Annotated in this window: 98 protein-coding genes and 1 riboswitch (2 of these 99 running past the window's edge); of the genes, 44 read left to right on the top strand and 54 right to left on the bottom strand. The window is 54.6% G+C overall.

The genetic code is table 11. From position 1 onward, the window contains the following. Both dapD and ACFX4O_RS15250 read left to right on the top strand, forming a co-directional pair. Positions 1 to 575: the 3' portion of a 2,3,4,5-tetrahydropyridine-2,6-dicarboxylate N-succinyltransferase gene (dapD, locus tag ACFX4O_RS15255; RefSeq protein ID WP_017457992.1), read on the top strand. Its footprint begins 250 nt before the window's first position; only the last 575 of its 825 coding nucleotides appear in the window; the start codon falls outside the window, past its left edge; the stop codon is at positions 573 to 575. Positions 576 to 696: 121 nt separating this feature from the next. Then, positions 697 to 1,086, top strand: coding sequence for a DUF3461 family protein (locus ACFX4O_RS15250; RefSeq protein WP_017457991.1), 390 nt, complete (start codon positions 697 to 699; stop codon positions 1,084 to 1,086). A gap of 53 nt (positions 1,087 to 1,139) precedes the next feature. On the opposite strand, the gene cdaR is transcribed toward ACFX4O_RS15250, so the two are convergent. The 3 genes from cdaR to dgt all read right to left on the bottom strand — a co-directional run bounded on the left by cdaR (position 1,140) and on the right by dgt (position 5,543). Next, entirely contained in the window at positions 1,140 to 2,297 is a 1,158-nt protein-coding gene (cdaR, locus tag ACFX4O_RS15245) for a DNA-binding transcriptional regulator CdaR (RefSeq protein WP_020456602.1), read from the bottom strand. Positions 2,298 to 2,458: 161 nt separating this feature from the next. Beyond that, entirely contained in the window at positions 2,459 to 3,895 is a 1,437-nt protein-coding gene (gene degP, locus ACFX4O_RS15240; protein WP_380209187.1) for a serine endoprotease DegP, read from the bottom strand. A gap of 133 nt (positions 3,896 to 4,028) precedes the next feature. Continuing rightward, positions 4,029 to 5,543 (bottom strand): dGTPase, encoded by a 1,515-nt coding sequence (gene dgt / locus ACFX4O_RS15235; RefSeq protein WP_380209186.1) that lies wholly within the window; start codon positions 5,541 to 5,543, stop codon positions 4,029 to 4,031. A gap of 106 nt (positions 5,544 to 5,649) precedes the next feature. Here dgt and mtnN point away from each other — a divergent pair, with 106 nt between their 5' ends. Genes mtnN through ACFX4O_RS15220 form a run of 3 tightly spaced genes read left to right on the top strand, consistent with a single transcriptional unit; the run spans position 5,650 to position 7,779 of the window. Next, positions 5,650 to 6,348, top strand: a complete 699-nt coding sequence (gene mtnN / locus ACFX4O_RS15230; protein WP_131407975.1) for a 5'-methylthioadenosine/S-adenosylhomocysteine nucleosidase — start codon at positions 5,650 to 5,652, stop codon at positions 6,346 to 6,348. Beyond that, positions 6,341 to 7,141 carry a vitamin B12 ABC transporter substrate-binding protein BtuF gene (btuF, locus tag ACFX4O_RS15225; protein WP_380209184.1) on the top strand — a complete coding sequence of 267 codons (801 nt, stop codon included), beginning with the start codon at positions 6,341 to 6,343 and terminating at the stop codon, positions 7,139 to 7,141. Before mtnN ends, btuF begins: the two co-directional genes overlap by 8 nt. A 14-nt stretch (positions 7,142 to 7,155) precedes the next feature. Continuing rightward, entirely contained in the window at positions 7,156 to 7,779 is a 624-nt protein-coding gene (locus ACFX4O_RS15220; RefSeq protein ID WP_131407979.1) for a TRIC cation channel family protein, read from the top strand. A 45-nt stretch (positions 7,780 to 7,824) separates the two neighbouring features. Here the strand turns inward: ACFX4O_RS15220 and erpA are convergent, their stop codons facing one another. After that, positions 7,825 to 8,169, bottom strand: a complete 345-nt coding sequence (erpA, locus tag ACFX4O_RS15215; RefSeq protein WP_017457984.1) for an iron-sulfur cluster insertion protein ErpA — start codon at positions 8,167 to 8,169, stop codon at positions 7,825 to 7,827. A gap of 81 nt (positions 8,170 to 8,250) precedes the next feature. After that, positions 8,251 to 9,657 (bottom strand): H(+)/Cl(-) exchange transporter ClcA, encoded by a 1,407-nt coding sequence (gene clcA / locus ACFX4O_RS15210; RefSeq protein WP_380209182.1) that lies wholly within the window; start codon positions 9,655 to 9,657, stop codon positions 8,251 to 8,253. A 171-nt stretch (positions 9,658 to 9,828) separates the two neighbouring features. Here clcA and hemL point away from each other — a divergent pair, with 171 nt between their 5' ends. Beyond that, on the top strand, positions 9,829 to 11,109 hold the full coding sequence (hemL, locus tag ACFX4O_RS15205) for a glutamate-1-semialdehyde 2,1-aminomutase (RefSeq protein WP_380209180.1): 1,281 nt from the start codon (positions 9,829 to 9,831) through the stop codon (positions 11,107 to 11,109). A 35-nt stretch (positions 11,110 to 11,144) separates the two neighbouring features. Here the strand turns inward: hemL and fhuB are convergent, their stop codons facing one another. From fhuB to hrpB, 6 genes are all read right to left on the bottom strand, one after another. After that, positions 11,145 to 13,127 (bottom strand): Fe(3+)-hydroxamate ABC transporter permease FhuB, encoded by a 1,983-nt coding sequence (fhuB, locus tag ACFX4O_RS15200; RefSeq protein WP_380209178.1) that lies wholly within the window; start codon positions 13,125 to 13,127, stop codon positions 11,145 to 11,147. Continuing rightward, complete coding sequence (gene fhuD / locus ACFX4O_RS15195; protein WP_380209176.1) at positions 13,124 to 14,014, bottom strand: Fe(3+)-hydroxamate ABC transporter substrate-binding protein FhuD; 891 nt, start codon at positions 14,012 to 14,014, stop codon at positions 13,124 to 13,126. Before fhuD ends, fhuB begins: the two co-directional genes overlap by 4 nt. Further along, positions 14,014 to 14,811, bottom strand: a complete 798-nt coding sequence (gene fhuC / locus ACFX4O_RS15190) for a Fe3+-hydroxamate ABC transporter ATP-binding protein FhuC (RefSeq protein ID WP_131407987.1) — start codon at positions 14,809 to 14,811, stop codon at positions 14,014 to 14,016. Before fhuC ends, fhuD begins: the two co-directional genes overlap by 1 nt. A gap of 47 nt (positions 14,812 to 14,858) precedes the next feature. Beyond that, a complete protein-coding gene (gene fhuA, locus ACFX4O_RS15185; protein WP_380209174.1) occupies positions 14,859 to 17,111 on the bottom strand; it encodes a ferrichrome porin FhuA in 2,253 nt (750 codons plus the stop codon). A gap of 253 nt (positions 17,112 to 17,364) precedes the next feature. Next, positions 17,365 to 19,893, bottom strand: a complete 2,529-nt coding sequence (gene mrcB / locus ACFX4O_RS15180; RefSeq protein ID WP_380209172.1) for a bifunctional glycosyl transferase/transpeptidase — start codon at positions 19,891 to 19,893, stop codon at positions 17,365 to 17,367. Positions 19,894 to 20,010: 117 nt separating this feature from the next. Further along, the gene (gene hrpB / locus ACFX4O_RS15175) at positions 20,011 to 22,440 is read right to left on the bottom strand and encodes an ATP-dependent helicase HrpB (RefSeq protein WP_380209170.1); all 2,430 of its coding nucleotides are present in this window, start codon (positions 22,438 to 22,440) and stop codon (positions 20,011 to 20,013) included. 73 nt (positions 22,441 to 22,513) lie between these two features. Here hrpB and thpR point away from each other — a divergent pair, with 73 nt between their 5' ends. The 9 genes from thpR (at position 22,514) to panD (ending at position 29,584) form a co-directional block, all read left to right on the top strand. After that, positions 22,514 to 23,044: an RNA 2',3'-cyclic phosphodiesterase gene (thpR, locus tag ACFX4O_RS15170; RefSeq protein WP_131407995.1), complete on the top strand. Its 531-nt coding sequence runs from the start codon at positions 22,514 to 22,516 to the stop codon at positions 23,042 to 23,044. A gap of 9 nt (positions 23,045 to 23,053) precedes the next feature. Next, positions 23,054 to 23,758 (top strand): DNA/RNA nuclease SfsA, encoded by a 705-nt coding sequence (gene sfsA, locus ACFX4O_RS15165; protein ID WP_380209168.1) that lies wholly within the window; start codon positions 23,054 to 23,056, stop codon positions 23,756 to 23,758. Positions 23,759 to 23,931: 173 nt separating this feature from the next. Continuing rightward, complete coding sequence (gene dksA, locus ACFX4O_RS15160) at positions 23,932 to 24,387, top strand: RNA polymerase-binding protein DksA (protein WP_007373199.1); 456 nt, start codon at positions 23,932 to 23,934, stop codon at positions 24,385 to 24,387. Positions 24,388 to 24,474: 87 nt separating this feature from the next. After that, positions 24,475 to 25,371 (top strand): tRNA glutamyl-Q(34) synthetase GluQRS, encoded by an 897-nt coding sequence (gene gluQRS / locus ACFX4O_RS15155; protein ID WP_380209165.1) that lies wholly within the window; start codon positions 24,475 to 24,477, stop codon positions 25,369 to 25,371. A gap of 55 nt (positions 25,372 to 25,426) precedes the next feature. Then, positions 25,427 to 26,824, top strand: a complete 1,398-nt coding sequence (pcnB, locus tag ACFX4O_RS15150; protein WP_208430921.1) for a polynucleotide adenylyltransferase PcnB — start codon at positions 25,427 to 25,429, stop codon at positions 26,822 to 26,824. Next, positions 26,821 to 27,300, top strand: coding sequence for a 2-amino-4-hydroxy-6-hydroxymethyldihydropteridine diphosphokinase (gene folK / locus ACFX4O_RS15145; protein WP_380209163.1), 480 nt, complete (start codon positions 26,821 to 26,823; stop codon positions 27,298 to 27,300). Before pcnB ends, folK begins: the two co-directional genes overlap by 4 nt. 108 nt (positions 27,301 to 27,408) lie before the next feature. Continuing rightward, the gene (gene panB, locus ACFX4O_RS15140; RefSeq protein WP_380209161.1) at positions 27,409 to 28,200 is read left to right on the top strand and encodes a 3-methyl-2-oxobutanoate hydroxymethyltransferase; all 792 of its coding nucleotides are present in this window, start codon (positions 27,409 to 27,411) and stop codon (positions 28,198 to 28,200) included. An 11-nt stretch (positions 28,201 to 28,211) separates the two neighbouring features. Then, positions 28,212 to 29,066, top strand: a complete 855-nt coding sequence (gene panC / locus ACFX4O_RS15135; protein ID WP_380209159.1) for a pantoate--beta-alanine ligase — start codon at positions 28,212 to 28,214, stop codon at positions 29,064 to 29,066. Between the two features lie 137 nt (positions 29,067 to 29,203). Next, entirely contained in the window at positions 29,204 to 29,584 is a 381-nt protein-coding gene (gene panD / locus ACFX4O_RS15130; protein WP_020456583.1) for an aspartate 1-decarboxylase, read from the top strand. 4 nt (positions 29,585 to 29,588) lie between these two features. Here the strand turns inward: panD and ACFX4O_RS15125 are convergent, their stop codons facing one another. The 3 genes from ACFX4O_RS15125 to ACFX4O_RS15115 all read right to left on the bottom strand — a co-directional run bounded on the left by ACFX4O_RS15125 (position 29,589) and on the right by ACFX4O_RS15115 (position 32,662). Beyond that, positions 29,589 to 30,833: a polysaccharide deacetylase family protein gene (locus ACFX4O_RS15125; RefSeq protein ID WP_380209157.1), complete on the bottom strand. Its 1,245-nt coding sequence runs from the start codon at positions 30,831 to 30,833 to the stop codon at positions 29,589 to 29,591. A 135-nt stretch (positions 30,834 to 30,968) separates the two neighbouring features. Then, complete coding sequence (locus ACFX4O_RS15120; RefSeq protein WP_131408013.1) at positions 30,969 to 31,739, bottom strand: ABC transporter permease; 771 nt, start codon at positions 31,737 to 31,739, stop codon at positions 30,969 to 30,971. Beyond that, on the bottom strand, positions 31,736 to 32,662 hold the full coding sequence (locus tag ACFX4O_RS15115) for an ABC transporter ATP-binding protein (RefSeq protein ID WP_305737086.1): 927 nt from the start codon (positions 32,660 to 32,662) through the stop codon (positions 31,736 to 31,738). Before ACFX4O_RS15115 ends, ACFX4O_RS15120 begins: the two co-directional genes overlap by 4 nt. A gap of 107 nt (positions 32,663 to 32,769) precedes the next feature. On the opposite strand from ACFX4O_RS15115, the gene can reads away from it, so the two are divergent. Continuing rightward, complete coding sequence (gene can / locus ACFX4O_RS15110; protein WP_380209155.1) at positions 32,770 to 33,432, top strand: carbonate dehydratase; 663 nt, start codon at positions 32,770 to 32,772, stop codon at positions 33,430 to 33,432. Between the two features lie 29 nt (positions 33,433 to 33,461). Here the strand turns inward: can and hpt are convergent, their stop codons facing one another. After that, the gene (gene hpt / locus ACFX4O_RS15105) at positions 33,462 to 33,998 is read right to left on the bottom strand and encodes a hypoxanthine phosphoribosyltransferase (protein WP_017457963.1); all 537 of its coding nucleotides are present in this window, start codon (positions 33,996 to 33,998) and stop codon (positions 33,462 to 33,464) included. 202 nt (positions 33,999 to 34,200) lie between these two features. Between hpt and ACFX4O_RS15100 the strand changes: the two genes are divergently transcribed. Beyond that, complete coding sequence (locus ACFX4O_RS15100; protein WP_380209153.1) at positions 34,201 to 36,591, top strand: glucose/quinate/shikimate family membrane-bound PQQ-dependent dehydrogenase; 2,391 nt, start codon at positions 34,201 to 34,203, stop codon at positions 36,589 to 36,591. A gap of 125 nt (positions 36,592 to 36,716) precedes the next feature. Here the strand turns inward: ACFX4O_RS15100 and cueO are convergent, their stop codons facing one another. Further along, a complete protein-coding gene (cueO, locus tag ACFX4O_RS15095; RefSeq protein ID WP_380209151.1) occupies positions 36,717 to 38,297 on the bottom strand; it encodes a multicopper oxidase CueO in 1,581 nt (526 codons plus the stop codon). A gap of 144 nt (positions 38,298 to 38,441) precedes the next feature. On the opposite strand from cueO, the gene ACFX4O_RS15090 reads away from it, so the two are divergent. From ACFX4O_RS15090 to speD, 3 genes are all read left to right on the top strand, one after another. After that, positions 38,442 to 38,789 carry a YacC family pilotin-like protein gene (locus tag ACFX4O_RS15090; protein WP_020456577.1) on the top strand — a complete coding sequence of 116 codons (348 nt, stop codon included), beginning with the start codon at positions 38,442 to 38,444 and terminating at the stop codon, positions 38,787 to 38,789. Between the two features lie 86 nt (positions 38,790 to 38,875). Further along, positions 38,876 to 39,736 (top strand): polyamine aminopropyltransferase, encoded by an 861-nt coding sequence (gene speE / locus ACFX4O_RS15085; protein ID WP_380209149.1) that lies wholly within the window; start codon positions 38,876 to 38,878, stop codon positions 39,734 to 39,736. 20 nt (positions 39,737 to 39,756) lie between these two features. Further along, positions 39,757 to 40,551, top strand: coding sequence for an adenosylmethionine decarboxylase (gene speD / locus ACFX4O_RS15080; RefSeq protein ID WP_131408025.1), 795 nt, complete (start codon positions 39,757 to 39,759; stop codon positions 40,549 to 40,551). 29 nt (positions 40,552 to 40,580) lie between these two features. Here the strand turns inward: speD and yacL are convergent, their stop codons facing one another. The 8 genes from yacL to pdhR form a co-directional block, all read right to left on the bottom strand. After that, positions 40,581 to 40,943: a protein YacL gene (yacL, locus tag ACFX4O_RS15075; RefSeq protein ID WP_017457957.1), complete on the bottom strand. Its 363-nt coding sequence runs from the start codon at positions 40,941 to 40,943 to the stop codon at positions 40,581 to 40,583. A 198-nt stretch (positions 40,944 to 41,141) separates the two neighbouring features. Continuing rightward, a complete protein-coding gene (gene acnB, locus ACFX4O_RS15070; protein WP_380209146.1) occupies positions 41,142 to 43,739 on the bottom strand; it encodes a bifunctional aconitate hydratase 2/2-methylisocitrate dehydratase in 2,598 nt (865 codons plus the stop codon). Between the two features lie 272 nt (positions 43,740 to 44,011). Then, positions 44,012 to 45,445, bottom strand: coding sequence for a hypothetical protein (locus tag ACFX4O_RS15065; protein WP_380209144.1), 1,434 nt, complete (start codon positions 45,443 to 45,445; stop codon positions 44,012 to 44,014). Positions 45,446 to 45,632: 187 nt separating this feature from the next. Beyond that, entirely contained in the window at positions 45,633 to 46,364 is a 732-nt protein-coding gene (gene traT, locus ACFX4O_RS15060; protein WP_305737092.1) for a complement resistance protein TraT, read from the bottom strand. Between the two features lie 291 nt (positions 46,365 to 46,655). Continuing rightward, entirely contained in the window at positions 46,656 to 48,080 is a 1,425-nt protein-coding gene (lpdA, locus tag ACFX4O_RS15055; RefSeq protein ID WP_025263731.1) for a dihydrolipoyl dehydrogenase, read from the bottom strand. Between the two features lie 204 nt (positions 48,081 to 48,284). Next, positions 48,285 to 50,168, bottom strand: coding sequence for a pyruvate dehydrogenase complex dihydrolipoyllysine-residue acetyltransferase (gene aceF / locus ACFX4O_RS15050; RefSeq protein WP_380209142.1), 1,884 nt, complete (start codon positions 50,166 to 50,168; stop codon positions 48,285 to 48,287). A gap of 14 nt (positions 50,169 to 50,182) precedes the next feature. Further along, the gene (gene aceE, locus ACFX4O_RS15045; protein ID WP_380209140.1) at positions 50,183 to 52,846 is read right to left on the bottom strand and encodes a pyruvate dehydrogenase (acetyl-transferring), homodimeric type; all 2,664 of its coding nucleotides are present in this window, start codon (positions 52,844 to 52,846) and stop codon (positions 50,183 to 50,185) included. Positions 52,847 to 53,025: 179 nt separating this feature from the next. Beyond that, the gene (pdhR, locus tag ACFX4O_RS15040) at positions 53,026 to 53,790 is read right to left on the bottom strand and encodes a pyruvate dehydrogenase complex transcriptional repressor PdhR (RefSeq protein WP_380209138.1); all 765 of its coding nucleotides are present in this window, start codon (positions 53,788 to 53,790) and stop codon (positions 53,026 to 53,028) included. A gap of 533 nt (positions 53,791 to 54,323) precedes the next feature. On the opposite strand from pdhR, the gene aroP reads away from it, so the two are divergent. The 3 genes from aroP (at position 54,324) to ACFX4O_RS15025 (ending at position 58,223) form a co-directional block, all read left to right on the top strand. After that, positions 54,324 to 55,697, top strand: a complete 1,374-nt coding sequence (gene aroP / locus ACFX4O_RS15035; RefSeq protein ID WP_131408039.1) for an aromatic amino acid transporter AroP — start codon at positions 54,324 to 54,326, stop codon at positions 55,695 to 55,697. Positions 55,698 to 55,869: 172 nt separating this feature from the next. Further along, the gene (locus ACFX4O_RS15030; RefSeq protein ID WP_380209136.1) at positions 55,870 to 57,273 is read left to right on the top strand and encodes a glycoside-pentoside-hexuronide (GPH):cation symporter; all 1,404 of its coding nucleotides are present in this window, start codon (positions 55,870 to 55,872) and stop codon (positions 57,271 to 57,273) included. After that, positions 57,273 to 58,223 (top strand): family 43 glycosylhydrolase, encoded by a 951-nt coding sequence (locus ACFX4O_RS15025; protein WP_380209134.1) that lies wholly within the window; start codon positions 57,273 to 57,275, stop codon positions 58,221 to 58,223. Before ACFX4O_RS15030 ends, ACFX4O_RS15025 begins: the two co-directional genes overlap by 1 nt. 15 nt (positions 58,224 to 58,238) lie before the next feature. Here ACFX4O_RS15025 and ampE read toward each other — a convergent pair whose 3' ends face one another. Both ampE and ampD read right to left on the bottom strand, forming a co-directional pair. Beyond that, positions 58,239 to 59,093, bottom strand: coding sequence for a beta-lactamase regulator AmpE (gene ampE / locus ACFX4O_RS15020; protein ID WP_380209132.1), 855 nt, complete (start codon positions 59,091 to 59,093; stop codon positions 58,239 to 58,241). Beyond that, positions 59,090 to 59,653 carry a 1,6-anhydro-N-acetylmuramyl-L-alanine amidase AmpD gene (ampD, locus tag ACFX4O_RS15015; RefSeq protein ID WP_380209130.1) on the bottom strand — a complete coding sequence of 188 codons (564 nt, stop codon included), beginning with the start codon at positions 59,651 to 59,653 and terminating at the stop codon, positions 59,090 to 59,092. The genes ampE and ampD overlap by 4 nt, the downstream gene beginning before the upstream one ends. 129 nt (positions 59,654 to 59,782) lie before the next feature. On the opposite strand from ampD, the gene nadC reads away from it, so the two are divergent. The 4 genes from nadC (at position 59,783) to hofC (ending at position 63,882) form a co-directional block, all read left to right on the top strand. Beyond that, positions 59,783 to 60,676: a carboxylating nicotinate-nucleotide diphosphorylase gene (gene nadC, locus ACFX4O_RS15010; RefSeq protein WP_131408049.1), complete on the top strand. Its 894-nt coding sequence runs from the start codon at positions 59,783 to 59,785 to the stop codon at positions 60,674 to 60,676. 175 nt (positions 60,677 to 60,851) lie between these two features. Beyond that, the gene (gene ppdD, locus ACFX4O_RS15005) at positions 60,852 to 61,286 is read left to right on the top strand and encodes a prepilin peptidase-dependent pilin (protein ID WP_380209128.1); all 435 of its coding nucleotides are present in this window, start codon (positions 60,852 to 60,854) and stop codon (positions 61,284 to 61,286) included. A gap of 9 nt (positions 61,287 to 61,295) precedes the next feature. Continuing rightward, on the top strand, positions 61,296 to 62,690 hold the full coding sequence (gene gspE, locus ACFX4O_RS15000) for a type II secretion system protein GspE (protein WP_380209126.1): 1,395 nt from the start codon (positions 61,296 to 61,298) through the stop codon (positions 62,688 to 62,690). Next, entirely contained in the window at positions 62,680 to 63,882 is a 1,203-nt protein-coding gene (hofC, locus tag ACFX4O_RS14995) for a protein transport protein HofC (RefSeq protein WP_380209124.1), read from the top strand. Before gspE ends, hofC begins: the two co-directional genes overlap by 11 nt. Positions 63,883 to 63,914: 32 nt before the next feature. Here the strand turns inward: hofC and ACFX4O_RS14990 are convergent, their stop codons facing one another. Then, a complete protein-coding gene (locus tag ACFX4O_RS14990) occupies positions 63,915 to 64,958 on the bottom strand; it encodes a GMP reductase (protein WP_131408057.1) in 1,044 nt (347 codons plus the stop codon). A gap of 320 nt (positions 64,959 to 65,278) precedes the next feature. On the opposite strand from ACFX4O_RS14990, the gene coaE reads away from it, so the two are divergent. From coaE to yacG, 3 genes are read left to right on the top strand one after another with little or no spacing between them, the layout of a single operon-like run. Then, on the top strand, positions 65,279 to 65,899 hold the full coding sequence (gene coaE / locus ACFX4O_RS14985) for a dephospho-CoA kinase (RefSeq protein WP_380209122.1): 621 nt from the start codon (positions 65,279 to 65,281) through the stop codon (positions 65,897 to 65,899). Next, a complete protein-coding gene (zapD, locus tag ACFX4O_RS14980) occupies positions 65,899 to 66,642 on the top strand; it encodes a cell division protein ZapD (protein ID WP_131408061.1) in 744 nt (247 codons plus the stop codon). The genes coaE and zapD overlap by 1 nt, the downstream gene beginning before the upstream one ends. 11 nt (positions 66,643 to 66,653) lie before the next feature. After that, positions 66,654 to 66,848: a DNA gyrase inhibitor YacG gene (gene yacG, locus ACFX4O_RS14975; protein ID WP_131408063.1), complete on the top strand. Its 195-nt coding sequence runs from the start codon at positions 66,654 to 66,656 to the stop codon at positions 66,846 to 66,848. A gap of 27 nt (positions 66,849 to 66,875) precedes the next feature. Here yacG and mutT read toward each other — a convergent pair whose 3' ends face one another. The 23 genes from mutT to leuO form a co-directional block, all read right to left on the bottom strand. Continuing rightward, positions 66,876 to 67,265, bottom strand: coding sequence for an 8-oxo-dGTP diphosphatase MutT (mutT, locus tag ACFX4O_RS14970; protein WP_380209119.1), 390 nt, complete (start codon positions 67,263 to 67,265; stop codon positions 66,876 to 66,878). A gap of 59 nt (positions 67,266 to 67,324) precedes the next feature. Next, positions 67,325 to 70,030: a preprotein translocase subunit SecA gene (gene secA / locus ACFX4O_RS14965; protein ID WP_380209117.1), complete on the bottom strand. Its 2,706-nt coding sequence runs from the start codon at positions 70,028 to 70,030 to the stop codon at positions 67,325 to 67,327. 62 nt (positions 70,031 to 70,092) lie between these two features. Further along, positions 70,093 to 70,599: a secA translation cis-regulator SecM gene (gene secM / locus ACFX4O_RS14960; RefSeq protein ID WP_380209116.1), complete on the bottom strand. Its 507-nt coding sequence runs from the start codon at positions 70,597 to 70,599 to the stop codon at positions 70,093 to 70,095. Positions 70,600 to 70,877: 278 nt separating this feature from the next. Then, complete coding sequence (gene lpxC / locus ACFX4O_RS14955; RefSeq protein ID WP_313510053.1) at positions 70,878 to 71,795, bottom strand: UDP-3-O-acyl-N-acetylglucosamine deacetylase; 918 nt, start codon at positions 71,793 to 71,795, stop codon at positions 70,878 to 70,880. 100 nt (positions 71,796 to 71,895) lie between these two features. Then, positions 71,896 to 73,044 carry a cell division protein FtsZ gene (gene ftsZ, locus ACFX4O_RS14950; RefSeq protein WP_007373153.1) on the bottom strand — a complete coding sequence of 383 codons (1,149 nt, stop codon included), beginning with the start codon at positions 73,042 to 73,044 and terminating at the stop codon, positions 71,896 to 71,898. 61 nt (positions 73,045 to 73,105) lie between these two features. Continuing rightward, positions 73,106 to 74,362: a cell division protein FtsA gene (gene ftsA, locus ACFX4O_RS14945; RefSeq protein ID WP_017457932.1), complete on the bottom strand. Its 1,257-nt coding sequence runs from the start codon at positions 74,360 to 74,362 to the stop codon at positions 73,106 to 73,108. Continuing rightward, a complete protein-coding gene (ftsQ, locus tag ACFX4O_RS14940; RefSeq protein ID WP_045511930.1) occupies positions 74,359 to 75,207 on the bottom strand; it encodes a cell division protein FtsQ in 849 nt (282 codons plus the stop codon). Before ftsQ ends, ftsA begins: the two co-directional genes overlap by 4 nt. Before the next feature lies 1 nt (position 75,208). Continuing rightward, entirely contained in the window at positions 75,209 to 76,129 is a 921-nt protein-coding gene (locus ACFX4O_RS14935) for a D-alanine--D-alanine ligase (protein WP_380209113.1), read from the bottom strand. Continuing rightward, positions 76,122 to 77,597 (bottom strand): UDP-N-acetylmuramate--L-alanine ligase, encoded by a 1,476-nt coding sequence (gene murC, locus ACFX4O_RS14930; RefSeq protein ID WP_380209111.1) that lies wholly within the window; start codon positions 77,595 to 77,597, stop codon positions 76,122 to 76,124. Before murC ends, ACFX4O_RS14935 begins: the two co-directional genes overlap by 8 nt. Positions 77,598 to 77,653: 56 nt before the next feature. Continuing rightward, on the bottom strand, positions 77,654 to 78,721 hold the full coding sequence (gene murG, locus ACFX4O_RS14925; protein WP_017457928.1) for an undecaprenyldiphospho-muramoylpentapeptide beta-N-acetylglucosaminyltransferase: 1,068 nt from the start codon (positions 78,719 to 78,721) through the stop codon (positions 77,654 to 77,656). Continuing rightward, positions 78,721 to 79,962, bottom strand: a complete 1,242-nt coding sequence (ftsW, locus tag ACFX4O_RS14920; protein WP_131408079.1) for a cell division protein FtsW — start codon at positions 79,960 to 79,962, stop codon at positions 78,721 to 78,723. Before ftsW ends, murG begins: the two co-directional genes overlap by 1 nt. Beyond that, entirely contained in the window at positions 79,962 to 81,278 is a 1,317-nt protein-coding gene (gene murD / locus ACFX4O_RS14915; RefSeq protein ID WP_131408081.1) for a UDP-N-acetylmuramoyl-L-alanine--D-glutamate ligase, read from the bottom strand. Before murD ends, ftsW begins: the two co-directional genes overlap by 1 nt. A 2-nt stretch (positions 81,279 to 81,280) precedes the next feature. Next, the gene (gene mraY / locus ACFX4O_RS14910; RefSeq protein WP_017457925.1) at positions 81,281 to 82,363 is read right to left on the bottom strand and encodes a phospho-N-acetylmuramoyl-pentapeptide-transferase; all 1,083 of its coding nucleotides are present in this window, start codon (positions 82,361 to 82,363) and stop codon (positions 81,281 to 81,283) included. Further along, complete coding sequence (gene murF / locus ACFX4O_RS14905; protein ID WP_380209108.1) at positions 82,357 to 83,715, bottom strand: UDP-N-acetylmuramoyl-tripeptide--D-alanyl-D-alanine ligase; 1,359 nt, start codon at positions 83,713 to 83,715, stop codon at positions 82,357 to 82,359. The genes mraY and murF overlap by 7 nt, the downstream gene beginning before the upstream one ends. After that, a complete protein-coding gene (murE, locus tag ACFX4O_RS14900; RefSeq protein WP_380209106.1) occupies positions 83,712 to 85,199 on the bottom strand; it encodes a UDP-N-acetylmuramoyl-L-alanyl-D-glutamate--2,6-diaminopimelate ligase in 1,488 nt (495 codons plus the stop codon). Before murE ends, murF begins: the two co-directional genes overlap by 4 nt. Beyond that, positions 85,186 to 86,952, bottom strand: coding sequence for a peptidoglycan glycosyltransferase FtsI (locus tag ACFX4O_RS14895; RefSeq protein ID WP_131408087.1), 1,767 nt, complete (start codon positions 86,950 to 86,952; stop codon positions 85,186 to 85,188). Before ACFX4O_RS14895 ends, murE begins: the two co-directional genes overlap by 14 nt. A gap of 25 nt (positions 86,953 to 86,977) precedes the next feature. Next, a complete protein-coding gene (ftsL, locus tag ACFX4O_RS14890) occupies positions 86,978 to 87,343 on the bottom strand; it encodes a cell division protein FtsL (protein ID WP_131408089.1) in 366 nt (121 codons plus the stop codon). Next, entirely contained in the window at positions 87,340 to 88,281 is a 942-nt protein-coding gene (gene rsmH / locus ACFX4O_RS14885) for a 16S rRNA (cytosine(1402)-N(4))-methyltransferase RsmH (RefSeq protein ID WP_380209233.1), read from the bottom strand. The genes ftsL and rsmH overlap by 4 nt, the downstream gene beginning before the upstream one ends. Before the next feature lie 2 nt (positions 88,282 to 88,283). After that, on the bottom strand, positions 88,284 to 88,742 hold the full coding sequence (gene mraZ, locus ACFX4O_RS14880) for a division/cell wall cluster transcriptional repressor MraZ (RefSeq protein WP_017457919.1): 459 nt from the start codon (positions 88,740 to 88,742) through the stop codon (positions 88,284 to 88,286). Positions 88,743 to 89,360: 618 nt separating this feature from the next. After that, on the bottom strand, positions 89,361 to 90,365 hold the full coding sequence (gene cra, locus ACFX4O_RS14875) for a catabolite repressor/activator (protein ID WP_380209103.1): 1,005 nt from the start codon (positions 90,363 to 90,365) through the stop codon (positions 89,361 to 89,363). A gap of 177 nt (positions 90,366 to 90,542) precedes the next feature. Then, positions 90,543 to 91,034 carry an acetolactate synthase small subunit gene (gene ilvN, locus ACFX4O_RS14870; RefSeq protein ID WP_007373137.1) on the bottom strand — a complete coding sequence of 164 codons (492 nt, stop codon included), beginning with the start codon at positions 91,032 to 91,034 and terminating at the stop codon, positions 90,543 to 90,545. A 2-nt stretch (positions 91,035 to 91,036) separates the two neighbouring features. Next, positions 91,037 to 92,761, bottom strand: a complete 1,725-nt coding sequence (gene ilvI, locus ACFX4O_RS14865) for an acetolactate synthase 3 large subunit (RefSeq protein WP_380209101.1) — start codon at positions 92,759 to 92,761, stop codon at positions 91,037 to 91,039. A gap of 389 nt (positions 92,762 to 93,150) precedes the next feature. After that, positions 93,151 to 94,095, bottom strand: a complete 945-nt coding sequence (gene leuO, locus ACFX4O_RS14860; protein WP_380209230.1) for a transcriptional regulator LeuO — start codon at positions 94,093 to 94,095, stop codon at positions 93,151 to 93,153. 492 nt (positions 94,096 to 94,587) lie between these two features. On the opposite strand from leuO, the gene leuL reads away from it, so the two are divergent. The 5 genes from leuL to leuD all read left to right on the top strand — a co-directional run bounded on the left by leuL (position 94,588) and on the right by leuD (position 99,446). Continuing rightward, on the top strand, positions 94,588 to 94,674 hold the full coding sequence (gene leuL / locus ACFX4O_RS14855) for a leu operon leader peptide (RefSeq protein ID WP_110093646.1): 87 nt from the start codon (positions 94,588 to 94,590) through the stop codon (positions 94,672 to 94,674). A gap of 93 nt (positions 94,675 to 94,767) precedes the next feature. Continuing rightward, on the top strand, positions 94,768 to 96,339 hold the full coding sequence (gene leuA, locus ACFX4O_RS14850) for a 2-isopropylmalate synthase (RefSeq protein ID WP_131408093.1): 1,572 nt from the start codon (positions 94,768 to 94,770) through the stop codon (positions 96,337 to 96,339). Then, entirely contained in the window at positions 96,339 to 97,430 is a 1,092-nt protein-coding gene (gene leuB / locus ACFX4O_RS14845) for a 3-isopropylmalate dehydrogenase (protein WP_131408095.1), read from the top strand. Before leuA ends, leuB begins: the two co-directional genes overlap by 1 nt. Before the next feature lie 2 nt (positions 97,431 to 97,432). Next, entirely contained in the window at positions 97,433 to 98,830 is a 1,398-nt protein-coding gene (leuC, locus tag ACFX4O_RS14840) for a 3-isopropylmalate dehydratase large subunit (protein ID WP_131408098.1), read from the top strand. Positions 98,831 to 98,840: 10 nt separating this feature from the next. Further along, positions 98,841 to 99,446: a 3-isopropylmalate dehydratase small subunit gene (leuD, locus tag ACFX4O_RS14835; RefSeq protein WP_131408100.1), complete on the top strand. Its 606-nt coding sequence runs from the start codon at positions 98,841 to 98,843 to the stop codon at positions 99,444 to 99,446. Positions 99,447 to 99,622: 176 nt separating this feature from the next. On the opposite strand, the gene ACFX4O_RS14830 is transcribed toward leuD, so the two are convergent. Both ACFX4O_RS14830 and sgrT read right to left on the bottom strand, forming a co-directional pair. Continuing rightward, positions 99,623 to 100,801, bottom strand: coding sequence for a sugar efflux transporter (locus ACFX4O_RS14830; RefSeq protein WP_131408102.1), 1,179 nt, complete (start codon positions 100,799 to 100,801; stop codon positions 99,623 to 99,625). Positions 100,802 to 100,938: 137 nt separating this feature from the next. Continuing rightward, positions 100,939 to 101,091 (bottom strand): glucose uptake inhibitor SgrT, encoded by a 153-nt coding sequence (sgrT, locus tag ACFX4O_RS14825; protein ID WP_131408104.1) that lies wholly within the window; start codon positions 101,089 to 101,091, stop codon positions 100,939 to 100,941. An 87-nt stretch (positions 101,092 to 101,178) separates the two neighbouring features. Between sgrT and sgrR the strand changes: the two genes are divergently transcribed. The 4 genes from sgrR (at position 101,179) to thiQ (ending at position 106,256) form a co-directional block, all read left to right on the top strand. Then, positions 101,179 to 102,834: an HTH-type transcriptional regulator SgrR gene (gene sgrR / locus ACFX4O_RS14820; protein ID WP_131408106.1), complete on the top strand. Its 1,656-nt coding sequence runs from the start codon at positions 101,179 to 101,181 to the stop codon at positions 102,832 to 102,834. Between the two features lie 36 nt (positions 102,835 to 102,870). Continuing rightward, positions 102,871 to 102,971, top strand: a riboswitch (TPP riboswitch). 30 nt (positions 102,972 to 103,001) lie between these two features. Continuing rightward, positions 103,002 to 103,985, top strand: coding sequence for a thiamine ABC transporter substrate binding subunit (gene thiB / locus ACFX4O_RS14815; RefSeq protein WP_380209097.1), 984 nt, complete (start codon positions 103,002 to 103,004; stop codon positions 103,983 to 103,985). Continuing rightward, entirely contained in the window at positions 103,961 to 105,571 is a 1,611-nt protein-coding gene (thiP, locus tag ACFX4O_RS14810) for a thiamine/thiamine pyrophosphate ABC transporter permease ThiP (RefSeq protein ID WP_380209095.1), read from the top strand. Before thiB ends, thiP begins: the two co-directional genes overlap by 25 nt. Beyond that, positions 105,555 to 106,256 (top strand): thiamine ABC transporter ATP-binding protein ThiQ, encoded by a 702-nt coding sequence (gene thiQ / locus ACFX4O_RS14805; protein ID WP_131408113.1) that lies wholly within the window; start codon positions 105,555 to 105,557, stop codon positions 106,254 to 106,256. Before thiP ends, thiQ begins: the two co-directional genes overlap by 17 nt. Here the strand turns inward: thiQ and ACFX4O_RS14800 are convergent. Beyond that, on the bottom strand, positions 106,250 to 107,020 hold the full coding sequence (locus ACFX4O_RS14800; RefSeq protein ID WP_380209093.1) for a DedA family protein: 771 nt from the start codon (positions 107,018 to 107,020) through the stop codon (positions 106,250 to 106,252). The two genes, thiQ and ACFX4O_RS14800, sit on opposite strands and share 7 nt — an antisense overlap. Before the next feature lie 127 nt (positions 107,021 to 107,147). Further along, positions 107,148 to 107,993 (bottom strand): arabinose operon transcriptional regulator AraC, encoded by an 846-nt coding sequence (gene araC, locus ACFX4O_RS14795; protein WP_131408118.1) that lies wholly within the window; start codon positions 107,991 to 107,993, stop codon positions 107,148 to 107,150. 337 nt (positions 107,994 to 108,330) lie between these two features. Between araC and araB the strand changes: the two genes are divergently transcribed. The 5 genes from araB to rapA all read left to right on the top strand — a co-directional run. Beyond that, a complete protein-coding gene (gene araB, locus ACFX4O_RS14790; protein ID WP_380209091.1) occupies positions 108,331 to 110,022 on the top strand; it encodes a ribulokinase in 1,692 nt (563 codons plus the stop codon). Between the two features lie 10 nt (positions 110,023 to 110,032). Continuing rightward, entirely contained in the window at positions 110,033 to 111,535 is a 1,503-nt protein-coding gene (gene araA, locus ACFX4O_RS14785; protein ID WP_380209089.1) for an L-arabinose isomerase, read from the top strand. 48 nt (positions 111,536 to 111,583) lie between these two features. Further along, a complete protein-coding gene (gene araD / locus ACFX4O_RS14780) occupies positions 111,584 to 112,279 on the top strand; it encodes an L-ribulose-5-phosphate 4-epimerase (protein ID WP_131408124.1) in 696 nt (231 codons plus the stop codon). A gap of 73 nt (positions 112,280 to 112,352) precedes the next feature. Further along, positions 112,353 to 114,710, top strand: coding sequence for a DNA polymerase II (gene polB / locus ACFX4O_RS14775; protein ID WP_380209087.1), 2,358 nt, complete (start codon positions 112,353 to 112,355; stop codon positions 114,708 to 114,710). Between the two features lie 224 nt (positions 114,711 to 114,934). Beyond that, positions 114,935 to 115,343, top strand: the beginning of a protein-coding gene (gene rapA / locus ACFX4O_RS14770) for an RNA polymerase-associated protein RapA (protein WP_380209085.1). The gene runs 2,498 nt beyond the window's last position; 409 of the gene's 2,907 nt are visible here — the first part of the coding sequence; it begins with the start codon at positions 114,935 to 114,937; its stop codon lies off the right edge, out of view.

Raw genomic sequence — 115,343 nt, 5'->3', positions numbered from 1 at the left:
ATAAAGTCCCGATGAAATTCGCCGACTACGATGAAGCGCGTTTCCAGAAAGAAGGTTTCCGCGTCGTGCCGCCAGCAGCGGTGCGTCAGGGCGCGTTTATCGCCCGCAATACCGTGCTGATGCCGTCTTATGTCAATATCGGTGCCTACGTTGATGAAGGCACCATGGTAGATACCTGGGCGACCGTCGGCTCTTGTGCGCAAATCGGTAAAAACGTTCACCTCTCTGGTGGCGTGGGTATTGGCGGTGTTCTGGAACCGCTACAGGCAAACCCGACTATCATTGAAGATAACTGCTTTATCGGTGCACGCTCTGAAGTGGTAGAAGGTGTTATCGTTGAAGAAGGTTCTGTTATCTCGATGGGTGTGTACATCGGTCAGAGTACGCGTATTTACGATCGTGAAACCGGCGAAGTGCATTATGGCCGCGTACCGGCGGGCTCAGTGGTGGTTTCCGGCAACCTGCCGTCTAAAGATGGCAAATACAGCCTCTACTGCGCAGTCATCGTGAAAAAAGTGGATGCGAAAACGCGCGGCAAAGTAGGCATTAACGAACTGCTGCGCACCATCGACTAAGTCTGTCCCTCTTCCTGTCTGGAAGAGGGTGATATATCCCGCCTTTTTTGCATTCACAGGTGGCAAAAATAGATTTTTTCGTTAATTATTCATAGGTTATGTTGAGCTTAAGGGTACCGCTATGTACGATAATCTGAAAAGTTTAGGCATTACCAATCCCGATGAAATCGACCGCTATAGCCTCCGCCAGGAAGCGAATAACGATATTCTGAAAATCTATTTTCATAAGGATAAAGGCGAGTTTTTTGCCAAGAGCGTCAAATTCAAATACCCGCGTCAGCGTAAAACCGTTGTCGCCGACGGCGTTGGTCAAGGGTATAAAGAGGTGCAGGAAATCAGCCCGAACCTGCGCTATGTAATTGATGAATTGGATCAAATCTGCCAGCGCGATCGCACGGAAGTGGATCTGAAACGTAAGATCCTGGACGATCTGCGTCACCTGGAAAGCGTTGTTACCAACAAGATCAACGAAATCGAGTCCGATCTTGAAAAGCTGACGCGCGGGAAGTAAAGCGCGGGGTCAATCGCATTGTGCCGGGCTAATTACCCGGCACAACATCATTATTAATGCTGTTCGTCTAACTGCAGCGCCACATATAGCAGCAGCCTGTCATCGAAGTTCCCCAAATCCAGCCCGGTCAGTTCCGAGATTCGGTTCAAACGATACTCCAGCGTATTGCGATGAATAAACAACGCCTTAGACGTTGCCAGCGGCTGCACATTGTGGCGAAACCACGCCGCCAGCGTGCGACGCAGCAGGCCGTTATTATCCATCGCTTTTAACCGCGACAACGGGCGCGCCAATTCATTGGCTTGCCAACCACCGCGCAGGCTGTCGAGAAGCACCGGCAACATCAAATCTTGGTAAAAATAGCTACGGCTTTCCGGCATACGCTGTTTCCCCACCATCATGGTGGTGCGCGCCGTACGGTAAGAACGGGCAATGCTGCCAGGACCAGTGAAGTAATTGCCCAGCGCGACGCGAAAACGCAACTGGCCGTTCTCTTTCATACGCGTGATCAGCTGCTCCACCCGCTTACGGTGATCTTCCGCATCCCAGCGACCAAACTGGTTAAGCGCCGGTTTCAGCACCACCATTTCGGTCAACGAAACAATGGCAATCAGGTTGTTGCGCTCGGGTGTGGTAAGGGCGTTTTGCAGTTGCTGCAACTCGGCCATGGCGCTATCCACGCCCAACTGGCCGCTGTCCACTTCCACCACCGCCACCACGCGCGGCTGGTTTAAATCAATGCCTAAACGCTGCGCCCATTCGGTCAATGCCGGCGTGTGCTCTTCCGCCTGGATCAGGTTCATGACTAGCTCTTCACGTAGACGGCTGTCCTGCGCCAGCAAATGCATCAGGCGGGATTGTTCCAGCATCATCTCGGCGGTCATGCAGACTAATTCGCCGTATTTGCGCAACGTCTCCGGTTCACCCGTTAGGCCAATAACGCCAACGATTTCTCCCTCAAGACGTAACGGCAGGTTAATGCCCTGACGCACACCGTGCAGATGGCGAGCAACCGCATCGTCGATATCCACCACGCGGCCTTGCGAGAGCACCAGTAGCGCGCCTTCGTGCAATTCACCAATTCGTTCGCGATCGCCGCTACCAATGATGCGACCCCGTGCATCCATCACGTTAATGTTCGTATCAATGATGCGCATCGTGCGCGCCACGATATCCTGTGCCATTTTGGTATCAAGATGCCAGCCAGCCATGTAACCCTCCCGTGTGCAGAGCCCAAGCATAGGGAAGAAAATTAGCGCACGCACTGTGCAAATGCACAAAGCGGCATTCAGAAGTATGGAGTTGTGGAAGGCTTCACAAAACAGAGGAAAGACCCTCTTCCCTGAGATCAGGGAAGAGGATTTACAGCGGGTTACTGCATCAGCAGATAGATAGAGGTATCGCCGCGTTGAATGTTCAACGCCAGTACAGAAGGTTTACTGTCGAGGATTTTGCGCAACTCAGCGATATTTTTCACCGGTTGCTGATTCGCACCGACAATCACATCGCCTTTTTTCAGGCCAATCTGCGCCGCTGGGGTATTGGCTTTCACCGTATTGACCACCACGCCGCCATCTTTGCCTTTATTGCTCATCTCAGCACCTTCAATACCATTGAAGATGGTGCTGGAATCAACCTGGTTCTGGCTGCTCTGTTGCAACTCGATCGTAATATTCACCGGTTTGCCATCGCGCAGCAGGCCGAGCGCGACTTTGCTGCCGATCGGCATTGAGCCCACTTCCGCACGCAGCGCTGCAAAGCTGCTAATCGGTTTGCCGTTCAGAGAGGTAATCACATCCCCTGCTTTCACACCGGCTTTCGCGGCAGCAGAATTCGGCATAACCTGGCTGACAAACGCCCCGCGCTGTGCATCGACTTTCATCGCTTTCGCCAGCTCAGAGTTCAGTTCGGTCCCCATAATGCCCAATTCACCACGGCGAACCTGACCGAACTCGACCATCTGGCCGGTGAGGTTTTTCACCATGTTACTTGGAATCGCAAAACCGATACCGATGTTGCCGCCATCCGGTGCGAGGATCGCAGTATTAATACCGATCAGCTCGCCATTCAGGTTCACCAGCGCGCCGCCGGAGTTACCGCGGTTGATCGCAGCATCCGTCTGGATAAAGTTTTCGTAGTTTTCCGCATTCAGGCCGCTGCGACCCAGCGCGGAGACAATCCCGGAAGTCACCGTTTCACCGAGGCCAAACGGGTTACCAATCGCCACGGTGTAATCCCCCACGCGCAGTGCATCGGAATCCGCCAGTTTAATCGCGGTCAGGTTTTTCGGATCCTGAATCTGAATCAGCGCAATGTCGGAACGCGGGTCTTTACCCACGACTTTGGCATCAAATTTACGCCCGTCACTCAATTGCACTTTGATGGTGTTGGCGTTATCGACCACGTGGTTGTTGGTGACCACATAACCTTTCGCTGCATCAATGATCACGCCGGAGCCCAGCGCCATAAATTTCTGCTGCTGGCTATCGCCCTGCCCGCCCTGTGCGCCGCCGCCCTGACAGAACGGCGAGCTCTGGAACGGAGAACCATCCTGGCAGAACGGCGAATTATCACCAAAGAACTGCTGGAAATTGCGCGGCATACGCGGTGTGTTCACCGTGGTGCTGCCTTCAACATTAATACTCACGACCGACGGCATCACTTTTTCCAGCATCGGCGCGAGGCTTGGCATTTGTTGCGATGTGGTGGCTGTAGACGATGCTGTTTCCGCTGCCATAGCCGACAGAGGAGACAGCGCTAAACTTAAACTCAAAGCCAGTGCACTCATTGCTAACGTGGTTTTTTTCATGTCTCTCACTCTTTACCGATTAACGCAAACTGCTGTGTATGTGTCACTCAGAGTCGATTTATAGCGTGAAGTTCAGGCATTAAGTGTCTGGAAAAAGTAAAAAATTATTGTCGTTCTTTACAATTCATCGGTGTTATTCCACCGCCATCAAACGACGATATTCATCCCATGAATATAGATCCGTCATCCCGCTAATATAATCCTGAATTAATCGACAACGGTGATAATACTCCAGCACCGGGTACTCTGCCGCGTCGGGCGATAATTTGCTCACCGCCTCAACATAAGCTAGCCGGTGGCGCGTCGAAAGTTTTTGAAATAGGCGCGATTCAATTGGGAAACGACGCAAACGCTCTTTTTCCACCAGCTCGGCAAAATCCGCCGTAGATAAATGCAACAACGGACTGTAAATATCCAGCAATCCACTGATGACGCGATAACCTTGTAATTCCAGTTGCTCAACATCAGGATGGCTGAACACCTGTTTTATGGCGACATTTTTATATAATTCAAGTAGCTGACTAAAACCACTTTCATCTTCCAGCAACGCATGATTGAATTCGCCGCTGAAAATCTGCGGCAAATTCTCAATAAAACGCTGCGCCGCATACGGCACCAGTTTATTCAGCGTGTTGACGCGCAGGTACATGAAGAATTGATCTTCCGCGCTGCGGCTCATCGAATTAGCGCGTGATTTCTCCCATGCATTTTCGACAACCTGAGCAAACAACGATCCTTTTTCATGCTGCCCCCAAGCATCATAAAGATGCTGATACAGTTGTTCCGCGCTGAAAATACGTTTTTCTACCGCATCTTCTAAATCCGCCACGCAATAAGAAATATCATCCGCGGCTTCCATTATCCACGTTAGCGGAAAGCGACTGTATGTATCGAGGTTTAATTCTTTACGCAGCCGTTCTACATAGGCTTCTTCAGAGAAATAGTAACCTGGTTTTTTCATTAAATAGCTGTGTGTCGCCGGTGGCTCACCAATCCACCACGCTGGGCGCGTATATTTTAAAATACAGCCGACCTGCGCCCAGGTCAGGTTCATACGCATTAACGTATGTACCATGCGAATACCCTGTGCATTACCTTCGAAATGGCTTAAATCATGGCGCACTTTCCTGCGTAACGCATTCAGTGTGTCTTCGCCTTCACGCAGTTTAAGCGCCATCACTTCGCAGCGATCATCCGACAGCGGCTGGCTCACTGCGTCATCTGGCGCCAGGCGCTGGCGAAACCAGTCATTGATTGCTGCTTCGCCGAAATGGCCAAACGGCGGGTTGCCAATATCATGCATCAGGCAAGCCATCTCAACGATGCTTTCGAACGGACCGGTCAATTCATCCAGACCGTAGGTTTCCAGCAAACGCTGCTCTTTCAGGCGGCTCAAAATCTCTTTGGCGATATAACGCCCCACTTGCTGAACTTCCAGCGAATGCGTCAACCGCGTGCGCACAGCCGCGTTACGCTCCAGCGGGAAAACCTGCGTTTTTTGCTGCAAACGTCGGATGGCGGCAGAGTTAATAATGCGCCCACGATCGCTTTCAAAGATGCGCAAAATTTCACGTTCGGTTTTTACACCCTGCGGCGAACGGTAGCGGCGGCGCCAGTTTATCTTGTTGCGAAAGTCGATCTCTGCCATTTCCTCTCCGGTGCTGAGCGTCACGGGATATCATGCAATTGTGTATGCCATGATAGACTATGCCCTGAAAACGTAATCCTGTCTTATCACATTAGCGAGTATCTCCATGAAAATTGGCATTATTGGTGCAATGGAAGAAGAAGTTACGCTGCTGCGTGACAAAATCGAGAACCGTCAGACGCTGAACGTCGGCGGGAGCGAAATCTACACCGGTACGCTGAATGGTACAGACGTTGCGCTGCTGAAATCCGGCATTGGTAAAGTGGCTGCCGCCATGGGCGCGACGCTGCTGCTGGAGCGCTGCCAGCCGGATGTGATTATCAACACGGGATCTGCCGGTGGCCTTGCCGCCACGCTGAAAGTGGGCGATATCGTGGTTTCCGACGAAGCGCGTTATCACGATGCTGACGTGACCGCTTTTGGCTATGATATTGGCCAATTACCCGGTTGCCCGGCGGGTTTCAAAGCGGACGACAAACTGATTGCCGCAGCGGAAGCCTGTATTGGCGAGCTGAATCTGCACGCCGTACGCGGCCTTATTGTGAGCGGCGACGCGTTTATTAACGGTGCCGACGGTCTGGCAAAAATCCGCCATAACTTCCCGCAGGCGATCGCCGTCGAAATGGAAGCGACCGCCATCGCGCATGTTTGCCATAACTACGGCGTACCGTTTGTGGTTGTCCGCGCCATTTCCGACGTGGCGGACCAGGAATCCCACCTGAGCTTTGACGAATTTCTGGTGGTGGCTGCGAAGCAATCCAGCCTGATGGTTGAAACCCTGGTACAGAAACTGGCGCGTGGCTAACTCTCTTTTCAGGGCGCTTGCCGCCCTGCTTATTCTGCTTCCGGCGTGGCTTTTCGCCGTGCCGCGTGTTATCTCACTGTCGCCAGCCAATACCGAACTGCTTTTCGCGGCGGGCATTACACCTGTCGGCGTCAGCAGCTATTCCGATTACCCGCCACAAGCCGCGCAGATTGAACAGGTGGCAAGCTGGCAAGGGATGAATCTCGAACGTATTGTCGCGCTGAAACCGGATCTGGTGCTGGCATGGCGCGGTGGTAACACCGAACGCCAGGTGAACCAGCTCAAGCAATTTGGCATCACCGTGATGTGGGTAGATGCGATCACCATTGAACAAGTCATCGACACGTTGCGTAAGCTCAAAGCGTACAGCCCGCACCCTCAGCGGGCGGAACAGGCGGCGCAAAAGCTGCTTTCCCAGTACAACGCGTTGAAAACTCAATATGCCAGCCTGCCGAAAAAACGCGTGTTCCTGCAATTTGGTGCGCAACCGCTCTTCACCAGCGGAAAAGGCTCGATTCAAAACCAGGTTCTGGAGCTGTGCGGCGGGGAAAATATCTTTGCCGCCAGCCGCGTACCGTGGCCACAAGTGAGCCGTGAACAAGTGCTGGCGCGCCAGCCGCAGGCGATTGTAGTGGCAGGTGATGAAAAAGAGATCCCGCGAATCGAACAGTTCTGGCGAAACCAGCTCAATGTACCGATTATTTCTCTGCACGGTGACTGGTTTGAACGGGCAAGCCCGCGTATTATCCTCGCCGCTCAACAACTCTGCACTGCCCTTGCGCAGGTGAAATAACCGGGGAATTCACCATGCTGGTTTACTGGCTGGATATTATCGGCACCGCCGTATTTGCTATTTCAGGCGTTCTGCTGGCGGGAAAACTGCGAATGGATCCGTTTGGTGTGCTGGTGCTCGGCGTCGTTACTGCCGTTGGCGGCGGGACGATTCGTGATATGGCGCTGGCACACGGCCCGGTATTCTGGGTTAAAGATCCGACGGATTTAGTCGTGGCAATGGTGACCTGCATGTTGACCATTGTGCTGGTGCGCCAGCCGCGCCGCTTGCCGAAATGGATATTACCGGTACTGGATGCCGTCGGGTTGGCGGTGTTTGTCGGTATTGGTGTTAATAAAGCGTTTCTTGCCGAAACCGGCCCGCTGGTGGCGATTTGTATGGGCGTGGTCACCGGTGTCGGCGGTGGTATCATTCGTGATGTGCTGGCGCGTGAAGTGCCGATGATCCTGCGTACAGAGATTTACGCCACCGCCTGTATTGCGGGAGGGATCGTGCATGCGACAGCGTATTACTTATTTGCCGTGCCGCTGGAAACAGCAAGTATGCTGGGCATGGTGGTCACGCTAGTTATCAGGCTGGCGGCGATTCGCTGGCACCTGAAGCTTCCCACTTTTGCGCTGGATGAATCAGGCAGATAACAAAAAGCCGTGTCGCTGACACGGCTTTTTATGCATGAAGGGGCATTAAATACTGAATGAAGAGCCGCAACCACAGGTGCTGGTCGCATTCGGGTTAGTCACCACAAAGCGGGAACCTTCCAGACCTTCGGTGTAATCGACTGAACCACCGACCAGATATTGCAGGCTCATCGGGTCAACTACCAGGCCAACGCCTTGCTTCTCAATGGTCATATCACCATCGTTGATTTGATCGTCAAAGGTAAAACCATACTGGAAGCCGCTGCAACCACCACCGGTGATGTAGACACGCAGCTTCAGATTTGGGTTATCTTCGTCCGCAATCAGGTTTTTTACTTTGTTGGCTGCTGCATCGGTAAACTGCAGCGGCAACGCTACGTCATCACTCATGTCTTGCTCCCGTTGATACTGCGATCTGGTTAAATGGTAACCCGACCTTTTCAGCTATTATCCAATACGCTACTAAATCGTTCAAGTATTCTCCTGCGGCAACTCACTTTCGCGAGCCGCATCCTGCCTGGCAAGCGTACGTGCCAGAATCGCGGAATAGAGCGGTTTTCCACCCAAAAACTGTGCTAAGAGTGTCGCACCAAGACAGGTAATGATCATTGGCAAAATAAGCTGATAATTGTCAGTCATTTCCAGAACTAGCACGATCCCGGTCAACGGCGCACGCAGAGATGCGGCTAATAACGCGCCCATCCCGGCAATGGCAAATGTCCCGGCATCAAGCTGATAATGCGGAAAAATCGCTGCGCTCGCGCTGCCAAATGCCATGCCTAATACCGTGCCAAGCGCCAGCATCGGCGCAAAAATGCCGCCAGGCGCCCCCGAGCTAAAACAGAGCAACGTGGTTGCCACACGAATGAGGAAAATAAACAGCAGTGCGCCGACGGTATAATTTCCGGCGGTTGCAATGGGGATAAGTGCAAAACCCCCGCCGGAAAGCGCAGGCGCAACCAAGCCAAGAACGCCGCAGCAACCGCCGATGACACCGCCAATCAGCACCCATTTCCCGGTATGCCCGCCGTGGATACGCTGAAACAGATCCTGAGTGCGCAACACCAGCGTGTTAAACAGCGGCCCGATCGCGCCAAAAATCATGCCCAGCAGCAGATAAAGCCACAGCGTATTCACCGGCGCATTGCTGAGCTTACCCACGTCGATCACCGCCGCTTCGCCGTTAAACACGCGAAAGACAATGCTCGACATAATCACGCCGGTGAACACGGCTTTAATCGAGATCAGGTTGTAATGAAACTGCGAACGCATCTCTTCAATAATAAAAAGAATGCCAGCCAGCGGTGCGTTAAATGCGGCGGAAAGCCCGGCTGCCGCGCCGGTCGCCAGTAATGTATGACGCGCTTCACCGCTGCGCAGGCGAAACAGGTCGCCCATCATGCGCCCGATATTGCCGCCGATCTGCACGGTTGGCCCTTCCCGACCCAGCACCATTCCCGCGCCAAGCGTTCCCATCCCACCGAAAAACTTAACCGGTAAGACTCGCCACCAGCGCACCGGACGCAGTTCCTCCAGCGCACCTTCAATTTCCGGGATCCCGGAACCGCCCGCTTCAGGAGCGAATCGCCGCACCAGAAAATAACCAATCATCGCCAGCAATGCCGAGCCAATAAATGCCAGCGGCCACACCAGCGCACTGTCCGCCATTTGCGCCAGCGCGCCAATACGGGCGTTCAACACCGCGTTCACGGCTTTTTCAAAAAATACGCCCACCAACCCTGTGGCTGCGCCCGCTACGGCGGCAACCAGCAAAATCGCCAGTGGCGTTTTATCGCGTTGCAGCATCTGGCGCATGATGTTTAGACGTCGCCGTTGCTCAACCTGCTGTTGTTCAAATGAAGGAATTTGCGCTGACATTGATTTTCGATGAGTAATACAAAAGGGGGCATTTTACCCGGCAAGCGCCGCCGCGTCGCGGGCAAAATCCCTGCAAAATATGTCGTTTCACCGGGGCAAAACTTTCATAACATTCCCGTAATCACATAGAATGGCCAGCATTGATTTTTCCACGAACCAGGAATGAAAAGCATGAGTAAGTCTGAAAACCTCTATAACGCAGCGCGTGAGCTTATCCCGGGCGGTGTGAACTCACCGGTGCGCGCCTTTACCGGCGTGGGCGGTACGCCGCTGTTTATCGAGCGTGCTGACGGTGCTTATTTGTATGATGTCGACGGCAAAGCTTATATCGATTACGTCGGATCCTGGGGACCCATGGTGCTCGGTCACAACCACCCGGCGATTCGCAACGCGGTGATCGAAGCGGCCAGCCGCGGCCTGAGCTTTGGTGCGCCCACCGAGATGGAAGTGAAAATGGCGGAACTGGTCACCGAACTGGTACCAACCATGGATATGGTGCGCATGGTGAACTCCGGTACCGAAGCGACGATGAGCGCCATTCGTCTGGCGCGCGGGTTTACCGGACGCGATAAAATCATCAAATTCGAAGGTTGCTACCACGGCCACGCCGACTGCCTGCTGGTGAAAGCCGGTTCCGGTGCGCTGACGCTGGGCCAGCCGAACTCACCGGGCGTGCCGGCCGATTTCGCCAAACACACCCTCACCTGCACGTATAACGATCTGAGTTCGGTACGCGCGGCGTTTGAGCAATATCCGCAGGATATCGCCTGTATCATCGTCGAACCGGTCGCCGGAAATATGAACTGTGTGCCGCCGCTGCCGGAATTCCTGCCGGGCTTGCGCGCGCTGTGCGATGAATTCGGCGCACTGCTGATTATTGATGAAGTGATGACAGGTTTCCGCGTCGCGCTGGCGGGTGCCCAATCTTACTATGACGTAGAACCCGATCTGACTTGCCTTGGCAAAATCATCGGTGGCGGCATGCCCGTCGGCGCATTTGGTGGACGTCGCGATGTAATGGAAGCGCTGGCACCCACCGGCCCGGTCTATCAGGCGGGTACGCTCTCCGGCAACCCGATTGCCATGGCGGCAGGCTATGCCTGTTTAACCGAAGTTGCCCAGCCGGGCATTCACTCCACACTGACTGAGCTGACCACACGGCTGGCAAATGGCCTGCTGGACGCCGCACAGGAAGCGGGCATTCCGCTGGTGGTTAACCATGTTGGCGGGATGTTTGGTCTGTTCTTTACCGATGCCGATAGCGTGACCCGCTATCAAGACGTGGTGAAGTGCGACGTAGAACGTTTTAAACGTTTCTTCCATTTGATGCTCGAAGAAGGCGTGTATCTGGCGCCGTCGGCATTTGAAGCGGGCTTTATGTCTGTCGCGCACAGTGAAGAGGACATTGACAACACCATCGACGCTGCGCGTCGCGTGTTCGCCAAATTGTAACGACAAGGCCTCTCCCACCAGGGAGAGGCGCTCTTTTAGCGGCTCTGCTTTCTCAGCAAATAGATAAAGTATGGCGCGCCGATAAAGGTCGACAGCAACCCCGCTGGGATCTGAAACGGAAACAGCAACATCCGCCCGCACCAGTCGGCAAACACCAGCAGTAATCCCCCCACCAGCGCCGAAATCACAATATGCGGCATCGTGCGACGAAAACCCATCATCCGCGCGATATGTGGTGCCATCAGACCAACAAAACTGAGCGGGCCAATGGTCATTGTCGCCGTTGCCGTTAGTGCCGCAGCCAGTAACAACAGGCCGACGCGCGAAGGTGTCAACGCCATCCCGACCGAGCGCGCGGTATCCCCACCGAGCGGTAAGATCATTAACCAGCGGCGACACAGCGGTGTCAGCGCCAACAAAATCACCATCATCACGCCAGTCTGCAAAACCTGATCGCCGGACGCGTTGTAAGTGCTGCCAGAAATCCACGTCAGGATCTTCGCCATGCGCGGGTCACCGCTTGCCTGCAGCATCATCAGCAACATGGTAAACGCGGTGCTCAGCGCCATCCCTGCTAGCAGCATTCGGTGCGGAGAAAATCCGCCACGCCCGGCGGCAACCATAATAATCAGCAACGTCACCGCGGCTCCCACACTCCCGGCGGGCATCAGCCAGCCAAACGCGTTACCCGGTACGAAAAACAGCATCAATACCACGCCAAATGCCGCGCCTGAGCTTATCCCCAACACTTCCGGGCTGGCCATCGGATTGCCGGTCAGGCGCTGAATAATACAGCCCGCCACCGCCAGCATCACACCTGCGGTAAGCGCAGCGACAATGCGCGGCCAGCGCCACGGCATCAATTCCTCGAGCAACTGACCGCGGGCAAAATGCCAGCCTGTCGCATCACGCCCGAACGTCAGCGCCAGCCACATCGCCAGCAACAGAAGTACTAAACCGCCCAGCGCAAACCACTGTATCTGCTGGCGCTCAGCGACCACCTTATCCCCGCCGTCCATTGCCGGGGCGCTCATACTGCGCAGCCGTGGCAGCAGCCACAGCAACAGCGGCGCACCAATCAGCGCGGTGATCGAACCGGTAGAGACTTCCATCCACACTCGCGTCAGCCACCAGATAACTTGATCGGAGAGCCAGAGGATCAACGCACCAATCAACGGCGCTAGCAGCAAGCGTGACAACAAGCGACGCGCACCCAGCATTTTCGCCAGCAGCGGCGCAAACAGACCGATAAAGCCGATAATGCCAACCGCATTGACCAGCAACGCACTTAGCGCAATTGCCAGCGTCAACGCCGCCAGGCGAGCCAGCGACAGCGCCAGACCAAGATTGCGCGCAACGCCATCATCAAGCCCCATCAGCGTTAGCGGGCGCAACAGCAATAGCGTTAACACCGCACAGCCAAGCAACTGCGGCCACAATCGCTGCACGATGCTCCAGTCGGTTTGCGTTAGCGTCCCGGTGCTCCATAAAAACATGCTTTGCAGTTGATCGTGATGGAACAGCGCCAGCAGCTGATTAATCGCCCCGCAATAGAGGCTCACCACCAGACCGGCGAGGATCAGCGTGACCGGCGATAAACGCTTTCCCCAGGCCACGCCAAACACCAGCGCGCCGACCGCACATGCCCCGGCAAGCGCAGCAAACTGTGACGCCATCACACCGGGAATCGCCCACAGCGTAGTAATGGTGATGCCCAGTTGCGCCCCGGTTGCCACACCCAGCGTTGTCGGTTCGGCAAGCGGGTTACGCAGCACCTGCTGAAACAGCACGCCGACCAGACCAAGCCCGGCGCCGACCAGCAGAGAAATCACCAGACGCGGCAACAAACTGTAGTGGAACAACATCTGAACGATAAAGTTGATGTCCGGCGCGACGAAGGCCTGCGCCCACTGCGCGCGCGGCAAAGCGATAGTTAAATTGTTCCACGTAAGTACGGCGGCAATGATAAACAGCACCGTCAGCAGCAGCGCGGGGAAAGGCGAAACACGTCGGTTCATGCCCGGCCTCCCAGCGCATTATCCAGCACGCGAGTAAAATGCATCGCCGACAGCGTCGCGCCATAAAACCAGACCGCTGGCACCCGCTGGAAACGCCCGGCGCGCACAAAAGGCATTGCCTGCCACAGCGGCGTCGCCATCAGTTTTTGCATATCCTGTTCGTTACCGTGATCAAAACAGATCACATCAACATCTTTGTATTCCGCCAGCCGGTCGATACCCACCGCCACGCTGCCCCAGAAAGAGGTTTCGCCATGCCAGGCGTTGCGAATACCCACGCTATCGAGCACTTCCTGGAACAGGCAGTTTGGCCCGAACGCCAGCACATGGCGCGGATCGAGCAGCGTGATCATCAACAAAGGGCGATCGCCGCGACGGGCAAAATGCGGTTTTCGCGCTTCGATCAGGGCATCAAATTCGTCGAGATGTTTTTTCGCAGCCGCTTCCAGATTCAGGATCTGCGCCATCTCGTTTAACGAGTGCTTCGCCATCGCCAGCGGCTTTTTGCCGTCACTAAAGGTGAAGCCGCGACCCGGCGCGATTTTCGCCAGCTTCTCTTCGGAAGGACCGTATCCTGCCGACCACACCAGCCAGGAGGGTTTCATTTGCGTCAGCAATTCGAGGTTCGGCTCGGTACGCAGCCCGACATCAATCACCGAAGCAGGCAGCGCAGGCTCGTTGACCCACAAGTTGTAACTCTGCACATCTGCAACGCCATAAGGCGCGACGCCGAGCGCCAACAGCAGCTCAACCGGCAACCACTCCAGCGCGACAATACGCGTCGGATCGATCGCCGCGGCTTGCGCGTTGCGCATGTTCCACAACAGGGGGGAGAGCGCCATCGCCGTCAGTAAGCGACGACGGCTAATATGATGTAATCCAGCCATTAGTAGACAAAACTCACCGGTGCTGCACCCGCAGGATGCGGCAATATTCCCATCGGGATGCCGTAAATGTGTTCCAGCGTTTCGGCGCGCATTAAAACTTCCGGCGTGCCTTCAGCGATCATTTCACCACCGCGCAGCGCCACCAGATAATCGCAATACCGCGCCGCCATATTAATGTCGTGCAGCACGGCAATCACCGTCAGCCCGCGCTGCTGGCTCAACCGGTGCACCAGCGCCAGCACATCCACCTGATGCGCGATGTCCAGCGCCGAGGTGGGTTCATCCAGCAGCAGGCAGCGGCTATCTTGCGCCACCAGCATGGCGATCCACGCGCGCTGGCGTTCGCCGCCGGAGAGGCTATCCACCAGGCGGTGCGCCAGCGGTTTTAACCCCACCAGCGCAATCGCTTCTTCCACTTTTTCTCTGTCGGCAATGCCAAAGCGCCCCAACGCCCCGTGCCACGGGTAACGACCAATCGCCACCAGTTCACGTACCGTCATCCCTTCCGCCTGCGGCAACTGCTGCGGCAAATAGGCCACCTTGCGGGCAAAAGCCTTGCTGTTCCAGCTAGCGAGCGGTTGCCCATCAAGCAGAATGTCCCCGTCCGAGGGCGGTTGGTGGCGGCCAAGCATTTTCAGCAGCGTGGATTTACCGGAGCCGTTGTGACCAATCAAGCCGGTGACTTTGCCTACCGGAAAGGTCAGCGACAGCGGGTGCAGCAGCGTACGACCGGGCACACGAAAGGTGACATCGGTAAGTTGAAAGGTGGTATCGGGAAGCGCGTTGTTTTCCTGCATGGTTGCCAACTTATAAAAGGGCACGGCGAACCGTGCCCGAAGAGAGATTAGAAGCGGAAAGTTGCGGTCGCCACCACCTGGCGTTCTGCGCCCCAGAAGCAGCCGTAAGTGTTAAAGCAGCTTGCGACGTATTCACGGTCAAGCAGGTTGTTGACGTTCACTGCCACGTTGGAGCCAGCCATACCGAAGCGAGCGAGATCGTAACGAACCAGCGCATCGACAACCGTGTAGCTACCAACCTTGAAGGAGTTCGCCGGGTCGCCATAGCTGGAACCGGTCAAGCGAGCGCCGGTGCCTAACGTCAGGCCAGAGAGCGCGCCGTCGTAGAAGGTGTAGTCGCCCCACAACGATGCCATGTGTTTTGGCACCTGCGCCGGGGTGTTACCTTTGTAATTGGTATCGGTGGTGTATTCCGCCTGTGTATAGGTGTAAGAACCGACCATATTCAGGTTGGTTGACAGCGCCGCTTTGGCTTCGATCTCAACGCCGCGCGCGCGAATTTCACCGCCCTCAACCGACCAGAAAGAACCCGCCGGATCGGCCATCAGGTTGTTGCTTTTGGTGAGCTGATAGACCGCGCCGGTCAACACAATCGGACGATCTTTCGGGCTGTATTTCACACCGGCTTCGTATTGCTTGCCTTTCGACGGTGCAAAGATCGCACCGCTCGCGCCGCTGGTAGAAGCCGGTTCGAACGATTCGCTGTAGCTGAAATACGGCGTTACGCCGTTATCGAACAGGTAGTTAACGCCACCGCGCCAGGTGAACTGGTTATCGTCGCGTTTTGTTGTGGTATCCGAGGTGCGGTTGTACGCGCTCTGTTTAGCCCAATCGTAACGTCCGCCCAGCGTCACCAGCACCTTATCCCACTGCGCCTGATCCTGAGCATAAACCCCCGTTTGCTGCTGGCGGTTCAGGATCTGGTATGCGCCTGAAGGTGTGGAATGCGCGTCGAAGTCGAAATCGCTGCGATCCAGATTGTAAATATCCGACGGCACAACAGAACCGGCATAGCCAAACCACGAATTGATGTCATTGCGCATACGCATGTAGTCGACACCGGTCAGCAGGATATGATCGATATCACCGGTAGAGAAGGTGCTTTGCAGTTGCGTATCAACAGAGAAGTTCTGCAATTTCTCGCTATCAATCACGTACTGGCGCGTCAGGTAGTGTCCCCATTCAGACTGGGCGATACCTGCGCACGGGCTGGTTGATGGATTGCTGGAATAGAGCGGATCCGAGCACATGCCATAACCGTACACGCTGTTTTGCGAGGTTTTGTTTTGCGCGTAACGCAGATTCTGGCGCACGGTAAAAGTGTCGTCGAACGCGTGTTCGAAGCTGTATCCCACCATTTTCTCATTACGGGAATAGGTATTGTTCTTCACACCTTCGTTGAAATCGGTCGATAAACGCTTACCGTTGGGCAACGGATCAACGGTCCCCTCTTTCGGCAACCAACCGTAATAACCGGTATCTGGCTCGTTCTGGAAATAGGACAAGAAAGTGAAGTTGGTCTTGTCATCAGGACGCCAGCTAAACGATGGCGCAATGGTGTAGCGCTGTTCTTTTTTATCGACCTGCTGTGCGTTAGCAGAACGCGCTAAACCGGTTAAACGGTAGGAGAAAACACCGTCGTCATCCAGCGCATCGCTAAAATCAAAACCGGTCTGGAAAAGATTATTGGTACCGGCTTTAAACTGCACTTCATACAGCGGTGTGGTGGTCGGGCGCTTGCTGACCATATTCAACAAGCCGCCAGGGCTGCTTTTTCCATACAGCACGGAAGTGGGGCCGCGCAGGATTTCCGCACGTTCAACCATGTAAGGGTCAATTACCGCGTCGTTGTAGAAGTTGCCCTGCATCTTCAAACCGTCGAGGTAGTTGTTCTGGCTCTGCCCGTCGGCAGCAAAACCACGAATAATCAGGTAGTCATAAGTGTTGGATGCGCCACGCGTACCGACAGCAACACCCGGTGTATAACTGAGGGCTTCCTTGACCGATTTCGGCTGATGTAACGCGATCTCTTCGCTGGTCACCACAGAGATAGATTGCGGTGTTTTCTCCAGCGGCATATCGGTTTTCGTCGCCGTTGCCGTGTGTTTCGCGGCGATGGTCGCCGCCGGTCCCCATGCACTTTCCTGCGGAGCCGCGCTGGTGGTGACGGTGATGGTTTCTTCTTTTTGGGTTGTTGCAGCCTGTGCGTAAACAGACATGCCGCTAACCGCTGTGGCTACTACAACTGCGATTTTACGCAGCGTAGTGTTGACTGGCTGAGCAGTGTTAGGACGCGCCATTAGTTTATCTCTGATTCAAATGAGTTAATGATAACGTAAACGAGAATTATTATTATGACCGCAGCATAATATGCGAAGCGCTGTGCGCATAGCAAGTAGTAAGCCGCCTGAAACGGCCTGAAGGATTAAGAAGTAACCAGATAAACAGCAGGGAGTTAAGGGCGGTTTACTGCATCATTATTGGCATGTATGCGGGCGTTAAAAAACCCCCGATGTTACCAACGGGGGTTTCAGGTTTTGTCACGGCAGAAAGTTAGTTACCGCCGAACATCTCTTTTATCCAACCAGCGACGCCATCGCTTTTCTGCTCCTGCTGCGGCGGCTGTTGAGGCTGCTGCTGCGCTGGTTGCTGCGGCTGCTGGGATTGATCAAACGGGTTCCCGGTTTGCGGCTGCACCTGGTTTTGCTGGCACAGCATTTCCGGGTTGGTCGTCCAGACCGGCAATTGGCGCACGCCGCCACCGCCACAGACAAAGTTACCCATATCATCAACGCCCATCGTGTTGATGTCTTCTGGCGGCGTCAGATCCAGCGGGATCGGCGACTGGTTTTCCAGATAACGCTGGTAAATCGCCATCGCGCCGCTGGCACCATACAGCTTCGTCGGCTGGTTATTATCGCGGCCGACCCAGGTAATCGTCACTTCGCGCCCGTCGATGCCCGCAAACCAGGTATCGACGTTATTGTTGGTGGTACCGGTTTTACCTGCCAGATGCAGACCCGGATACTTCGCGCCAAGCTGACGACCCGTCCCACGCAGAACAACCTGCTGCATCGTCCACAACGTCATGTACGCCGCCTGCGCCGGTACAGCGCGCTCGGCCTGCGGGAAGCTCTGATACAACACCGTACCGTCTTCAGCGATCACCGAACGCAGCGCGGAAAGCGGCGCGCGGTTACCGCCGCTGGCGATGGTCTGGAAAGCCTGCGCCACTTCAATCGGCGTCAGGTTCAGCGCACCGAGCAGCATAGATGGCATGCCGGTCAGTTGATCTTTCGGCGCACCCAGTTTCTGCCAGGTATCCGTTACCGCAGGTAACCCTACCGCCATCCCGAGGTTCACCGTGGGTACGTTCATCGAGCGGGTCAGCGCATCCACCAGCATCACCTGGCCGCTAAAACGACGGTCATCGTTCTGCGGTGCCCACACCTGGCCGTTAGACAAGCGCAACGAAATCGGCGCATCGGCAATCCAGGTATTCAGGCGATAGATGTTCGGCTGGCTCAGCGCCGTCAGGTAGGTTGCCGGTTTCGCCAGCGAACCAATGGAACGGCGCGCCTGCATCGCACGGTTATAGCCCGCGAACTGCGGCGTCGCACCGCCGACCATCGCGCGCACTTCGCCGGTGTAGCGGTCAACCACCACCATTGCCGTTTCAAGATCGGTCAGCTTGCGCTGTTTGATCAACAGCGGAATACCTTCCACAGCCGCTTTTTCGGCGGCGTCCTGCGCCACGGAATCAAAGGTGGTGAAGATCTTCACGCCGGAGAGATCTTTCACCTTATCGCCGAGCTTAGCCTGCAACTCCTGGCGCACCATCTGCATAAATGCCGGCTGCGGTGAAATCACCCCGCCACGCGGCTGCACACCGAGCGGACGCGCGCTCAGCATGTCATACAGTTCCTGGTCGATAACGTTCTGCTGTTGCAGCAAACGCAGCACCAGGTTACGACGCTCCAGCGCCAGTTTCGGGTTACGCCACGGGTTGTAGATTGACGCGCCTTTGACCATCCCCACCAGCAATGCCTGCTGATCGAGGCTCAGCTCTTCCACCGGACGGCCAAAATAGTAGAGGCTCGCCAGCGGGAAACCGCGGATCTCGTTGTCGCCGCTCTGACCGAGGTACACCTCGTTCATATACAGCTCAAGAATGCGATCTTTGCTGTAGCGGGCATCCATAATCAGCGCCATATAGGCTTCGTTGGCTTTACGCCAGTAGGAGCGCTCGCTGCTGAGGAACAGGTTTTTCACCAGTTGCTGCGTCAGCGTACTCGCCCCTTGTACTGTGCGTCCGGCGGTCAGGTTTGCCAGTACCGCACGGCCAATAGAGTAGAAGCTAATGCCGTCGTGCTCGTAGAAGTGGCGGTCTTCGGTCGCCAGCAGCGTATCCACCAGCAGATCCGGGAAGCCATTGCGCGGCACGAACAAGCGCTGCTCGCCATTAGGCGAAGAGAGCATGGTAATCAAGCGCGGATCGAGACGGAAGAAACCGAACTGGCGGTTGCTGTCCATATTTTCGATGGTTTCCAGACGAGAGCCGTCAAAGGTCAAACGCGCGCGCACCTGCCCTTCTTTACTGTCCGGGAAATCAAACGGGCGGCGGATCATCTCAATGCTTTTCGCCTGCACGGTAAACTCGCCGGGACGCGTCATCTTCGTCACCTGGCGGTACTGCGTGGCTTCCAGCAGTTTCACCATCTCGTTTTTACTGATCGCCATATCCGGTTCGAGGTTGACCATACGGCCATACACCGCGGCAGGCAATTGCCAGACTTTTCCGTCGATACGGGCACGGATTTTTTGGTCCAGATAAACGCCATAAATGGCGCACAGCACGGCCAGAACGATGGCAATTTTTAACAGCAGCCAGAACCAACCGCGTTTGCCGCGTGGCTGCTTGCCTTTGCCTCTTCCTTTTTTCGGCATCGGTTCCTCGTCTTCATCGTCATCTTCATACTCGTCGTACTCCTCTTCCCGAAGTCGACGACGACTGATTTTCTCTTTCGCCGGACGCGCTGGTTTACCCTTGCGTCCAATTGGCTCGCGGTCATTCCCCGCCATGCTTTACTCTCCGCAACTTTCAGGCGCAAGGGCCTGATTCTCAACTCTTCCGCACCAGGGCAGAAGAAGAAATCTCTCAATTTATCGCACTGTTTGATGGCAAGAAACCCATCGCGGTTACGAATACTTTTTGGTGCGCCGCGTCGGTGCCGTATTGGCCGGATCGTCCGGCCAGACATGCTTCGGGTAGCGCCCTTTCATCTCTTTTTGCACTTCGCGATACGCGCCCGCCCAAAACGCGCTTAAATCACGGGTGATTTGCAGCGGACGTTGCGCAGGGGAAAGCAGTTCCAGTACCAGCGCCACGCGCCCTTGCGCAATGGTCGGCGTTGTCGCTTCGCCAAACATCTCTTGCATACGCACCGCCAGCGCTGGCGGGTTATCTTCGTGATAACGAATCGCTATCCGGCTTCCCGTCGGCACAGTGTAATGCGCAGGCAGCTCACTATCCAGACGTTGACGTAATGACCACGGCATCGCATTTTGTAACGCTTGCGTAACATCGAGCGCTTTCAGCTCGCGCAACGAGCGGATACCGCTCATTTGCGGCAATAACCACTGTTCAAGATTTTCCAGCAGCGAGGCCTCATCGACCGCTGGCCAGTCAACTTCCGGCAGCCACTTCGCCGCACAGTGTAAACGCAAGCGCAATTGCTCGGCATCGGGCGTCCAGTTCAGTACCCGCAAGCCCTTATCACGAATGCCGTTCAGCATCGCCTGATGCAACTCCTCTTCCGAGGGTTTCGCCAGCGGCTGTACTTTTAACGTCAATTGACCTATCTGGCTACGACGAAACGCTTTTAACGTGCCCTGCGCCTCGTCCCACTCAACCGTGTCCGACTGCTGCAATAAATGCGGGCAACGGGTGATAAGCGCGTCAATATCCAGCGGCAACGCCAGCAAAATCCGCGCATCAGGTGACTGGCTACCCTGCAACAGCAGTGGCGCTATCAACCACTCGTGACGGTTGAGCGCATCATCTGCATCCAGCGTTGCGCCCATGCCGTTCGCCAGTTGGTAACGCCCTTCCTGGCCGCGCCGACGGGCGATACGATCGGCAAAGGCGCTTGCCAGCAGCGGTGCCAGCATGGTGTTGTCCAGCTCGCCATCACTGCTTTTCAAGCGACGAGCCAGCTGGCGCGCGCGCTGTTGCCAGTTCGGCTGGTTACGTGAAAACGCCGCACTTAAGTCACTGCTGCCGCCGCGCGGCGGTTCTTCCAGAATCGCCGCCAGCTTCGCCGCCGTGGCAATTTCGTCACCGCCTTTTGCCGCCGCCAGCATCGCTGCCAGGCGCGGATCGTTACCGAGCGCCGCCATGCGTTGCCCAAACGGTGTTAGTCGCCCCTCGTCAAGCGCCTGCAGTTGGCTGAGCAGCTTGCGCGCCGCGGCGAGATTAACCGCCGGCGGTAGATCCAGCCAACTAAGCTGGGCAGGATCCTGGCATCCCCACTGTATTAATTCCATCAACAGCCCGGATAAATCGCTACTCAATATTTCAGGGCTGCTCTGTGCTGCCGCGCGTTCCGCCAGCTCTTTACTCAGTAAATGCACGCAAATGCCAGGCTCAAGACGACCGGCACGCCCGGCGCGCTGCGTCATCGAGGCCACACTGATACGCTGCGTCACCAGCCGGGTTAACCCGCTGCGAGCATCAAACCGCGCGACGCGCTCCTGGGCGCTATCGACCACCAGGCGAATGCCTTCAATGGTCAAACTGGTTTCGGCAATATTGGTGGCGAGCACCACTTTTCGCTGCCCTGTGGGCGCGGGCAAAATGGCTTTACGCTGCTCACTGAGCGGCAGTGCGCCGTATAACGGGCAGAGCAGAACATCGCTGCCAACGCGGGAAGCCAGTTGCTCCTGTACGCGCTGGATTTCACCGACTCCCGGCAAAAACAGCAGCAGCGAACCGGGTTCATTACGCAGTAATTCCGCTGTCGCCTGCGCCACCGCGTCGTCAAAGCGAAGATGGGTCGGCAATGGCTGATAGCGTTGCTCAACCGGATAGGCACGCCCAGCAGAAACAATGGCTGGCGCATCCGGCAGCAGCGCTTGTAAACGGGCATTATCAAGCGTTGCCGACATCACCAGCAGTTTGAGGTCATCGCGCAGCCCTTGCTGCACGTCCAACAGCAGCGCCAGGGCGAGATCCGCTTGCAGGCTGCGCTCGTGAAACTCATCAAGGATCACCAGCCCCACGCCGCTGAGTTCCGGATCTTGCTGAACCAGCCGCGTCAAAATCCCTTCTGTCACCACTTCGAGCCGGGTATTTGGCCCCACGCAGGTTTCCGCGCGCATCCGGTAACCCACGGTTTCGCCCGGTTTTTCATCAAGTAGCTCCGCCAACCGCTGGGCCACATTGCGCGCCGCCAGCCGACGCGGTTCAAGCAGCAAAATACGGCCAGTAATGTCGCCTTGTTGCAGCAGTTGCAGCGGCAACCAGGTCGATTTCCCTGCGCCAGTGGGTGCGCTTAATAGCACTTGTGGCGCAGCGCGCAAGGCAGAAAGGATATCGGGCAGAACGGCGGCGACTGGCAGTGAGGACACAAAAGCTCCGGAGGGTTAACATAAGCCGGCCAGCAGTATAACATCGCCGTAAACCTTTGACCTCGAGCCTGCCATGTCTGAACCAAAAAGGCTGTTTTTCGCCCTTGAACTCCCAGCGGATATTCAGACGCAGGTGGTGCAATGGCGCGCGCAGCATTTCCCACCAGATGCGGGACGACCGATTGCAGCGGCGAATCTGCATCTGACGCTGGCGTTTCTCGGTGAAATCAGCGCGGAAAAACAGCGCGCACTGGAAGAACTGGCTGGGCGGATACGCCAGCCAGACTTTACGCTCACGCTCGACGATGCCGGGCAATGGCTGCGCTCGCGTGTGGTCTGGCTTGGTTCACGCCAGCCACCGCGTGGGCTGCTGCAACTGGCGGATATGCTCCGCGCCCAGGCTTCCCGCAGCGGGTGTTACCAAAGCCCGCAGCCGTTTCACCCGCACATTACACTGCTGCGCGACGCCAGCCACGCTGTCACCATTCCGCCACCGGGTTTTCGCTGGTCGTTCCCGGTGACGACATTTGCATTGTATGAATCGCAATTTATCCAGGGTCGAACCCGCTACACGCAGTTGCATCGCTGGACGCTTAAAAAATAAGGATTTCCCATGGATTTTTCACCGCCACTTAAATCCGCCACGCTGATTCAGCGTTATAAACGCTTCCTTGCGGATGTGGTCACGCCTGAAGGGGAAACCCTCACGCTGCATTGCCCTAATACTGGTGCGATGACCGGCTGCGCAACACCTGGCGACAAAGTTTGGTATTCCACGTCGAATAATCCTAAGCGCAAATATGCCCATACGTGGGAATTATCCCAAACCCAACAGGGGGCATTTATTTGCGTCAATACTCAGCGGGCAAATATGCTGACAAAAGAAGCAATACTCACTGACCAGTTGCCTGAACTCAGCGGATATAGCACGCTGAAAAGCGAAGTAAAATATGGTGCGGAAGCTAGCAGAATTGATTTTCTGTTACAGGCGGATGACCGGCGCAACTGCTATATTGAAGTGAAATCGGTCACGCTCGCCGAGCAGCAGTCAGGCTACTTCCCGGATGCCGTAACCTTGCGAGGACAGAAGCATTTACGGGAATTAATGAGCGTCGCGGCCAACGGCGATCGCGCGGTAATTCTGTTTGCCGTTCTGCACTCCGCCGTTGAACATTTTTCTCCGGCACGCCATATTGACGAGGAATACGCACGATTGTTGAATGAGGCACAACACCGGGGTGTAGAAGTTATCGCTTATAAAGCGGAACTTTCTGCCGATAATATCACTCTTAGGTTGCCACTACCTTTTACGGTATAAAGGCAAGCTTTTGACGAATAAGTGATTTGGTCGCGTGCGCAAATACGCTTTTCTTCACAGGGTTGTCAAGTGTTACGTTTAGATATTTGCCATCCGTAAAAGCATCTGCTATTTATAGCGGCCTGATTTTTCCCCCACACGGGGATCGATAGTGCGTGTTAAGGAGAAGCAACATGCAAGAAGGGCAAAACCGTAAAACATCGTCCCTGAGTATTCTCGCCATCGCTGGGGTGGAGCCGTATCAAGAGAAGCCGGGCGAAGAGTATATGAACGAAGCCCAGCTGGCGCATTTCAAGCGTATTCTTGAAGCATGGCGTAATCAACTTAGGGATGAAGTCGATCGCACCGTCACGCACATGCAGGACGAAGCAGCTAACTTCCCCGATCCGGTCGACCGTGCCGCTCAGGAAGAAGAGTTCAGCCTTGAACTGCGTAACCGTGATCGCGAGCGCAAGTTGATTAAAAAGATCGAGAAGACGCTGAAAAAAGTAGAAGACGAAGATTTTGGCTTCTGCGAATCCTGTGGCGTTGAAATTGGTATCCGTCGTCTGGAAGCACGTCCGACTGCCGATCTGTGCATCGACTGCAAAACCCTGGCGGAAATCCGCGAAAAGCAGATGGCAGGTTAATGACCTGATGTCTTCAATGGCGCACCGCTAAGGCGTGGTGCGCCCTATACGGCGGGATCGATTCCCGCCTATATTTTTGCCAGCGATATGCCTGAATTACACTATATTGGGCGCTTTGCGCCATCCCCGTCCGGTGAACTGCATTTCGGTTCGTTAATTGCTGCTCTCGGCAGCTACCTGCAAGCTCGCGCCAACCACGGCACCTGGCTTGTTCGCATTGAAGATATTGATCCCCCAAGAGAAGTTCCCGGCGCTGCAGAAACCATTCTTCGCCAGCTCGAACATTATGGTCTGCACTGGGACGGCGACGTGCTGTGGCAATCCCGGCGTCATGACGCCTACCGCGCGGCGCTCGCGACCCTGCAACGCGAAGGACTGAGCTATTTTTGCACCTGTTCGCGTGCACGCATCCAAAGCATTGGCGGTATTTATGATGGGCATTGCCGCACATTACAAAATGGCGCGCAAAACGCCGCCGTACGGCTGATACAGCAGCATCCGGTTCTGCACTTCGACGATAAACTGCGTGGGCGCATCGTTGCCGACGAAAAACTGGCGCGGGAAGATTTTATTATTCACCGCCGTGATGGGCTGTTTGCCTATAACCTCGCGGTGGTGGTCGATGACCACTTTCAGGGCGTCACGGAAATTGTGCGCGGTGCGGATCTGATAGAACCTACAGTGCGGCAAATCTCGCTCTATAAGCAGTTTGGCTGGCAGGCTCCAGGGTATATTCATTTACCGCTGGCGCTCAATGAGCAGGGGAGCAAGCTTTCCAAGCAAAACCACGCACCCGCGTTGCCTGAAGGGGATCCGCGTCCGGTAATAATCAGGGCTTTACAATTTTTGAACCAGGATGTAACAAATGAGTGGCAGGATCTGCGCATCGACGCGCTGCTGCAAAAAGCGGTGGAAAACTGGGCACTTTGCCGTGTACCTGACGCGGCGGATGCGAATACAGCATTCTCAAACGGCTCGCGCTGAGCTATGATTAGCCGCTATTTTTTTGTCCTGACGTTTGACACTACCGAGGTGTACTATTTTTACCCGAGTCGCTAATTTTTGCCGCAAGGTGCTAAGCCGCGAAGAGAGCATGGTCGTTGAGGCTATGGCCCAACCGCAGATGACGGTTATTCCGCGTGAGCAGCACGCTATTTCCCGCAAAGATATCAGTGAAAATGCGCTCAAGGTGCTCTATCGTCTGAATAAAGCGGGCTACGACGCTTACCTGGTAGGCGGCGGCGTGCGCGATTTATTGCTGGGCAAAAAACCAAAAGATTTTGACGTAACCACCAGCGCAACGCCGGACCAGGTGCGTAAACTGTTCCGCAACTGCCGCCTGGTCGGCCGCCGTTTCCGCCTTGCGCATGTGATGTTCGGGCCGGAAATCATTGAAGTCGCCACGTTCCGTGGTCATCACGACGAACAACAAACCGATCGCACCATCTCCCAGCGCGGGCAGAATGGCATGCTGCTGCGCGACAACATTTTCGGTTCCATCGAAGAAGATGCTCAGCGCCGCGACTTCACCATCAACAGCCTTTATTACAGCGTTGCTGATTTCACCGTCCGTGATTACGTCGGCGGTATGCGTGATTTAGAAGAGGGTGTGATTCGCCTGATCGGTAACCCGGAAACCCGCTATCGCGAAGATCCGGTGCGCATGCTGCGCGCAGTGCGCTTTGCCGCCAAGCTCAATATGCGTATCAGCGAAGAGACCGCCGAGCCGATCCCGCGTCTCGCCACGCTGATTAACGATGTTCCCCCGGCGCGCCTGTTTGAGGAATCGCTGAAACTTCTGCAGGCCGGTTACGGTTACGAAACCTGCCGTTTACTGCGTGAGTATGGTCTGTTCCAGCCACTGTTCCCCAGCATCACCCGCTACTTCACCGAAAAAGGCGACAGCCCGATGGAGCGGATTATTGAGCAGGTGCTGAAGAATACGGATAACCGCATTCACAACGACATGCGCGTGAATCCGGCGTTTTTGTTTGCTGCCATGTTCTGGTATCCGCTGCTGGAAAACGCCCAGCGCATTACCCAGGAAGGCGGGCTTGCCTATTACGACGCTTTCGCGCTGGCGATGAACGATGTGTTGGATGAAGCCTGCCGTTCGCTGGCGATCCCCAAACGCATCACCTCGCTGATTCGTGATATCTGGCAGTTGCAATTGCGGATGTCCCGTCGGCAGGGCAAGCGCTCATGGAAGCTGATGGAACACCCGAAATTCCGCGCGGCCTATGATTTACTGGCACTGCGTGCCGAAGCCGAAAATAACGGCGAGCTGCAACGTCTGACGAAATGGTGGGGTGAATTCCAGGTTTCTGCACCGCCGACTCAGAAAGATATGCTGGATGATTTAGGCGACGAACCGGCAGAACGCCGTCGCCATCGCCGCCCGCGTAAACGCGCACCGCGCCGCGAGGGCAGTGCGTGACCCTCGCGTATATCGCGATCGGCAGCAACCTGGCGTCACCACTCGACCAGGTTAACGCCGCGATTATCGCCATTGGAGAGATCCCACAAAGCCGCATCGTGGCGGTCTCTTCGCTATATCGCACTCCCCCGCTTGGCCCGCCGGATCAACCGGACTACCTCAACGCCGCCGTGGCGCTGGAAACCCCTCTTGCACCAGAAACGCTGCTGGATCACACGCAACGCATCGAACTCCAGCAAGGCCGCGTGCGTAAAGCAGAACGCTGGGGGCCGCGCACGCTCGATCTCGATATCATGCTGTTTGGCTCACTGACACTGAATACCGAACGCCTGACGGTGCCGCACTACGACATGAAAAATCGTGGCTTTATGCTGTGGCCGCTGTTTGAAATTGCGCCCGATCTGCACTTCCCGGACGGCACATCGTTGCAGGACACTCTTGCGAGCCTGAACGCACCGAAACCCGACGCCTGGTAATTTTCCGCTTTCCTCACACCCTGCGCTTACCGCCTGTCTAAAATCATTGCCCACCTGATTGTTGCTGCTAGAATGCGCCAGAATCGCTTTCGACTATCAGGAAACGCTATGAAACCCATCACTATCTCCTGGCTGCATAAATGCAAGCAGGAAAAGAGACGCTTCGCCACTATCACCGCATACGACTACAGCTTCGCAAAACTGTTTGCCGAAGAAGGGATTAACGTAATGCTGGTGGGTGATTCGTTAGGGATGACGGTACAAGGCCATGACTCCACCCTACCGGTAACGGTTGCCGATATCGCTTATCACACGCAGGCTGTCCGCCGTGGTGCACCGGCCTGCCTGTTGCTCGCCGATCTGCCGTTTATGGCCTACGCCACGCCAGGGCAGGCGTTTGACAACGCCGCCGTGGTCATGCGCGCGGGCGCCAATATGGTGAAAATCGAAGGCGGCCGCTGGCTGGCTCCCACGGTAAAAATGCTGACTGAACGCGCCGTGCCGGTGTGCGGCCACCTGGGTCTGACGCCGCAGTCCGTTAATATTTTCGGTGGTTATAAAGTTCAGGGGCGAGGCGACGCAGCGCAAGGGCTGCTTGACGATGCGTTGGCGCTGGAAGCCGCAGGCGCGCAACTGCTGGTGCTGGAATGTATCCCGGTCGAGCTGGCGCAACGTATCACGGCGGCGTTAACCATTCCGGTGATTGGGATTGGCGCAGGCAATGTCACCGACGGCCAGATTCTGGTGATGCATGACGCGTTCGGCATTACCGGCGGGCATATCCCGAAATTCGCAAAAAATTTCCTCAATGAAGCAGGCGACATGCGCGCAGCGGTCAGGCAGTATGTTGCCGAAGTCGAATCCGGAACCTATCCGGGTGAAGAACACAGTTTCCATTAAGGAGCCTAGTTGTGTTGATTATTGAAACCCTCCCGCTGCTGCGCCAGCACATCCGCAGGCTGCGTCAGGAAGGTAAGCGTATTGCGCTGGTGCCAACGATGGGCAACCTGCACGATGGCCATATGAGGCTGGTCGACGAAGCCAAAACCCGCGCTGATGTGGTGGTAGTGAGTATTTTCGTTAACCCAATGCAGTTCGACCGCCCGGATGATTTAGTGCGCTACCCGCGTACCTTGCAGGAAGATTGCGAAAAGCTGAACAAGCGCAAAGTCGATATTGTTTTCGCCCCCGCACCCGCGGACATCTACCCGCAGGGCACCGATACCCAAACGTATGTCGATGTGCCGGGCCTCTCCACCATGCTGGAAGGCGCAAGCCGTCCGGGCCATTTCCGCGGCGTGTCGACTATCGTCAGCAAGCTATTCAACCTGGTGCAACCGGATATCGCCTGCTTTGGTGAGAAGGATTACCAGCAGTTGCAACTGATCCGCAAAATGGTGGCCGACATGGGCTATGACATCGAGATTGTCGGTGTGCCGACCGTGCGGGCGAAAGATGGCCTCGCGCTGAGCTCACGTAATGGCTATCTGACGGCCGATCAACGCAAAATTGCCCCGGCGCTCAGCAAAGTGATGAATTCGGTAGCCGATAAACTGCTGGCGGGCGAACGCAATGAAGAAGAGCTGATTGCCATTGCCGGGCAGGAGATCAACGACGCGGGCCTGCGCGCCGATGATATTCAGATCCGCGATGCGGACACGCTTCTGGCGCTGTCTGAAAGCACTAAACGCGCGGTGATTTTGATGGCGGCATGGCTCGGCCAGGCGCGGCTTATCGACAACAAAGTGGTTGAGTTAGCCCGCTAGACAGGGCGGAAAAATCGGGCAATACTCCACTCCTGGCTTGCTCTTACGCCCGCCAGGACGTGGCGCGAGCACACGAGGGATTCGCAGGGAGCCGCCCTCCATTTTCAGGTTAATTATCAGTAATGAAGGTTTAACTTATGATTCGCACGATGCTGCAAGGCAAGCTCCACCGCGTCAAAGTGACGCAGGCCGACCTGCACTACGAAGGTTCCTGCGCGATTGACCAGGATTTCCTTGAGGCGGCCGGTATTCTGGAATACGAAGCCATCGATATTTATAACGTGACCAACGGCAAACGCTTTTCTACCTACGCGATTGCCGGCGAGCGCGGTTCACGCATTATCTCGGTTAACGGTGCGGCAGCACACTGCGCAGACGTCGGCGATATCCTGATTATCGCCAGCTACGTCACCGTGCCGGATGAGGTTGCCCGTAGCTGGCAGCCGAAAGTGGCCTATTTTGATGGCGACAACGAGATGAAACGCACCGCGAAAGCCGTGCCGGTTCAGGTTGCCTGATGCCCTACCCCTGCGGCTGATTACTGATCAGCCGCGACATTGTCTCCAGCGAATCCGTTCTCAGCACGTACAACCGCTTCAGTAAAAACGGATTATCTCCCGGTTTCACCTTGCCACGCACCGTGGTCACCGCCAGATGAAAACCTGCGTCATTCGCCGCTTGTATCGCTTTATCGTCATAGCCGCCAAATGGATAGGAGAGATAAAGCACATGCGGGTTGAACTGCGCCAGCGCGCGGCGTGAGCGTTTAAAATCGAACAGAATATTGTGATAGTTGCGACTCAGCAAAATCGGATGCATCGACTCATCAACCCGGTGCAGGAAATGGGTATGTGACTGTACATCGAACACATCCTGAATATGATTCAGCTCCGACACGCTCATAAACTGCAAGAATTTCGGGTCCCACGGCTGCGGCTTGCGCTTAATGCGTGACGAAATAATAAACGCCGTCGCTTTAAAACCATACTCGTGCAGGATCGGATAAGCGTAACGGCTGACGGATTTCAGCCCATCATCAAAAGTGATCACTACCGAACGCGCAGGTAAATTCATGCGGTTACGCACATAGCCTTCCAACTGGTACATCGACAAGGTGGTGTAACCCTGATCGCGCAGCCAAGTCATTTGGTTGGTAAAAGCGCGCACCGAGGTCGTGGTCGAGGTGTGGCGGAAGCGGGTGTTTTCCTCATCACGAAGGATATGGTGATAAGTCAGTACCGGAATGCCGCTGTCTTCTTGTGCATCCAGGCTACTGATCCACGCCAGCCGATTGCCGATGCGTATCTGAAACCAGGTCTGGTTCAGGCGGTCTTTCAGCTTATCGATTATCGGATAACGCAGGTTTTCCGCCAGTGTGCCAACCTGTTTACTGGTGATATCCGGCGACGTATAGAGCGGCGTATCCCGCCAGGTGATCAGGTTTTGGTTACTGAGCGGTTTATTCAGATCGCCAAGCGTATCTTCTACCCGTTCATTGCCAGGCACCGTGCCAAGATGACCCCGGTCAATAAACCCGCTGCCGAAGCCAAAGCGAAACGCGTAATAATCTTCCGCCCCCGGCACCACCGCCAGGATCTGCCCGGCGCGAATATTGCCGACAGTAACGACTCTGTCTCCTACCTGCGCCCAGATATCGGCATCTTCAGTGGTTTGCATATAGCGCGCGGGAATGCGTTGTTCACTGACAATACTGGCAGACGCGCTCCAGGTAACCAGCAACAATAAAAGGGTAATCAAACGAGACATGAGGTGGACCGAATAGAAAAACTGCACCTATTGTAGCAACAGAACGGGAGAAACCAACGGTAATGAGCAGTCTAAAAAATAGCCTAATCTCTGGGATTGGCTCTCTTCCACAGAAGAGAGCCGTCGCGCTCAGACTTAACTTCGCAGCCCACGTCCGCGATTAATGAGATACCAGCACAGCAGGTAAAAAGCGATGATAAACACCACCAACACACCAACGGTGGTAAACAGCGGCACATCGGAAATGCCGAGGAAACCAAAACGGAAGCCGCTTATCATATACACGATCGGGTTGAGGTGCGACAGCGCCTGCCAGAACGGCGGCAGCAGCGTCAGGGAGTAGAACACCCCGCCCAGGTAAGTCAACGGCGTCAGCACAAAGGTCGGAATGAGGCTAATGTCATCAAAGGTTTTGGCAAATACCGCATTCAAAAGCCCCGCCAGCGAAAACAGCACCGCTGTCAGCAGCAACGTCAGGCCAACAAACAACCATGAATGCACCTGAAACGGCACGAAAAACAGCGAAACCGCCGTCACCAGGATGCCCACACACAAGCCGCGCGCCACGCCGCCGCCAACATACCCGGCGATAATGACATGCGTTGGCACCGGTGCCACCAGCAGCTCCTCAATGTTGCGCTGGAACTTGGCGCTAAAGAATGATGACGCTACGTTGGCATACGCGTTGGTGATCACCGCCATCATGATTAAGCCCGGCACGATAAACTGCATGTAGGTAAAACCGTGCATTTCACCGATACGCGAACCGATCAGGTTGCCGAAAATAATAAAGTAGAGCGTCATAGTGATCACAGGCGGTACCAGTGTTTGCACCCAAATACGCATGAAACGCTGGATCTCTTTGTACCAGATACTCTTCAGCGCCACCCAGAACAGCTGCATCATGCGCTTTCTCCTTTTCTGTCATGAACCAGCGTGACAAACAGCTCTTCGAGACGGTTGGCTTTGTTACGCATACTCAATACCTGCACGCCCTGCGCGCTAAGCTGGCTGAACACGCTGTTCACGCCCTGCTCGCGCAGCACTTCTACCTCAAGCGTGGACGTATCCACCAGCCGGTATTGATACCCTTCCAGCTTCGGCAGCGGGCTTTTCGGCGCTAAATCGAGAATAAACGTCTCGGATTTCAGCTTCGACAGCAGCGCTTTCATCGACGTGTTTTCAATCAGATCGCCACGCTGAATAATGCCGATGTTGCGACACAGCATCTCGGCTTCTTCCAGATAATGCGTCGTCAGAATGATGGTGGTGCCTTTGTCGTTGAGATCTTTTAAAAAGCCCCACATTGAACGACGCAGTTCGATATCAACACCCGCGGTTGGCTCGTCGAGAATCAACAGCTTAGGTTCGTGCATCAGCGCACGAGCAATCATCAGACGGCGCTTCATCCCGCCGGAAAGCATCCGCGCACGTTCGTTGCGTTTTTCCCACAGATCGAGCTGGTTCAGGTACTTTTCGCTGCGCACAAGCGCATCTTTACGATCAACGCCGTAGTAACCCGCCTGGTTAACGACAATCTGTTGCACGGTTTCAAACGGGTTAAAGTTGAACTCCTGTGGCACCAGCCCCAGTTGACGTTTCGCGTTCACCACGTCTTTTTCAAGATCGTAACCAAAAACGCTAACGCGCCCGGAAGATTTATTTACCAACGAACTGATAATGCCAATGGTGGTGGATTTGCCGGCACCATTGGGTCCGAGAAGCGCGTAGAAATCGCCCGCTTCTACTTGTAAATCAATGCCGCGCAGCGCCTGAACGCCGCCCGGATAGGTTTTTTTAAGCTGCTCAAGCTCCAGTGCAATGGTCATGAATTATCACTTACCTGTTTTCTTACACTCGATGTGTGGTTTAAAAAGACGGAGAGTTCACCTATATTAGCGCAACGCACTTATCTGGTTACAGGTTGTTAACCTCCATGAAAGACATAGATACACTCATCAGCAACAATGCACTATGGTCAAAAATGCTGGTGGAAGAAGATCCTGGATTTTTCGAAACACTGGCGCAAGCACAGAAGCCGCGCTTTCTCTGGATTGGATGCTCCGACTCACGCGTACCCGCAGAACGCCTTACCGGGCTCGAACCGGGTGAACTGTTTGTACACCGTAATGTTGCAAACCTGGTTATCCATACCGATCTGAACTGCCTCTCCGTGGTGCAGTACGCGGTAGATGTGCTGGAAGTTGAGCACATTATCATCTGTGGTCACTACGGTTGCGGCGGTGTGCAGGCGGCGGTTGAAAACCCGGAACTGGGCTTAATCGACAACTGGCTGCTGCACATTCGCGATATCTGGTTTAAACATAGCTCGCTGCTGGGCGAAATGCCGCCTGAGCGTCGTCTCGATACGCTGTGCGAGCTGAACGTGATGGAACAAGTCTACAACCTGGGCCATTCAACCATTATGCAATCCGCGTGGAAACGTGGCCAGAAAGTGACGATTCACGGCTGGGCTTACGGCATTCACGATGGCCTGCTGCGCAATCTGGACGTCACCGCCACTAACCGCGAAACGCTGGAACAACGCTATCGCCAGGGCGTGTCAAATCTGAGCCAGAAGCACATCAACCACAAATAACAATCGGGGCCATTATCGGCCCCGTTTTTTTACTCGTCCAGCATCACCACTTTGCCGACGTACGGCAAATGGCGATAACGCTGCGCGTAATCAATACCGTACCCCACCACAAACTCGTCCGGGATAGCAAAACCAACGAATTCGACCGGCACATCCACTTCACGACGCGACGGTTTATCCAGCAGGGTACAAATCGCCAGCGATTTTGGCTCGCGCAGGCGCAGGATCTCGCGCACTTTCGACAGCGTATTACCCGAATCGATAATGTCTTCAACGATCAGCACGTCTTTTCCACGAATGTCTTCATCGAGATCTTTGAGGATTTTCACATCGCGGGTAGTGGACATACCGCTGCCGTAGCTGGAGGCGGTCATGAAATCGACTTCATGCGACACCTGCACTTCACGGCACAGGTCAGCCATAAACATAAACGAGCCGCGCAGCAGCCCAACCAGCACCATTTCGCTGCCGCTATCTTTATAACGCTCAGTGATTTGACGACCCAGCTCAGCGATACGCGCTTTGATCTCCGCTTCCGGGATCATCACTTCAACAGTGTGTTTCATTTTACTAACCATATGATTTAAAGAGTAAATCACTCAATACCGGCACTTAAACCAGTGATTGAAATGCAAGGTGCGCAGTATACCAGCAAAAAGATTGTTGCGGGTTATTCCGCGACAAAGCTCATTTTGTGATGACGATCACACTTGTTAACTCCTATAATTACTTGCTATCAAAATATTAACAAATCAACGGATGTGTTTTATGGCGGAAACAAAAACTCAACAGTCGCGGCTGCTTGTCACGCTGACGACGCTCTTTGCAGCCTTCTGCGGGCTGTATCTTTTAATCGGTGGGGCCTGGCTCGTCAGCATTGGCGGCTCCTGGTACTACCCCATCGCTGGTCTGGTCATGCTCGGCGTGACATGGCTATTGTGGAAGGGCAAGCGCGCCGCGCTGTGGCTGTACGCCGCCCTACTGCTGGCGACAATGATTTGGGGCGTGTGGGAAGTCGGTTTCGACTTCTGGGCGCTGACACCGCGTAGCGACATTCTCGTCTTCTTCGGTATCTGGCTGATTCTTCCGTTTGTCTGGCGGCGGTTGATTGTGCCGTCCAGCGGTGCGGTCGCTGCGTTGGTGGTGGCCCTGTTAATGAGTGGCGGCATCCTCACCTGGGCGGGTTTCAACGATCCGCAAGAAGTTCACGGCACCCTGAGCGCCGATGCCACACCGGCAGCGCCAATTTCACAGGTAGCCGATGGTGACTGGCCAGCCTATGGCCGTAACCAGGAAGGCCAGCGTTACTCGCCGCTGAAACAGATCAATGCCGATAACGTGAAAAACCTGAAGGAAGCCTGGGTGTTCCGCACCGGCGACCTGAAAATGCCAAACGATCCCGGTGAAATCACCAACGAAGTGACGCCAATTAAAGTGGGCGACACGCTGTTCCTGTGTACCGCACACCAGCGTTTGTTTGCGATTGATGCCGCCAGCGGCAAAGAGAAGTGGCATTTCGATCCGCAGCTGAACACCAATCCTTCGTTCCAGCATGTGACCTGCCGCGGTGTTTCGTATCATGAAGCCCGTGCCGATAACGCCAGCCCGGATGTGGTCGCTGACTGCCCGCGCCGCATTATTCTGCCGGTGAACGATGGCCGTCTGTTTGCGCTGAATGCGGATAACGGCAAGCTGTGCGAAACCTTTGCCAACAAAGGGATCCTGAACCTGCAGACCAATATGCCGGACACCACGCCGGGTCTGTACGAGCCGACATCTCCGCCGATCATCACCGATAAAACCATCGTGATTGCCGGTTCGGTAACGGATAACTTCTCAACCCGTGAAACCTCTGGCGTTATCCGTGGTTTCGATGTGAACACCGGGAAATTGCTGTGGGCCTTCGATCCGGGCGCGAAAGATCCCAACGCGATCCCGTCGGATGAACACACTTTCACCTTTAACTCACCGAACTCGTGGGCACCTGCGGCTTATGACGCGAAACTGGATTTAGTCTATCTGCCGATGGGCGTGACCACCCCGGATATCTGGGGCGGCAACCGTACGCCGGAGCAGGAGCGCTATGCCAGCTCGATCGTCGCGCTGAATGCCACCACCGGTAAACTTGCCTGGAGCTACCAGACCGTACACCACGATCTGTGGGATATGGATATGCCGTCCCAGCCGACGCTGGCGGACATTACCGTGAATGGCAAAACCGTACCGGTGATCTACGCACCGGCGAAAACCGGTAACATTTTCGTCCTCGATCGTACCAACGGTAAGCTGGTGGTTCCGGCACCGGAAAAACCGGTTCCGCAAGGCGCGGCAAAAGGCGATTACGTAGCCAAAACCCAACCCTTCTCCGACCTGAGTTTCCGTCCGACGAAAAACTTAAGCGGCGCGGATATGTGGGGCGCCACCATGTTCGACCAACTGGTGTGCCGCGTGATGTTCCACCAGATGCGCTATGAAGGCATCTTCACGCCGCCATCTGAGCAGGGCACGCTGGTATTCCCGGGTAACCTGGGGATGTTCGAATGGGGCGGGATCTCCGTTGATCCAAACCGTCAGGTGGCGATTGCCAACCCGATGGCGCTGCCATTTGTGTCAAAACTGATCCCACGTGGTCCAGGCAACCCAATGGAGCCGCCGAAAGATGCGAAAGGCACCGGTTCGGAATCCGGTATTCAGCCGCAGTATGGTGTACCGTTTGGCGTGACGCTGAACCCGTTCCTCTCGCCGTTCGGTCTGCCTTGTAAACAACCGGCCTGGGGTTACATTTCTGCACTGGATCTGAAAACCAACCAGGTGGTGTGGAAAAAACGCATTGGTACACCGCAAGACAGCATGCCGTTCCCGATGCCGGTTCCGGTGCCGTTCAATATGGGGATGCCGATGCTCGGCGGCCCAATTTCCACCGCCGGTAATGTGCTGTTTATCGCCGCGACCGCAGATAACTACCTGCGCGCTTATAACATGAGCAACGGTGAGAAACTGTGGCAAGGCCGTTTGCCGGCCGGTGGCCAGGCAACACCGATGACTTATGAGGTCAATGGTAAGCAGTACGTGGTCATTTCCGCAGGCGGTCACGGTTCGTTCGGTACGAAGATGGGCGACTACATTGTCGCTTACGCGCTGCCGGATGACGCCAAGTAATCCCTCCTCTCCCTGAGCGGGAGAGGTAAAAGTGACTGGTTATAAAAAATCCCCTCTGCCATCTGGCATGAGGGGATTTTCTTTTCTGCGACCGTTAGCCGCCGGATGAAGCAGAACGTTAAGCGTTAAACTGTAAACCCTAACATCATCCCGGTATCTTCATGTTCCAGCAGGTGGCAGTGCGCCATATACGCAAATTCTTTCGGTGCGTCATGCTGGAAACGCACTAACACTTCACTGCGCGCGCCATACACTTCAACCGTATCTTTCCAGCCTGCGCGATGCACCGCTGGCGGTTTACCATTTTCCGACAGAATGCGGAACTGCGTGCCGTGAATATGGAACGGGTGCAACATCATGTCGCCCTCGCCGGAAATCACCCAGCGCTCATACTGCCCTTTTTGCGCAGCAAATTGCGGGGTCGCCATATCAAAGGCTTTGCCGTTGATGCGGTTGGCGTTATGGAAATCAAAGCCGTTGCCGCCGTGGTTCATCTGGCCGCTATCCATTTTCATGTTGCCCATCTGGCTATGATCCATCTGACCATGACCCATCTGCCCGTGGCCCATCATCCCGGCCATCGCGCTATCGCCATACTTCTGCTGTAGCGCCTGCATGCCCATCATGTCGAGCATCGGATCCATCGACAGCTGCAACGTGCGCTGCGTTAATCCTTCAAGCGCGGGTAAACCCGGCAGTGTCGCCAGCGTATCCGGTAACGTACCGGAAGCGGTCACTTGTAATGGCTGGACGCTCAGCACCGGATGCGGCTGGTCAAACGGCGCAACGGTCATCCCCATCTGCTGAACCGGTAAGGTAATCAGATCGAACGGTTTACCATTGCTGATATCAACCAGCACTTCAAAGCGCTCGCCCATCAGCACCGGTAACTCACTCACTTTCACCGGTTCACCAAGCAAACCGCCGTCGCTCGCTACTACATACAGCGGGCGTTGATCGCTGGTGGCAAACTTCAGTGAACGCGCATTGCAGCCGTTCAATAAACGCAAGCGCAGCCAGCCGCGCGGAGCGGAATGTTGTGGATAAATGGCACCGTTAGTCAGCAGCGTATCGCCAAACCAGCCAACAGCCGCGCTCATCACATCCAACTGATAATCGATCTGCCCATTGGCGGTGAATTTTTTGTCCTGCACGATAACTGGAACGTCATCAATGCCCCACTGTTGCGGCAGGCGCAACTTACGGCTGTTTTCATCCTCAATCAGCACCAGCCCCGCTAACCCCATCGCAACTTGTCGACCGGTTTTGCCATGTTGATGCGGGTGGAACCAGCACGTCGCTGCCTGCTGTGTCGGGGTAAACGTCACCGTTCGGCTAGCGCCGGGTTTAATGATGCCTTGCGGCCCGCCATCAACCTCGCCCGGCACCTCAACGCCGTGCCAGTGCACGGTGGTCTCTTCAGCAAGCGTATTGCGGATATCAACGGTAACCTCACGCCCCTGGCGGAGCTGAAGCGCCGGGCCTAACAGCGCACCGTTGTAACCCCAGGTGGCGGCGCGTTTATTGCCAAACAGGGTTTCGCCCGCCTGCACCGTTAACACGATACGGTTTTGCGCGTCGGCGGTGAGTAATGGCGGGATGGGCAATGCGGGGCGCTCAGCGGCGAACAGCGAACGGCTCCATAACGGCAGCGCGCTCATCACCCCCAGCGCAGCGGAATATTTTAAAAAATCTCGGCGTTGCATGGGCATTTCCTTATCGATTGCAGGTCATCTTTTGAGCTTAAACCCTCCCCCTGCCGGAAGGTCAAGAAAAGAGGCAATAATAAATATCGTCGCCATATCCGGACTGTGCTAACGTTTAATTTCCGTTACGCCGTGGTAGAAATAATGAAGACGTTTTTCAGAACAATTGTCCTGGGCAGCTTGCTGGCTGTCTCCGCCAACAGTTACGCACTGAGTGAATCCGAAGCTGAAGACATGGCCGATCTCACGGCAGTGTTCGTATTTTTGAAAAACGACTGCGGTTATAACAACTTACCTAATGGGCAGATCCGCCGCGCACTGGTTTTTTTCGCCCAGCAAAATCAGTGGGATCTCAGCAACTATGACACATGGGACATGAAATCGCTTGGTGAAGAGAGTTACCGCGATCTCAGCGGTATTGGCATTCCGACTGCCAAAAAGTGTAAAGCCCTCGCTCGTGATTCCCTGAGCCTTCTCGCCTACGTCAAATAACGGTGAACTTTTGACCGTGCATCGCTAATCAGAGTTAGCTATGATGTTGCGCCCGTTTTTCGCGGGTGTTAACAAAGGAGCTACCGATGGCCGATAACAACGTATGGCAAGAGACGCTGCACGACCATTTTGGTCAATACTTTGCCGTTGATAAGGTGCTGTATCACGAAAAGACCGATCATCAGGATCTGATTATTTTCGAGAACGCCGCTTTTGGCCGCGTTATGGCGCTGGATGGCGTGGTGCAAACCACCGAACGCGACGAGTTTATCTATCACGAAATGATGACCCATGTTCCGCTGCTGGCGCACGGCCACGCGAAACATGTGCTGATCATCGGCGGCGGCGACGGCGCCATGCTGCGCGAAGTCACCCGCCATAAAAATATTGAAACCATCACCATGGTAGAAATCGACGCTGGCGTCGTCTCTTTCTGCCGTCAGTATCTGCCAAAGCACAATGCAGGCGCCTATGACGATCCGCGTTTTACGCTGGTGATCGATGACGGCGTGAACTTTGTTACTCACACTGACCAGACGTTCGACGTGATTATCTCGGACTGTACCGATCCTATCGGGCCTGGCGAGAGCCTGTTCACCTCGGCGTTTTATGAAGGTTGCAAACGCTGCCTGAACCCTGGCGGGATCTTTGTCGCGCAAAACGGCGTCAGCTTCTTACAGCAAGAGGAAGTGGTCGGCAGCCACCGCAAGCTCGGTCACTATTTCAGCGACGTCGGTTTCTATCAGGCGGCGGTGCCAACCTATTACGGCGGCATTATGACATTCGCCTGGGCAACGGATAACGAGGCGCTGCGCCATCTCTCGACCGAGATTATTGCCGCCCGTTTCCACAGTGCCAATCTCACCTGCCGCTACTACAACCCGGCGATTCACACGGCGGCTTTTGCCCTGCCGCAATATTTACACGATGCACTGGCTGCACAGTAACACTAAGGGGGTGATAAAAATTGAAAAAGCTTAAACTACATGGCTTTAACAACCTGACCAAAAGCCTGAGTTTTTGTATCTACGACATTTGCTATGCCAAAACCGCAGAAGAGCGTGATGGCTATATTGCCTATATCGATGAACTCTACAATGCCAACCGTTTGACGGAGATCCTCACGGAAACCTGTAACATTATTGGCGCGAATATTTTGAACATTGCCCGCCAGGATTACGAGCCGCAAGGCGCGAGCGTAACCATTCTGGTGAGCGAAGAACCTGTCGATCCGCAGCTTATCGACAAAACCGAGCATCCCGGCCCGCTGCCGGAAGCGGTGGTGGCGCACCTCGATAAAAGCCATATCTGCGTACATACCTACCCGGAAAGCCACCCGGAAGGCGGTTTGTGTACTTTCCGTGCGGATATTGAAGTCTCAACCTGCGGCGTGATTTCACCGCTGAAAGCGCTGAACTACCTGATCCATCAGCTTGAATCCGACATTGTTACCGTCGATTACCGCGTGCGCGGCTTTACCCGCGACGTCAACGGCCTGAAACACTTTATCGATCATGAGATTAATTCGATTCAGAACTTTATGTCGGATGATATGAAATCGCTGTATGACATGGTGGACGTCAACGTGTATCAGGAAAATATCTTCCATACCAAGATGTTGCTTAAAGAGTTCGACCTTAAGCACTACATGTTTCATACCAAACCGGAAGATTTGACCCCGCAAGAACGTAAAGAGATCACCGAAGCGCTGTGGAAAGAGATGCGCGAGATCTACTACGGCCGCAACATTCCGGCCGTGTAACGCACCAGGGGCGCAAGGACGCGCCCTGATTAACGCTGCTGGAGAAATTGCCGGTAGGCCGCTACCACCTGAAGAAAATCCTCAACGCCGCACAGCGACAGGCTCTCTTCATCGTAGTAACTCATTCCTTCTTCCATTTCATCGCCGGAAAATTCCAGCTGGTTCGCGCGAATCATGACCTCTTCGCCATCCAGCCACAGCGTGTATTCATGACCCGCGCGCTGCCAGGAACGTTCGCTGCCTTTCACCGTTTTTGCCGCCTGCTCCACTTCATCCAGCAGCGCCAGGTTCTCTTTCACTTCTTCATTGAACCAGTGCCCCACCACTTCGTGGCCCATCGACATGCGCACCTTTACCACGCCGGTGATATCACGCAAAAATTCGTAATCCATAATCGCTTCCTCATGCAGGCCAAATAGCCGCCTATGCAGTAATTATCGCAGCACAATACAAGAAAAAAAGCGCAGCAGCCGGAAGCGAGGAAAAATATCCGCTCAGGCGTAGAGAAAGTAAGCGCGGGATGCGTTTTAGCGACGGGAATACGAACAGGCGGGCAAAAAAAAAGCCACCCCGCAGGGTGGCTTTCACTGTCAGACGGCAGTCTGGAAAATCACGCCGTCCGCTTTTTCGGTGTACTGATTCAACTGGTCAAAATTAAGGTAACGGTAAGTATCGACAGCGGTTCTATCCACCTGCGCCATAAAGTGGAGATACTCATCCGGCGTTGGCAGTTTACCGATCAGCGCCGAAACCGCCGCCAGCTCCGCAGAAGCCAGGTAGACGTTCGCACCCGTACCTAAACGGTTCGGGAAGTTACGGGTAGAGGTGGAAACCACCGTCGCGCCGTCTGCGACACGCGCCTGGTTACCCATGCACAACGAGCAACCCGGGATCTCAATACGCGCACCGCTCTTACCAAACACGCTGTAGTAGCCCTCTTCCGTTAACTGCGCCGCGTCCATACGGGTCGGCGGCGCAACCCACAGGCGGGTCGGCAGCTGACCTTTGTGGGTATCCAGCAGCTTACCTGCGGCACGGAAGTGACCGATGTTGGTCATGCAAGAACCGATGAACACTTCATCGATGTTCGCACCCTGCACATCAGAAAGCAGACGCGCGTCGTCCGGATCGTTCGGCGCACAGAGGATCGGCTCTTTGATTTCCGCCAGATCGATATCGATCACCGCTGCGTATTCCGCATCGGCATCCGCTTCCAGCAGTTGCGGATCGGCCAGCCATTTCTCCATGCCCTGGATACGGCGTTCCAGCGTACGGCGGTCGCCGTAACCTTCGGCAATCATCCATTTCAGCAGCACGATGTTGGAGTTCAGATACTCGATAATCGGCTCTTTGTTCAGCTTAATGGTACAACCAGCAGCGGAACGCTCAGCAGAAGCATCGGTCAGCTCAAACGCCTGCTCGACTTTCAGATCCGGCAGACCTTCGATCTCCAGAATGCGGCCAGAGAAGATGTTTTTCTTGCCTTTCTTCTCAACGGTCAGCAGACCCTGTTTGATCGCGTATAGCGGAATCGCATGTACCAGATCGCGCAGCGTAATACCCGGCTGCATTTTGCCTTTAAAGCGCACCAGCACCGATTCCGGCATATCCAGCGGCATCACACCGGTCGCGGCGGCAAACGCCACCAGACCAGAACCCGCCGGGAAGGAGATACCGATCGGGAAACGGGTATGCGAATCACCACCGGTACCAACGGTATCCGGCAGCAGCATACGGTTCAGCCAGGAGTGGATAACGCCATCGCCCGGACGCAGGGAAACACCGCCACGGTTCATAATGAAGTCCGGCAGCGTGTGGTGCGTGGTGACGTCAACCGGCTTCGGATACGCCGCCGTGTGGCAGAAGGACTGCATCACCAGATCCGAAGAGAAGCCCAGGCACGCCAGGTCTTTCAGCTCATCACGCGTCATCGGCCCGGTGGTATCCTGAGAACCCACAGAGGTCATCTTCGGTTCGCAGTAAGCGCCAGGGCGGACACCGTCCACGCCGCAGGCACGGCCAACCATTTTTTGCGCCAGCGAATAACCACGGCTGCTTTCAGCCACATCTTTCGCCTGACGGAAAACGTCGCTGTGCGGCAAGCCCAGCGCTTCACGCGCTTTGGTGGTCAAGCCACGGCCGATAATCAACGGAATACGGCCACCGGCGCGCACTTCGTCAATCAGCACATCGGTTTTCAGTTCGAAGCTCGCCAGCAACTCACCGGTTTCGTGGTTACGCACTTCGCCTTTGAACGGGTAAACGTCAATGACGTCGCCCATGTTCAGGCTATTAACATCCACTTCGATCGGCAGCGCGCCTGCATCTTCCATGGTGTTAAAGAAAATTGGCGCGATTTTGCCGCCAAGCACCAAGCCGCCGCCGCGTTTGTTCGGCACAAACGGAATGTCGTCGCCCATAAACCACAACACCGAGTTGGTGGCGGATTTACGTGATGAACCGGTACCCACCACATCACCCACATAGGCCAGCGGGAAACCTTTTTTCGCCAGGGCTTCGATCTGTTTGATCGGGCCAACGGCGCCTGGCTGATCCGGCTCAATGCCTTCACGGGCGTTTTTCAGCATCGCCAGCGCGTGCAGCGGGATATCCGGGCGCGACCAGGCATCGGGCGCCGGAGAAAGGTCATCGGTGTTAGTTTCACCCGTCACTTTGAAAACGGTAACGGTGATTTTCTCTGCCAGCGCCGGGCGGCTCAGGAACCATTCGGCATCGGCCCATGCCTGCATTACCTGTTTAGCGTACGCGTTGCCTGCTTTCGCTTTCTCTTCCACGTCGTAGAAGTTATCAAACATCAGCAGCGTGTGAGACAGCGCTTTCGCGGCGATCGGCGCGAGCTTTTCACTTTCCAGCGCGTCAATCAGCGGGTGAATGTTGTAGCCGCCCTGCATGGTGCCCAGCAGTTCGATCGCTTTTTCAGGGGTAACCAGCGGGGAGGTGGCATCGCCTTTGGCGATAGCGGCAAGGAAACCAGCTTTTACATAGGCAGCTTCATCAACGCCCGGTGGGACACGGTTAGCCAGCAGGTCAATCAGAAATTCTTCTTCGCCAGCAGGCGGGTTCTTCAGCAGCTCGACAAGCCCTGCCATTTGGGTTGCATCTAATGGTTTTGGCGCAATCCCCTCAGCGGCACGTTCAGCTACGTGCTTACGGTATTCTTCTAGCACGACGGTTCTCCTCGCTCTCATTGTCATAATGCGGCAGGCGTTTCTCTTCACGCTCCTGTGAGACAGCAGTTTGTAGGGTAAATCCGCGAACCGCGTCGGGCAGCATAGCAGGATTTTCAGGGGGTGTTAATCCGTTTACAAAAAAGCAACATTAAATACTTGCTGAATCGTTAAGGACGGAATAAAGCAGACGGGAGAAGGTTTTAACGACAGAGAATCCTCGCCCGCAGGAAAGGAAAACGGCTCCGCAGAGCCGTTTGGTTACGCGGCTGTTACGCCGAACCTAACAACGAACGCACGTTGCTGTTGGAATATTTTTCCGGGGTGACGGTTTGATCCACCAGCTTATCCAGCACGTATTTTTGCACCGTTGCGCGGTTATTCACCTGCTCGTTATGACCGACGCTTGCCAGTTGCCCGCGACCGTTATAGTTGAGCGTGGTGGTGTTCTCTTCATCGTTTTCCACCAGATGGTAGAAGTAGTTTTGCGACGACTTCATTTTGTTCAGCGCCAGCGGAATCGACGGGTCGATAGCTTCATGCCAGGCGGCGCTCAGATGGCTGCGCGTCGTCTGTTTCACGGTTCTCGAGCCATCATCGCGCGCCTGCTCTTCGGAAGACTGCGAGGCGGTATAAGCGAAGCGATCTTTCTCTTCTTCATGCAACGGGTTAGGTGAAGTCTCGGTTTTCATGAGCGACAGTGAAAAATCATTCAGCCCGCTTAATTGCGAAACGCCGTTCGTATCAAGAGTGAGATTTTGCCCTGCAGTGGTTTTAGCGCTTTCCGCGTCGCGGGTGGTGTTCAGCGCACGGAATACGGATTTCATCGCTTCCATCTGGCCACGATCGCCATTGCCGGCAATACGCGCTTTGTCGAATTTATCGTCATACGCTTTCAGCGCCAGCTGCTGTTGGCCGTAGCTCCCGGAGAGCGCAGGTTTGGACATATCGCTGCTCATCTTCAGCGAGTAGTCGCCATCCTGGTAGGCAACGGAGCGCGCTTTGTCATCGGCATGGAAATTAAGCGACTGCAGCGAATCATCGCCATTGCGGATATCCGTTTTCAGATCGACGGATTTCAACCGGTTACTATCAAAGTTGGTCAAACCGGCGATATCCAGTTTCGGCGGTTGCTGCCCCAGACCGCTGAGCGCTTTGCTTAACGCATTGCCGAGGTTCGCCACTGCCGCCGCATCATCATCATTTAGCGCGTCGCCCTCCGTTTTCACCTCAACCGCGATGCCATTGTCCTGCTGGGTCATCGTCAGGTGAACGGTCGAGCCGGATTTGGTGGCAATGCTGAGCGTCACCGCAGATTTATTCGCACCGGCACTGGCGCCCAATTCAGCGCTCACCCCAGTCAGTGCCTGGGTGAAATCGCCACGGTTCTCTTTCAGATTGTCAAGCAGCGCGCTGCCAAGGCCAGCCATTGAGGAAACCGAAGCACTGCCCAATGCCGATTGCATCAATCCCTCAATAATGGGGTTCGACTGCTGTGCAACACTGGCGCTCATTTTTTTCGGTGACAGGCTATAAACAGCCGAAATTTCTGATGTCTGGCTGCCAAACATCACTTTCGCCGAGGTGTTATTGTTGGCGACGGCGTTATTGCTGTTGGCGGCACGAGCAGCAGCTCCAACCTGTGTTGTCGCGCTCACGCGCGTCACAGAAGGCAGCTGTAAGGCAAAACTAAGTCCGCGGATCATGACGATGAAACTCCCTCTCTCACCGATAGTGGTAGTCACCTAACATCGGCAGTTTTTGCACAATCTTTATACTTCCCGGATGAAAACACCAAATTCATCACGGAAAACAATAAAAAAAGCGAGCCAGTTACCTGACTCGCCTATTTTAGGCTACCCATGCATTCATCATGTGGAATGCAAAAGTGGCTTACATGATGTTAGCGACGGACTTCGCTAGTTGTGCTTCGAGAGCCGGTTTGGCTTCTTCGAATTTCAGGTTCACTTTGTTCGCGTTAGAAACGACGCGAGTCTGGTATTTCGCGCGGTTGCCTTCTTCGGTGCTGGTTTGCAGCTTGATACCGGAAGTGCCCTGACGCAGTGCCGCCACGTTATCGGTGGTCACTTTCGCTTTGCTACGCTCAGAGATTTGCAGGTCAGTCACCATGGTGAAGTTAACATCTTCTACCATTGCATCGGCTGCCAGGCCAATCAGGCCTGCCGCCAGACCCACGCCAAGCGCCGCGCCGGAGGAGTTGCTGTTGTACGCAGTAATACCCGCGCCAAGCGCCGCACCCATCGCCGCACCTTCGTAACCACTTTTCAGGTATCCCTGAGTTTCACGCAGATCCATTTTGTCGGCTTTCAGCACGTTGGCCTGGATCCAGTAGTAAGCGGTATCCGGGGAAGAAGTCACTTTGTAACCTTTGTCGCCCAGCTCTTTTGACAGCAGCGTCTGCAGGTTGCTCATGTCTTTGTCAGAGGTGTTTTTAACCTGGATATAAACGGTTTTCTCAGAGGAGGGTTCCAGCCAGATGGTCTGGCTCATCTGGGTTTTCACTTCCAGATTACGTTTTTTCACCGCCGTGGTCATCGCGCCACAACCCGACAGCACGAACGCAGCCAATACCACACCAACGACAGCGATTTTTTTATAAGACATAACGATTCCTTTTTTCATTCCAAACCAGGGATAAGAACTACAAATGCGGCAAACGCCGGACGGGAGCAATGAAACAAGGAAAAGTCACACAGTCCATGTCATGACGGAGCCAGAGGTGCGGGCTTGCAGCCTGCGTTATATAAAATGTCCTGGAAGAGTTATCGGTATTTTAAGGAATAATCTGAATAAAAATGCCTACTAATACTTGTAGTTATGTGAAAAGAGGAGATTGGTGGGGAAAGAGGCAAAAAAAAGCAGCCCGCAGGCTGCCTTATCTTAAACTGGCGAAACTTACTTTTTCTTCGCTTTCGGGTTCGGCAGGTCGGTAATGCTACCTTCGAACACTTCAGCCGCCAGACCGACGGACTCATGCAGCGTCGGGTGCGCGTGAATGGTCAGCGCGATATCTTCCGCATCGCAGCCCATTTCGATAGCCAGACCGATTTCACCCAGCAGCTCGCCGCCGTTGGTGCCGACAATCGCGCCACCGATAACACGGTGCGTCTCTTTGTCGAAAATCAGTTTGGTCATACCGTCTGCGCAGTCAGAAGCGATAGCACGGCCAGAAGCTGCCCACGGGAAGGTGGCGGTTTCGTAGCTGATGCCTTTCTCTTTCGCTTCTTTCTCGGTCAGCCCCACCCATGCAACTTCTGGCTCGGTGTAGGCGATAGACGGGATAACTTTCGGATCGAAATAGTGTTTTTTACCGGCGATAACTTCAGCGGCAACATGGCCTTCATGCACACCTTTGTGCGCCAGCATCGGCTGACCGACGATATCGCCGATAGCAAAGATGTGCGGCACATTGGTGCGCAGCTGTTTGTCAACGCGGATAAAACCACGGTCGTCCACTTCCACGCCTGCTTTGCCAGCGTCGAGGTTTTTACCGTTCGGCACACGGCCGATAGCCACCAGCACGGCGTCGTAACGCTGCGCTTCAGCAGGGGCTTTTTTGCCTTCCATGGAAACGTAAATGCCGTCTTCTTTCGCTTCAACGGCGGTCACTTTGGTTTCCAGCATCAGATTGAATTTCTTACCGATGCGTTTGGTGAAGACTTTCACGATGTCTTTGTCAGCAGCCGGGATAACCTGGTCGAACATTTCAACCACGTCAATCTCTGAACCCAGCGCATGGTACACGGTGCCCATTTCCAGACCGATGATACCGCCCCCCATAACCAGCAGGCGTTTTGGTACAGATTTCAGCTCCAGAGCGTCGGTAGAATCCCATACGCGCGGATCTTCATGCGGAATGAACGGCAGTTGGATCGGACGGGAACCCGCCGCGATGATAGCGTTGTCGAAGTTGATCACGGTTTTGCCGTTTTCGCCTTCCACTTCCAGGGTGTTCGCCCCGGTGAATTTACCCAGACCGTTGACCACTTTCACTTTACGGCCTTTCGCCATACCCGCCAGACCGCCGGTCAGCTGAGTGATCACTTTCTCTTTCCAAGTACGAATCTTGTCGATATCGGTTTTCGGTTCGCCGAAGACGATACCGTGTTCAGCCAGCGCTTTGGCTTCTTCGATAACTTTTGCAACGTGCAGCAGCGCTTTAGAAGGGATACAACCCACGTTCAGACAAACACCGCCGAGAGTGTTGTAACGTTCAACGATGACGGTTTCCAGACCTAAATCAGCGCAACGGAAGGCAGCAGAGTAACCTGCCGGGCCTGCCCCAAGTACCACGACCTGAGTTTTGATTTCAGTACTCATCATGACCTCTTATTGATTTCCGGCGGTCAGGGGTACTTCATGTCGCCCTTCATCCACCGGGACGTTCTATCCGCCCGCAGTTTACAAAATTGTTAACAATTTTGAAACAACAAACGGCAAACGATTTGTCCTTTTGCCCCTGATAACCCCAACAGCCCTATGAGATTACCAGAAAAAAGCCGGCCGTCAGGCCGGCTTCTTCGATTACATCACCAGACGGCGAATGTCAGACAGCATGTTGTTGATGATGGTGATAAAGCGCGCACCATCAGCACCGTCAATCACACGGTGGTCGAAGGAGAGCGAAATCGGCATCATCAGACGCGGTACGAACTCTTTACCGTTCCAGACCGGCTCCATTGCAGATTTGGAGACGCCCAGGATAGCCACTTCCGGCGCGTTAACAATCGGTGCGAAGTGGGTAGTCCCCAGGCCGCCGATGCTGGAGATGGTGAAGCAACCGCCCTGCATTTCGCCAGCGGTCAGCTTACCGTCACGCGCTTTCTTGGAAATCACGGTCAGTTCGCGAGACAACTCGGTAATGCTCTTCTTGTTCACGTCTTTAAAGACCGGAACAACCAGGCCGTTCGGAGTATCTACCGCGACACCGATGTTGATGTATTTCTTCAGCGTCAAACGCTGTGCATCTTCAGACAGAGAGCTGTTGAAGCGAGGCATTTGCTCAAGCGCTGCAGCAACGGCTTTCATGATGAAGACAACCGGGGTGAATTTCACATCCAGTTTGCGCTTCTCAGCTTCGGCGTTCTGCTGTTTACGGAACGCTTCCAGATCGGTGATATCGGTTTTGTCGAAGTGCGTAACGTGCGGGATCATCACCCAGTTACGGCTCAGGTTGGCACCAGAGATTTTCTGGATACGGCCCAGTTCAACTTCTTCGATTTCACCAAACTTGCTGAAGTCCACTTTCGGCCACGGCAGCAGACCCGGCAGAGAACCACCGGTTGCGCCAGCAGCAGGTGCAGATTCAGCACGTTTCACCGCATCTTTCACGTAAGCCTGAACGTCTTCGCGCAGGATACGGCCTTTACGACCGGTGCCTTTCACTTTCGCCAGGTTGACGCCGAATTCGCGCGCCAGGCGGCGGATCAGCGGTGTAGCGTGGACGTAAGCGTCGTTTTCCGCGAAATCAGATTTACCGTCTGCTTTCGCAGCAGGAGCCGCAGCAGGTTTAGCAGCCTGAGCCGGGGCAGCAGATGCCGGAGCAGCAGCCGGGGCTGCGGCAGGCGCAGCGCCTTCCACTTCGAACACCATGATCAGGGAGCCGGTGGAGACTTTGTCGCCCACATTCACTTTCAGCTCTTTCACGGTACCGGCGAACGGTGCCGGGACTTCCATGGAGGCTTTATCGCCTTCTACGGTGATCAGTGACTGTTCAGCGGAGACTTTGTCGCCCACTTTCACCAGCACTTCGGTGACTTCAACTTCGTCGCCGCCGATATCCGGTACGTTAACTTCTTTCGGGCCAGCCGCGGCTGCCGGTGCGCTCGCCGCAGCCGGAGCCGGGGCCGCAGCAGGTGCAGCACCCGCCACTTCAAAGACCATGATCAGCGAGCCAGTAGAGACTTTGTCGCCGGTGTTGATTTTGATCTCTTTTACGGTGCCTGCGAACGGCGCCGGAACTTCCATAGAGGCTTTGTCGCCCTCTACGGTGATCAGAGATTGTTCTGCCGCAACGGTGTCGCCCACTTTCACCAGGACTTCGGTGACTTCAACTTCGTCACCGCCGATGTCAGGCACGTTCACTTCTTTTGCTGCCGCGGTTGCTGGTGCAGCAGCGGCCGGAGCGGCGTCCTTCTTCTCTTCTGCCGGAGCAGGTGCAGCGGCTGCTGCACCCTCGGCGGAATCGAAAATCATGATCAGTTTGCCCGTCTCGGTTTTGTCGCCGACAGAGACTTTGATCTCTTTAACAACGCCAGCCTGCGGAGACGGGACTTCCATAGAGGCTTTGTCGCCCTCTACAGTGATCAGCGACTGTTCAGCTTCAACTTTGTCGCCTACTTTGACCAGAATCTCGGTGATTTCAACTTCATCAGACCCGATGTCCGGTACTTTGATTTCGATAGCCATTATCTCTTTACCTCTTACGCCAGACGCGGGTTAACTTTTTCTGCATCGATGTTGAATTTGGTGATTGCTTCCGCCACCACTTTCTTGTCGATTTCGCCACGTTTAGCCAGTTCGCCCAGTGCTGCTACCACCACGTAAGAAGCATCAACTTCGAAGTGGTGACGCAGGTTTTCACGGCTGTCGGAGCGACCGAAGCCATCGGTACCCAGTACGCGGTAATCATCAGCCGGTACGTAAGTACGAACCTGCTCGGCGAACAGTTTCATATAGTCAGTTGATGCCACAGCCGGTGCGTCGTTCATCACCTGAGCGATGTACGGAACGCGCGGAGTTTCCAGCGGGTGCAGCATGTTCCAGCGCTCACAATCCTGGCCATCACGCGCCAGTTCAGTGAAGGAGGTGACGCTGTACACGTCAGAGCCCACGCCGTAGTCGTTCGCCAGGATCTGCGCTGCTTCACGCACGTGACGCAGGATAGAACCGGAGCCCAGCAGCTGAACTTTACCTTTGCTACCAGCAACGGTTTCGAGTTTGTAGATACCTTTACGGATACCTTCCTCGGCACCTTCCGGCATGGCAGGCATGTGGTAGTTTTCGTTCAGCGTGGTGATGTAGTAGTAAACGTTCTCTTGTTTCTCACCGTACATACGGGTCAGACCGTCATGCATGATGACTGCCACTTCGTACGCGTAAGACGGGTCATAAGAGATACAGTTCGGGATAGTCAGCGACTGAATGTGGCTGTGACCATCTTCGTGCTGCAGACCTTCGCCGTTAAGCGTCGTACGACCGGAAGTCCCGCCTACCAGGAAGCCGCGAGCCTGTTGGTCGCCAGCCTGCCAGCACAGGTCGCCGATACGCTGGAACCCGAACATGGAGTAGTAGATGTAGAACGGGATCATCGGCAGGTTGTTGGTGCTGTAAGAGGTCGCAGCCGCCAGCCAGGATGCGCCAGCACCCAGTTCGTTGATACCTTCCTGCAGGATCTGACCTTTCTCGTCTTCTTTGTAGTAAGCAACCTGCTCACGGTCCTGCGGGGTGTACTGCTGGCCGTTCGGGCTGTAAATACCAATCTGACGGAACAGACCTTCCATACCGAAAGTACGCGCTTCGTCGGCGATAATCGGAACCAGACGATCTTTGATCGACTTGTTCTTCAGCATCACGTTCAGGGCACGAACGAAAGCGATAGTGGTGGAGATCTCTTTGTTCTGCTCTTCCAGCAACTGGGAGAAGTCTTCCAGCGAAGGCAGATCCAGTTTCTCGGTGAAGTTCGGCTGACGAGACGGCAGGTAGCCTTTCAGTGCCTGGCGACGTTCGTGCAGGTATTTATGCTCTTCAGAACCTTCCGGGAAGGTGATGTAAGAGAGATTTTCAACCTGCTCATCGGTAACCGGAACATTGAAACGATCGCGGATATAACGCACGCCGTCCATGTTCATTTTCTTAACCTGGTGCGCGATGTTTTTACCTTCTGCGGTATCGCCCATGCCGTAACCTTTGATGGTGTGGGCCAGGATAACAGTCGCTTTACCTTTGGTTTCACGCGCTTTTTTCAGTGCCGCGTAAACTTTCTTCGGATCGTGGCCGCCACGGTTCAGTGCCCAGATCTGCTCATCAGTCCAGTCTGCAACCAGCGCTGCGGTTTCCGGGTATTTACCGAAGAAGTGCTCACGAACGTACGCGCCATCTTTGGATTTGAAGGTCTGGTAGTCGCCGTCAACGGTTTCGTTCATCAGTTGGATCAGTTTACCGCTGGTGTCTTTACGCAGCAGTTCATCCCAACGACCGCCCCACATCACCTTGATAACGTTCCAGCCAGCACCGCTGAAGATGCCTTCCAGTTCGTTGATGATTTTACCGTTACCGGTTACCGGGCCATCCAGACGCTGCAAGTTACAGTTGATGATGAAGCAGAGGTTGTCCAGTTTTTCACGGGTGGCGATGGTAATAGCGCCTTTGGATTCCGGCTCATCCATCTCACCGTCGCCAAGGAAGGCGTAAACGGTTTGTTCAGAGGTATCTTTCAGACCACGGTGTTCCAGATATTTCAGGAACTTCGCCTGATAGATCGCACCAATCGGGCCCAGGCCCATGGAGACGGTCGGGAACTGCCAGAATTCCGGCATCAATTTCGGGTGCGGGTAAGAGGAGAGGCCTTTACCGTGAACTTCCTGACGGAAGTTGTTCATCTGCTCTTCAGTCAGACGACCTTCAACAAACGCACGTGCGTAGATGCCCGGAGAGATGTGGCCCTGGAAGTACACCAGATCGCCACCATCTTTCTCGTTACGCGCGCGGAAGAAATGGTTGAAGCAAACTTCATAAACGGTCGCGGAAGACTGGAAGGACGCCATGTGGCCGCCCAGCTCAAGGTCTTTTTTGGACGCACGCAGAACCGTCATGATTGCGTTCCAGCGGATAGCTGAACGAATGCGGCGTTCCAGTTCCAGATTGCCCGGGTATTCCGGTTCATCTTCAACGGCAATAGTGTTTACATAGTTGCTCGCCCCTGTGCCAGCTGCCACTTTCACACCGCCTTTGCGGGCTTCAGAAAGGAGCTGGTCAATCAGATACTGAGCACGCTCAACACCTTCTTCACGGATGACCGATTCGATCGCCTGTTGCCAGTCGCGAGTTTCGATCGGATCCACGTCATTTTGGAAACGTTCTGACATGGGGGGTATTCCTTATCTATCTAATACGTTGATTTGTCTGGAACCTGTCCCATTGCATTCTCATGCCTTTCATTGGCAGCCATAAAAGTGCAATAAGACAGGTTCTGCGTTTAGTTGCCGCGCTCTAAAGTTTGGCGCTGGTGTTACAACTCTTCTGGTACAACCTGCACCAGAAAATCTTAATTCTTTCTCTGCTCTAACCGGCGAAGCGAGCGCTCACGGCGGCTCTGCTCACGGCTCCGGTCCAGCAAAATCTCTTCAATAAACGCCAGGTGGCGGTGCGACGCTTCACGCGCCTCTTCCGGCTTCCCGGCCATGATCGCCGCGAAAATACTCGAACGATGGGTGCTGACAAGCGGCAGCATTTCGCGGCGCGCGTACAGCAATTCGAAGTTCTGACGAACGTTTTGCGCCAACATTGGCTCCATGCAGCGTAGCAGATGAAGCAGCACAACATTATGTGCCGCCTCGGTTACGGCTATTTGATACTGCACAACGGCACTGGATTCCGCATCCAAATCCCCTGACTGCTGCGCCCGCTCAATGGCCTGGTGCAGCTCGCCAATCCGCGCTTTGTCTTCATCGGTGCTGCGCAGCGCCGCATAATATGCAGCAATGCCTTCCAGCGCGTGGCGGGTTTCAAGCAGGTCAAATTGGGATTCGGGATGATCGGCCAGAAGCTCAACCAGCGGATCGCTGAAGCTTTGCCACAGGCTGCTTTGGACAAAAGTACCGCCACCCTGGCGACGAAGGAGCAAACCTTTCGCTTCGAGGCGCTGAATGGCCTCGCGCAGTGAAGGACGAGAAACATCGAACTGTTTGGCCAGTTCGCGCTCTGGAGGCAGTTTCTCACCGGGACGCAAGGTACCTTCGAGAATCAAAAACTCCAGTTGCTGCTCAATCACATCGGAAAGTTTTGGTTGGCGGATTTTGTTGTAGGCCATTGTTCCCTGTCTCTGCCACTCGCCCGGAGTCAATTGGTCTTACCAATTTCATGTTCTTGACGCTAAAGTAACAAAGTATTCACCTTCTGTCCATACAGGTTTTGATTGAAATCAGGAAACCACGCACATTTTAACAATGTTACAGAAATAGCGTTTCAAAGATGTAACCTTGCACAAATGCCTCGTTTACCACGAAAGAGGCAGTTTTAACTTTTATGAAACGCCAATTAAGGCATATGAACCGATTCAGTTGATGAATAAGTGAATAGCCATTCTTTAAATATGCATAAAAAGTGAAAATGAACTCAATAAGGGGGTAGATGGGTTACTCAGAAACGGTTTCTTTTTTACTCGCTCGTCATCTGAGTTTCATAAAGCAGATGCATTCCCGCGCACTTATCACTATTCTGAGCCCTATGAAAGGGATTGACGAAAATTCCCGTCGACATTTCGTAAACTAAAAAATACAAAAACGGAATTTATTTATTACACGCAAACCACAGCGTACAGATAACAACCACACACGAGGTTTCATAATGGAAGGTCAACAGCACGGCGATCAGCTAAAGCGCGGCCTTAAGAACCGCCACATTCAGCTTATCGCGCTGGGTGGCGCTATTGGGACTGGCCTGTTTCTGGGCAGCGCATCCGTCATTCAATCTGCCGGCCCGGGGATCATTCTGGGCTATGCCATTGCCGGTTTTATCGCGTTTTTGATCATGCGCCAGCTTGGCGAAATGGTCGTTGAAGAGCCGGTGGCTGGCTCATTCAGCCACTTCGCTTACAAATATTGGGGCAGCTTCGCAGGCTTTGCTTCCGGCTGGAACTACTGGGTGCTGTACGTGCTGGTGGCGATGGCGGAACTCACCGCCGTAGGGAAATATGTTCAGTTCTGGTGGCCAGAAATCCCCACCTGGGTCTCCGCCGCCGTATTCTTTGTCATTATCAACGCCATCAACCTGACCAACGTTAAAGTGTTTGGTGAGATGGAGTTCTGGTTTGCCATTATTAAGGTTTTCGCCGTTGTGGCGATGATCGTCTTTGGCGGCTGGTTGCTGTTTAGCGGTAGCGCGGGCCCGCAGGCCACCGTGCGTAACTTGTGGGAACAGGGCGGTTTCCTGCCGCACGGCATCGGTGGGCTGGTGATGATGATGGCGATCATCATGTTCTCGTTCGGTGGTCTGGAACTGGTGGGGATCACCGCCGCAGAAGCCGATAACCCGGAACAAAGCATTCCAAAAGCCACCAATCAGGTTATCTATCGCATCCTGATTTTCTATGTCGGTTCGCTGGCCGTGCTGCTCTCTTTAATGCCGTGGACACGCGTTACCTCGGATACCAGCCCGTTTGTGCTGATTTTCCATGAACTGGGCGACTCGTTTGTGGCCAATGCGTTGAACATTGTGGTGCTGACTGCCGCGCTGTCGGTTTATAACAGCTGCGTGTATTGCAACAGCCGCATGCTGTTCGGCCTGGCAAAACAGGGCAATGCGCCGAAAATGCTGCAACAAGTGGATAAGCGCGGCGTGCCGGTGAACACTATCCTCACTTCTGCGCTGTTTACCGCGCTGTGCGTAGTGATCAACTACTTCGCGCCGGAATCCGCGTTTGGCCTGCTGATGGCGCTGGTGGTTTCCGCGCTGGTGATCAACTGGGCAATGATTAGCCTGGCGCACATGCGTTTTCGTCGCGCCAAGCAGCAGCAAGGCGTCACACCACGCTTCCCGGCGCTGTTCTACCCGGTGGGTAACTGGATCTGCCTGATCTTTATGGCGGCGGTGCTGGTAATCATGCTGATGACAGACGGCATGGCGATCTCGGTCTACCTGATCCCGGTGTGGATTGCCGTCCTTGGCGTCGGCTACCTGCTGAAGCAGAAAAATGCCAATGCCGTGAAAGCGCATTAATCCTTATCCGTTCTGCCCTCTCCCGCCCGGGAGAGGGTTGTTATCACAGCGTTACCTTCCTCACACTTTCCTTTACATAGCTGTTTTGTCCATCTCTGCGGCCTGATCCTGCTACGCAAACAAAAATTCACAGACAAATACTTCATGCCATATCTCAAAGGGAGAACCGGCAATGGACACCAAACTGTCTGTTAAAGAAAAGATTGGCTATGGCATGGGCGACGCCGGATGCAACATCATCTTTGGCGCTATCATGCTGTTTGTTAACTATTTCTATACTGATATCTTCGGCCTCGCACCCGCGCTGGTCGGGGTATTACTGCTGTCGATACGCGTGATTGATGCGGTGACTGACCCGCTAATGGGCGCGCTCGCTGACCGTACACAAAGCAAATATGGTCGTTTTCGCCCGTGGCTGTTGTGGATAGCCGTGCCTTACGCCGTTTTCAGCGTGCTGATGTTTACCACGCCGGAGTGGACCTACAACAGCAAAGTTATCTATGCCTTTATTACCTATTTCCTGCTGTCGCTGACCTATACCGCGATCAATATCCCCTACTGCTCGCTGGGTGGTGTTATCACCAACGACCCGAAAGAGCGTGTCGCCTGCCAGTCGTATCGCTTTGTGATGGTTGGCATTGCAACATTGCTGCTGTCGCTCACGCTGCTGCCAATGGCCGAGTGGTTTGGCGGTGCGGATAAAGCCAAAGGCTACCAGATGGCGATGACGGTGCTGGCGTTTATCGGCATGTGCATGTTCCTGTTCTGCTTTGCCACCGTGCGTGAACGTATCCGCCCGGCGGTGCCAACCAACGACGATTTGAAGAAAGATTTCAAAGACGTATGGAAAAACGACCAATGGGTACGCATCCTGCTGCTGACACTCTGCAACGTTTGCCCTGGTTTTATCCGCATGGCGGCCACCATGTATTACGTCACCTGGGTAATGGGGGAAAGCACCCATTTCGCTACGCTGTTTATTAGCCTCGGCGTTGTCGGCATGATGCTTGGCAGCATGCTGGCAAAAGTGCTGACCGACCGCTGGTGTAAGCTGAAAGTCTTCTTCTGGACCAACATCGTGCTGGCGTTCTTCTCCGGCGCCTTTTACTTCTTTGACCCGCACGCCACGGTACTGATTGTGGTGCTCTACTTCCTGCTAAACATCCTGCATCAGATCCCTTCCCCGCTGCACTGGTCGCTGATGGCTGACGTTGATGACTACGGTGAGTGGAAAACCGGCAAACGCATTACCGGTATCAGTTTCTCCGGTAACTTGTTCTTCCTGAAAGTAGGTCTGGCAGTTGCCGGGGCGATGGTCGGTTTCCTGCTCTCGTGGTACGGCTATGACGCCGGAGCCAAGCAACAAAGCGCCAGCGCCATTAACGGTATTATGCTGTTGTTTACCATTATTCCAGGCGTGGGCTACCTGATCACCGCAGGCGTGGTGCGCCTGCTGAAAGTTGACCGTGAACTGATGAAACAGATCCAGGCGGATCTGGAAAAACGCCGCATCAACTACCATGAGCTGACCGAAAATCAGCAGGTACCGGCGGGCGATAACGTAAGGAATGCATAATGAATAACTGGCCGAACCCGTTTATTGAACAGCGCGCCGACCCGTTTATCCTGCACCATCAAGGCGAGTATTACTTCGTGGCCTCGGTGCCGGAATATGACCGGCTGGAGATCCGCCGCGCCGCCACGCTGGAAGGCCTGCGTCACGCTCAGGCAAGCGTAGTCTGGCGCAAACCGCAAAGCGGCCCGATGAGCGAGCTTATCTGGGCGCCGGAGCTGCATCATATTGATGGCAAATGGTATCTCTACTTTGCCGCGACATACACCAAAGCGCTGGACGCGCTGAATATGTTCCAGCACCGCATGTTTGTACTGGAGTGTGCGGATGCCGACCCGCTCAGCGGGCGCTGGGTCGAAAAAGGCCAGGTGAAAACACCTTTCGATACGTTTGCGCTGGATGCCACGACCTTTGAGCATCAGGGGAAGCGTTGGTACTTGTGGGCGCAAAAAGCGCCGGATATTGCCGGTAATTCCAATATCTATCTGGCGGAAATGGAAAATCCGTGGACGCTGAAAGGCGAACCGGTGATGCTAAGCAAACCGGAGTTTGACTGGGAGTGTCGTGGTTTTCTGGTCAATGAAGGCCCGGCGGTTTTGTTCCACGGCGATAAACTCTTTGTGAGTTATTCCGCCAGCGCCACCGACGAAAACTACTGTATGGGCTTGTTGTGGATCGCTATCACCGCCAACCCGCAGGATCCGGAAAACTGGCATAAATCGCCGCAGCCGGTGTTTAAAACCAGTGATGAAAACCGCCAGTACGGCCCGGGGCACAACAGTTTTACGCAAACACCGGACGGGGAAGATATTCTGGTTTATCACGCGCGGAATTACACCGAAATTGAAGGCGATCCGCTCTACGATCCCAATCGCCATACCCGCCTGAAAACAATCCGCTGGCAAGAAAACGGGATGCCCGATTTCGGCATCCCGGCGGCGGATAATCAGTGATACTGCGGCACGCGGTTAAATCAGCGTGCCGTAAATCGTCAACAACGCCACCACGACCACCAGTACCAGCGACGTTTTCTTCGCCATCGAGACAGCGGCTTTCGGCGTTTCGACTTTATCTGTATGCGGCTCGCGCGCCAGCGAGAACTGTGCGAGACGCGTCAGTACCTGGTACTGCGAGGTATGGCGATCGCCCAACGAAGCAAACCAGGCCGGCAGCGCTTTTTCGCCGTGCCCGACCAGCGCATACACCACACCCGCCAGGCGCACCGGCACCCAATCCAGCAGATGTAAAATCGCATCAATGCCCGACTGTTGACGCTCGGCTGGCGTTTTATAGCGCGCCAGCCAGTATTGCCAGGCACGCAGTGACGCGTAACCCACCAGCAACACCGGCCCCCACGAAGCACCGACGATAAACCAGAACAGCGGTGCAAGGTAAAAACGGAAGTTGATCCACACCAGCGCGTTTTGCAACTCACGTAGAAACTCGCGCTCATCACAGCCAGGCGGCACACCGTGAATCAACGTCAGCTCGTTCGCCATCGCCGTGTGGGCATGAGCATCGTTGCGCGCTGCTGCTTTCAGATAAGCGTGATAATGCAGCCGCACTTTACCCGCACCGATACACAACGCACCGAGTAAAATCCACACCACCAGCAACGGCACATTGAAAAACAGCCCATACAATGCACGCAAAATCAGGAAGGTGACTAGCATCGCCAGCGCGGTCATCAGCAACGTTCTGATCATAGAGTAGTGTTTTACCCGCCGGAACAGCACCTCCAGCCGATGATCCAGTTGCCAGTGTTCCCCCAGTTTAAACAGCCGTTCTGCTGCTAACACCAGCAACAGGGTGAATAACGTCATGGCATCTCCTTTTCTGACATACCGGCAACCAACGCACGAAATCTCGCCCAATCAAAAGCCGGCCCGGGATCGGTCTTGCGATCGGGGGCAATATCGCTATGCCCGGTCATATTGTCGGCAATCGACGGGTAAAGCTCAATCACCGTTCGTGTTACTGCCGCCAGTTGGCCGTATTGTGCATCGGTATAAGGCAGATGATCGGTGCCTTCAAGCTCGATACCAATGGAAAAGTCGTTACAGCGTTCCCGCCCATGATACGAAGAGACGCCCGCATGCCAGGCGCGTTTATCGAAAGGCACATACTGCACAATCTCGCCGTCGCGGCGAATCAGACAGTGCGCGGAAACACGCAGATGAACAATCTCTTCAAAGAAGGGATCGGCGCTGGCATCCAGCGTGCCGGTGAACAGCGCGTCTATCCATGGGCCGCCAAATTTGCCGGGGGGCAAGCTAATATTATGTACCACCAGCAATGAAGGCTGTTCATCGTCCGGGCGGCAATCAAAGTGGGGAGACGGCACATGCCGCGCCTCGACCAGCCAGCCCTTGCATAACTGCATAAGGAACTCCTTATAGAGGATGGTGCTGAAACACGCTTCAGAGTAGCATGTTTGCACTGTGTCCCGTAATGGCGTTGCCAGCAGGACATCACCTAACTTTGTGATTCGTTACCCTTTTTGGAGTTTATCATGCCGCCTCGCCGCTATAACCCCGATCACCGACGTGACGCGCTGCTCGAACGCATCGAGCTGGATATCCCCGCCGCAGTGGCTCAGGCACTGCGTGAAGACCTGGGTGGAGAAGTCGATGCAAATAACGACATTACCGCGCAATTGTTACCGCCAGAGAACCGCTCTCATGCGGTGATTATTACCCGTGAAGATGGCGTATTCTGCGGCAAACGCTGGGTTGAAGAGGTCTTTATTCAACTGGCGGGCGATGATGTCGCTGTCACCTGGCATGTCGCGGATGGCGACGCGATTTACGCCGACCAACCGCTATTTGAGCTTGAAGGCCCCTCGCGCGCGTTGTTGACCGGCGAACGTACCGCGCTCAATTTTGTCCAGACACTTTCCGGTGTCGCCAGCGAAGTTCGCCGTTATGTGGAACTGCTCAACGGTACCAAAACACAACTGCTGGATACCCGCAAAACGCTGCCAGGGCTGCGCACCGCCCTAAAATATGCGGTGCTGTGCGGCGGCGGCGCGAACCATCGACTTGGCCTTTCGGATGCATTTTTGATCAAAGAGAACCATATTATCGCTGCGGGTTCTGTACGTAAGGCGGTGGAGCAAGCCTTCTGGATGCATCCTGATGTGCCGGTCGAAATCGAGGTGGAATCGCTTTCTGAGCTGGATGACGCCCTGAAAGCCGGGGCGGACATCATCATGCTGGATAACTTCACCACCGAACAAATGCGTGAAGCCGTGAAGCGCACCAACGGCCAGGCGCGGCTGGAAGTTTCCGGCAACGTGACACAGGAAACCCTGCGGGAATTCGCTGAAACCGGTGTTGATTACATCTCTGTGGGGGCGCTAACCAAACATGTTCGCGCTCTCGACCTGTCAATGCGCTTTCGTTAGTCCTCGCTTTTGAACGGGCCGCTGGCCCGTTTTTTTGCGTGTTAGCTCGCACCTTTTTTGTTCTGAACTGCAATTTCATCAACAACGCTGGAAGCCTCTTTCCCATCCTTTTTTTTACTCCTCGCCAGCCATTCCAGGGGCTGACAAAGTAGCGGCTCAAAACAAGGAGCCGTTTATGAACAGACAGCAAGGATTCACCTTAATTGAGCTGATGGTGGTTATCGGCATCATTGCGATTTTGAGCGCTATCGGTATTCCCGCCTATCAAAACTACCTGCGCAAAGCCGCGCTAACCGACATGCTGCAAGCCTATGTTCCCTATCGCACCGCAATAGAGCTATGCGCGCTTGAGCGTGGCGGTTTAGAAACCTGCGACGCCAGCAGTAATGGCATCCCCGCGCCCACAACCACGCGATATGTTTCGGCGATGAGCGTGGCAAAAGGCATCGTCACGCTGACCGGACAAGAAAGTCTGAATGGGCTTAGCGTGGTCATGACACCGCAGTGGAACAGTGCAGAGGGAATGCAGGGCTGGACGCGCGCCTGTAATACACAAGCGGATAGCGCCTTGCAGCTGGCCTGCGAAGATGTGTTCCGTACTGGACGCTAAGGAGCGGCAATGAAAGAAGACAAACTTATCGCGCTCTGCCAGCGCCACAATGCGGTTGTGCTCAATAACGAAATCGATGTGCTCACGATTGCCGTCGTGGATAGCCCCAGCACGGAGTTGATGGAATCGCTGCAATTCGCTGTGCAAAAACGCATCGACATCCGCTGCTGGACACCTGAACAGATGGATAAGCACCAACAGGTAACCGCGCAGGCCGCAGTACCGGTAATACAAGAACCCAAAGAAGACAGTGGCTCGGCGGTAGAAATTTTAAACCATACGCTGCAACAAGCCCTTATGCTGCGCGCCTCCGACATCCATTTTGAACCCGGCGAAACCCAGTATGTCATTCGACTACGTGTCGATGGGGTGCTGCATGGCTTGTCTCCTCTACCCAGTAAGCTTGCCAGCACCCTGACGGCAAGGCTAAAAGTACTCGGCAATCTCGATATCGCCGAACGACGCCTCCCGCAAGATGGGCAGTTCAATGTCGAGTTGTCCGGGCAGTCCGTTTCGTTTCGTATCGCCACCCTGCCCTGCCGCCACGGCGAAAAAGTCGTTTTGCGGCTTTTGCACCAGGTTAACCAGGCACTGGAGATATCCACCCTTGGTATGACAGAAGCGCAAATGACGCTCTTTAATAACGCTCTGGCACAACCACAAGGGCTGTTACTGGTCACCGGGCCTACCGGCAGTGGTAAAACGGTGACGCTATATAGCGCCCTTCAGGCGCGTAACAAGCCGGAAGTAAACATCTGCAGCGTTGAAGATCCCGTGGAGATCCCGCTGAACGGTTTGAATCAGACGCAGATAAACCCGCGTGCCGGCTTGACCTTTCAAAGCGTGCTGCGTGCCTTACTGCGTCAGGATCCCGATATCATCATGGTCGGCGAAATACGTGATGGCGAAACGGCGGAAATCGCCATCAAAGCAGCACAAACCGGCCACCTGGTGTTGTCGACACTGCACACCAACTCAACCAGCGAAACGCTGGTGCGCATCCAGCAAATGGGGGTTGCCCGCTGGATGATCTCCTCCGCGCTATCGTTGGTTGTAGCGCAGCGGCTGGTGAGAAAGCTGTGCCCGCATTGCCGCAAGCTGGGGGTAGAAAACAATCACTTGCCGGGTAACTTGTGGCCGCGCCCGCTGCCTCGCTGGCGCGCCGAAGGTTGTGAACAGTGTTACCACGGTTTCTATGGACGCGTCGCGTTATTCGAAGTGCTCGCCATAACCCCGGATGTTCGGCAAGCCATCGCCAGCGGTCTCAGCGCAGATGAAATAGAACAGCGGGCACGCGCAGGTGGGATGACCACGCTTTTTCAGCATGGCTGCCTTGCCGTAGAACAAGGACTGACCACGTTCGAGGAGCTGATACGTATATTGGGTTTCCCTGATGGCAAGTAAACAACTCTGGCAATGGTCCGGGCTTGAGAAAAGCGGTGAACTGCAAAGCGGTGTATTCTGGAGCGAAAACCGCACCAGCACACTATTACTGTTGTACCAGCAGCAAATCCATCCGCTTGCAATAAAACGCTGCGTCATACGGCGTGCACTCTGGAAGCCGGAACACAGCAGCCAGCTACTTCACCAACTGGCAACCTTACTGCGGGCAGGGCTTACGTTACCGGAAGGGTTACAACTTCTGGCAGAACAGCACCCAGCAAAGCAATGGCGTGCATTGTTACACCATCTGGCGAAGGTGCTGGAGCAGGGTGAAACCTTCTCCGCTGCGCTGCGACAATGGCCAGAGGTGTTTCCCCCGCTTTGGCTGGCGATGATTCGCACCGGGGAATTAACCGGCAAGCTGGACGAGTGCTGCTTTAAACTTGCCAGCCAGCAAAAAGCGCAGCGAGAGCTGACACTGAAGGTGAAAAAAGCGCTGCGCTATCCGTTAATCATTCTTACGCTGACGGCTGCCGTGGTACTGGCGATGGTCTATCTGGTATTGCCGGAATTTACCGCCATTTACCGGACATTCAATACGCCGCTACCGATGCTAACGCGCGGTGTCATTGTGGGTGCTGCAATAATGCAGCAAGCGGCTCTGCCCTTAATGGTTTGCGCGTTATTAACAAGCAGTGTTTTACGAATGCTGCGCAACCATACAGGCTGGCAACGCCATCGGCAGCGGTTACTCCTGGCAAGCCCGATCATTGGCCCGCTGGTCCGTGGCCAGCGCCTGAGCCAGATATTTACCGTCCTGGCGCTGACGCAACGGGCGGGTATCGCGTTTTTGCAAGGGCTGGAGAGCGTACGGGAAACACTTTCCTGTCCTTACTGGCAGGCGGTGCTGCAACGAGCACATCAGGAAATTACTCAGGGCACGGCTATTTCGGCGGCGTTACAAGAGAGTGGTGAATTCCCGCCATTGTGCATTCAACTGGTTCGCACAGGAGAAGTGTCTGGCGCGCTGGATAGCATGCTGGAGAATCTGGCACAGCATCATAGCGAGCAAACCCAGAGGCAGGCTGATGGTCTTGCTGCCGTGCTGGAACCGTTATTACTGGTGGTTACAGGGCTTATTATCGGGGTATTAGTAGTAGCAATGTACTTGCCCATCTTTCATCTGGGAGATGCGATGGGTGGCGGCGGATAACGCAGGCGCAACGCTGTGCGCCTGCAACGCCGTCAGAGGCTATTGAAAACGCGGTTTTCTTGCTCCTGAACACGGATAAAGGTAGTGCGTTTGGTCAGCTCTTTCAGGCGGGAGGCACCAACATAGGTACAGGCAGAACGTAAACCGCCGAGGATATCGCGGGCAGTATTTTCTACCGGGCCGCGCAGCGTTAGCTTCACGGTTTTGCCTTCCGCCGCGCGGTAGCCCGCAACACCGCCAACGTGGCGATTCATGGCGGATTCAGAACTCATGCCATAGAAAAGCATAAATTTTTCACCGTTTTCTTCAACGACAGTGCCGCCGCTCTCTTCATGGCCCGCCAGCATACCGCCGAGCATGACGAAATCCGCACCGCCGCCGAAAGCTTTCGCCACATCGCCAGGCACGGTACAACCGCCATCACTGACAATCTGACCACCGAGGCCGTGAGCCGCATCGGCACACTCGATCACCGCAGACAATTGAGGGTAACCAACGCCGGTTTTTACGCGCGTGGTACACACGGAACCCGGACCGATACCTACTTTCACGATGTCGGCACCGGAAAGAATGAGCTCCTCACACATTTCACCCGTTACGACGTTACCGGCACAGATAGTTTTATTCGGCCAGGTTTCACGCGCTTTCGCAACGAATTGCACGAAATGTTCTGAGTAACCGTTCGCCACATCGATGCAGACAAAATTCAGCGCCGGATGCAACGCGAGGATCTGTTTAGTTTTTTCGAAATCCGTATCAGATGTGCCAGTTGAAACCATCACATGGTGCAAAACATCGTCGGATTCACGCTGTACGAAGGCTTTCCAGTCTTCAACAGAGTAGTGTTTGTGTACAGCAGTCAGAATATCGAATGACGCCAGCGCTTTCGCCATCGCAAACGTGCCAACAGTATCCATATTGGCGGCGATAACCGGCACGCCGGACCAGTTGATCCCGGAATGTTTAAATGTGAATTTGCGCTCCAGTTCGACATCGGAACGGCTTTTGAGGGTAGAACGTTTAGGGCGGATAAGAACGTCTTTGAAACCTAATTTCAGATCTTCTTCAATACGCATGAGTGCAGATTCCTGGGGTTAATGGCGAAATGACAAACTCACAACTCCAGTGACGCTATCATACGCGCTAATAAGGACCGCGCAAGACTGCGAAATTCTCTTTTTTTACGCTACAATCCTATAAATTTACCTGATGAACAGGTAAGTTTGGGTTAATTGATTTCATTGTCGCTTGCTTTAATCACAACTCCCTGAATAATTTAATAATTATATTATCAGTTTTTCGTTTTTCTCTTATCAGAGACGGCAAAATACCGTTACGAAAGCAGGAAAAGAAGGCGCATAGTGATGAATGTCAGGCTATCTTAGGACAACGTGTTATGGGGTTTACAGTCGCGTTAACTGGCGGCATCGGCAGCGGTAAAAGCACCGTAGCAAATGCCTTTGCTGCATTGGGTGTTAATGTTGTCGACGCAGATATGATTGCACGTCAGGTTGTGGAACCCGGAACCGAAGCATTACACGCAATTGTCGAGCATTTCGGCGCTGACATACTTCTCAAAAACGGCTCACTGAATCGTCGTTTGTTGCGCGAACATATTTTTGCTTCTCCAGCCGATAAAGCATGGCTAAATGGTTTGCTCCATCCGCTTATTCAAAAACTGACCCAACGCCAGATTGCGCAAGCGACGTCACCTTATGTACTGTGGGTTGTTCCGTTGCTGGTGGAAAACCAGCTTAATGATAAAGCCGATCGCGTTTTAGTCATCGACGTCTCGGTTGAGACTCAGATTTCACGCACCATGCAGCGTGATGGCGTCAGCCGCGAACATGCAGAAAAAATTCTCGCAGCCCAAGCCTCGCGTGAAGCGCGACTTGCCATCGCGGATGATGTTATTGACAATAATGGCGCACCAGATGCGATAGTATCGGATGTTGCCCGCCTGCATGCAGCCTATCTGTATTATGCTTCGCAGGCCGTATCACAGGAAAAACCGTAATGCACACCCACATCCTTTTTGAACATCCGCTTAACGAAAAGATGCGTACCTGGCTGCGCGTTGAGTTTTTACTGCAACAACTTTCGGTCCATTTACCGTTAAGCGATCACGCTGACGCACTGCACTTTTTCCGCAACGTAGGTGAATTGCTGGATGTATTTGAGCGGGGCGATACCCGCACTGAATTGCTGAAAGAACTGGAACGCCAGCAACGTAAACTGCGAGCCTGGAGTGAAGTGCCTGGCGTTGATCTCAACCGTATTGACGCTATCCGCCAGCAGTTGAAAGAGAGCGGAGCTGTGTTGATGACCGCGCCACGTATTGGTCAGTTATTACGTGAAGATCGCCTGATTGCACTGGTGCGCCAGCGTCTGAGCATCCCCGGCGGATGTTGTAGTTTCGATTTACCCACGTTGCATATGTGGCTGCACTTACCGCAAGAACAACGCAACGCACAAATCGAATTATGGATGGCAAGTCTTGAGCCGCTGCGCGCAACGCTATCGCTAATCCTTGATCTTATTCGCAATGCCGCGCCATTTCGTCGCCAGACCAGCCTGAATGGTTTTTACCAGGATAATGGCGAAGATGCCGACCTGTTGCGCCTGCAATTGCCTTTGAAAGAACGTTTATATCCACAAATTTCCGGCCATAAGAGCCGCTTTGCTATTCGTTTTATGCCCTTCGACAGCGAAAACGGCCTGGTACCAGAGCGGCTGGATTTTGAACTGGCCTGCTGTTAAGGAGTTCCGTAATGACTGAAGCTACAATAGTTAACTGCCCAACCTGCGGCAAATCTGTGGTCTGGGGTGAAGAAAGCCCATTTCGTCCCTTCTGCTCCAAACGCTGCCAACTTATTGACTTAGGCGAATGGGCAGCAGAAGAGAAGCGTATTGCGAGTTCAGGCGATCTCTCCGACAGCGATGAATGGAGTGAAGAGCAGCAGTAATCGCTGACGAACCTGCTGGCGCATTGCTTAGCGCTGCGCCAGCCTGGTAATAACGGGTTCATTGGCTGGCGGGAAATCTTCCGCATTCAACTGATCCTGCGCTACCCACTCCCCCGGCTGCCCTTCTTTACCCCACGGCTGCCCTTCCCAGCGCTCTACCAGCCAGAACCACAAGGTGATATGGCGATCCGGGAACTGATATTCCAGCTTATCAAACAGTACCGCCTCAACTGGTGTTATACCCACTTCTTCCTGTAATTCGCGGATCATCGCTTGCTCCGGCGTTTCACCGGCTTCAATCTTTCCGCCAGGGAACTCCAGCTTGTTTGCCATATGCGCATCGGCGGCTCGTCGGGTAATAAATATTTCACCTTGTGGATTACGGATGATCCCTACGGCGATGTTGAGTATTTTCATTATGCAGGTTCCATAAAAAAGGCGCAGATATCTGCGCCTTATTAATTAGTATCAATAAGTTACGCCAGACGACCGTGGCACTGTTTGTATTTTTTACCGGAACCACAAGGGCATGGATCGTTGCGCCCTACTTTGCGTTCGCCCGTTTGCGCTGCAAGTTCTGCCGCAGCGGCGGATTCGTCATCCTGGTGGCTCAGTTGCTGCATCTGCGCCAGACGTTCAGCTTCCTGGCGGCGCTGCTGCTCCATCTCTTCCACTTCTTCCGGCATACGAACCTGTACTTTACTCAAAGTACTGATGACTTCGTATTTCAGCGACTCCAGCATCGCAGCGAACATGGCGAAAGATTCACGCTTATATTCCTGCTTCGGATCTTTTTGCGCATAACCACGCAGGTGAATGCCCTGACGCAGATAATCCATCGCTGCCAGGTGTTCTTTCCACAGGGAATCAAGCGTTTGCAGCATTACGCCTTTTTCGAAGTGACGCATCATCTCTGCGCCAACAACTTCCTCTTTGCGCTGATAGGTTTCCACCGCGCTTTGCAGGATTCGTTCACGCAGCGTTTCCTCATGCAGATCCGGCTCTTTATCCAGCCATTCAGCGATCGGCAGGTCGAGGTCAAAGTCGTTTTTCAGACGTTCCTGCAGACCCGGAATATCCCACATTTCTTCCAGCGACTGCGGCGGAATATGGCCATCAATAGTCGCTTTAAAGACATCTTCACGGATGCTGTTAATCGTTTCGCTGACATCAGACACATCCAGCAATTCGTTACGCTGGGTGTAAATCGCGCGGCGCTGATCGTTGGCCACATCATCGTATTCCAGCAGTTGCTTACGAATATCAAAGTTGCGGCTTTCTACTTTACGCTGGGCGTTGGCAATGGCTTTGGTGACCCATGGGTGTTCAATCGCTTCACCCGGTTTCATACCCAACTTACGCATCATGCCGGAAACACGGTCGGAGGCGAAAATACGCATCAGCGCATCTTCCATGGAGAGGTAGAAACGGGAAGAACCCGCATCACCCTGACGACCGGAACGACCACGCAACTGGTTATCGATACGGCGTGATTCATGACGCTCAGTACCGATAATGTGCAGGCCGCCTGCCGCCAGCACCGCGTCGTGACGCACCTGCCAATCGGCTTTCACTTTAGCGATTTGCTCAGCAGTTGGCTCTTCGAGCTCTGCCAGTTCAGCCTGCCAGCTACCGCCCAGCACGATATCCGTACCACGACCCGCCATGTTGGTCGCAATGGTCACCGCGCCGGTGTAACCCGCTTGTGCCACGATATCGGCTTCTTTGGCGTGGAATTTGGCGTTCAGAACGTTATGCTTGATGCCCGCTTTTGTCAGTTCGTTGGACACAACTTCCGATTTTTCGATGGAAATAGTCCCCACCAACACCGGCTGGCCTTTTGCCGTACGCTCTTTGATATCTTCGATAATCGCCTGGATTTTTTCCGCTTCGGTCATATAGACCAAATCCGCCATATCTTTACGGATCATCGGGCGGTTAGTCGGAACAACAACAGTATCGAGTTTGTAAATTGAACTGAATTCGAACGCTTCGGTATCTGCGGTACCGGTCATCCCGGCGAGTTTTTCATACAGACGGAAATAGTTCTGGAAGGTAATGGAGGCCAGCGTCTGGTTTTCATTCTGGATTTCCACGCCTTCTTTCGCTTCAACAGCCTGGTGCAGACCATCGGACCAACGACGCCCCTGCATGGTACGCCCGGTGTGTTCGTCAACGATGATGACTTCGCCATCTTTCACGATGTAGTCGACATCGCGGGTAAACAGCACATGCGCACGCAGAGCAGCTGTGACATGGTGCATTAGCATGATGTTCGCCGGAGAGTAGAGCGACTCGCCCTCTTCCATGATGCCTTCTTTCACCAGAAGTTCTTCAATCAGCACCAAACCGCGCTCGGTCAGCGTTACCTGACGCGCTTTCTCGTCTACGGAGAAGTGGCCTTCGCCCTGGAAAGTGTCGGAATCTTCTTTCTCCTGACGAATCAGATGCGGAATGATTTTATTCACTTTTTTGTACAGATCAGAGCTGTCTTCCGCCGGACCAGAGATGATCAGCGGGGTACGCGCTTCATCGATCAGAATAGAGTCGACCTCATCCACCAGCGCGTAGTGCAGTTTACGTTGCACGCGTTCTTCAGGGCTGAATGCCATGTTATCGCGCAGGTAATCGAAGCCGTATTCGTTGTTTGTACCGTAAGTAATGTCAGCGGCATAGGCTTCGCGCTTAGCGACAGAAGGCATGCCTGGCAGGTTGATGCCAACACTCAGACCGAGGAATTCAAACAGGGGACGGTTGTTTTCGGCGTCACGTTGCGCCAGATAGTCGTTCACCGTTACGACGTGCACCCCTTTACCGCTCAGGGCGTTCAGATACGCCGGCAATGTTGCGGTTAACGTTTTACCTTCACCGGTACGCATCTCTGCGATACAGCGATCGTTCAGAACCATACCGCCCAGCAGTTGCACGTCGAAATGGCGCATGCCGAACACGCGTTTACTCGCTTCGCGCACGACGGCGAATGCTTCTGGCAGCAGGCTATCTACGCTTTCGCCTTTTTCCAGACGCGCGCGAAACTCAGCAGTTTTACCTTTCAGTTCGTCATCACTGAGTTGCTCCATGGCCGGTTCCATGGCGTTAATCTGGGTAACAGTTTTACGCATGCGACGCAGCGTACGATCGTTACGACTACCGAATACTTTAGTTAACAAATTGGTAAGCATAATAAAAATCTCAAGCGCCCCGTTTTTACGGAGCTAAAAAATGGATAAAAAGGATCGTTTTTTTAGCTGAGACGCTGAGGTCCGGCGCGGATACCTTGTACCTGGCTTATCCAGGTGGAAACGCGAAACGCGGTATAGGGTACGAAGGAGGTTTGGACAGCAAGACGAACAATCGCTGGCGGCTTGCTTTCCAGCGTCAGTAGTGCGCTGAGCGTGTCCAGCAAAGCAAGATGATGTGCCTGAATCGGCAGCTTCTCTTCCGTTGCCACCGGCAGCGCTTGCGGTGCCATAGCGAACGAAAGGTGACGAATAACAGTGCGAATGGCATGTTGGTGCCAATAGTCGACGGTGAAGTTCGGACGGCGTTTGGCTTCCAGCAAGGCAAAACTGCTGAAATCGACCGCGCTGGCGTTATCATGATTGCGGGTCGTTTCGCGTACAGGCTGAGCTGTTTCTGTATTGCTGACAAGCGCAGGTAAACCAAAACTCGCCGCGACCATCCCTAATAAGAGATGCGGCCAGAAATAGCGTCTGCCAAATTGTCGCCAGCGCGTCAGTATTCCGCTCACTTGCTCCACCCTAAAATAACGCCTGTCTCAAAATGCGTCAGTATATGTCGTTTTGCGCCCCAAATCTTACCACTAAACCTACCACGCCACAGCAGTATTAGGGCGTTGCCAGGCAGAAAACTGGGCAGGAAAGCAGCAGTCGCGCTAAAAAAGCAAGATGATGGGTTTTGGATTAAATCCGTGCACCGGCGTTTTGGATGAAATGCACAAATAAAAACGACTGGTTTCCCTGACCGGAGAGAGTGCCAGGTTAACCAGTCGATTTTGAAGTTATGGCGTTACGCCAGAACTATTGACGGGGCTTTGAATGCCAGTGGCAGTTCTGCTTCGTCTTCGAAAGTCACATATTCCCAGGCTTCCTGTTTCGCCAGAACAGCCTGCAACAGTTTATTATTCAATGCATGACCGGATTTATAAGCGGTAAATGCACCAATAATATTGTGACCACACATGAACAGATCGCCAATTGCATCCAGCATTTTGTGACGAACAAATTCATCTTCGAAACGCAGGCCGTCTTCGTTCAGTACGCGATAATCATCAACTACGATGGCACAATCGAAGCTACCGCCCAGGCACAGTCCGCGAGACTGGAGGTATTCGATATCACGCATGAAACCGAAGGTACGCGCACGACTAATCTGGCGCATAAATGCATCGGCAGAGAAGTTCATCGCGTAACGTTGCGTGCTAGCATCAATGGCTGGGTGGTTAAAGTCGATGGTGAAGTCGAGTGTAAAACCGTTATGCGGTTTGAACTCAGCCCACTTGTCACCGTCTTCAACGCGCACCGTTTCTTTGATGCGAACAAATTTTTTGGCGCTGTTCAGCTCTTCGAGCCCTGCATCAAGCAGCAGGTAGACAAATGGTGCAGCACTGCCATCCATAATCGGAATTTCCGGCGCATCGACTTCAACAATAATGTTGTCGATGCCTAAACCCGCGAGAGCAGCATTTAAGTGCTCTACGGTTGAAATCCGCACGTCATGCTCGTTGACCAGACAAGTACAGAGCATTGTATCACGCACAGATTTAGCATCAGCCGGGAAGTCTACCGGTGGATTTAAGTCAGTGCGACGATAGATGACCCCGGTATTTGCCGGCGCAGGGCGCAACGTCAGCGTGACTTTCTTGCCGGTATGTAAACCGACACCAGTCGCCTGAACGATACGTTTAAGTGTCCTTTGTTTGATCATCGTATAATCTCGCCTAATTACCAATCCATCCAAATTGTATAACACAATTGGACGGCCAGTTTAGCACAAAGAGCGACGAAGCCCAACTTCCAGCAAATTCTTAATCTGCTTGCTTACGCAAAAACGCTGGAATATCCAGATAATCAGGCTCTTTCGTGGTCTGCGGCGTATTGTCGTTAACCACTTTCGCTGGTTTCTGCTCCTGCTGCATCGGCTGCATGCCGTGCTGCTGATAGCGATCCATTACCGGCTGCTGCGCTTGTTTATTGGTGACCAGGGTAATTTCCGGACGCTTGTCCATACCGATACCGGTCGCAACAACAGTAACACGCAGTTCGTCGTTCATATCCGGATCAAGGGAAGTACCGATAACCACGGTTGCATTATCCGATGCAAACGCACGGATGGTGTTACCTACAGTCTCGAACTCATCCAGACGCAGATCAAAGCCCGCCGTGATGTTAACCAACACACCACGCGCGCCAGAGAGATCGATATCTTCCAGCAGCGGACTGGAAATCGCCATTTCGGCCGCTTCTTCCGCGCGATCTTCGCCGCTGGCAACGCCAGAACCCATCATCGCGTAGCCCATTTCGGACATCACGGTGCGCACGTCAGCAAAGTCGACGTTCATCAGGCCCGGACGAGTAATCAGCTCGGCAATACCCTGCACTGCGCCTTTCAGCACATCGTTCGCTGCGCCAAATGCATCCAGCAGCGAAATGCCACGGCCCAGCACTTTCAGCAATTTGTCGTTAGGGATGGTGATCAGCGAGTCCACATGCTTGGACAGCTCAGTGATCCCCTGCTCCGCAAATGCCATACGCTTCTTGCCTTCAAAATTGAAAGGCTTCGTCACGACAGCAACGGTCAGGATACCTAAATCTTTTGCCACTTCAGCCACTACAGGTGCCGCACCGGTACCGGTACCGCCGCCCATTCCCGCTGCGATAAAGACCATGTCAGCACCTTCCAGCGCAGCGCGCAGTGCTTCACGATCCTCTTCCGCCGCGTTACGGCCAACTTCAGGGTTTGCTCCAGCGCCCAGACCTTTGGTGATACCACCGCCGATCTGAATGGTTTGCCCCACCGCTGTTTTACGCAACGCCTGCGCGTCGGTATTCACCGCGAAGAACTCAACCCCTTCAATGCGCTCGCGCACCATATGCTCTACGGCGTTACCGCCGCCGCCACCGACGCCGATGACTTTAATCACCGCGTCGTTGGTTAATTCCATCGGTTCAAACATAATCTCTCTCCGTTGTGCCTGTCGCCTGAAACCGTTAATTCTCTACGGTCTCTGAAAAAAATTAAAACTCTTTTCGCAGCCAGCTGTTGATTCGTTTGAACCACGAACCCACTGACACGCGTTTTTCAACTTCTGCTTCACCACTTAAATGGGTCTCTTTCCCGTAGTGCAGCAGCCCCACAGCCGTTGAATAGTACGGCTCCTGGGCGTAATCCGTTAAACCAGTAATATTGAGCGGCGCACCAATACGCACTTGCGTATGGAACACGCGTTGCGCGCAGGCCGCCAGGCCTTCCATTTGCGCCGCGCCACCGGTCAACACAATCCCCGCCGCCAGATGATGTTTCACACCCTGTTGGCGAAGCTGTTCTTGTAACTGCAAAATTTCGTCGTTCACCAGGTTGAGCAGCTCGGTGTAGCGCGGCTCTATTACATCAGCTAGCGTCTGGCGCTGCAGACTACGTGGCGGACGGCCGCCGACACTCGGCACCTCAACGCTTTCGTCTTTGCCAACCAGCGAACCCAGCGCACAACCATGGCGAACTTTAATCGCCTCAGCATCGCTCGGCGGTGTACCAAAGGCATACGCAATGTCGCTTGTTACCACGTTCCCCGCATAAGGGATAACTTTGGTATGACGCAGCGCTCCGCCGGTATACACCGCCATATCCATTGTACCACCGCCGATGTCGACAACGCAGACACCCAGCTCACGTTCATCTTCTGTCAGCACGGAGTAACTGGATGCCAATCCGGCAAAAATAAGTTGGTCAACTTTCAAACCACATCGTTCAACAGCTTTAACGATGTTTTTCGCCATGTCGTTATGGCAAGTAATCAAATGCACTTTCGCCTGCATGCGTACGCCGGACAGACCTACCGGGTTTTTGATCCCCTCCTGGTAGTCGATAGCGTACTCCTGCGGAATTACATGTAAAACGCGGTGTTCATCGCGCACACGTACTGATTTAGCCGTATGCACCACGTTTTCCACATCTTCCTGCGTAACCTCTTCTTCCGAAATCGGCACCATACCAATTTCGTTCTGGCAGCTAATATGTTTCCCCGAGAGCGCAAGGTAGACTGATGAAATCTGACAATCGGCCATTAATTCAGCCTGATCGATAGCGCGCTGTACGCATTTCACCACCGACTCCAGATCGTTCACTCCGCCTTTATCCATCCCACGAGACGGACAACTGCCTACGCCAATGATATTCACAATACCGTCGGGCAGAACTTCCCCTACTAAAGCGGCGACCTTCGCGGTGCCAATCTCCAGTCCTACTACCAGTTTTCTGTCCGTCGCCTTGATCATTGTTGCTCTGCCTGTGCCTGATTCTGTTGTGCCTGATTTTGCTGCTGATTCGGTTCCTGAACAGGGGCCGCTTTCCAGCCTACGGCCGCACCTGAGTCATAGCGTAAATCCACGTAGCTAATCTCTTTGCCATCCGTTTGCGCCTGTTGCTGGAGAACCGGGTAGAGTTCTACAAAGCGCGCCAGACGTTTCATCGTATCGCCACGGCCCAGATTAAGCTTGATGTCATTGCTGAGCGTTACTTGCCACGAACGCCGCGCGGTCATCGCCGCCTCTTTTAACGTGAACTTATCCTTTGCCAGCACTTGCCCCATGTCGCGGTAGCCCTGTAACACCTCGCTTTCGCTCCCTTCAGGGCCGTACAGCATAGGTAAAACCTGTTTACTCGTTCGTTCGGCCGGCACGCTAAATGCGTTGCCGTCCACATCCACCATATGTTGATCATTCCACCGCGCAATGGGCACATATTCAACCAGATGAATCTTCAATTCGTCTGGCCACTGTTTTCTGACGCTTGCCTGCTTGATCCAGGGCAGACGTTCTATCTGGCTCTGAATGATGTTAACGTCCTGCGTCATAAACGTGCCGGGCGCGCCCAACGCCAAAATAGACTGGCGAATATCATCGTTACGGGTGTAATGACGATCGCCTGTCAACACCAGCTTTGATAACGGCAAACGCTGCGCATCGTCCATCCAGCCCAGTACCACCCAGCCACTCACCAACACAGTGCACAGCACCGTCAGCAGGAATACGATGCCTGCAAGACGCGTTCCATTGTTGCGGCGGGAGATTTTTACAGCCTCCGCTTCGCGGTTTCGCGTGTTCAGCGCAGCCTGTGACATATCACTCCGCCAATTCCAGAATGCGAACAACTAACTGGGAGAAGCTCAACCCTGCCTGACGCGCTGCCATCGGCACCAGGCTATGGCTGGTCATTCCTGGCGACGTGTTCGCTTCCAGCAAATAAAAGTGTCCATTGCTGTCCAGCATGACATCGATACGGCCCCAACCACGGCAGCCTAAAACTTGCCAGGCTTCACGCACCAGGGCATGTAATGCTGCTTCATCGTCCGCTTCCAGACCTGACGGGCAAAAATACATCGTCTCATCAGAGAGATACTTCGCCTCATAATCATAGAAGATTCCCGCAGGTTGAATACGAATCGACGGTAAAATTTCATTTCCAAGCAATGCGACAGTAAATTCTGGCCCACTGAGCCATTTTTCAATCAAAACTTCATCATCATGTTGAAATGCAAGCGCTAACGCTACGTGCAGGTCTTCTTTTTTATCGACTTTTGACATCCCTACACTTGAGCCTTCGCGGCTGGGCTTGACAATAACAGGTAAACCCAGCACCTCAATGCGTTGAATATCAATAGTTTTCAGGCCTGATTCAAATTCGCTGCGCGTCAGTGCCACCCACGGCGCAACGGGCAACCCTGCTCCCTGCCACAGCAGCTTGCTGCGCCCTTTATCCATCGAAATCGCCGAGGCCATCACACCGCTTCCGGTATAAGGAATATCGGTTAATTCCAGCAGCCCCTGCAGGGTGCCATCTTCACCGCCGCGACCATGCAAGGCGATAAACGCTTTACTGAAACCCATCTCTTTCAGGCGGGTAACATCCACATCGCGCGGATCCACACCATGCGCATCAACGCCGCCTTCACGCAAACCTGCCAGCACCGCTGCACCGGAATTAAGCGAAACGTCACGCTCGGCGGAGGTTCCGCCCAGCAGAACCGCTACTTTCTCAGCCACGGCGCTCCTCCTCCACGGTCTGCGGTTTCAGTTTGCTCTCGGCCAGGCTGCGCGCAATCTTACCGACGTTACCGGCTCCCTGGATCAGGATCAGATCGTTGCCGGTCAGCACCGGTGCCAGCATCGCGGCAACCTGCGCCGGATCGGGCACCAGAATCGGATCGATCTTGCCGCGACCGCGAATAGTGCGGCACAGAGAACGACTATCTGCGCCTGGGATTGCCGCTTCGCCCGCCGGATAAACCTCCAGCATCAGCAGTGAATCCACCTGGGTCAGCACATTGGCAAAATCGTCATACAGGTCACGCGTACGCGTGTAACGGTGCGGCTGAAACAACATCACCAGGTTTTTATCCGGCCAGCCCGCTCGCGCCGCTTTGATAGTGGCGTCCACTTCTGTTGGATGATGACCATAATCGTCAACCAGCATCGCGGTACCGGCTTTACCGTTTACATCTTGCAGCGGATACTCGCCGAGGAAGTCGAAACGGCGGCCCGTGCCCTGGAAGCTTTCCAGCGCGCGCAGGATCGCGTCATCTTCGATCCCTTCTTCCGTTGCCACCGCAACGGCCGCCGCTGCGTTTAACGCGTTATGGCGCCCTGGCGCATTCAGCGTCACGCGCAGTTCCGGTTTATCCTGGCGCACCAGCGTAAAGTGCCCCTGCGGCCCAACCTGACGGTAGTTTTCCACGCGGATATCCGCATCATCACTAAAACCGTAGGTCGTAATCTGGCGACCTACACGCGGCAACAACTCCCTAATAACCGGATCGTCGACGCACATTACCGCACGGCCATAGAACGGCAGGTTGTGCAGGAAGTTGATAAAGGTCGTTTTTAAATTTTCGAAGTCGCCCTGGTACGTATCCATATGGTCAGCTTCGATATTGGTGACAATCGCCACCATCGGCTGCAGATGCAGGAAAGAGGCATCGCTCTCATCCGCTTCAGCAATCAGGTAACGGCTATGCCCCAGGCGCGCATGCACACCAGCGGCTTTAACCAGGCCACCATTAACAAAAGTCGGGTCCAGCCCGGCTTCTGCATAAATACTTGCCACCATCGCGGTGGTGGTCGTTTTGCCGTGCGTACCGGCAATGGCAATGCCGTGGCGAAAACGCATTAATTCCGCCAGCATCTCTGCGCGGCGGATCACCGGAATGCGCGCTTCATGCGCCGCTACGATTTCCGGGTTATCGGCAGAGATCGCGCTGGAAACCACCACAACGCTCGCATCGCTCACGTTTTCCGGGCGGTGGTTGAAATAAATCGTGGCGCCAAGCGACGTCAATTGCTGCGTAACCGGATTCGGCGCCAAATCGGAGCCGCTAATCTGGTAGCCTTCGTTGGCCAGCACTTCGGCAATACCGCCCATGCCAGCACCGCCAATGCCGACAAAGTGAATGTGCCGGACGCGACGCATCTCGGGCACGATTGAACGCAGTTTCGCCAGTTCTTGTGTATTCATTCTCTAAACGCCATCGACTACTTAAATTTGCGCGACGCAAAAGGCGTCGCCAGTATTTATGCCTGAGCTGCCAGGCTCACTTCGTTTGCCACCCGTTCGGTAGCATCGGGGATCGCTGCCGCGCGCGCGCGTTCGGCCATCTCCAGTAATGCTTCGCGATTCCAGCCCGCGAGCGTTGCAGCCACCGCATCAACGGTAAATTGCGGCTGCTCCAGAATCTTTGCCGCGCCCGCTTTTTCCAGCGGCAAGGCATTCCAGTACTGCTGCCGGTCTTTGTGCTGGAACGGTACAAACAGCGCCGGTAAACCTGCTGCGGCGATCTCGCTGACCGTTAATGCACCAGAGCGGCAAACCACCACATCTGCCCACGCATAGGCTTGAGCCATATCGTCAATAAACTCAGTAACTTTATGCTGAGGTTCGCCAGCGCTCGCATAAGCTCGCTCAACTTCCTGCTGCGCACCCTTCCCGCTTTGATGCCAGATAGTGACCGCCGCCCCTAACTTTGCCGCAACCTGCGGCATCGTCTGGTTAAGCACACGCGCACCTTGCGATCCACCGACAACCAGCACTCGCACCGGGCCTTCACGGCCGGGCAAGCGTTGCTGCGGCAACGGCAGCGCTAGCACATCGACACGTACCGGGTTACCGACGACTTCCGCTGTTGGGAAAGCGCCCGGAAACGCCTGCATCACTTTGGTCGCGATTTTCGCCAGCCATTTGTTGGTCAAACCGGCAATGCCGTTTTGCTCATGCAGCACTACCGGAATACCGAGCGACCAGGCTGCGAGCCCGCCGGGACCGGAAACATAGCCGCCCATCCCCAGCACCACATCAGGCTTAAAGCGCTGCATAATGGCGCGCGCCTGACGCCAGGCATTGAAGATACGCACCGGCGCCAGCAACTGCGCCTTAATACCTTTGCCGCGCAGACCAGAGATGCGGATGAAATCAATCTCAATGCCGTGTTTCGGCACCAGGTCAGCCTCCATGCGATCGGCGGTTCCGAGCCAGCGCACTTGCCAGCCCTGATCCATCAAATGGTGCGCAACGGCAAGACCGGGGAAAACATGCCCGCCGGTACCGCCCGCCATCACCATTAACCGCTTTGGTTGACCACTCATCACACACCTCGTGTAAACGCCTGGGCTTTTTCCAGGCGCGTTTCATAATCTATGCGTAGCAGCAGCGTAATCGCCACTGACATAATTAATAAGCTGGAACCACCGTAACTGATAAGCGGCAACGTCAACCCTTTGGTCGGCAGCATACCCGCCGCCGCACCAACGTTAACCAGTGCCTGGAAGCTAAACCAGATACCTATTGAGCAGGCCAGAAAACCCGAAAAACGATGATCGATTTCCAGCGCTTTACGCCCGATAGACATGGCGCGAAAAGCGACGAAGAATACCATTAAAAGTGCCACTACCACACCGATATAACCGAGTTCCTCCCCGATAATGGAGAAGATAAAGTCAGTGTGCGCTTCCGGCAGATATTCCAGTTTCTGAATCGAATTACCTAAGCCCTGGCCCCACAACTCACCGCGGCCAAACGCCATCAGCGACTGGGTAAGCTGATAACCGCTGCCGAAAGGATCTTCCCACGGGTTCCAGAACGACGTTACGCGTCGAATACGATAAGGTTCGGCAAGGATCAGCAGTACTACCGCTGAAATCCCCATACCGATAATGGCGATGAACTGCCACAGCTTCGCCCCCGCCAGGAACAGCATTGCCAGCGTGGTGATAAACAGCACAACCACCGTACCGAGGTCCGGCTGCGCCAGCAGCAATACTGCCAGCACAAGGATTACGCCCATCGGTTTTAAGAAGCCGCGCAGGTTGTTTCGCACTTCGTCCACCTTGCGCACCAGGTAGTTCGCCAGGTAGCAGAACAGCGACAGCTTGGTGAACTCCGCAGGCTGAAAACGCATCAGCCCAAGGTCAATCCAGCGCGATGCCCCGTTGATCGAACTCCCCACAACCAGCACCACCAGCAGCATGATGATCGCGGCGATCAACATTGCTGAGCTATATTTTTGCCAGAAATCCATCGGCAGCCGCAGCGTCACCATCGACATACAAAACGCCAGGAACAGATACAACGCGTGACGCTTGGCGAAGAAGAACGGATCGTCCGTCAGACGTTGCCCAACGGGCATCGATGCCGACGTCACCATGATGAAGCCGATCGCCGCAAGACCCAGCGTCAGCCACAGCAACGTGCGGTCATACATGACCAGGCTGTCGGTATCCTTCTGTCGCGAGCCCATAACCCAGCCTTTTAACGCCGCGAACAGCCACGCCAGGATGCTAAATCCTGGCAGGCGCGGCATTCTTGGGCGGGGGAGCGTTAAACGCATCAGCCTAACTCCTGCGCCAGACGGGTAAAGACATCGCCCCGTTGTTCGAAATTCTTAAACTGATCGAGGCTGGCACAAGCCGGAGACAACAACACCATATCGCCCGGCTGTACGCGCGTCGCGATTAACCGCATTGCCTGATCCATTGTCTCGGTTTGATCCGCGATTTCCGGGCGCAGCGCCGCCAGCTCCGCACCATCACGACCAAAGCAGTAAAGCCGGATGCGATCGCCGCCCAGATAACGCTTCAGCGGAGAAAAATCTGCCGACTTCCCGTCACCGCCGAGCAGCAAGTGCAGCGTGCCATCGATGTGTAAACCATTTAATGCCGCTTCAGTGCTGCCAACATTCGTCGCTTTCGAGTCGTTAACCCAGCGCACGCCGTTATGCTCCAGCGCCAGCTGGAAGCGATGCGCCAGCCCGGTAAACGTTGTCAGCGCTTTCAGGCTGCTGGCGCGCGGTAAACCTACGGCATCAGCCAGTGCCAGCGCTGCCAGCGCATTGGTGTAGTTGTGCTGTCCGCTCAGTTTCATTTCCGCCACGTTCAGCACTTTCTCCCCTTTTACGCGCAGCCAGGTTTCACCCTGCTGGCGGTTCAAGTGGTAATCGCCTACATCAACGCCAAAACTGACACAGCGTTCATCCGCGCCGCGTACCGGCATTGTTAATGCATCATCGGCATTCACTACGCACACTTTCGCGTTTTCATAGACGCGCAGCTTGGCAGCACGATATTGCTGCAACCCAAACGGATAGCGATCCATATGATCTTCCGTGACGTTCAGAATGGTGGCTGCCGCCGCGTGCAGGCTTGAAGTGGTTTCAAGTTGGAAACTTGAAAGCTCAAGCACATACAATTCACATGCGTCATCTAAGAGCATCAGCGCAGGTAGACCAATGTTGCCTCCGACGCCGACGTTCACTCCGGCAGCCGTTGCCATCTCTCCGACCAGCTTTGTCACGGTGCTTTTACCGTTGGAACCGGTAATCGCGATAACCGGTGCCTGCGCTTCACGGCAGAACAGTTCGATATCACCGACAATCTCAACGCCAGCGTCAGCCGCTGCGCTCAGGGAAGGATGCGCCAACGCGATGCCCGGGCTTGCAACAACCAGATCGGCGGCCAGCAGCCAGTCATCGTTAAGACTACCAAGATGGCGTTCCACCGCCTCTGGCAGCTTATCTAGCCCCGGCGGAGAAACGCGCGTATCCATCACTCGCGGCGTGACGCCGCGTGCGAGGAAAAAGTCCACGCAGGAAAGGCCTGTGAGACCCAAACCGATGATGACGACTTTTTTACCCTGGTAATCAGCCATGATTAACGTACCTTCAGCGTTGCCAGGCCAATCAGCACCAGCATCAGCGAAATAATCCAGAAGCGCACGATCACGCGCGGTTCCGGCCAGCCTTTCAGTTCATAGTGGTGATGAATCGGCGCCATACGGAAAATACGCTGGCCACGCAGTTTGAACGAACCAACCTGCAAAATGACCGACAGTGTTTCCACCACAAACACCCCGCCCATAATCACCAGCAGGAACTCCTGACGCAGCAGCACGGCGATAATGCCCAGTGCGCCGCCCAGCGCCAGTGAACCGACATCGCCCATAAAAACCTGGGCCGGATAGGTGTTAAACCACAAGAAACCCAGCCCTGCGCCGACAATCGCCGTACAGACAATCACCAGTTCCCCTGCGTGACGCAGATAGGGAATGTGCAGGTAGTTAGCAAAATTCATGTTACCGGTCGCCCACGCCACCAGCGCAAAACCGCCGGCAACGAAGACCGTCGGCATAATCGCCAGGCCATCCAGGCCATCCGTCAGGTTGACCGCGTTACCGGTGCCAACAATCACGAAATAAGCCAGCAGAATGTAAAACATGCCCAGTTGTGGCATGACATCTTTAAAGAACGGCACCACCAACTCTGTCGCGGGTGTGTCTTTACCTGCCAGATAGAGCGCAAATGCTACGCCCAGCGCGATGACTGACATCCAGAAATACTTCCAGCGTGCAATCAGCCCTTTAGTGTCTTTGCGCACCACTTTGCGGTAATCATCGACAAAGCCAATCGCACCATAACCCACCAGCACCACCAGCACGCACCAGACGTACGGGTTGGATGGGTAGGCCCACAGCACAACAGAAACCACAATCGCGGTCAGGATCATGATCCCGCCCATCGTCGGCGTGCCGCGTTTACTAAAGTGCGATTCCGGGCCATCGGTACGCACCACCTGGCCAAAAGAGAGTTTTTGCAAGCGGGCAATCATGCGCGGCCCCATCCACAATGAGATGAAGAGCGCGGTCAGCAGGCTGACAATGGCGCGAAACGTCAAATAGGAAAAGACGTTAAAGCCGGAATAATATTTGACCAAATGTTCGGCCAGCCACACTAACATGTCCCGTTCTCCTGTAATTCGCGTACCACCTCTTCCATGGCGGAGCTACGTGAACCTTTCACCAAAATAGTAATAATTTTCTGCTCAGCGATAAGCGCTTTTAAGCGCGCTGTCACTGCCGCTTTATCGTTAAAATGCTCGCCTACGCCGCTGGCTGCGCTCAACGCTTTGCTCAACGTGCCGACGCTCAGAACTTTATCGATGCCAACGGCTTTCGCCGCTTCACCCACCTGGATGTGACACGCTTCGCTCTCATCACCCAGCTCAGCCATATCGCCAACCACCATCACCCGATAACCCGGCATTTCAGATAACACATGCGCAGCGGCGGTCATAGAACCGACGTTGGCGTTATAGGTGTCATCCAGCAGCAGTTGGTTTTCACCCAACTGAACCGGGAATAAGCGCCCTGGCACCGCTTTCAGGTTTGCCAGCCCGCGTTTTACCGCCTCCAGGCTTGCGCCAACCGCCATCGCCAGCGCTGTTGCTGCCAGCGAATTGGCGATATTGTGGCGACCCGGCAGAGGCAGAGTGACGTCCACGTTACCGGTTGGGGTTTGCAGCGTGAACTCGGTGCCGTGCGACGTCACATGCACGTTCGTCGCGGTAAAATCGCTATTTGTTGCGTTGGGTGAGAAGCGCCAGACTTTGCGATCGCCAATAATGCTCTGCCAGTTCAGCCAGTCATTGTTGTCGGCATTCATAATGGCAATACCGTTAGCCGGCAGGCCGGTGTAGATTTCCCCTTTCGCTTTCGCCACACCGGCAAGCGAGCCAAAACCTTCCAGATGCGCTGCCGCGAGGTTATTGACCAGTGCAGCTTCCGGGCGCGTCAGCCCAACAGTCCAGGCGATTTCGCCCTGGTGGTTCGCCCCCAGTTCAATCACCGCAAACTGATGTTCTTTGGTCAGGCGCAACAAGGTCATTGGCACGCCGATATCATTGTTGAGGTTGCCTGCGGTGTAGAGCGTATTGCCGCATTCGCTGAGAATGGCGGCGGTCATCTCTTTCACTGACGTCTTGCCGGAAGAACCCGTCAGCGCCACCACGCGCGTCGGCACTTGTTGACGAACCCAGGCAGCCAACTCGCCAAAAGCCTGGCGGGTATCTTTCACCACTAACTGCGGCAGGTCGATATCCAGTTTGCGGCTCACCAGCAGCGCGCCTGCGCCACCCTCTTTCGCTTTATCCGCGAAGTCGTGAGCATCAAAACGCTCCCCTTTCAATGCGACAAACAGGCAGCCCGGCGTCAATTTACGCGTGTCGCTGGTTACCGCTTCAATCACAACGTCCTGACCATGCAGTTCCGCATGTAACGTGCTGGTGAGTTGACTCAGCATTACACTAATCATGCTACTACCCCCAGCAAACGTGCCGCCGTTACGCGGTCGGAATAATCCAGACGGCGTGTACCAACAATCTGATAATCTTCATGGCCTTTACCGGCCAGCAGCACGACATCGTTCTCTTTGGCTTGCATGATGGCATTGGTCACCGCTTCCGCGCGGCCTTCCACCACGCGCGCCTGGCCCGCATCCAGCATGCCCGCGAGGATGTCGTTAATAATGGCGCGCGGCTCTTCGGTGCGCGGGTTGTCATCGGTCACGACCGGGACATCAGAGAATTGCTCAGCAATCGCACCCATTAATGGACGTTTGCCTTTATCACGATCGCCGCCGCAACCAAACACGCACCACAGCTTGCCAGTACAGTGCAGGCGCGCCGCCTGTAGCGCTTTTTCCAGCGCATCCGGCGTATGGGCGTAATCCACGACTACGGTCGGTTTACCCGGTGCACTGAACACTTCCATACGACCGCAAACCGGTTGTAGACGGGATGCTGTTTTCAGCAGTTCACTCAGCGGGTAGCCCAGCGCGAGCAGCGTCGCCAGCGCCAACAACAGGTTGCTGACGTTAAACGCGCCCATCAGGCGGCTTTCAATTTCGCCTTCCCCCCAGGAGGAGGCAAAGCGGATCGTCGCGCCGCTATCGTGATAATCAACGCTTACGGTTTTTAGCCAGCGTCCATGGCAGTCCGGGTTGATATTGTCTTCCATCGATACCGCAACGGCGTCCGGTAATTTGGCCAGCCAGCGACGGCCGACTTCGTCGTCGGCATTAATGATCGCCTGACCATAATGATGAGAAGAGAACAGCAGCCATTTCGCGGCTTCGTAGTTCGTCATATCACCGTGATAATCCAGGTGATCGCGACTTAAATTAGTAAACACGCTGGCGGCGAATTTCAGTGCCGCCACGCGATGCTGAACCAGACCGTGGGAAGAGACTTCCATCGCGGCAAACGTGGCTTTTTGCGCCACCAACCCGGCAATGACATGCTGAACGTCGACAGCTGATCCGGTGGTATTTTCCGTCGGCACGACGTTATCCAACAGACCGTTGCCCACAGTGCCCATCACCGCGCTGGTTTCGCCAAGTAACTGGCTCCACTGCGCCAGTAACTGCGTGGTCGTAGTTTTACCGTTAGTCCCGGTTACGCCGATAAGACGCAATTGCTCGGAAGGCTCACCGTAAAAACGGCCGGCCAGCGCGGAAAGGCGCTCATTCAACTGGCTGAGGTAAATGACCGGAACACCGTGCATTTCACGAATTTCACCGTCATTTGCTTCATCTTTCGCTTCAGCAATAATGGCAGCAACACCTTGCGCAATCGCCTGCGGGATATATCGACGCCCGTCCGCCTGATGACCGACCACTGCCACAAAAAGATCGCCCGATGCAGCCACACGGCTGTCGAGTGTCATCTCTCGTAGCGCTCGCGCAGGTAGCATTGGCACCCACGGAGCGAGAAGGTCGCGCAAATTACGATCTGCCACCTGATCCCTCGCCTTGATTAATTACAAATTCACTTTTTTCGCCCGTGGTCAGCGCATCCGGCTCAATGTTCATGGTGCGCAGAACGCCGCCCATGATGGCACCAAAGACCGGCGCGGACACGGCGCCACCGTAGTATTTACCCGCTTGCGGATCGTTGATGACCACCACCAGCGCAAAACGCGGGCGGCTGGCAGGCGCGACGCCAGCGGTATATGCAATGTATTTATTGATATAGCGGCCATCCGGGCCAACTTTTTTCGCCGTACCGGTTTTAATCGCGATGCGATAACCCTTGATAGCAGCTTTGACCCCGCCGCCGCCAGGCAACGCCACGCTCTCCATCATATGCACCACAGTACGGACAATGGATTCGTTGAAGATGCGCTCGCCCGGAACGGGCGGATCAACTTTGGTAATCGACAGCGGGCGGTAGATACCGTAGCTGCCAATGGTTGCGTAGACTCGCGCTAACTGTAACGGCGTTACCATTAGCCCGTAGCCGAAAGAGAAGGTGGCCCTCTCTATGTCAGACCACCGTTGTTTTTGAGGAAATAAGCCACTGCGTTCCCCGACCATCCCCAAATTGGTCGTTTTTCCCAGTCCAAAACGTGAGTAAGTATCGACTAACGCTGAGGAGGGCATCGCTAACGCCAGCTTAGAAACGCCGACGTTACTCGACTTCTGTAAGACCCCGGTAAGGGTTAATTCGCTGTATCGCGCCACGTCTTTGATTTCGTGACCATTAATACGATAAGGCACTGTATTCAGCACCGTATTCGGCGTCACCACGCCGCGCTGTAGTGCGGTCATTACTACCATCGGTTTCACGGTGGAACCCGGTTCAAATACGTCGGTAATGGCGCGGTTACGCATCGCGTCTTTCGACGTGCCGGAGAAGTTGTTTGGGTTGTAGGAAGGGCTGTTAGCCATTGCCAGCACTTCGCCAGTGTTAACATCCACCAGCACGGCGCTGCCCGACTCTGCTTTGTTAAACGCCACCGCATTATTCAGCTCGCGATAGACCAGCGCCTGCAAACGCTCATCAATGCTTAAGGCAAGATTGTGCGCTGCCTGGCTATCGGTAGACGAAATGTCTTCAATTACGCGCCCATAGCGGTCTTTACGCACAATGCGTTCGCCAGGCTGACCGGTGAGCCATTTATCAAAGCTCTTCTCAACGCCTTCAATGCCCTGGCTGTCGACGTTGGTAAAACCGATGAGGTGAGCAGTCACTTCCCCGGATGGATAGTAACGGCGTGACTCTTCGCGCAGATGAATACCCGGTAACTTCAGTTTTTTGATGTAATCACCGAGATCCGGGTTGACCTGACGCGCAAGATAAATAAAGCGCATCTTCGGGTTGGCATTGATGCGTGAAGCAAGCTGGTCGAGCGGCATATTCAGCGCATCAGAGAGCGCCTTCCAGCGATTATCCAGCGTCACGCCGCCCGCATCGTGCAGTTCTTTCGGGTCCGCCCAGATGGCTTTCACCGGCACACTCACCGCCAGCGGGCGGCCAGAACGGTCGGTTATCATCCCGCGCGACGTTGCAACTTCCTGTACACGCAGGGAACGCATATCCCCTTCGCGCACCAGCATGTCCGGATTAACAACTTGCAGATAGGCAACGCGTCCGAGCAGGAACGTCAGCGCCAGCAGAATACAACCGCAAAGCAACGCAAAACGCCAACTTACAAAGTTGGCCTGTTCTTCCTGGCGTTTCGGTTTAAGCGTTTTCGCCGCTGCTTTCATGCGTTGCGTGATTCCTTATTCATCTCTATTTCTGCACCACAATATTTTCCTGTGAGGGATCGACATGCTGCATTTGCAGCTTTTCTGTGGCGATCCGTTCAACCCGGCTATGGTCGCCGAGCGCGTTCTCTTCAAGGATCAGGTTGCGCCATTCGATATCCAGCGCGTCGCGCTCAATAACCAGTTGTTCACGCTGTGCGGTTAATAAACGCGTGTGATGTGAGGTAGTGACCACCGTCACTGCCGTCATGATGATGCAAATGAACAAGCAGAGTGGCAGTTTCCCAAATCGCAAAAGATCGTCGCCGATCACGCCAGGCAAAGCATGGCGCTCGTTGCTTCCTAACGATCCCTTCACTTTGCTCAGGGTCTCTGTCACTCTGCCGATCATGCGTTCGTCCTCTCTGCAATGCGCAGAACTGAACTACGGGCACGTGGGTTTTCAGCCACTTCTTCTTCACCCGGCATCAACTTTCCTAAGGCTCGCAGATGACGACCACCCAGTTTCCTGAGTTGCTCTTCGGTCATCGGCAGCCCAGCAGGAACCTGCGGGCCACGGCTTTGCTCACGCATAAAGCGTTTAACAATGCGGTCTTCCAGTGAATGGAAGCTGATAATCGAAAGCCGCCCTCCCGGGGCAAGTACGCCTAGCGAGTTTTTTAGCGCCAGCTCTATCTCCTCCAGTTCACTGTTTACCCAAATGCGCACCGCCTGGAAGGTACGGGTCGCGGGATGTTTGAATTTGTCCTTCACCGGTGTCGCCGCCGCCACAACTTCCGCCAATTCTTTGGTGCGGGTGATGGGATCGAGGCGGTTACGCTCAACAATGGCGCGGGCAATACGTTTGGCAAAGCGCTCCTCGCCAAAGGTTTTCAAAACCCAGGCGATATCGGCTTCCTCAGCGGTTTGCAACCATTCAGCGGCAGACTGACCGCGAGTGGGATCCATACGCATATCTAACGGACCATCGCGCATAAAGGAGAAGCCGCGTTCCGCATCGTCAAGCTGTGGTGAAGAGACGCCAAGATCGAGGAGAATGCCGTCGATCTTGCCAACAAGGTCACGCTCGCTGACGTAATCAGCAAGCGCGGAAAAGGGACCATGAATGATGGAGAAGCGGGGATCATCAATGGTTTGTGCAACAGCAATCGCCTGCGGATCGCGATCGATCGCCAGCAAACGCCCTTCCGCTCCCAATTGGGAGAGGATCAAGCGCGAGTGGCCACCGCGACCGAAAGTGCCATCGATGTAAATGCCATCCGGACGAATGTTCAGGCCGTTAACGGCCTCATCCAGCAGCACCGTCGTGTGTTTAAAATTTTCCATCATCATTACAGAGACAAATCCTGCAACCGGTCCGAAAGCGCTTCGGAACCTGATTGCTCAGCGTCGATATCTTCCTTGACCTGTTGATACCAGGTCGTTTCATCCCACAGCTCAAATTTATTGAACTGCCCGACCAGCATCACTTCTTTCGTTAACCCGGCGTGTTGCCGTAAAACAGGCGCAATCAAAATACGCCCGGCGCTATCCATCTGGCACTCGCTGGCATGCCCCAGCAATAAACGTTGCACGCGCCGTTCGAGCGGATTCATGCTCGACAGACGCGACAGTTTTTGCTCGATAATTTCCCATTCGGGCAAAGGGTAAAGCAGCAGGCATGAGTGACGGATGTCAATGGTACAAACCATTTGACCGGAGGCATTCTCCTGCAGCAAATCCCGATATCGGGTGGGAACGGATAACCGCCCTTTGCTGTCGAGATTGACTAACGTCGCGCCACGGAACATATCCGATTCACCCCCAGTGACCCTTTTACACCACTTTATCCCACAAATCCCCACTGAGGGAGTTTACGGAGCGGAGGAAAAGCTTGTCAAGCTAGCGCAATGGCTAACCAGAACAAAAGATCCCTTATTTGCAGTGAATATCTGCGTCGGTGAAATAGTGCTCAGCTTACGAGGCAAATTAACGTCATGAATATTTGCAAGAAAAAAAACAGAATATGCGCACGCGCGTTTAAAACCATTCAATTTCTGCGCGCGAAATATAAAGTGTCAGTTTGCGACGCGGGCGGCATTTTAAGACATATTGAAGAGAGTTAACAGCACCAGTTACATCAACGTGCCCATAGCTCGGCGGCATTTCAGCAGGGATAAAATCCCTACGCGATAAATGAACGTTAATTCAATGCACGTGGCATTTTTTAGATGTAACAATTCAATACAAAAATCGGGATAAGTTACTTCTCAATAACCCTTTAAAAATGTTTTTTAAGAATGGGCAAAATAAATTAACAGCAGCCATTGGGAAATTAAGGATTTATCTTAGGAGAGTCTCAACAATAATTTGATTAAAGGTAAAGTGTAAATACTTAAAAGGCAGCTCTCGCTGCCTTTCATCCGAAACTATACTCGACTAAGAATGCCGCGACGGTAGAGATTACGGCGGATACGGCTAAGCCCGGCTTTCGGTTTACGTGGCTCATCAAGGCTTGCCAGCACGATTTCCAACACACGTTCGGCCACATCGCGATGGCGCTGCGCCACTGCGAGCACCGGGCATTGCAAGAAATCCAGCAATTCATGATCGCCGAACGTGGCAATTGCCAAATCAGAAGGCAGCTTGCCGTCGCGACGCAGCGTCACATCCAGGACACCCTGCAATAAGGCAAACGAGGTGATAAACATCGCTTGCGGCATCGGATTGGTTTCCAGCCATTTTTCAAACAGCTGTGCAGCAGCTTCCCGCTCATAACTGTTGGCGTAGAGATACTGAACCTCGCGCGGATCGTCTTTCCACGCAGTACGAAAGCCCTGCTCACGCAAAAAACTCACCGACAGTTCGGGTAAAGCGCCAAGATAAAGCACGCGATCCGCCGGGAATTTACGCAACTCCTCCGCCAACATTTCCGAGTCGTCCTGATCGGCACCGACAACACTGGTGAAGTGTTCGCGATCCAGTGCGCGATCCAGTGCGACAATCGGAAATGAGTCATTAGCCCAACGCTGATAGAACGGGTGCTCCGGCGGAAGCGAAGTGGACACGATAATCGCGTCCACCTGCCGTTGAAGTAAATGTTCAATACAACGCATTTCGTTGTCAGGCTGATCTTCAGAGCAGGCAATCAGAAGCTGATAGCCGCGCTGACGCGCCTGGCGCTCCAGATAGTTGGCAATGCGCGTGTAGCTCGTGTTTTCAAGATCGGGGATAACCAACCCAATCGAGCGAGTTCGTCCTGCTCGCAGCCCAGCCGCCACCGCGTTCGGGTGGTAGTTATGCTCACGAACAACCGCCATGACTTTCTCGACGGTTTTGTCGCTGACACGATACTGCTTCGCCTTACCATTAATGACGTAGCTGGCCGTGGTTCGTGAGACGCCGGCTAGCCGGGCGATTTCATCCAGTTTCACAATTGCCCCTTAAAATAATGCACTCCATAACCTTTTTAGGGATATAGGTTAATTTCCATAACATCTAAGCGCAGAATACTCACTGCGGCAACCGCTTTTGTATCGGGCTCCGTATGATTTCGCAAAAAAAAGCCCGGCGTAAGAGGCCGGGCTGATAAATGGAGAGAACGATCACGATCAGCGCATGATTTTGTCACCGCGCGACAAACCCACCACGCCAGACCGCGCGACTTCGACGATTTTCGCGACATCGCGGATCGTCGCCAGAAACGCATCCAGTTTGTCGCTGGTTCCGGCAAGCTGAACCGTATAAATAGACGGGGTGACATCGATGATTTGTCCACGGAAAATTTCCGCGTTGCGTTTCACCTCTTCACGCCCGTAGCCGCTGGCCTGGATCTTCACCAGCATGATCTCGCGTTCAACATACGCGCCTTGCCCCAATTCATTGACGCGCAACACATCAACCAGTTTGTGCAGTTGCTTTTCGATCTGCTCAAGCACTTTCTGATCGCCAACGGTCTGGATAGTCATCCTTGATAATGTAGGATCATCGGTTGGCGCAACCGTCAGGCTTTCAATATTGTAACCACGCTGAGAGAACAGACCAATCACGCGCGATAACGCGCCTGATTCATTTTCCAGTAACACAGACAATATCCGGCGCATAATCAGGTTCTCTCCGTTTTGCTTAACCACATCTCATCCATACCGCCACCGCGGATCTGCATCGGATAAACGTGTTCACTACCGTCAACGGTAACGTCAACAAACACCAGCCGATTGTTTTTCACCTGCTCCAGTGCTTCAGCCAGCTTCGCTTCCAGCTCATCCGGGCGCGTAATGCGGATCCCAACGTGACCATAAGCTTCCGCAAGACGGGCGAAATCAGGCAGCGATTCCATATACGACTGCGAATGGCGACCAGAGTAAATCATGTCCTGCCACTGCTTCACCATGCCCAGGTAACGGTTGTTCAGATTGAGCACCAGCACCGGCAATTCATACTGTAATGCAGTAGAAAGCTCCTGAATGTTCATCTGAATACTGCCGTCGCCGGTTACGCAAATTACCGTCTCATCCGGCAACGCCATCTTCACACCGAGCGCCGCAGGTAGGCCAAACCCCATCGTGCCCAACCCGCCGGAGTTAATCCAGCGACGCGGCTTATCAAAGCGGTAATAAAGCGCGGCGAACATTTGATGCTGACCAACATCCGATGTCACGTAAGCCTCGCCCTTTGTCAGACGCCAGGCCGCTTCAATCACCGCCTGCGGTTTAATGCTCTCACTTTGCGTATCGTATTTCAGACACTGGCGGGCGCGCCATTGATCGATGCGCAGCCACCAGTCGCGAATCTCATCTAACGGCTGCGGATACTCTTCTTGCTCCAGCAAATCCAGCATCTGTTCCAGCACCAGTCGCGCATCGCCAACAATCGGGATATCTGCCTGCACGGTTTTGGAAATGGATGTGGGATCGATATCGATATGCAGCACCGTCGCATCCGGGCAATACTTCGCCAGATTGTTGGTGGTGCGATCGTCAAAACGCACGCCAACGGCAAAGATTACGTCCGAATGGTGCATCGTCATATTGGCTTCGTAAGTACCGTGCATACCCAGCATGCCGAGCGCCTGGCGGTGGGAAGCAGGAAATGCTCCCAGCCCCATTAATGAAGAAACCACCGGCAAATTCAATTTTTCAGCAAGCTGTCGTAATGGCGCTTCACTGGCTGAGTTGATTGCGCCACCACCAACATAGACCACTGGCTTTTTCGCCGCCGCCAGCGTTTGTAATGCGCGCTTAATCTGCCCTTTATGTCCCTGAGTTGTCGGGTTATAGGAACGCATACTGACAGATTCCGGCCAGACGTAAGGCAGCTTATTGGCCGGGTTCATAAGGTCTTTCGGCAAATCGACCACTACCGGTCCAGGACGACCGCTGGCGGCAAGCCAGAAAGCTTTCTTTAATACACCGGGGATATCTTCCGTTTGCTTGACTAAAAAACTGTGCTTAACCACCGGGCGGGAGATGCCCACCATGTCGCACTCCTGGAAGGCATCATAACCAATCAGCGACGTTGCAACCTGACCGGAGAGCACCACCAGCGGAATAGAATCCATATAGGCCGTGGCGATGCCGGTGATGGCGTTGGTCGCACCGGGGCCGGAAGTGACCAGCACTACGCCCACTTCGCCCGTCGCACGTGCCAGCCCATCGGCCATATGTACTGCCGCCTGCTCATGGCGAACCAGCACGTGTTCAATACCGCCGACCGTATGCAGGGCATCGTAGATATCAAGAACCGCGCCTCCGGGATAGCCGAATACTTTCTTTACGCCTTGATCGATAAGCGATCGGACGACCATCTCGGCTCCAGACAACATCTCCATGCTTTGCCTCCAGGCTTACGTTTGTCGACTGACGGCGAAAATCATTTCCGCGCGGTCGCTCTCTGTTCAGAACAGGAAATCCCTGCACTCTGATTATGAATGGCAGTTACCATAACCGCTCAAAATCTGGCAGGCAATTAGCAAGCTCTTGCGGCGAACCCTGTGCAAAAGTGAAAAAACGAGGTCAAAAACTCAGAATTGGTGGAAACATCTGTGATAAGCAAAGACGATGACCATTCATCATCCGAATACGAAGTTGTCCAGTAATTGATCCATTTTTGCAACATCGTCTGTCATTGCGACAGACTTAAATCAGGACAAAATACTGCCAGAAAAAAACAGAGCAGAATAACCAAGCATTTTTACCGCTGGATGATTCTGCTCAATGGTTAATGGCTACACACCGACACCAGAAGTTCTTCCATCCATTGATGGCCCTTATCTCTGCCCGCGGCTTCGTGCCAAGAGAGATAACATGTGCGGTTCTTGAGATCTAACGGTAGCGGCAGCATCTCTAAATCCAGCCCTTCAGCAAATGTCTTCACTAACCAGCGCGGAGCAATCGCCACCAGATGTGTTTGTGAAACCACGCTTAATACGCTGGTTAGCGCCATCCCCTGGTAAGCAATGCAACTGCGTTTATCTACGCTGTCATACCATGGCTGGCTAAATGAGGCATACCTGTCCAGCGAAACCACCGCATGCTGTTCTCTGAAGACGGCGTTTTCTGTGGTAAGCGTATTGAGGCGGGGGTGCCGGTGGCTGGCGACCAACACCATTTCATCATTAAATAGCGAGATACACGAAAATTCCGGTCGGCGAAACTCTTCGTAGCCAATCACAAACTCAATTTCCTGATAACGCAGCTGATGCTCGGTACTGTGATTAAGATCGGATTTAAACACCAAATTAATACCGGGGGCGATTTTCTCCACGCTGTTGTAAATCGCTGACGTTAAAAGATTATCCAGTGGGCTACAAACACAAAGATTAAATATGCGTTCACTACTCAGCGGATCGAACCCGGAACCGGGCAGTTCATTTTGCACCAGTTGCAGCGCCTGGCGGATAGAGCCAAAGAGTTGATACGAACGTGCAGTTGGTTGGATTCCACGACCATAGCGAACAAAAAGTTCGTCATTAAACATGACCTTAAGCCGCGCCACAGCATTACTTACTGCGGGTTGCGACATTCCCAGAGCATGTGCCGCGCGGGTGATATTTTGCTCCTGCATAACTGCATCAAAAACAGTCAGTAAATTGAGATCGACAGAACGTAACTGCGGTTTCCCCTCTTCATTAACGTGCTGATTATAAACGTCTTCCCCAGGCATTTTGCAATCCGTCGTCATCATGAGCTCCCTCGACCTGCGTAATAATAATATTCAGGAAGATGATTTATCACGCATATAGCATTATTAGAAGTGTGGTGTGACAAATTAGGAATATATAAAGCTCCTGTTTTATTTTCGTGGCGAATGAAAATTTTATATTTCACCTTAAATGAGTGGTTCTCTTCATATATTTTTACGTTGGCAAACATTCTGTAATCTCAATAAAAATATATCTCTACCTCTTTTTTTCTGAACATATCAATCGAGAATTCGCTTCGCGTTTGTGGAAGACTTTAAATAATGCATTGCGCCCGATACAAACGGCCACTTGTAAGCATGAAAAACGCATTTCCGTCACGCAGACAGAATTATTAACTAAAGCGCAACAAAATAATCGGCGCTCTCCAGCCACGCTTTTCAGACGAGGGGTTGACATTAACTGACGTATCCAGTACCACTAAAAGCATATCGCATTCACCTGGAGCATGATTCATGATTCGCAACGTCGGTTTCGCTGGTCTACTACTACTAAACGCATCTCTCGTGCGCGGTAGACCGGTGGGCGACATTCTGAGTTGAATCGTCCTTCCAGTTAAGACTAAGAACCCGCGCCTTGGCGCGGGTTTTTTTATGCTCGTAGCGAGGCGACCTAAGAGAAAAAGGACCTAAACCATGAGCCAGCAAGTCGTTATTTTCGATACCACATTACGTGATGGTGAACAGGCGTTACAGGCGAGCCTGAGCGTGAAAGAGAAGCTGCAAATCGCCCTCGCGCTGGAGCGTATGGGCGTCGATGTGATGGAAGTGGGTTTTCCGGTCTCGTCCCCGGGCGATTTTGAATCCGTACAAACCATTGCGCGCCAGGTGAAGAACAGCCGCGTTTGCGCCCTCGCCCGCTGCGTCGAAAAAGATATTGATGTTGCAGCAGAGTCGTTAAAAGTTGCCGAAGCGTTCCGTATCCACACGTTCATCGCCACTTCGCCAATGCATATCGCCACTAAGCTGCGCAGCACGCTGGATGAAGTGATTGAACGTGCCATTTACATGGTTAAGCGCGCTCGCAACTATACCGACGACGTAGAATTTTCGTGTGAGGATGCAGGCCGCACCCCGATTGACGATCTGGCGCGCGTCGTTGAAGCCGCCATCAACGCCGGTGCGAAAACCATCAATATCCCGGACACCGTCGGCTACACCATGCCGTTCGAGTTCGCCAATATCATCTCCGGGCTGTACGAACGCGTACCGAATATCGATAAAGCCATTATCTCTGTTCACACCCATGACGACTTAGGCTTAGCCGTGGGCAACGCCATCGCCGCAGTGCATGCCGGCGCGCGCCAGGTAGAAGGCGCAATGAACGGTATCGGCGAACGCGCCGGTAACTGCTCGCTGGAAGAGGTGATCATGGCAATTAAAGTGCGCAAAGACATCATGAACGTGCACACCCAAATCAATCACCATGAAATCTGGCGCACCAGCCAGACCGTCAGTCAGATTTGCAATATGCCGATTCCGGCGAACAAAGCGATTGTTGGCACCGGCGCATTCGCCCACTCGTCTGGTATTCACCAGGATGGCGTGCTGAAAAACCGCGAAAACTACGAAATCATGACCCCGGAATCCATCGGTCTGAACCAGGTTCAGTTGAACCTGACATCCCGTTCCGGCCGCGCGGCAGTGAAACACCGCATGGAAGAGATGGGCTACCAAGAAGCCGACTACAACCTGGATAACCTGTATGACGCATTCCTGAAGCTGGCGGATAAAAAAGGCCAGGTCTTTGATTACGATTTGGAAGCGCTGGCATTCATCAATAAACAGCAGGAAGAGCCAGAACATTTCCGCCTGGATTACTTCAGCGTGCAGTCCGGTTCCAACGATATCGCCACCGCGTCCGTGAAGCTGGCGTGTGGCGACGAGATCAAAGCCGAAGCCGCCAACGGCAACGGCCCGATCGATGCGGTCTACCAGGCCATTAACCGCGTGACGGCCTATGACATCGAACTGGTGAAATATGATTTGAGCGCCAAAGGCCAGGGCAAAGATGCTCTGGGTCAGGTTGATATCGTCGCGAACTACAACGGTCGCCGCTTCCACGGCGTCGGTCTGGCGACCGATATTGTGGAATCCTCCGCCAAAGCCATGGTGCATGTGCTGAACAACATCTGGCGCGCCGCCGAAGTTGAAAAAGAGTTGCAACGCCAGGCTCAGAACAAAGAGAACAACAAGGAAACCGTGTGATGTCGAAGAATTACCATATTGCTGTGCTGCCGGGTGACGGTATTGGCCCGGAAGTGATGGCACAAGCCCTGAAAGTCCTGGAAGCCGTGCGTAACCGTTTTGGTATGCGTATTTCCACCAGCCATTATGATGTTGGCGGCATCGCCATCGATCGTCACGGCAACCCACTGCCGCAGGCCACGGTTGAAGGCTGCGAACAAGCCGACGCAATTCTGTTCGGCTCCGTCGGCGGCCCGAAATGGGAAAATCTGCCCCCGGCGCAACAGCCGGAGCGCGGCGCACTGCTGCCGCTGCGTAAACACTTCAAACTGTTCAGCAATTTGCGCCCGGCAAAACTGTATCAGGGGCTGGAAGCATTCTGTCCGCTGCGCGAAGACATCGCCGCCAACGGCTTCGACATTCTGTGCGTGCGTGAACTGACCGGCGGCATCTACTTCGGTCAACCAAAAGGCCGCGAAGGCAGCGGCCAGCATGAAAAGGCATTTGATACCGAAATCTATCACCGTTTTGAAATCGAGCGTATTGCACGTATCGCGTTTGAATCAGCGCGTAAACGCCGCAAAAAAGTGCACTCGATTGATAAAGCCAACGTGCTGCAAACCTCGCTGTTGTGGCGCGAGATCGTCAACGAAATCGCCGGGGAATACCCGGACGTTGAGCTGACGCACATGTATATCGACAACGCCACCATGCAGCTGATTAAAGATCCATCCCAGTTTGACGTGCTGCTGTGCTCCAACCTGTTCGGCGACATTCTTTCCGATGAGTGCGCCATGATCACCGGTTCGATGGGCATGTTGCCTTCTGCCAGCCTGAACGAACAAGGTTTTGGTCTGTATGAACCGGCAGGCGGCTCCGCGCCGGATATCGCCGGGAAAAATATTGCCAACCCGATTGCGCAGATCCTGTCACTGGCGCTGTTGCTGCGCTACAGCCTGAATGCAGGCGACGCGGCTGACGCCATCGAAGGCGCTATCAATCGTGCATTAGAAGAAGGCGTGCGCACCGGCGACTTGTCCCGTGGCGCAGCCGCTGTCAGTACCGATGAGATGGGCGACATCATCGCTCGTTATGTCGCCGAAGGGGTGTAATCATGGCTAAGAGCTTGTACGAAAAGTTGTTTGACGCCCATGTGGTCTATGAAGCGCCGAACGAAACCCCGCTGTTGTATATCGACCGCCACCTGGTGCACGAAGTGACATCACCGCAGGCGTTCGACGGGTTGCGCGCGCACCATCGCCCGGTGCGCCAGCCGGGTAAAACGTTCGCAACAATGGATCACAACGTCTCGACGCAAACCAAAGATATCAATGCTTCCGGCGAGATGGCGCGTATTCAGATGCAGGAGTTGATCAAAAACTGCAACGAATTCGGCGTTGAACTGTATGACCTGAACCACCCGTATCAGGGCATCGTCCACGTGATGGGGCCAGAACAGGGCATCACCCTGCCGGGCATGACCATCGTTTGTGGCGATTCCCACACCGCAACTCACGGCGCATTTGGCGCGCTGGCTTTCGGTATCGGGACATCGGAAGTGGAACACGTTCTGGCGACGCAAACCCTGAAACAGGGTCGCGCCAAAACCATGAAGATTGAAGTCAAAGGCACGGCAGCACCTGGGATCACCGCAAAAGATATCGTGCTGGCGATCATTGGTAAAACCGGCAGCGCTGGCGGAACCGGGCACGTCGTTGAGTTTTGCGGTGACGCCATTCGTGCGCTGAGCATGGAAGGCCGGATGACGCTGTGCAATATGGCGATTGAGATGGGCGCAAAAGCCGGTCTGGTGGCCCCGGATGAAACCACGTTTAACTATGTGCAGGGCCGTTTGCACGCGCCGAAGGGCAAAGACTTTGATGATGCGGTCGCCTGGTGGAAAACCCTGCACACTGATGAAGGCGCGGTTTTCGACACCGTCGTAACCCTGCAGGCAGAAGAGATCGCCCCGCAGGTGACCTGGGGCACCAACCCAGGCCAGGTCATTTCAGTGACCGACATTATTCCCGATCCAGCCTCGTTCGCCGATCCGGTTGAGCGGGCCTCTGCGGAAAAAGCGCTGGCCTATATGGGGCTGAAAGCCGGTGTGCCGCTGACTGAAGTGGCTATTGATAAAGTCTTTATCGGCTCCTGCACTAACTCGCGCATCGAAGATTTGCGCGCAGCGGCGGAAATCGCCAAAGGGCGCAAAGTCGCACCGGGTGTGCAGGCGCTGGTAGTGCCTGGTTCCGGCCCCGTGAAAGCACAGGCCGAAGCCGAAGGTCTGGACAAGATCTTTATTGAAGCCGGTTTTGAATGGCGCTTGCCGGGTTGCTCCATGTGCCTGGCCATGAATAACGATCGCCTGAATCCGGGCGAACGCTGCGCATCGACCAGTAACCGTAACTTTGAAGGCCGCCAGGGTCGCGGTGGACGCACGCATCTGGTCAGCCCGGCGATGGCTGCTGCTGCTGCCGTAACCGGTCATTTCACTGATATTCGCAGCTTGTAAGGAGAACACCATGGCAGAGAAATTTACCCAACATACCGGCCTGGTCGTTCCGCTGGATGCTGCAAACGTTGATACCGACGCCATTATCCCGAAGCAGTTTTTGCAGAAGGTTACGCGCACCGGTTTTGGTGCGCACCTGTTTAACGACTGGCGTTTTCTGGATGACCAGGGCCAGCAGCCGAACCCGGAGTTCGTACTGAACTTCCCGCAATACAAAGGCGCGTCGATTTTACTGGCGCGGGAAAACTTTGGCTGCGGTTCTTCGCGTGAACACGCGCCGTGGGCGCTGACCGATTACGGTTTCAAAGTGGTGATTGCACCAAGTTTCGCCGACATCTTCTACGGCAACAGCTTTAACAACCAGCTGCTGCCGGTAACGTTGAGCGATAAAGAGGTGGATGAACTCTTTGCGCTGGTGCAGAGCAATCCGGGCATTACCTTTGAGGTGGATCTGGAAGCACAAGAGGTGAAAGCGGGCGGCAAGTCTTACCGCTTCTCGATTGACGCTTTCCGCCGCCACTGCATGCTGAACGGTCTGGACAGCATCGGACTGACGTTACAGCACGACGATGCCATCGCCGCTTACGAAAACAAACAGCCCGCCTTTATGAACTAACACACTCAAGGCCCGGTTTCCGGGCCTTTTTATTGCTCACTCATCACTAATTCTGTAGATAGCATTATTAGCGGATTTGGGCGGGGACTGACTGTCTCTGGAGGTCTTCTTTTAAGCTTTTCAGCATGCCTTAGGGCGAAATCAACCCCGCTTGCTGTGCAGGTTGCATTTTACGCTTAAACGTCTTTGACGCGGCTGGTCAGCCACAGCGTCACCACAGAAATCATCGCAATGCCGATATAAACCGAGCTGTGGCCATAGCTTTGCGCCAGCGCCCCCTGAATCACCCCAGCCAGGATCACGCCAGTCGAAATACTGTTAGTAAACAGCGTTGTCGCCGAACCTGCCCGCCCCGGCATTAAATCCTGAAACCACAGCATGCCAATCCCGGCAATAATGCCGATAAACACCGCATTAAACAGTTGCAGGAACAGTAACGCCACCTGGCTATGGAAAAAGTTCAGGCCAAGGTAGAACAGCACGCCCGCTGCGACAGCGGTGACCATCATGCGCCGTTTGCCAATGCGTTTGACAAAATACCCGGCCAGGATCATCGCCGGGATCTCCAGCCCCGCCGCCGTGCCCATTAAAATCCCGGCCAGTTTGTCCGGCAGTCCCAGTTCAAGGCTAATCCACAAAGGCATATCAATGATGTACATGGTGTTGCAGGTCCACATCAGCGTAGAGGCAATAAACAGCATGCGCACATTTTTATTGCTCCAGCCGCTCACCTGCGTCACCACAACATCGGCGGGTTGCTCAACGCGCGCCACCGAAGGTAACCAGAACGCCACCAGCGCCAGGCTGATAACGAAAATCCCGGCAGCTATGGAAAACATTGCCGTAAAGCCGTAATTAAGCGCCAGCATAAAGGCCAATGGTGGACCAATCACCCACGCCAGTGAGAGCTGCGCACGCATGATAGAACTGAACATCACCACTTCGCGTGCGGAACTGTCCGCATACTCGCGCGCCAGCGCAAAAAGCTGCGGCATGGCGGTATTCGCCAGCGACGCCAGCAGCACACCGCAGGTGATAAGCGTCAGGTAGTGGCGGTTAAAGGCGAATAACAGCGCATTGCCCACTGCCATCAGACAACAAAAGAGGATCAACTTGCGCCTGTCGCCCTGGCTGTCGGATCGCTTTGCCAGCCCAAGGCTGACAACGATCCCGGCAATCGCGTTGACGGTATAAAACAGCCCAACCCAGAACGGCTCGGCGCCCACTTCCCGGCTCAGAAAAAGGCTGAGCGTCGGCGCCTGTAGCGCTCCGGCCACTCCCATCATAAAGGCGACGATCATAAAAGCGATGTAAACACCATTAAGCCGGCGTCCCATCGTCATTAATCCGAGCATGAGCATTTCCTTGTTAAAGCGGGAAAAAGTGAAAGCGAAAAATGCGGCTGCCAGCATAAACGAAAAAAGCCAGCAAAAAACGTTTTGCTGGCGGGTGCATTCGCACTTAACACTCAGTCACACATGATTTCAGCGATTCAGTCTTTCGAGACCGGCGTTGTCACTTCCCACTGCATCAGTTCTTCCAGCATTTTCAGGCGCTGCCGTACGCTCAGGCGGGCGAGCCAGCACGCATCCTGCGTGGCGCGAAAATAGTCCAGATAAAACCGTCGTATGGATGATCTCTGCATATGACCTCCTCGCTTTCATCGCAGAGAAGTATTGGCTTAATATAGGGATAAATAAATTGCTGAGTTTTTGTCAGGAGTTCCTCTTTTATGTCATCTGGCCGCCTGCAACAACAGTTCATCCGTCTGTGGCAATGCTGCGATGGGAAGTCACAAGAAACCACGCTCAACGAGCTGGCGGAGCTGCTTAGCTGTTCGCGCCGCCATATGCGCACCTTGCTTAACACCATGCAGCAGCGTGGCTGGCTGACGTGGGATGCGGAAGCGGGCCGCGGCAAACGTTCACGCCTCACCTTCCTTTATACCGGCCTGGCACTCCAGCAACAGCGCGCCGAAGACCTGCTAGAACAAGATCGCATTGATCAACTGGTGCAACTGGTCGGGGATAAAACAGCCGTGCGCCAGATGCTGGTTTCGCATCTCGGCCGGAGCTTTCGCCAGGGGCGGCATATCCTGCGAGTGCTTTACTACCGTCCGCTGCGCAACCTGCTACCAGGTAGCGCATTGCGCCGTTCCGAAACCCATATGGCGCGGCAAATCTTCAGTGCGCTGACGCGCATAAATGAGGAAAACGGGGAACTGGAAGCGGATATCGCTCACCACTGGAAGCTCATTTCCCCTTTGCACTGGCGTTTTTATTTGCGCCCCGGCATCCACTTTCATCACGGCCGCGAGCTGGAAATGAGCGATGTGATTGCCTCCCTCGAGCGCGCGAACGCCTTGCCGCTCTACTCGCATATCCGCGAAGTGCTTTCGCCAACGCCGTGGACGCTGGATATTCACCTCAGCCAGCCGGATAACTGGTTACCGTGGTTAATGGGTCATGTTCCCTCCATGATTTTGCCGCGCGAGTGGAACTCGATGAGCAACTTTGCCAGCCAGCCGATTGGCACCGGCCCTTATGCCGTAACACGCAATACGAGCAACCAGTTGAAAATCCACGCCTTTGATGACTACTTCGGGTTTCGCGCCTTAATCGATGAAGTTAACGTTTGGGTGCTGCCCGATCTCAACGACGAGCCGACCAATGGCCTGACGCTTGAAGGGCCAACCGACGGCGAAAAAGCGGTGGAAAGCCGCCTTGAAGAAGGCTGTTATTACCTGCTGTTTGATGCACGATCCAGCCGTGGCGCGAACCCGGCGGTCAGAGAGTGGGTCAGCCATGTGCTCTCCCCTACCAATTTGTTGTGGCACGCCAATGAGCAGTATCAGCGCTACTGGTTCCCGGCTTATGGTCTGCTGCCGCGCTGGCACCACGCGCGCCCCGGAGGAGGCGAAAAACCGGCGGGTCTGGAAACGCTGACAATTACGTTCTATCGCGAACACAATGAACACGAGGCGCTTTCACGCACCATGAGCACGCTGCTCGCTGAACACGGCGTGAAGCTCATCGTGCAGGAAGTGGATTACGACGAATGGCACCGGGGCGACGCCGAAAGCGATATCTGGCTCAACAGCGCTAATTTCACACTACCGCTGGATTTCTCGGTGTTCGCGAACCTCTACGAAGTACCGCTGCTACAGCACTGCATTCCGATTGACTGGCAGGCGGATGCAGCAAAATGGCGCAACGGGGAGATGAATCTTGCCGTCTGGTCGCAACAATTGCTCGCCAGCAAAGCCATCGTACCGCTGATCCACCACTGGCTGAGGATTCAGGGACAGCGCACCATGCGTGGACTGCGTATGAACACGCTGGGCTGGTTCGACTTTAAATCCGCCTGGTTTGCGCCACCGGATCCATAAGGCTTTCGCATTTTTTACCAAATCATTACAATAGCGGCGTTCTCAACGGGGTGCTGCGCCATGCGCGTGTGCTGAGAAAATACCCGTCGAACCTGATCCGGATAACGCCGGCGAAGGGATTTGAGGCTACCTCTCAAAATCCTTTGCCACCCATTTTGAGGTGCAAAGTGTTAAAAAAATCACTGCCGTTCCTGCTGCTGATCGCAGCGCCTGTTTTTGCAAAACCCGTACTGACCGTTTACACCTACGACTCTTTTTCTGCCGACTGGGGGCCTGGGCCTGCGGTAAAAAAAGCCTTTGAACGCGACTGCAACTGCGAGCTGAAATTCGTGGCGCTGGAAGATGGCGTTTCGCTGCTTAACCGCCTGCGTATGGAAGGGAAAAACAGCAAAGCCGACGTGGTGCTGGGGCTGGATAACAACCTGCTGGAAGCTGCGACACAAACCAAACTGTTCGCCAAAAGCGGCGTTGCTACCGACGCGGTTAACGTACCTGGGGGCTGGAAGAACGACACCTTTGTGCCTTTCGATTACGGCTGGTTCGCGTTTGTCTATGATAAAAACAAGCTGAAAAACCCGCCGAAAAGCCTGAAGGAACTGGTGGAAAGCGATCAGAAATGGCGCGTTATCTACGAAGATCCGCGCACCAGCACACCGGGCCTCGGCCTGCTGCTGTGGATGCAGAAAGTCTATGGCGACAACGCGCCACAAGCCTGGCAGAAGCTGGCAGCTAAAACGGTCACCGTCACTAAAGGCTGGAGCGAAGCATATGGCCTGTTCCTGAAAGGCGAAAGCGACCTGGTGCTGAGCTACACCACGTCTCCGGCTTATCACCTCATTGAAGAGAAAAAAGATAACTACGCGGCAGCGAATTTCAGCGAAGGTCACTATTTGCAGGTCGAAGTTGCCGCCCGTACCGCAGCCAGCAAACAGCCGGAACTGGCGGAAAAATTCCTGAAATTTATGGTGTCGCCCGCTTTCCAGAACACCATCCCGAGCGGTAACTGGATGTATCCGGTCACCAATGTGACGCTGCCCGCGGGCTTTGACCAACTGGTGAAACCGCAACCCTCGCTGGAATACTCTTCGCAGGAAGTCGCGAACCAGCGCGCAACATGGATCAATGCATGGCAACGCGCCGTCAGCCATTGATTGCTGGCTGGCTGCTGCCCGGCCTCACCGCCGCCACACTGATGGTGGCGGTGGCGCTGGCAGCGTTTCTTGCGCTGTGGCAAAACGCCCCCGTTAGCGGGCTGGCTGATTTTTTACAAGACCGCTACCTGTGGCATGTGGTGCGTTTCTCCTTCTGGCAGGCGTTTCTTTCGGCACTGCTCTCGGTCGTACCGGCGATTTTTCTTGCCCGCGCGCTTTATCGGCGGCGTTTCCCAGGCCGTCTCGCATTACTGCGCCTGTGCGCCATGACCTTGATCCTGCCGGTGTTGGTCGCCGTGTTCGGCATTCTCAGCGTGTATGGCCGCCAGGGCTGGCTGGCAACGCTCTGGCACGCGCTGGGTCTGGAGTGGACGTTCTCGCCGTATGGTTTGCAGGGTATTCTGCTGGCGCATGTCTTTTTTAATTTGCCGATGGCCTCGCGCCTGCTGTTGCAAACGCTGGAGCAGATCCCCGGCGAGCAACGGCAACTGGCCGCGCAACTCGGTATGCGCAGCTGGGCGTTTTTCCGCTTTGTCGAATGGCCGTGGTTACGCCGCCAGATCCCACCAGTTGCCGCGCTGATTTTTATGCTCTGCTTCGCCAGTTTCGCCACCGTGCTGTCGCTGGGCGGCGGGCCGCAGGCCACCACCATTGAACTGGCTATCTACCAGGCGCTCAGCTTCGATTTTGATCCCGCCCGCGCGGCAATGCTGGCGCTGATGCAGATGATCTGCTGTCTCGGTCTGGTGCTGCTGAGCCAGCGCATGAGCAAAGCGATCGCCGTGGGCAGCCATCACATTACAGGCTGGCGTAACCCGGAAGATCGGCGATGGAGCCGGGTGGCGGATATCACGCTGATTGTGCTGGCCTTGTTATTACTGCTGCCGCCGCTGCTGGCGGTGATTATTGATGGCCTTAATCTGAGCCTGGTGAAAGTGCTGGCAGAGCCAGTGTTGTGGCAAGCGGTGTGGACGTCACTGCGCATCGCATTGGGCGCGGGGGTTTTGTGTGTCGTACTGACCATGATGTTGTTGTGGAGCAGCCGGGAATTACGCGCTCGTCAGCAAACCATGGCCGGGCAAGCGTTGGAAATCAGCGGTATGTTGATCCTCGCGATGCCGGGGATCGTGCTGGCGACTGGCTTCTTTCTGCTACTCAATAACAGCATTGGCCTGCCCGCTTCCGCCGATGGTATCGTGATTTTCACTAACGCGCTGATGGCCATTCCTTATGCGCTGAAAGTGCTGGAAAACCCGATGCGTGACCTCACTTCCCGCTACAGCATGCTGTGCCAGTCGCTGGGAATGCAGGGTTTTCAGCGCCTGCGCGTCGTCGAATTACGCGCGCTAAAACGCCCGCTGGCACAGGCGCTGGCGTTTGCCTGTGTGCTGTCGATTGGCGATTTTGGCGTGGTCGCGTTATTTGGTAATGACGACTTTCGCACGCTGCCGTTTTATCTCTATCAGCAAATTGGTTCATACCGCAGCCAGGACGGTGCGGTTACCGCGCTCATTCTGCTGCTGCTGTGCTTTTTCTTATTCACCGTGATTGAAAAACTTCCGGGCCGCCATGCTAACACTGACTGATGTCACCTGGCTTTATCACCATCTGCCAATGCGCTTTTCCCTCTCTGTTACCCAGGGCGAGCAGATTGCCGTTCTCGGCCCAAGCGGCGCGGGAAAAAGCACGCTGCTAAACCTGATTGCCGGGTTTCTCACCCCCGCCAGCGGCACGATAACAATCGACGGCAAAAATCACACGCATACCACGCCCTCGCAGCGCCCGGTATCGATGCTGTTTCAGGAAAATAACCTCTTTACCCATCTCACCGTGCGGCAAAACATCGGGCTGGGGTTAAATCCGGGCCTGAAGCTGAATAGTGACCAGCAGCATAAACTTGAGCAGATCGCCGAAACGATGGGGCTGGAGTCACTGCTGGCGCGCCTGCCGGAGCAGCTTTCCGGCGGTCAGCGTCAACGTGTGGCGCTGGCGCGTTGCCTGGTGCGTGAACAGCCAGTGTTATTGCTTGATGAACCGTTTTCCGCACTCGACCCGGCGCTGCGCCAGGAAATGCTCGCGCTGGTGCAGGCAGTGTGCCGCCGCCAGCAGTTAACGCTTTTGATGGTGTCGCACAGCGTGGAGGATGCAGCGCGGATTGCCGCACGTTCGCTGGTGATTGCCGACGGGCGCATCGCATGGGATGGCAACACGGATGCACTGCTCAGCGGCAAATCGTCCGCATCTGGCTTGCTGGGAATTCATGGTCAGTGACCGCGAACAACGTTGCCTAAGATGTTGAGATAAATTGGCATCAACGGGTGCTGCGCCAGCGCAACCGCCGCAGCGACGGCGATGACCAGCGTGCCCGGTGCCAGCCATAACAAGCGGCGACGTGGCAGGTAGTTTGTCAAACGATCGACGCCAGCTTTTCCCGCACGCCACAACCGCCAGCACAACCAGCAGGCCAGCCACAGCAGCAGCGCGGTCAGCAACAACAGCCATTTGAAGTTGCCGCTTTGCATATCGGCGGGGATGTCAATTGCCGCACCGGCCAGGATACCCGGCAGGAAGTAAAACGGCGGCCATAGCAGGCAGCCAACGATGTTCGGCGGCAAAAACTTGCGGATAGGCAGATCCAGCATACCGGCGACCATCGGGATCAGCGGGCGTGTCGGCCCGACAAAACGGCCAACCAGAATGGTAAATACGCTGTGCTGATGCAGCGCGTGCTCGGTTTTGTCCAGCAGCGCTTTGTTCTTTTTCATAAACGACCAGCGGTGCAGCGGGCCTTTAAAACGCCAGCCCAGCCAGAAGGAGATCCAGTCGCCGAGCAGGCAGCCAACAATCCCCGCCAACCACGCATGCCAGAAGTTCACTTCACCGCTGCCGATCAGCGCGCCGAGCGCCGCCATCATTACCGTGCCGGGTAAAATCAACCCGACTAACGCCAGCGACTCAAAAAACGCCACCAGCATAATCGCCACTAGCGAGTACGTGGCGGATTGGGTAATGAAGTGTTCCAGCAGCGCTTCCATAAGGTGTCCTGTTCAGAATGAACGCTGGATTCTCCGGAGGTCATCCGCAAGCGTCAAGCTTTCAATTATCTGAAAATTTTACCGGTTATGTCACATTGCAGAACCTTTCATTGCCATTCTTTACTTTTTATTCACATCCCGCGCGGAATTCACTGGGGCTGGCACCGGTGCATTTTTTAAAAACCCGCGAGAAATAGAGCTGATCGTCAAAGCCAACATTGCGCCCTACGCTTGCAATCGGCATTCGCGTAGTGCTAAGCAGTAATTTTGCCTGGCTGATGCGCTGATCCTCGCGCCAGCTCAGCACACTTACCCCCAGTTGCTGACGAAAAAGGTGTGATAACCGCGAAGGCGACAAGCAAACGTGCTGCGCGACGCTTGCGATATCAAAATGGTTATCCGCCAGGTGATCGCTAATGTACTGGCAGGCGTCGCGCACGCGGTTATCCAGCGGCGGGTGCAGCGATTCGTTAATCGCTTCCATGCGCCGCAATAGCAATTGCTCCAGCAGATTTATCGCCAGATGCTCCGCATAGCGCCCCACGCTTTGCCCGGCGTCGATAATTTGCGCGAAAAGCTCACGAAAACGCTCCATATGGGCATCATCAGGGCGGTAAAAACCGGTTTGTGCGAACAGCGTTGGCCAGTTCAACCATTCATGCCAGTAAGCGCGTGGGCGGAAGTAAACCCACTGGTGATACCACTCGGTGGCGTCGGGGTGGCGGCCATAGTGGTGAATTTCTCCCGGCGGGAAAAGCAGGATATCGCCAGGGCGGCAAACAAACTGCTTGCCGTGGTTCATCACGACGCCTTCACCGCGCACGGTGATGTTAAGGATGTAGCCCTTCATGCCTAGCGGCCTGTCGATAAAAAAATCGAGATAACCGTCCGCTTCAATGGGGGTCAGCCCCGCCACCAGGTGCGCATTAAACGAGTATCCAGGCAGCAGTGGATCGTTCTGTGATTCAGCCATAAACGCAATACTCCCGTGCTCGGTAAGGAAACCAATTGTCCATATTAAGAATCCCGTCATTCCTCAACGGCCCGTAGACAACGGGCGTAAACACGGCAATTGTCCAATCCCGCAAGACAAAAGCAATTACGCCTTTTTAACGCCTTTGAACAGGGTAAAAAGGGATAACGGAAGTGTCTATAAAGGTGGCAGAAATGTCCACATCGAATTTTTGCACGGCGTCACACTTTGCAATGCCATAGCATTTTAATCCATAAGATTAGCGGATCCTGCCTGACGGTTTTTGCCGCCGCTCACTATCGTTTTTCTAACGGTTATTCTTCATGGAGCAAGATACATGGCAATCACAATTGGCCTCGATTTCGGCAGCGATTCAGTACGTGCGCTGGCGGTAGACTGTACATCCGGGGCGGAGATCGCCACCAGCGTCGAGTGGTATCCACGCTGGCAGGAAGGGCGTTATTGCGATGCGCCACATAACCAATTTCGCCACCACCCGCGCGATTACATCGAGTCGATGGAAGCGGCGCTGAAAAATGTGCTGGCACAACTGAGCGACGCACAACGCGTCGAGATCAAAGGCATTGGCGTCGACAGCACCGGTTCAACACCCGCGCCGATCGATGCTGAAGGCCGCGTACTGGCGTTGCGCCCTGAATTTGCCGACAACCCGAACGCGATGTTTGTGCTGTGGAAAGACCACACTGCCGTCGAAGAGGCGGAAGCCATCACGCGCCTGTGCCACACCGCGGGTAAAACCGACTATTCGCGCTACATTGGCGGCATTTACTCCAGCGAATGGTTCTGGGCAAAAATCCTGCACGTCACCCGCGCCGATAGCGCCGTAGCACAAGCCGCGGCGTCGTGGATCGAACTGTGCGACTGGGTTCCCGCCCTGCTCTCTGGCACTACACGCCCGGAAGCGATCCGTCGTGGCCGTTGCAGCGCCGGGCATAAATCCCTGTGGCATGAAAGCTGGGGTGGCCTGCCGCCCGCCACGTTCTTTGATGAACTTGATCCCATCATCAATAAACACCTCAACTGGCCGCTGTTTACCGACACCTATACCGCCGATTTACCCGTCGGCACATTGACTGCCGAGTGGGCGCAGCGTCTTGGATTATCCGAATCAGTGGTGATCTCCGGCGGCGCGTTCGACTGCCATATGGGCGCAGTCGGCGCGGGAGCACAACCCAATACGCTGGTGAAAGTCATTGGTACCTCGACCTGCGACATTCTGATTGCTGACAAACAGAGCGTAGGCGAACGCGCGGTGAAAGGTATTTGTGGCCAGGTCGATGGCAGCGTGGTGCCGGACTTTATCGGCCTCGAAGCCGGGCAATCCGCCTTTGGTGATATTTATGCCTGGTTTGGCCGCGTCCTTGGCTGGCCGCTGGAACAGCTGGCGCAGCAGCATCCGGAGCTGAAAGCGCAGATCAAAGCCAGCCAGAAACAACTCTTACCTGCACTGACCGATGCGTGGGTAAAAAATCCGTCGCTTGAACACCTGCCAGTGATACTGGACTGGTTTAACGGCCGCCGCACACCAAACGCCAACCAGCGCCTGAAAGGGGTGATTACCGATTTGAATCTCGCCACCGACGCCCCGGCGCTGTTTGGCGGGTTGATTGCAGCAACCGCGTTCGGCGCGCGCGCCATTATGGAGTGCTTCACCGAACAGGGTATTGCCGTCGACAACGTGATGGCGCTCGGCGGTATCGCGCGTAAAAACCTCGGCGTAATGCAGGCCTGCTGCGATGTGCTGAACCGCCCATTACAGGTGGTTGAATCTGAACAGTGCTGCGCGCTGGGTGCGGCGATTTTCGCCGCCGTCGCAGCACAAGTGCATGCCGATATCCCGACTGCGCAATTGAAAATGGCCAGCGCCATCGAAAAAACCCTGCAACCTACCGCGCAGGCACAACAGTTTGAACGCCTCTATCGCCGCTATCAGCAGTGGGCGAAGAGTGCCGAGCAACACTATCTCCCTTCAGCCGCGACAGTCTCGCAGGCCGCGTTAACCCATTAAGGACAAGATCATGACTATTTTCGACAATTATGAAGTGTGGTTCGTCATTGGCAGCCAGCACCTGTATGGGCCGGAAGCCCTGAAACAAGTGACGAAGCACGCCGAACAGGTGGTTAACGCCCTCAATGCGGAAGCGAAACTCCCCTGCAAACTGGTGCTGAAACCGCTGGGCACCTCGCCGGATGAGATTACTCACATTTGCCGCGACGCCAACTACGACGACAAATGCGCCGGGATGGTGGTATGGCTGCATACCTTCTCGCCCGCGAAAATGTGGATTAACGGCCTGACGATTCTTAATAAGCCGCTGCTGCAGTTCCATACTCAGTTCAATGCGTCCCTGCCGTGGGACAGCATCGATATGGACTTTATGAACCTCAACCAGACCGCGCACGGCGGCCGCGAGTTCGGCTTTATCGGTGCGCGTATGCGCCAGCAGCACAGTGTGGTGACCGGTCACTGGCAGGATCACCACGCGCATCAACGTATCGGTGCCTGGATGCGCCAGGCGGTGTCTAAACAGGATACCCGCCAGCTGAAAGTGGTGCGTTTCGGCGACAACATGCGCGAAGTGGCGGTGACTGACGGCGATAAAGTGGCGGCACAGATCAAGTTCGGTTTCTCGGTCAATACCTGGGGCGTAGGCGATCTGGTGCAAGTGGTGAACGCCGTTAGCGATGGCGATGTCAACGCGCTGGTTGATGAGTATGAAAGCAGCTACCGCCTGACGGCTGCCGCGCAGGTTCATGGCGATAAACGCCAGAACGTGCTTGATGCCGCACGTATCGAACTGGGTCTGAAACGCTTCCTCGAAGAGGGCGGTTTCCACGCCTTCACTACCACCTTTGAAGATCTGCACGGCCTGAAACAGCTCCCGGGCCTGGCGGTACAACGCTTGATGCAGCAAGGCTACGGTTTTGCCGGTGAAGGCGACTGGAAGACCGCGGCACTGCTGCGCATCATGAAAGTGATGTCCGGCGGGCTGAACGGCGGCACCTCCTTTATGGAGGATTACACCTATCACTTTGAGCACGGCAACGATCTGGTGCTTGGCTCGCACATGCTGGAAGTGTGTCCTTCTATCGCTATCGACGAAAAACCGACGCTGGATGTGCAGTTCCTCGGCATCGGCGGCAAAGCCGATCCGGCGCGCCTGATCTTCTCCACCAAAACCGGCCCGGCGATTAACGCCAGCTTGATCGACTTAGGCGATCGTTTCCGCCTGTTGGTGAACTGCGTTGACGCAGTGAAAACTCCGCACGATCTGCCGAAACTGCCGGTCGCCAACGCGTTGTGGAAAGCGCAGCCGGACCTGCCGACCGCCTCTGAAGCGTGGATCCTCGCCGGTGGCGCGCACCATACCGTCTTCAGCCATGCGTTGACGCTGGACGATATGCGCCAGTTCAGCGAGCTGCACGATCTTGAGCTGACGGTTATCGACAACGACACCCGCCTGCCCGCGTTTAAAGACGCGCTGCGCTGGAACGAAGTTTATTACGGTTCAAAACGTTAACAGGGAACACCCGGCCTGCTGCGGCAGGCCACTTTCCTGGAGGAACGCATGTTAGAAGCATTGAAACAGCAGGTGCTGGAAGCCAACCTGGCGCTGCCAAAACACAACCTGGTCACGCTGACATGGGGCAACGTCAGTGCCGTTGACCGTGCAAGCGGTCTGATGGTGATTAAACCTTCTGGCGTCGATTACAGCATCATGACCGCTAACGATATGGTGGTCGTCAACATTACTACCGGCGAAGTGGTTGAAGGCACGAAAAAACCCTCTTCCGATACGCCGACTCACCGTCTGCTGTACCAGGCGTTTCCGACCATTGGCGGCATTGTGCACACTCATTCGCGCCACGCCACCATCTGGTCGCAGGCCGGTCAGCCGATCCCGGCTACGGGAACTACACATGCCGACTATTTTTATGGCGAGATCCCCTGTACCCGTAAGATGACCGATGAGGAGATCAACGGCGAATACGAGTGGGAAACCGGCAATGTGATTGTCGAAACCTTTGAGAAAAAAGGTATCGATCCGGCGCAGATGCCCGGCGTACTGGTGCATTCTCACGGTCCGTTTGCCTGGGGTAAAAGCGCCGATGACGCGGTACATAACGCCATCGTGCTGGAAGAGGTGGCTTATATGGGCATTTTCTGTCGCCAGCTCGCCCCACAACTGCCCGCAATGCAACAAACGCTGCTGGATAAACACTACTTACGTAAGCACGGCGCGAAGGCTTACTACGGCCAATAGCTGTATAAAACCACAGCACATAACAACAAACCAGGCTATAATCTCGCCTGGTTTTGTTTTATGAGAGACGGCTGTGGCGCAGGCGCGAGAAGGTTTTATTTTAACCCGACACTGGCGGGATACCCCCACCGGGACTGAGGTGGAGTTCTGGCTGGCGACGGATAACGGCCCGCTGCGCGTCACGCTGCCGCCGCAGGAGTCGGTCGCCTTTATTCCCGCCTCGCAGGTGGAAAAAGCAAAACTGTTGCTGCGTGGCGAAAAACAGTGGCGCTTAACGCCGCTGAACCTGAACGACTTTCACCGCCAGCCGGTGTATGGCCTTTACTGCCGTGCTCATCGCCAACTGATGCGCATTGAAAAAATGCTGCGCGATGACGGCATCACCGTTTACGAAGCCGATATCCGCCCGCCGGAACGCTTTCTGATGGAGCGCTTTATCACCGCGCCGGTGTGGGTCGATGGCACGCCGCAGGGTACTGCGCTGGTTGACGCGCGGCTGAAACCCAGCCCGCACTACCGCCCGCCGCTGAAATGGGTGTCGCTGGATATCGAAACCAGCCGCCACGGCGAGCTTTACTGCATTGGCCTTGAAGGTTGTGGGCAGCGCACGGTTTATATGCTCGGGCCGGAGAGCGATAACGCCCAGGAGCTGGATTTTGAGCTGGAGTATGTTGCCAGCCGCCCGCAACTGCTGGAAAAACTCAACGCCTGGTTTGCCACACACGATCCCGATGTGATTATTGGCTGGAGCGTCGTGCAATTCGATTTGCGCGTGCTGCAAAAAAGCGCCGAACGCTACCGCGTGCCGCTGACGCTCGGGCGCAACGGCAGCGAACTGGAGTGGCGCGAGCACGGCTTTAAGAATGGTGTATTTTTCGCGCAGGCCACCGGCAGGCTGATTATCGATGGGATTGAGGCGCTGAAATCCGCGTTCTGGAACTTTTCCTCATTCTCGCTGGAAACCGTCTCCAGAGAGCTGCTTGGCGAAGGCAAAGCGATTGATAACCCGTGGGATCGCATGGATGAAATAGACCGACGCTTTGCCGAGGACAAACCCGCGCTCGCCACCTATAACCTGAAAGATTGCGAACTGGTGACGCGCATCTTCCACAAGACGGAGATCATGCCGTTTCTGCTGGAGCGCGCCACGGTGAACGGTTTGCCCGTTGACCGGCACGGCGGCTCAGTGGCGGCATTCAGCCACCTCTATTTCCCGCGCATGCACCGCGCAGGCTATGTCGCGCCCAATCTCGGTGGCGTGCCGCCGCAGGCCAGCCCCGGCGGTTATGTGATGGATTCGCGCCCCGGCCTGTATGACTCGGTGCTAGTGCTGGATTACAAAAGCCTCTACCCGTCTATTATTCGCACCTTCCTGATCGACCCCGTCGGTCTTGTTGAAGGCATGGCGCAGCCGGATAACACGCACAGCACCGAGGGGTTTCTCGGCGCGTGGTTTTCGCGTGAAAAACACTGCCTGCCAGGGATTGTCGGGCAGATCTGGCACGGGCGCGATGAGGCCAAACGTCACGGCAACAAGCCGCTGTCGCAAGCGCTGAAGATCATCATGAATGCGTTTTACGGTGTGCTCGGCACCAGCGCCTGCCGCTTTTTCGATCCGCGACTGGCATCGTCGATCACCATGCGTGGCCACGAAATCATGCGCCAAACCAAAGCGTTGATTGAAGCGCAGGGCTACGACGTTATCTATGGCGATACCGACTCCACCTTCGTCTGGTTAAAGCAAGCCCACAGCGAAGAGGATGCCGCGCGTATTGGCCGCGCGCTGGTCGAGCACGTCAATGGTTGGTGGTCGGCGCATCTTAAAAGTCAGCAACTGGAGAGCGCGCTGGAGCTGGAGTTTGAAACCCATTTTTGCCGGTTTCTGATGCCTACAATTCGTGGCACCGAACAGGGCAGCAAAAAGCGTTACGCCGGGATGATTCAGGAAGGCGAGAGCCAGCGCATGGTGTTTAAGGGGCTGGAAACCGTGCGTACAGACTGGACACCACTGGCTCAACAGTTCCAGCAAGCGCTTTATTTGCGGGTGTTTCGCAACGAGCCTTATCAGGACTATGTCCGCGAAACCATTGCCAGCCTGATGGCGGGCGAACTCGATGATCAGCTTATTTATCGCAAGCGCCTGCGCAGGGCGCTCTCGGAGTACGAACGTAACGTGCCACCGCACGTGCGCGCTGCACGCCTGGCGGATGAAGAGAACCGCAAGCGTGGCCGCCCGGCGCAGTACCAGAACCGCGGCACCATCAAGTATGTCTGGACCACCGGCGGGCCGGAACCGGTCGACTACCAGCACTCGCCGCTCGATTACGATCACTACCTGAGTAAACAATTGCAGCCGGTTGCCGAGGGAATTCTGCCTTTCATTGACGACGATTTTGCTACACTACTTACAGGGCAACTGGGACTCTTTTGAGGTTTACATGTCGCGTTTCCCGGCTTGCAACATTACCGCTATACCCTGGCCATTTCGGCTTTCCACCGCGAGCGGCGTGAAAGACAGCAGGTATAGATAGTGACGAAAGGGATTGCTTCCTTTACCATAGCGCCCTTCCTTTTTCTGGCCCCAAATTTTATACGCCCGCCTGCCTTCAGGCGGTGACGAACTATTGCCTGCAATTTGAGATATAGAGTTCATTTATGCCCTTTACACTTGGTCAACGCTGGATTAGCGACACGGAAAGCGAACTCGGACTTGGCACAGTCGTCGCAATGGATGCGCGCACGGTCACCCTCCTTTTTCCGGCTACGGGTGAAAACCGTCTGTACGCTCGCAGCGACTCCCCGGTTACCCGCGTGATGTTCAACCCCGGTGATACGGTGACCAGCCATGATGGCTGGCAGCTCACAATTGAAGACGTAAAAGAGGAAAACGGGCTGCTCGCTTACACCGGCACACGCCTGGACACGCAGGAAAGCAATGTCATCCTGCGCGAAGTGTTGCTCGACAGCAAACTGGTATTCAGCAAGCCGCAAGACCGCTTATTCGCCGGGCAGATCGACCGAATGGATCGCTTCGCGTTGCGTTTTCGCGCGCGTAAATACCAAA

This window comes from Kosakonia sp. YIM B13571 (genome assembly GCF_042788095.1).
GTDB classification, from domain to species: Bacteria; Pseudomonadota; Gammaproteobacteria; order Enterobacterales; family Enterobacteriaceae; genus Kosakonia; species Kosakonia quasisacchari.
The sequence above is the reverse complement of the archived record's forward strand: the minus strand, read 5'-3'. Positions and strand labels throughout refer to the sequence as shown.

Excerpts from the sequence above, each read along its gene's own strand:
- ilvN (WP_007373137.1), bottom strand. The coding sequence starts at position 91,034 with ATGCGCCGGATATTGTCTGTGTTACTGGAAAATGAATCAGGCGCGTTA.
- mraY (WP_017457925.1), bottom strand. The coding sequence starts at position 82,363 with ATGTTAGTGTGGCTGGCCGAACATTTGGTCAAATATTATTCCGGCTTT.
- zapD (WP_131408061.1), top strand. The coding sequence starts at position 65,899 with ATGCACACCCACATCCTTTTTGAACATCCGCTTAACGAAAAGATGCGT.
- fhuC (WP_131407987.1), bottom strand. The coding sequence starts at position 14,811 with ATGCAGGAAAACAACGCGCTTCCCGATACCACCTTTCAACTTACCGAT.
- gluQRS (WP_380209165.1), top strand. The coding sequence starts at position 24,475 with ATGCCTGAATTACACTATATTGGGCGCTTTGCGCCATCCCCGTCCGGT.
- ACFX4O_RS15100 (WP_380209153.1), top strand. The coding sequence starts at position 34,201 with ATGGCGGAAACAAAAACTCAACAGTCGCGGCTGCTTGTCACGCTGACG.
- secA (WP_380209117.1), bottom strand. The coding sequence starts at position 70,030 with ATGCTTACCAATTTGTTAACTAAAGTATTCGGTAGTCGTAACGATCGT.
- ampD (WP_380209130.1), bottom strand. The coding sequence starts at position 59,653 with ATGCAGTTATGCAAGGGCTGGCTGGTCGAGGCGCGGCATGTGCCGTCT.
- hpt (WP_017457963.1), bottom strand. The coding sequence starts at position 33,998 with ATGAAACACACTGTTGAAGTGATGATCCCGGAAGCGGAGATCAAAGCG.
- leuD (WP_131408100.1), top strand. The coding sequence starts at position 98,841 with ATGGCAGAGAAATTTACCCAACATACCGGCCTGGTCGTTCCGCTGGAT.
- yacL (WP_017457957.1), bottom strand. The coding sequence starts at position 40,943 with ATGGATTACGAATTTTTGCGTGATATCACCGGCGTGGTAAAGGTGCGC.
- ACFX4O_RS14800 (WP_380209093.1), bottom strand. The coding sequence starts at position 107,020 with ATGGAAGCGCTGCTGGAACACTTCATTACCCAATCCGCCACGTACTCG.
- mutT (WP_380209119.1), bottom strand. The coding sequence starts at position 67,265 with ATGAAAATACTCAACATCGCCGTAGGGATCATCCGTAATCCACAAGGT.
- ampE (WP_380209132.1), bottom strand. The coding sequence starts at position 59,093 with ATGACGTTATTCACCCTGTTGCTGGTGTTAGCAGCAGAACGGCTGTTT.
- panB (WP_380209161.1), top strand. The coding sequence starts at position 27,409 with ATGAAACCCATCACTATCTCCTGGCTGCATAAATGCAAGCAGGAAAAG.
- ACFX4O_RS15250 (WP_017457991.1), top strand. The coding sequence starts at position 697 with ATGTACGATAATCTGAAAAGTTTAGGCATTACCAATCCCGATGAAATC.
- pdhR (WP_380209138.1), bottom strand. The coding sequence starts at position 53,790 with ATGGCCTACAACAAAATCCGCCAACCAAAACTTTCCGATGTGATTGAG.
- traT (WP_305737092.1), bottom strand. The coding sequence starts at position 46,364 with ATGTCTTATAAAAAAATCGCTGTCGTTGGTGTGGTATTGGCTGCGTTC.
- leuO (WP_380209230.1), bottom strand. The coding sequence starts at position 94,095 with ATGCCTGGGGAAGACGTTTATAATCAGCACGTTAATGAAGAGGGGAAA.
- mraZ (WP_017457919.1), bottom strand. The coding sequence starts at position 88,742 with ATGTTCCGTGGCGCGACGTTAGTCAATCTCGACAGCAAAGGGCGGTTA.
- sgrT (WP_131408104.1), bottom strand. The coding sequence starts at position 101,091 with ATGCAGAGATCATCCATACGACGGTTTTATCTGGACTATTTTCGCGCC.
- speE (WP_380209149.1), top strand. The coding sequence starts at position 38,876 with ATGGCCGATAACAACGTATGGCAAGAGACGCTGCACGACCATTTTGGT.
- ACFX4O_RS14990 (WP_131408057.1), bottom strand. The coding sequence starts at position 64,958 with ATGCGTATTGAAGAAGATCTGAAATTAGGTTTCAAAGACGTTCTTATC.
- rsmH (WP_380209233.1), bottom strand. The coding sequence starts at position 88,281 with ATGATGGAAAATTTTAAACACACGACGGTGCTGCTGGATGAGGCCGTT.
- nadC (WP_131408049.1), top strand. The coding sequence starts at position 59,783 with ATGCCGCCTCGCCGCTATAACCCCGATCACCGACGTGACGCGCTGCTC.
- thiQ (WP_131408113.1), top strand. The coding sequence starts at position 105,555 with ATGCTAACACTGACTGATGTCACCTGGCTTTATCACCATCTGCCAATG.
- ftsW (WP_131408079.1), bottom strand. The coding sequence starts at position 79,962 with ATGCGTTTAACGCTCCCCCGCCCAAGAATGCCGCGCCTGCCAGGATTT.
- yacG (WP_131408063.1), top strand. The coding sequence starts at position 66,654 with ATGACTGAAGCTACAATAGTTAACTGCCCAACCTGCGGCAAATCTGTG.
- ACFX4O_RS15125 (WP_380209157.1), bottom strand. The coding sequence starts at position 30,833 with ATGTCTCGTTTGATTACCCTTTTATTGTTGCTGGTTACCTGGAGCGCG.
- ftsQ (WP_045511930.1), bottom strand. The coding sequence starts at position 75,207 with ATGTCACAGGCTGCGCTGAACACGCGAAACCGCGAAGCGGAGGCTGTA.
- cueO (WP_380209151.1), bottom strand. The coding sequence starts at position 38,297 with ATGCAACGCCGAGATTTTTTAAAATATTCCGCTGCGCTGGGGGTGATG.
- ACFX4O_RS14895 (WP_131408087.1), bottom strand. The coding sequence starts at position 86,952 with ATGAAAGCAGCGGCGAAAACGCTTAAACCGAAACGCCAGGAAGAACAG.
- sgrR (WP_131408106.1), top strand. The coding sequence starts at position 101,179 with ATGTCATCTGGCCGCCTGCAACAACAGTTCATCCGTCTGTGGCAATGC.
- ACFX4O_RS14830 (WP_131408102.1), bottom strand. The coding sequence starts at position 100,801 with ATGCTCGGATTAATGACGATGGGACGCCGGCTTAATGGTGTTTACATC.
- gspE (WP_380209126.1), top strand. The coding sequence starts at position 61,296 with ATGAAAGAAGACAAACTTATCGCGCTCTGCCAGCGCCACAATGCGGTT.
- ACFX4O_RS15090 (WP_020456577.1), top strand. The coding sequence starts at position 38,442 with ATGAAGACGTTTTTCAGAACAATTGTCCTGGGCAGCTTGCTGGCTGTC.
- aceE (WP_380209140.1), bottom strand. The coding sequence starts at position 52,846 with ATGTCAGAACGTTTCCAAAATGACGTGGATCCGATCGAAACTCGCGAC.
- can (WP_380209155.1), top strand. The coding sequence starts at position 32,770 with ATGAAAGACATAGATACACTCATCAGCAACAATGCACTATGGTCAAAA.
- ACFX4O_RS15220 (WP_131407979.1), top strand. The coding sequence starts at position 7,156 with ATGCTGGTTTACTGGCTGGATATTATCGGCACCGCCGTATTTGCTATT.
- leuL (WP_110093646.1), top strand. The coding sequence starts at position 94,588 with ATGATTCGCAACGTCGGTTTCGCTGGTCTACTACTACTAAACGCATCT.
- fhuD (WP_380209176.1), bottom strand. The coding sequence starts at position 14,014 with ATGGCTGGATTACATCATATTAGCCGTCGTCGCTTACTGACGGCGATG.
- coaE (WP_380209122.1), top strand. The coding sequence starts at position 65,279 with ATGGGGTTTACAGTCGCGTTAACTGGCGGCATCGGCAGCGGTAAAAGC.
- hemL (WP_380209180.1), top strand. The coding sequence starts at position 9,829 with ATGAGTAAGTCTGAAAACCTCTATAACGCAGCGCGTGAGCTTATCCCG.
- leuC (WP_131408098.1), top strand. The coding sequence starts at position 97,433 with ATGGCTAAGAGCTTGTACGAAAAGTTGTTTGACGCCCATGTGGTCTAT.
- murD (WP_131408081.1), bottom strand. The coding sequence starts at position 81,278 with ATGGCTGATTACCAGGGTAAAAAAGTCGTCATCATCGGTTTGGGTCTC.
- degP (WP_380209187.1), bottom strand. The coding sequence starts at position 3,895 with ATGAAAAAAACCACGTTAGCAATGAGTGCACTGGCTTTGAGTTTAAGT.
- araB (WP_380209091.1), top strand. The coding sequence starts at position 108,331 with ATGGCAATCACAATTGGCCTCGATTTCGGCAGCGATTCAGTACGTGCG.
- fhuA (WP_380209174.1), bottom strand. The coding sequence starts at position 17,111 with ATGGCGCGTCCTAACACTGCTCAGCCAGTCAACACTACGCTGCGTAAA.
- dgt (WP_380209186.1), bottom strand. The coding sequence starts at position 5,543 with ATGGCAGAGATCGACTTTCGCAACAAGATAAACTGGCGCCGCCGCTAC.
- lpdA (WP_025263731.1), bottom strand. The coding sequence starts at position 48,080 with ATGAGTACTGAAATCAAAACTCAGGTCGTGGTACTTGGGGCAGGCCCG.
- murF (WP_380209108.1), bottom strand. The coding sequence starts at position 83,715 with ATGATTAGTGTAATGCTGAGTCAACTCACCAGCACGTTACATGCGGAA.
- lpxC (WP_313510053.1), bottom strand. The coding sequence starts at position 71,795 with ATGATCAAACAAAGGACACTTAAACGTATCGTTCAGGCGACTGGTGTC.
- hofC (WP_380209124.1), top strand. The coding sequence starts at position 62,680 with ATGGCAAGTAAACAACTCTGGCAATGGTCCGGGCTTGAGAAAAGCGGT.
- mrcB (WP_380209172.1), bottom strand. The coding sequence starts at position 19,893 with ATGGCGGGGAATGACCGCGAGCCAATTGGACGCAAGGGTAAACCAGCG.
- araA (WP_380209089.1), top strand. The coding sequence starts at position 110,033 with ATGACTATTTTCGACAATTATGAAGTGTGGTTCGTCATTGGCAGCCAG.
- ACFX4O_RS15115 (WP_305737086.1), bottom strand. The coding sequence starts at position 32,662 with ATGACCATTGCACTGGAGCTTGAGCAGCTTAAAAAAACCTATCCGGGC.
- ACFX4O_RS15120 (WP_131408013.1), bottom strand. The coding sequence starts at position 31,739 with ATGATGCAGCTGTTCTGGGTGGCGCTGAAGAGTATCTGGTACAAAGAG.
- mtnN (WP_131407975.1), top strand. The coding sequence starts at position 5,650 with ATGAAAATTGGCATTATTGGTGCAATGGAAGAAGAAGTTACGCTGCTG.
- thpR (WP_131407995.1), top strand. The coding sequence starts at position 22,514 with ATGTCTGAACCAAAAAGGCTGTTTTTCGCCCTTGAACTCCCAGCGGAT.
- ftsL (WP_131408089.1), bottom strand. The coding sequence starts at position 87,343 with ATGATCGGCAGAGTGACAGAGACCCTGAGCAAAGTGAAGGGATCGTTA.
- aceF (WP_380209142.1), bottom strand. The coding sequence starts at position 50,168 with ATGGCTATCGAAATCAAAGTACCGGACATCGGGTCTGATGAAGTTGAA.
- ftsA (WP_017457932.1), bottom strand. The coding sequence starts at position 74,362 with ATGATCAAGGCGACGGACAGAAAACTGGTAGTAGGACTGGAGATTGGC.
- cdaR (WP_020456602.1), bottom strand. The coding sequence starts at position 2,297 with ATGGCTGGCTGGCATCTTGATACCAAAATGGCACAGGATATCGTGGCG.
- ACFX4O_RS15065 (WP_380209144.1), bottom strand. The coding sequence starts at position 45,445 with ATGATCCGCGGACTTAGTTTTGCCTTACAGCTGCCTTCTGTGACGCGC.
- murC (WP_380209111.1), bottom strand. The coding sequence starts at position 77,597 with ATGAATACACAAGAACTGGCGAAACTGCGTTCAATCGTGCCCGAGATG.
- panD (WP_020456583.1), top strand. The coding sequence starts at position 29,204 with ATGATTCGCACGATGCTGCAAGGCAAGCTCCACCGCGTCAAAGTGACG.
- fhuB (WP_380209178.1), bottom strand. The coding sequence starts at position 13,127 with ATGAACCGACGTGTTTCGCCTTTCCCCGCGCTGCTGCTGACGGTGCTG.
- thiP (WP_380209095.1), top strand. The coding sequence starts at position 103,961 with ATGGCAACGCGCCGTCAGCCATTGATTGCTGGCTGGCTGCTGCCCGGC.
- araC (WP_131408118.1), bottom strand. The coding sequence starts at position 107,993 with ATGGCTGAATCACAGAACGATCCACTGCTGCCTGGATACTCGTTTAAT.
- clcA (WP_380209182.1), bottom strand. The coding sequence starts at position 9,657 with ATGTCAGCGCAAATTCCTTCATTTGAACAACAGCAGGTTGAGCAACGG.
- erpA (WP_017457984.1), bottom strand. The coding sequence starts at position 8,169 with ATGAGTGATGACGTAGCGTTGCCGCTGCAGTTTACCGATGCAGCAGCC.
- leuA (WP_131408093.1), top strand. The coding sequence starts at position 94,768 with ATGAGCCAGCAAGTCGTTATTTTCGATACCACATTACGTGATGGTGAA.
- ftsZ (WP_007373153.1), bottom strand. The coding sequence starts at position 73,044 with ATGTTTGAACCGATGGAATTAACCAACGACGCGGTGATTAAAGTCATC.
- murG (WP_017457928.1), bottom strand. The coding sequence starts at position 78,721 with ATGAGTGGTCAACCAAAGCGGTTAATGGTGATGGCGGGCGGTACCGGC.
- ilvI (WP_380209101.1), bottom strand. The coding sequence starts at position 92,761 with ATGGAGATGTTGTCTGGAGCCGAGATGGTCGTCCGATCGCTTATCGAT.
- ACFX4O_RS15030 (WP_380209136.1), top strand. The coding sequence starts at position 55,870 with ATGGACACCAAACTGTCTGTTAAAGAAAAGATTGGCTATGGCATGGGC.
- ppdD (WP_380209128.1), top strand. The coding sequence starts at position 60,852 with ATGAACAGACAGCAAGGATTCACCTTAATTGAGCTGATGGTGGTTATC.
- dksA (WP_007373199.1), top strand. The coding sequence starts at position 23,932 with ATGCAAGAAGGGCAAAACCGTAAAACATCGTCCCTGAGTATTCTCGCC.
- leuB (WP_131408095.1), top strand. The coding sequence starts at position 96,339 with ATGTCGAAGAATTACCATATTGCTGTGCTGCCGGGTGACGGTATTGGC.
- sfsA (WP_380209168.1), top strand. The coding sequence starts at position 23,054 with ATGGATTTTTCACCGCCACTTAAATCCGCCACGCTGATTCAGCGTTAT.
- araD (WP_131408124.1), top strand. The coding sequence starts at position 111,584 with ATGTTAGAAGCATTGAAACAGCAGGTGCTGGAAGCCAACCTGGCGCTG.
- ACFX4O_RS15025 (WP_380209134.1), top strand. The coding sequence starts at position 57,273 with ATGAATAACTGGCCGAACCCGTTTATTGAACAGCGCGCCGACCCGTTT.